This is a genomic window from Rhizobium chutanense, assembly GCF_002531935.1.
GTDB classification, from domain to species: Bacteria; Pseudomonadota; Alphaproteobacteria; order Rhizobiales; family Rhizobiaceae; genus Rhizobium; species Rhizobium chutanense.
Window position 1 is genome coordinate 398,663 of record NZ_NWSV01000001.1, and the last position, 114,113, is coordinate 512,775.

Annotated in this window: 102 protein-coding genes and 1 pseudogene (1 of these 103 cut by a window edge); 46 read left to right on the plus strand and 57 right to left on the minus strand. The window is 61.5% G+C overall.

The window, feature by feature from the left end:
• Positions 1-424 carry the 3' portion of a metallopeptidase family protein gene (locus CO666_RS01925; protein ID WP_008528622.1) on the plus strand. Its footprint begins 14 nt before the window's first position, so the window shows 424 of its 438 coding nt (coding positions 15-438); its start codon lies beyond the left edge, outside the window; its stop codon occupies positions 422-424.
• Positions 425-448: 24 nt separating this feature from the next.
• On the opposite strand, the gene CO666_RS01930 is transcribed toward CO666_RS01925, so the two are convergent.
• Positions 449-655: a DUF1737 domain-containing protein gene (locus CO666_RS01930; protein WP_097610455.1), complete on the minus strand. Its 207-nt coding sequence runs from the start codon at positions 653-655 to the stop codon at positions 449-451.
• Positions 655-1,560, minus strand: a complete 906-nt coding sequence (locus CO666_RS01935; RefSeq protein ID WP_097610456.1) for an HpcH/HpaI aldolase/citrate lyase family protein — start codon at positions 1,558-1,560, stop codon at positions 655-657. The genes CO666_RS01930 and CO666_RS01935 overlap by 1 nt, the downstream gene beginning before the upstream one ends.
• Before the next feature lie 138 nt (positions 1,561-1,698).
• Between CO666_RS01935 and CO666_RS01940 the strand changes: the two genes are divergently transcribed.
• The 3 genes from CO666_RS01940 to leuD all read left to right on the plus strand — a co-directional run bounded on the left by CO666_RS01940 (position 1,699) and on the right by leuD (position 3,206).
• Entirely contained in the window at positions 1,699-1,932 is a 234-nt protein-coding gene (locus tag CO666_RS01940; protein ID WP_097610457.1) for a hypothetical protein, read from the plus strand.
• A 111-nt stretch (positions 1,933-2,043) separates the two neighbouring features.
• The gene (locus tag CO666_RS01945) at positions 2,044-2,463 is read left to right on the plus strand and encodes a VOC family protein (RefSeq protein ID WP_097610458.1); all 420 of its coding nucleotides are present in this window, start codon (positions 2,044-2,046) and stop codon (positions 2,461-2,463) included.
• A 134-nt stretch (positions 2,464-2,597) separates the two neighbouring features.
• Entirely contained in the window at positions 2,598-3,206 is a 609-nt protein-coding gene (leuD, locus tag CO666_RS01950) for a 3-isopropylmalate dehydratase small subunit (RefSeq protein WP_097610459.1), read from the plus strand.
• Between the two features lie 59 nt (positions 3,207-3,265).
• Here leuD and CO666_RS01955 read toward each other — a convergent pair whose 3' ends face one another.
• Positions 3,266-4,198, minus strand: a complete 933-nt coding sequence (locus CO666_RS01955) for a pyridoxal-phosphate dependent enzyme (RefSeq protein WP_097610460.1) — start codon at positions 4,196-4,198, stop codon at positions 3,266-3,268.
• 168 nt (positions 4,199-4,366) lie between these two features.
• Here CO666_RS01955 and leuB point away from each other — a divergent pair, with 168 nt between their 5' ends.
• Positions 4,367-5,479, plus strand: a complete 1,113-nt coding sequence (gene leuB, locus CO666_RS01960; protein ID WP_097610461.1) for a 3-isopropylmalate dehydrogenase — start codon at positions 4,367-4,369, stop codon at positions 5,477-5,479.
• A 175-nt stretch (positions 5,480-5,654) separates the two neighbouring features.
• Positions 5,655-6,407, plus strand: a complete 753-nt coding sequence (gene lpxE, locus CO666_RS01965; RefSeq protein ID WP_179869599.1) for a lipid A 1-phosphatase LpxE — start codon at positions 5,655-5,657, stop codon at positions 6,405-6,407.
• A 39-nt stretch (positions 6,408-6,446) separates the two neighbouring features.
• On the opposite strand, the gene CO666_RS01970 is transcribed toward lpxE, so the two are convergent.
• The 5 genes from CO666_RS01970 to CO666_RS01990 all read right to left on the minus strand — a co-directional run bounded on the left by CO666_RS01970 (position 6,447) and on the right by CO666_RS01990 (position 12,787).
• Entirely contained in the window at positions 6,447-8,333 is a 1,887-nt protein-coding gene (locus tag CO666_RS01970) for an MFS transporter (protein WP_097610462.1), read from the minus strand.
• Between the two features lie 188 nt (positions 8,334-8,521).
• Positions 8,522-9,790 (minus strand): FtsX-like permease family protein, encoded by a 1,269-nt coding sequence (locus tag CO666_RS01975; RefSeq protein WP_097610463.1) that lies wholly within the window; start codon positions 9,788-9,790, stop codon positions 8,522-8,524.
• Complete coding sequence (locus CO666_RS01980) at positions 9,787-10,479, minus strand: ABC transporter ATP-binding protein (protein ID WP_097610464.1); 693 nt, start codon at positions 10,477-10,479, stop codon at positions 9,787-9,789. Before CO666_RS01980 ends, CO666_RS01975 begins: the two co-directional genes overlap by 4 nt.
• A gap of 6 nt (positions 10,480-10,485) precedes the next feature.
• Positions 10,486-10,953 (minus strand): hypothetical protein, encoded by a 468-nt coding sequence (locus CO666_RS01985; protein WP_097610465.1) that lies wholly within the window; start codon positions 10,951-10,953, stop codon positions 10,486-10,488.
• A 79-nt stretch (positions 10,954-11,032) separates the two neighbouring features.
• Entirely contained in the window at positions 11,033-12,787 is a 1,755-nt protein-coding gene (locus CO666_RS01990) for an alkaline phosphatase (protein ID WP_097610466.1), read from the minus strand.
• A gap of 90 nt (positions 12,788-12,877) precedes the next feature.
• On the opposite strand from CO666_RS01990, the pseudogene CO666_RS34980 reads away from it, so the two are divergent.
• The 3 genes and pseudogenes from CO666_RS34980 to CO666_RS02000 all read left to right on the plus strand — a co-directional run.
• Positions 12,878-13,087: pseudogene (locus tag CO666_RS34980) on the plus strand (hypothetical protein); the annotation flags it as partial.
• Positions 13,088-13,199: 112 nt separating this feature from the next.
• Positions 13,200-14,234 carry an aspartate-semialdehyde dehydrogenase gene (locus tag CO666_RS01995; protein ID WP_097610467.1) on the plus strand — a complete coding sequence of 345 codons (1,035 nt, stop codon included), beginning with the start codon at positions 13,200-13,202 and terminating at the stop codon, positions 14,232-14,234.
• A gap of 169 nt (positions 14,235-14,403) precedes the next feature.
• Positions 14,404-15,228 carry a lytic murein transglycosylase gene (locus tag CO666_RS02000; protein WP_097610468.1) on the plus strand — a complete coding sequence of 275 codons (825 nt, stop codon included), beginning with the start codon at positions 14,404-14,406 and terminating at the stop codon, positions 15,226-15,228.
• 52 nt (positions 15,229-15,280) lie between these two features.
• On the opposite strand, the gene CO666_RS02005 is transcribed toward CO666_RS02000, so the two are convergent.
• From CO666_RS02005 to pdxY, 3 genes are all read right to left on the minus strand, one after another.
• Positions 15,281-16,891: a GGDEF domain-containing protein gene (locus CO666_RS02005; protein ID WP_097610469.1), complete on the minus strand. Its 1,611-nt coding sequence runs from the start codon at positions 16,889-16,891 to the stop codon at positions 15,281-15,283.
• A gap of 91 nt (positions 16,892-16,982) precedes the next feature.
• Positions 16,983-17,624 carry a carbonic anhydrase gene (locus tag CO666_RS02010; RefSeq protein ID WP_097610470.1) on the minus strand — a complete coding sequence of 214 codons (642 nt, stop codon included), beginning with the start codon at positions 17,622-17,624 and terminating at the stop codon, positions 16,983-16,985.
• Positions 17,625-17,696: 72 nt separating this feature from the next.
• Positions 17,697-18,572, minus strand: a complete 876-nt coding sequence (gene pdxY / locus CO666_RS02015; protein WP_097610471.1) for a pyridoxal kinase PdxY — start codon at positions 18,570-18,572, stop codon at positions 17,697-17,699.
• A gap of 15 nt (positions 18,573-18,587) precedes the next feature.
• Between pdxY and CO666_RS02020 the strand changes: the two genes are divergently transcribed.
• Genes CO666_RS02020 through CO666_RS02030 form a run of 3 tightly spaced genes read left to right on the plus strand, consistent with a single transcriptional unit; the run spans position 18,588 to position 25,039 of the window.
• Positions 18,588-18,902 carry a hypothetical protein gene (locus tag CO666_RS02020; protein ID WP_179869600.1) on the plus strand — a complete coding sequence of 105 codons (315 nt, stop codon included), beginning with the start codon at positions 18,588-18,590 and terminating at the stop codon, positions 18,900-18,902.
• Positions 18,850-23,625: an NAD-glutamate dehydrogenase gene (locus CO666_RS02025; RefSeq protein ID WP_097610472.1), complete on the plus strand. Its 4,776-nt coding sequence runs from the start codon at positions 18,850-18,852 to the stop codon at positions 23,623-23,625. The genes CO666_RS02020 and CO666_RS02025 overlap by 53 nt, the downstream gene beginning before the upstream one ends.
• A gap of 25 nt (positions 23,626-23,650) precedes the next feature.
• The gene (locus tag CO666_RS02030) at positions 23,651-25,039 is read left to right on the plus strand and encodes an MFS transporter (protein WP_097610473.1); all 1,389 of its coding nucleotides are present in this window, start codon (positions 23,651-23,653) and stop codon (positions 25,037-25,039) included.
• 32 nt (positions 25,040-25,071) lie between these two features.
• Here CO666_RS02030 and purH read toward each other — a convergent pair whose 3' ends face one another.
• The 4 genes from purH to htpX all read right to left on the minus strand — a co-directional run bounded on the left by purH (position 25,072) and on the right by htpX (position 30,993).
• Entirely contained in the window at positions 25,072-26,688 is a 1,617-nt protein-coding gene (gene purH, locus CO666_RS02035; RefSeq protein WP_097610474.1) for a bifunctional phosphoribosylaminoimidazolecarboxamide formyltransferase/IMP cyclohydrolase, read from the minus strand.
• A 105-nt stretch (positions 26,689-26,793) separates the two neighbouring features.
• Positions 26,794-28,467 (minus strand): heparinase II/III family protein, encoded by a 1,674-nt coding sequence (locus CO666_RS02040; RefSeq protein WP_097610475.1) that lies wholly within the window; start codon positions 28,465-28,467, stop codon positions 26,794-26,796.
• 184 nt (positions 28,468-28,651) lie between these two features.
• A complete protein-coding gene (locus CO666_RS02045) occupies positions 28,652-30,040 on the minus strand; it encodes an RsmB/NOP family class I SAM-dependent RNA methyltransferase (RefSeq protein ID WP_097610476.1) in 1,389 nt (462 codons plus the stop codon).
• Positions 30,031-30,993 (minus strand): zinc metalloprotease HtpX, encoded by a 963-nt coding sequence (htpX, locus tag CO666_RS02050; RefSeq protein WP_097610477.1) that lies wholly within the window; start codon positions 30,991-30,993, stop codon positions 30,031-30,033. The genes CO666_RS02045 and htpX overlap by 10 nt, the downstream gene beginning before the upstream one ends.
• A gap of 110 nt (positions 30,994-31,103) precedes the next feature.
• On the opposite strand from htpX, the gene CO666_RS02055 reads away from it, so the two are divergent.
• On the plus strand, positions 31,104-31,328 hold the full coding sequence (locus CO666_RS02055; RefSeq protein WP_097610478.1) for a DUF1674 domain-containing protein: 225 nt from the start codon (positions 31,104-31,106) through the stop codon (positions 31,326-31,328).
• Between the two features lie 81 nt (positions 31,329-31,409).
• On the opposite strand, the gene acs is transcribed toward CO666_RS02055, so the two are convergent.
• Positions 31,410-33,365, minus strand: a complete 1,956-nt coding sequence (gene acs, locus CO666_RS02060; RefSeq protein WP_097610479.1) for an acetate--CoA ligase — start codon at positions 33,363-33,365, stop codon at positions 31,410-31,412.
• Between the two features lie 229 nt (positions 33,366-33,594).
• Here acs and CO666_RS02065 point away from each other — a divergent pair, with 229 nt between their 5' ends.
• Positions 33,595-34,296, plus strand: coding sequence for a DUF1013 domain-containing protein (locus CO666_RS02065; RefSeq protein WP_085738789.1), 702 nt, complete (start codon positions 33,595-33,597; stop codon positions 34,294-34,296).
• Positions 34,297-34,371: 75 nt separating this feature from the next.
• On the opposite strand, the gene CO666_RS02070 is transcribed toward CO666_RS02065, so the two are convergent.
• The 3 genes from CO666_RS02070 to CO666_RS02080 all read right to left on the minus strand — a co-directional run bounded on the left by CO666_RS02070 (position 34,372) and on the right by CO666_RS02080 (position 38,215).
• Complete coding sequence (locus CO666_RS02070; RefSeq protein ID WP_097610480.1) at positions 34,372-35,307, minus strand: flagellin N-terminal helical domain-containing protein; 936 nt, start codon at positions 35,305-35,307, stop codon at positions 34,372-34,374.
• A gap of 255 nt (positions 35,308-35,562) precedes the next feature.
• On the minus strand, positions 35,563-37,473 hold the full coding sequence (locus CO666_RS02075) for a propionyl-CoA synthetase (protein WP_097610481.1): 1,911 nt from the start codon (positions 37,471-37,473) through the stop codon (positions 35,563-35,565).
• Between the two features lie 82 nt (positions 37,474-37,555).
• Positions 37,556-38,215: a YggS family pyridoxal phosphate-dependent enzyme gene (locus tag CO666_RS02080; protein WP_097610570.1), complete on the minus strand. Its 660-nt coding sequence runs from the start codon at positions 38,213-38,215 to the stop codon at positions 37,556-37,558.
• Positions 38,216-38,418: 203 nt separating this feature from the next.
• Here CO666_RS02080 and leuS point away from each other — a divergent pair, with 203 nt between their 5' ends.
• Genes leuS through holA form a run of 3 tightly spaced genes read left to right on the plus strand, consistent with a single transcriptional unit; the run spans position 38,419 to position 42,611 of the window.
• On the plus strand, positions 38,419-41,049 hold the full coding sequence (gene leuS, locus CO666_RS02085) for a leucine--tRNA ligase (protein ID WP_097610571.1): 2,631 nt from the start codon (positions 38,419-38,421) through the stop codon (positions 41,047-41,049).
• Positions 41,039-41,560, plus strand: coding sequence for an LPS assembly lipoprotein LptE (locus CO666_RS02090; RefSeq protein ID WP_097610482.1), 522 nt, complete (start codon positions 41,039-41,041; stop codon positions 41,558-41,560). The genes leuS and CO666_RS02090 overlap by 11 nt, the downstream gene beginning before the upstream one ends.
• Before the next feature lie 10 nt (positions 41,561-41,570).
• On the plus strand, positions 41,571-42,611 hold the full coding sequence (holA, locus tag CO666_RS02095) for a DNA polymerase III subunit delta (protein ID WP_097610483.1): 1,041 nt from the start codon (positions 41,571-41,573) through the stop codon (positions 42,609-42,611).
• A 149-nt stretch (positions 42,612-42,760) separates the two neighbouring features.
• On the opposite strand, the gene CO666_RS02100 is transcribed toward holA, so the two are convergent.
• The 8 genes from CO666_RS02100 to hemE all read right to left on the minus strand — a co-directional run bounded on the left by CO666_RS02100 (position 42,761) and on the right by hemE (position 51,573).
• Positions 42,761-43,642, minus strand: a complete 882-nt coding sequence (locus tag CO666_RS02100; protein ID WP_097610484.1) for a ParB/RepB/Spo0J family partition protein — start codon at positions 43,640-43,642, stop codon at positions 42,761-42,763.
• Between the two features lie 32 nt (positions 43,643-43,674).
• The gene (locus tag CO666_RS02105) at positions 43,675-44,469 is read right to left on the minus strand and encodes a ParA family protein (RefSeq protein ID WP_097610485.1); all 795 of its coding nucleotides are present in this window, start codon (positions 44,467-44,469) and stop codon (positions 43,675-43,677) included.
• Positions 44,470-44,488: 19 nt separating this feature from the next.
• Positions 44,489-45,106, minus strand: a complete 618-nt coding sequence (gene rsmG / locus CO666_RS02110; protein WP_097610486.1) for a 16S rRNA (guanine(527)-N(7))-methyltransferase RsmG — start codon at positions 45,104-45,106, stop codon at positions 44,489-44,491.
• A gap of 25 nt (positions 45,107-45,131) precedes the next feature.
• A complete protein-coding gene (gene mnmG / locus CO666_RS02115) occupies positions 45,132-47,009 on the minus strand; it encodes a tRNA uridine-5-carboxymethylaminomethyl(34) synthesis enzyme MnmG (RefSeq protein WP_097610572.1) in 1,878 nt (625 codons plus the stop codon).
• 60 nt (positions 47,010-47,069) lie between these two features.
• Positions 47,070-48,389, minus strand: coding sequence for a tRNA uridine-5-carboxymethylaminomethyl(34) synthesis GTPase MnmE (gene mnmE, locus CO666_RS02120; protein ID WP_097610487.1), 1,320 nt, complete (start codon positions 48,387-48,389; stop codon positions 47,070-47,072).
• A gap of 137 nt (positions 48,390-48,526) precedes the next feature.
• Complete coding sequence (gene rho / locus CO666_RS02125; protein WP_003571435.1) at positions 48,527-49,792, minus strand: transcription termination factor Rho; 1,266 nt, start codon at positions 49,790-49,792, stop codon at positions 48,527-48,529.
• A 198-nt stretch (positions 49,793-49,990) separates the two neighbouring features.
• Positions 49,991-50,527 carry a protoporphyrinogen oxidase HemJ gene (gene hemJ, locus CO666_RS02130; RefSeq protein ID WP_097610488.1) on the minus strand — a complete coding sequence of 179 codons (537 nt, stop codon included), beginning with the start codon at positions 50,525-50,527 and terminating at the stop codon, positions 49,991-49,993.
• A gap of 2 nt (positions 50,528-50,529) precedes the next feature.
• The gene (hemE, locus tag CO666_RS02135; RefSeq protein ID WP_097610489.1) at positions 50,530-51,573 is read right to left on the minus strand and encodes a uroporphyrinogen decarboxylase; all 1,044 of its coding nucleotides are present in this window, start codon (positions 51,571-51,573) and stop codon (positions 50,530-50,532) included.
• A gap of 402 nt (positions 51,574-51,975) precedes the next feature.
• Here hemE and CO666_RS02140 point away from each other — a divergent pair, with 402 nt between their 5' ends.
• Genes CO666_RS02140 through dnaQ form a run of 5 tightly spaced genes read left to right on the plus strand, consistent with a single transcriptional unit; the run spans position 51,976 to position 55,607 of the window.
• Complete coding sequence (locus CO666_RS02140; RefSeq protein ID WP_097610490.1) at positions 51,976-52,797, plus strand: pyruvate, water dikinase regulatory protein; 822 nt, start codon at positions 51,976-51,978, stop codon at positions 52,795-52,797.
• A gap of 31 nt (positions 52,798-52,828) precedes the next feature.
• Positions 52,829-53,428: a Maf-like protein gene (locus CO666_RS02145; RefSeq protein ID WP_097610491.1), complete on the plus strand. Its 600-nt coding sequence runs from the start codon at positions 52,829-52,831 to the stop codon at positions 53,426-53,428.
• Positions 53,421-54,278 carry a shikimate dehydrogenase gene (locus tag CO666_RS02150; protein ID WP_097610492.1) on the plus strand — a complete coding sequence of 286 codons (858 nt, stop codon included), beginning with the start codon at positions 53,421-53,423 and terminating at the stop codon, positions 54,276-54,278. The genes CO666_RS02145 and CO666_RS02150 overlap by 8 nt, the downstream gene beginning before the upstream one ends.
• Positions 54,278-54,889, plus strand: a complete 612-nt coding sequence (gene coaE / locus CO666_RS02155; RefSeq protein ID WP_097610493.1) for a dephospho-CoA kinase — start codon at positions 54,278-54,280, stop codon at positions 54,887-54,889. Before CO666_RS02150 ends, coaE begins: the two co-directional genes overlap by 1 nt.
• The gene (gene dnaQ / locus CO666_RS02160) at positions 54,882-55,607 is read left to right on the plus strand and encodes a DNA polymerase III subunit epsilon (protein ID WP_097610494.1); all 726 of its coding nucleotides are present in this window, start codon (positions 54,882-54,884) and stop codon (positions 55,605-55,607) included. Before coaE ends, dnaQ begins: the two co-directional genes overlap by 8 nt.
• Before the next feature lie 52 nt (positions 55,608-55,659).
• Here dnaQ and secB read toward each other — a convergent pair whose 3' ends face one another.
• Both secB and CO666_RS02170 read right to left on the minus strand, forming a co-directional pair.
• Positions 55,660-56,142, minus strand: coding sequence for a protein-export chaperone SecB (secB, locus tag CO666_RS02165; protein ID WP_085735361.1), 483 nt, complete (start codon positions 56,140-56,142; stop codon positions 55,660-55,662).
• 101 nt (positions 56,143-56,243) lie between these two features.
• Entirely contained in the window at positions 56,244-56,747 is a 504-nt protein-coding gene (locus CO666_RS02170; protein WP_097610495.1) for an FxsA family protein, read from the minus strand.
• Positions 56,748-56,878: 131 nt separating this feature from the next.
• On the opposite strand from CO666_RS02170, the gene CO666_RS02175 reads away from it, so the two are divergent.
• The 5 genes from CO666_RS02175 to gyrB all read left to right on the plus strand — a co-directional run bounded on the left by CO666_RS02175 (position 56,879) and on the right by gyrB (position 62,223).
• The gene (locus tag CO666_RS02175) at positions 56,879-57,583 is read left to right on the plus strand and encodes a Tim44/TimA family putative adaptor protein (protein WP_097610496.1); all 705 of its coding nucleotides are present in this window, start codon (positions 56,879-56,881) and stop codon (positions 57,581-57,583) included.
• Positions 57,576-58,715, plus strand: coding sequence for a murein transglycosylase A (gene mltA, locus CO666_RS02180; protein ID WP_097610497.1), 1,140 nt, complete (start codon positions 57,576-57,578; stop codon positions 58,713-58,715). Before CO666_RS02175 ends, mltA begins: the two co-directional genes overlap by 8 nt.
• Positions 58,715-59,278, plus strand: coding sequence for a Smr/MutS family protein (locus CO666_RS02185; RefSeq protein WP_097610498.1), 564 nt, complete (start codon positions 58,715-58,717; stop codon positions 59,276-59,278). The genes mltA and CO666_RS02185 overlap by 1 nt, the downstream gene beginning before the upstream one ends.
• On the plus strand, positions 59,275-59,652 hold the full coding sequence (locus CO666_RS02190) for a helix-turn-helix domain-containing protein (protein WP_007632096.1): 378 nt from the start codon (positions 59,275-59,277) through the stop codon (positions 59,650-59,652). The genes CO666_RS02185 and CO666_RS02190 overlap by 4 nt, the downstream gene beginning before the upstream one ends.
• A gap of 135 nt (positions 59,653-59,787) precedes the next feature.
• The gene (gyrB, locus tag CO666_RS02195; RefSeq protein WP_085738800.1) at positions 59,788-62,223 is read left to right on the plus strand and encodes a DNA topoisomerase (ATP-hydrolyzing) subunit B; all 2,436 of its coding nucleotides are present in this window, start codon (positions 59,788-59,790) and stop codon (positions 62,221-62,223) included.
• An 80-nt stretch (positions 62,224-62,303) separates the two neighbouring features.
• Here gyrB and CO666_RS02200 read toward each other — a convergent pair whose 3' ends face one another.
• Together CO666_RS02200 and CO666_RS02205 are read right to left on the minus strand one after the other, a co-directional pair.
• Positions 62,304-62,903 carry a nitroreductase family protein gene (locus tag CO666_RS02200; RefSeq protein ID WP_097610499.1) on the minus strand — a complete coding sequence of 200 codons (600 nt, stop codon included), beginning with the start codon at positions 62,901-62,903 and terminating at the stop codon, positions 62,304-62,306.
• Positions 62,904-62,949: 46 nt separating this feature from the next.
• Positions 62,950-63,234 carry a DUF2218 domain-containing protein gene (locus CO666_RS02205; protein ID WP_097610500.1) on the minus strand — a complete coding sequence of 95 codons (285 nt, stop codon included), beginning with the start codon at positions 63,232-63,234 and terminating at the stop codon, positions 62,950-62,952.
• A gap of 276 nt (positions 63,235-63,510) precedes the next feature.
• Here CO666_RS02205 and CO666_RS02210 point away from each other — a divergent pair, with 276 nt between their 5' ends.
• The 10 genes from CO666_RS02210 to CO666_RS02255 all read left to right on the plus strand — a co-directional run bounded on the left by CO666_RS02210 (position 63,511) and on the right by CO666_RS02255 (position 73,473).
• Positions 63,511-64,464 (plus strand): glutathione S-transferase family protein, encoded by a 954-nt coding sequence (locus CO666_RS02210; RefSeq protein WP_097610501.1) that lies wholly within the window; start codon positions 63,511-63,513, stop codon positions 64,462-64,464.
• A gap of 127 nt (positions 64,465-64,591) precedes the next feature.
• Positions 64,592-65,434, plus strand: a complete 843-nt coding sequence (locus tag CO666_RS02215; protein WP_097610502.1) for a fumarylacetoacetate hydrolase family protein — start codon at positions 64,592-64,594, stop codon at positions 65,432-65,434.
• 203 nt (positions 65,435-65,637) lie between these two features.
• Complete coding sequence (locus CO666_RS02220) at positions 65,638-66,915, plus strand: polyhydroxyalkanoate depolymerase (RefSeq protein ID WP_097610503.1); 1,278 nt, start codon at positions 65,638-65,640, stop codon at positions 66,913-66,915.
• A 144-nt stretch (positions 66,916-67,059) separates the two neighbouring features.
• Positions 67,060-67,494, plus strand: coding sequence for a DUF2852 domain-containing protein (locus tag CO666_RS02225; RefSeq protein ID WP_097610573.1), 435 nt, complete (start codon positions 67,060-67,062; stop codon positions 67,492-67,494).
• Positions 67,495-67,579: 85 nt separating this feature from the next.
• A complete protein-coding gene (locus tag CO666_RS02230) occupies positions 67,580-68,338 on the plus strand; it encodes a M48 family metallopeptidase (protein ID WP_097610504.1) in 759 nt (252 codons plus the stop codon).
• 75 nt (positions 68,339-68,413) lie between these two features.
• The gene (locus CO666_RS02235; protein WP_097610505.1) at positions 68,414-69,082 is read left to right on the plus strand and encodes a phosphoribosylanthranilate isomerase; all 669 of its coding nucleotides are present in this window, start codon (positions 68,414-68,416) and stop codon (positions 69,080-69,082) included.
• 2 nt (positions 69,083-69,084) lie between these two features.
• The gene (gene trpB / locus CO666_RS02240; RefSeq protein WP_097610506.1) at positions 69,085-70,305 is read left to right on the plus strand and encodes a tryptophan synthase subunit beta; all 1,221 of its coding nucleotides are present in this window, start codon (positions 69,085-69,087) and stop codon (positions 70,303-70,305) included.
• 3 nt (positions 70,306-70,308) lie between these two features.
• Positions 70,309-71,148, plus strand: coding sequence for a tryptophan synthase subunit alpha (gene trpA / locus CO666_RS02245; RefSeq protein ID WP_097610507.1), 840 nt, complete (start codon positions 70,309-70,311; stop codon positions 71,146-71,148).
• Between the two features lie 39 nt (positions 71,149-71,187).
• Positions 71,188-72,093 (plus strand): acetyl-CoA carboxylase, carboxyltransferase subunit beta, encoded by a 906-nt coding sequence (accD, locus tag CO666_RS02250; protein ID WP_097610508.1) that lies wholly within the window; start codon positions 71,188-71,190, stop codon positions 72,091-72,093.
• 27 nt (positions 72,094-72,120) lie between these two features.
• Positions 72,121-73,473 (plus strand): bifunctional folylpolyglutamate synthase/dihydrofolate synthase, encoded by a 1,353-nt coding sequence (locus CO666_RS02255; protein ID WP_097610509.1) that lies wholly within the window; start codon positions 72,121-72,123, stop codon positions 73,471-73,473.
• Positions 73,474-73,546: 73 nt separating this feature from the next.
• Here CO666_RS02255 and trxA read toward each other — a convergent pair whose 3' ends face one another.
• The 12 genes from trxA to CO666_RS02315 all read right to left on the minus strand — a co-directional run bounded on the left by trxA (position 73,547) and on the right by CO666_RS02315 (position 91,223).
• Positions 73,547-73,867, minus strand: a complete 321-nt coding sequence (gene trxA, locus CO666_RS02260; RefSeq protein ID WP_004672616.1) for a thioredoxin — start codon at positions 73,865-73,867, stop codon at positions 73,547-73,549.
• A 71-nt stretch (positions 73,868-73,938) separates the two neighbouring features.
• The gene (addA, locus tag CO666_RS02265; protein ID WP_097610510.1) at positions 73,939-77,490 is read right to left on the minus strand and encodes a double-strand break repair helicase AddA; all 3,552 of its coding nucleotides are present in this window, start codon (positions 77,488-77,490) and stop codon (positions 73,939-73,941) included.
• Positions 77,483-80,677 (minus strand): double-strand break repair protein AddB, encoded by a 3,195-nt coding sequence (gene addB / locus CO666_RS02270; protein WP_097610511.1) that lies wholly within the window; start codon positions 80,675-80,677, stop codon positions 77,483-77,485. Before addB ends, addA begins: the two co-directional genes overlap by 8 nt.
• A gap of 3 nt (positions 80,678-80,680) precedes the next feature.
• Entirely contained in the window at positions 80,681-81,412 is a 732-nt protein-coding gene (locus CO666_RS02275) for a nucleotidyltransferase family protein (protein WP_097610512.1), read from the minus strand.
• A gap of 13 nt (positions 81,413-81,425) precedes the next feature.
• Positions 81,426-82,937, minus strand: coding sequence for a tRNA (adenosine(37)-N6)-threonylcarbamoyltransferase complex ATPase subunit type 1 TsaE (gene tsaE / locus CO666_RS02280; protein WP_097610513.1), 1,512 nt, complete (start codon positions 82,935-82,937; stop codon positions 81,426-81,428).
• Positions 82,934-85,519, minus strand: coding sequence for a PAS domain-containing sensor histidine kinase (locus tag CO666_RS02285; protein WP_097610514.1), 2,586 nt, complete (start codon positions 85,517-85,519; stop codon positions 82,934-82,936). Before CO666_RS02285 ends, tsaE begins: the two co-directional genes overlap by 4 nt.
• Before the next feature lie 202 nt (positions 85,520-85,721).
• Positions 85,722-87,122: an adenosylhomocysteinase gene (gene ahcY, locus CO666_RS02290; RefSeq protein WP_097610515.1), complete on the minus strand. Its 1,401-nt coding sequence runs from the start codon at positions 87,120-87,122 to the stop codon at positions 85,722-85,724.
• A 217-nt stretch (positions 87,123-87,339) separates the two neighbouring features.
• Entirely contained in the window at positions 87,340-87,615 is a 276-nt protein-coding gene (locus CO666_RS02295; protein WP_097610516.1) for an HPr family phosphocarrier protein, read from the minus strand.
• A gap of 9 nt (positions 87,616-87,624) precedes the next feature.
• Positions 87,625-88,026 carry a PTS sugar transporter subunit IIA gene (locus CO666_RS02300; protein WP_003544139.1) on the minus strand — a complete coding sequence of 134 codons (402 nt, stop codon included), beginning with the start codon at positions 88,024-88,026 and terminating at the stop codon, positions 87,625-87,627.
• Between the two features lie 150 nt (positions 88,027-88,176).
• Positions 88,177-88,626: an HPr kinase/phosphorylase gene (locus CO666_RS02305; protein ID WP_097610517.1), complete on the minus strand. Its 450-nt coding sequence runs from the start codon at positions 88,624-88,626 to the stop codon at positions 88,177-88,179.
• Positions 88,623-90,410, minus strand: a complete 1,788-nt coding sequence (locus CO666_RS02310) for a sensor histidine kinase (protein ID WP_097610518.1) — start codon at positions 90,408-90,410, stop codon at positions 88,623-88,625. Before CO666_RS02310 ends, CO666_RS02305 begins: the two co-directional genes overlap by 4 nt.
• Before the next feature lie 75 nt (positions 90,411-90,485).
• Positions 90,486-91,223 carry a response regulator transcription factor gene (locus tag CO666_RS02315; RefSeq protein WP_199287212.1) on the minus strand — a complete coding sequence of 246 codons (738 nt, stop codon included), beginning with the start codon at positions 91,221-91,223 and terminating at the stop codon, positions 90,486-90,488.
• 338 nt (positions 91,224-91,561) lie between these two features.
• Here CO666_RS02315 and CO666_RS02320 point away from each other — a divergent pair, with 338 nt between their 5' ends.
• From CO666_RS02320 to CO666_RS02330, 3 genes are all read left to right on the plus strand, one after another.
• Positions 91,562-93,172, plus strand: a complete 1,611-nt coding sequence (locus CO666_RS02320; protein ID WP_097610520.1) for a phosphoenolpyruvate carboxykinase — start codon at positions 91,562-91,564, stop codon at positions 93,170-93,172.
• A 125-nt stretch (positions 93,173-93,297) separates the two neighbouring features.
• Complete coding sequence (gene arfB / locus CO666_RS02325) at positions 93,298-93,735, plus strand: alternative ribosome rescue aminoacyl-tRNA hydrolase ArfB (protein ID WP_097610521.1); 438 nt, start codon at positions 93,298-93,300, stop codon at positions 93,733-93,735.
• A 1-nt stretch (position 93,736) separates the two neighbouring features.
• Complete coding sequence (locus CO666_RS02330) at positions 93,737-94,348, plus strand: alpha-ketoglutarate-dependent dioxygenase AlkB family protein (protein WP_097610522.1); 612 nt, start codon at positions 93,737-93,739, stop codon at positions 94,346-94,348.
• A 27-nt stretch (positions 94,349-94,375) separates the two neighbouring features.
• On the opposite strand, the gene coaA is transcribed toward CO666_RS02330, so the two are convergent.
• The 9 genes from coaA to hisB are packed head-to-tail and all read right to left on the minus strand — an operon-like array spanning position 94,376 to position 99,808.
• On the minus strand, positions 94,376-95,371 hold the full coding sequence (gene coaA, locus CO666_RS02335) for a type I pantothenate kinase (protein ID WP_097610523.1): 996 nt from the start codon (positions 95,369-95,371) through the stop codon (positions 94,376-94,378).
• The gene (locus CO666_RS02340) at positions 95,368-95,691 is read right to left on the minus strand and encodes a phosphoribosyl-ATP diphosphatase (RefSeq protein ID WP_097610524.1); all 324 of its coding nucleotides are present in this window, start codon (positions 95,689-95,691) and stop codon (positions 95,368-95,370) included. Before CO666_RS02340 ends, coaA begins: the two co-directional genes overlap by 4 nt.
• A gap of 17 nt (positions 95,692-95,708) precedes the next feature.
• Positions 95,709-96,497: an imidazole glycerol phosphate synthase subunit HisF gene (gene hisF, locus CO666_RS02345; protein ID WP_097610525.1), complete on the minus strand. Its 789-nt coding sequence runs from the start codon at positions 96,495-96,497 to the stop codon at positions 95,709-95,711.
• Entirely contained in the window at positions 96,498-97,244 is a 747-nt protein-coding gene (hisA, locus tag CO666_RS02350; RefSeq protein ID WP_097610526.1) for a 1-(5-phosphoribosyl)-5-[(5-phosphoribosylamino)methylideneamino]imidazole-4-carboxamide isomerase, read from the minus strand.
• Between the two features lie 5 nt (positions 97,245-97,249).
• Entirely contained in the window at positions 97,250-97,807 is a 558-nt protein-coding gene (locus CO666_RS02355; RefSeq protein WP_097610527.1) for a hypothetical protein, read from the minus strand.
• Positions 97,804-97,986, minus strand: a complete 183-nt coding sequence (locus CO666_RS02360) for a hypothetical protein (RefSeq protein WP_097610528.1) — start codon at positions 97,984-97,986, stop codon at positions 97,804-97,806. The genes CO666_RS02355 and CO666_RS02360 overlap by 4 nt, the downstream gene beginning before the upstream one ends.
• A gap of 52 nt (positions 97,987-98,038) precedes the next feature.
• Positions 98,039-98,689: an imidazole glycerol phosphate synthase subunit HisH gene (hisH, locus tag CO666_RS02365; protein WP_097610529.1), complete on the minus strand. Its 651-nt coding sequence runs from the start codon at positions 98,687-98,689 to the stop codon at positions 98,039-98,041.
• 2 nt (positions 98,690-98,691) lie between these two features.
• The gene (locus CO666_RS02370) at positions 98,692-99,177 is read right to left on the minus strand and encodes a DUF2628 domain-containing protein (protein ID WP_097610530.1); all 486 of its coding nucleotides are present in this window, start codon (positions 99,175-99,177) and stop codon (positions 98,692-98,694) included.
• A gap of 22 nt (positions 99,178-99,199) precedes the next feature.
• A complete protein-coding gene (gene hisB, locus CO666_RS02375; RefSeq protein WP_010033258.1) occupies positions 99,200-99,808 on the minus strand; it encodes an imidazoleglycerol-phosphate dehydratase HisB in 609 nt (202 codons plus the stop codon).
• Between the two features lie 176 nt (positions 99,809-99,984).
• Here hisB and hslV point away from each other — a divergent pair, with 176 nt between their 5' ends.
• From hslV to CO666_RS02400, 5 genes are all read left to right on the plus strand, one after another.
• The gene (gene hslV, locus CO666_RS02380; protein ID WP_085735416.1) at positions 99,985-100,512 is read left to right on the plus strand and encodes an ATP-dependent protease subunit HslV; all 528 of its coding nucleotides are present in this window, start codon (positions 99,985-99,987) and stop codon (positions 100,510-100,512) included.
• Between the two features lie 103 nt (positions 100,513-100,615).
• A complete protein-coding gene (hslU, locus tag CO666_RS02385; protein ID WP_097610531.1) occupies positions 100,616-101,923 on the plus strand; it encodes an ATP-dependent protease ATPase subunit HslU in 1,308 nt (435 codons plus the stop codon).
• A 186-nt stretch (positions 101,924-102,109) separates the two neighbouring features.
• The gene (locus CO666_RS02390) at positions 102,110-103,057 is read left to right on the plus strand and encodes a DUF1402 family protein (RefSeq protein ID WP_097610532.1); all 948 of its coding nucleotides are present in this window, start codon (positions 102,110-102,112) and stop codon (positions 103,055-103,057) included.
• 47 nt (positions 103,058-103,104) lie between these two features.
• Positions 103,105-104,517, plus strand: coding sequence for a cytochrome P450 (locus tag CO666_RS02395; RefSeq protein WP_097610533.1), 1,413 nt, complete (start codon positions 103,105-103,107; stop codon positions 104,515-104,517).
• A gap of 85 nt (positions 104,518-104,602) precedes the next feature.
• The gene (locus CO666_RS02400; RefSeq protein ID WP_097610534.1) at positions 104,603-106,774 is read left to right on the plus strand and encodes a malate synthase G; all 2,172 of its coding nucleotides are present in this window, start codon (positions 104,603-104,605) and stop codon (positions 106,772-106,774) included.
• Positions 106,775-106,837: 63 nt separating this feature from the next.
• Here CO666_RS02400 and CO666_RS02405 read toward each other — a convergent pair whose 3' ends face one another.
• Complete coding sequence (locus tag CO666_RS02405; RefSeq protein ID WP_097610535.1) at positions 106,838-107,521, minus strand: L,D-transpeptidase; 684 nt, start codon at positions 107,519-107,521, stop codon at positions 106,838-106,840.
• 180 nt (positions 107,522-107,701) lie between these two features.
• On the opposite strand from CO666_RS02405, the gene CO666_RS02410 reads away from it, so the two are divergent.
• The gene (locus tag CO666_RS02410; protein ID WP_085735426.1) at positions 107,702-108,196 is read left to right on the plus strand and encodes an MmcB family DNA repair protein; all 495 of its coding nucleotides are present in this window, start codon (positions 107,702-107,704) and stop codon (positions 108,194-108,196) included.
• Positions 108,197-108,432: 236 nt separating this feature from the next.
• On the opposite strand, the gene CO666_RS02415 is transcribed toward CO666_RS02410, so the two are convergent.
• The 4 genes from CO666_RS02415 to lhpI form a co-directional block, all read right to left on the minus strand.
• Positions 108,433-109,011, minus strand: coding sequence for an ActR/PrrA/RegA family redox response regulator transcription factor (locus CO666_RS02415; protein ID WP_085735428.1), 579 nt, complete (start codon positions 109,009-109,011; stop codon positions 108,433-108,435).
• 67 nt (positions 109,012-109,078) lie between these two features.
• Complete coding sequence (locus CO666_RS02420) at positions 109,079-110,389, minus strand: ActS/PrrB/RegB family redox-sensitive histidine kinase (RefSeq protein ID WP_097610574.1); 1,311 nt, start codon at positions 110,387-110,389, stop codon at positions 109,079-109,081.
• Between the two features lie 23 nt (positions 110,390-110,412).
• Positions 110,413-112,878 (minus strand): ATP-dependent helicase HrpB, encoded by a 2,466-nt coding sequence (gene hrpB / locus CO666_RS02425; protein ID WP_097610536.1) that lies wholly within the window; start codon positions 112,876-112,878, stop codon positions 110,413-110,415.
• Positions 112,875-113,822: a bifunctional Delta(1)-pyrroline-2-carboxylate/Delta(1)-piperideine-2-carboxylate reductase gene (gene lhpI, locus CO666_RS02430; RefSeq protein WP_097610537.1), complete on the minus strand. Its 948-nt coding sequence runs from the start codon at positions 113,820-113,822 to the stop codon at positions 112,875-112,877. The genes hrpB and lhpI overlap by 4 nt, the downstream gene beginning before the upstream one ends.
• Positions 113,823-114,113: the final 291 nt, after the last annotated feature.

The following is a 114,113-nucleotide window of genomic DNA, read 5'->3' on the forward strand; positions in this document are numbered from 1 at the left end:
CCAGAGCGATGATTGGCGGGACCGCCATGCGCCGACGATCAGCACCTTCGAGTCGCTGGCCATGGAGGCCTATAGCCATCTGCCGGATGAATTCCGCCAGCTGACGACCAACCTCACGATCGAGATCGAAGACTTTCCCGATGACGACGTTTTCGAGGACATGGCGCTGGAAACCCCGTTCGATCTGCTCGGCCTTTTCGAGGGCAGGGGCATTTCCGAGCGTTTCACGGTGGAAACCGGTGAGATGCCCAATCGCATCCGCCTCTACCGGCGCCCCATTCTCGATTACTGGGCAGAGAACGACGAGACGCTCGGCGATATCATCACCCATGTCCTGATCCACGAGATCGGCCATCATTTCGGGCTGAGCGACGATGACATGGAGCGGATCGAGGCCAGCGCCGAGGAAGCCGCCGAGCGCTGAAACCCATGCGTTCGGCAGAACGCGCTATTGCTCGGAGAGCTTCATCTCCGGATCGTAATCCTTGCCTTCGACAGTCTTGACCACCGCCTGGCCGCACTGCATCGCACCGGTTACGGCATTGAAGGCGTAGGTCGGCGAGCCTTCCAGCGACCAGCCCTTGTTGAGGGCGGCGGTGACCTTGTGGCAGAAGGAAGCGTCGTCGGGACCGGTCAGGAAGCGGTAGAGTTTCATCAGGCGGGCTTTCTTGCAGAAATCAGGCGAGCTTTATGAACCAGAGCTTCGGCCTGGACAAGATGCAGCCGCTCGACCATCCGCCCACCTGAATTGATGACATTCAGCCCAGCGGAAGCGGGATCGGCAAAAGCAGTGATGATCGCTTCGGCTTCCGCAATCTCCTCCGCGCTCGGCCCGAAATACCGATTGGCGGGCTCGATCTGCGCCGGGTGGATCAGCATCTTGCCGGCAAAACCCATGGCCCGGCCCTGCCGGCATTCGGCATCGAAACCCTGCTCGTCCCTGAAATCGTTGAAGACGCTGTCGATCGCATCGAGCCCGTAAGCGCTGACCGCCAGCACGACCTGCATCAGCCACGGCACCAGATAGCCCCGCCCCGGCTGCGCCGGCACACCCGTTTCCTTGCGCAGATCGTTGAGCCCGACGACGAGGCAATCGAGCCGCGAGCCCGGCGTGCGCCCGGCCTCAGTGATCGCTGCCGCATTCAGAATGCCGCGCGGCGTCTCGATCATCGCCCAGATGCGCAGATCGTCCGGTGCATAGGCCTCGGCGAGAAGGTCGCTGATATCAGTGACATCCTGCGGCTCGTCGACCTTCGGCAGCAGCACGGCATCGGGACCAAGCGCCGTCACCAGCTCCATATCCGCCGAGCCGAAATCGGTCGACAGGCCGTTGATGCGGATAATCCGCTCCTTGTTTTCGAGCGGCCGATCCGAAAAGAAGCGCCTCAGGTTTTCCCGCGCTTCCACCTTCTTTTCCGGCGCCACTGAATCCTCGAGATCGAAGATCACCGCATCGCAATCGACCGCATGGGTCTTTTCCAGTGCCCGCGGATTGATGGCGGGAACGCTCAGCACCGAACGGCGCAGGCGGGTGGAGCGGGTCGCAGGGTTTCGGCTCATGGCCGAATTAGTGCCAAGCTTTCAAAGCCGAAGCAAGACGCAACCCCGAAAGACCCGCAGAACAACAAAAAGCCATGCTTGTCTTGCAGAGAGGAAAAAGAAGGACCACATTCCTTTCTGAAGAAAGGTCTCAAACCCATGCAGAACATTCGCTCCATCTTCCTCATGCTTGCCGGTGCCACGGTTTTCGTGGCCATGCTGCTTTTCACCTTTTCGGTGACGCTCGCCGTCGGCGGCATCCTGACCGTGCTCATGGTCGGCCGGGCCCTTTCGATGAAGATGAAGCCTGTTCCGGTGCGCGCCAAGGCAAATAATGGTAAGCCGGAAATGCGCATCTGGAACGATGGCCGCGGCACGATCATCGATCTCTGATCACTTTTTCGGCGAATATTCCAACCGACATTGTCGGCTCATGCTCCCATGCTACGTCCTTGAGGCAGCCAGGCATTCAGCCTGGCAGTTCAAACCCCATGGAGGATGAGCATGAATGCGACGGAGAGCAATCAGACCAAGATGCCGCCGGTCAAGAATGGCCTGCTGCCCTATCTGACGGTCGGCGGCGCGGTGAAAGCCGCGGAATTCTACAAGAAAGCCTTCGGCGCCGAAGAAGCCTATATCGTGCCGGTCGACGAGAGCGGCCGCACGATGCATGTGCATCTCTACATCAACGGCAGCTCCCTCATGCTGTCGGATGCCTATCCCGAATACGGCCATCCCTTCAAAGGCCATGAAGGCTTCGCCATCCAGCTTGTCATCGACGATATCGATTTCTGGTGGGACCGCGCCGTCGCTGCCGGCGCCGAAGTCGTCATGCCCGTCGAACTGATGTTCTGGGGCGACCGCTACGGCCAGCTTCGCGACCCGTTCGGCGTGCTCTGGGGCCTGAACGCACCGACGAAATAACGGTACATATGCAGAGGCCAGGCCGCGCGAAACGTCGCGTGGCCGTCATTTTTCAAAGATTCTCCTTCATTTCGGCGGAAAACTGGACTAGATGCACATTCAGGAAGTAGATTTGCTGAAATGGAGCATGGGTCATGGATAAATTCGTGAAGCTCACGGGCGTTGCTGCGCCCCTGCCGGTCGTCAACATCGACACCGACATGATCATTCCGAAGGATTATCTGAAGACCATCAAGCGCACCGGTCTCGGCACCGGCCTTTTCGCCGAAGCCCGCTACAATGAAGACGGCTCCGAAAATCCGGATTTCGTGCTGAACAAGCCGGCCTACCGCGATGCCAAGATCCTGGTTGCCGGCGACAATTTCGGCTGCGGCTCCTCGCGCGAACACGCGCCCTGGGCGCTGCTCGATTTCGGCATCCGCTGCGTGATTTCCACCAGCTTCGCCGATATTTTCTACAACAACTGCTTCAAGAACGGCATCCTGCCGATCAAGGTCGGCCAGGACGATCTCGACAAGCTGATGGACGACGCCTCGCGCGGCTCCAACGCCATCCTGACCGTCGACCTCGAAAACCTCGAAATCACCGGTCCCGATGGCGGCTCGATCAAATTCGATCTCGACGAGTTCAAGCGCCACTGCCTGCTGAACGGCCTCGACGACATCGGCCTGACGCTGGAAAAGGGCAAGGCGATCGACAGCTTCGAAAAGAAGAACGCCGCTTCGCACCCTTGGGCGGCCTGAGGCCTCCCGCATTGTTTATCGAGAAAGCCGGGCTTCGCCCGGCTTTTTCTTTGATCTCGTCAGAGAAACTTCTCTTTCCAAGCCTTAAGCTTTTCGATCGACACGCCGATGCCACCGCAGACTTCGATCAGCGGATTGTTAAAGCGCTGAAGCAGCCCGGCATGCACATCGGCAACGGCAAGGGCCGCCCCGCAGGCCGGCTCGACCAGGATGCGTTGCGCATCGGCAAATTTCAGGCAGGCAGCCACCGCATCGGCGTCGCTGACGACAAGGCTTTCGATCGGATGCTGTTTCGGCAGGTCGAAGACATGCTGTGCTACCTGCCGCGCGCCGAGCGACGTGGCAATCGAGGTGATGGCGGGAAGGGTGACGCGCTCGTTCGCCCGAAGGCTGGCATTCAGCGAGGCCGCCCCTTCGGTTTCGACGGCGATGACGGGCACATCGGCAAGCCCGTTTCGTTTCAGCCCCTGGACGATACCGGCAAGCAGCCCGCCGCCGCCGACGCTGGTGACGACGCAATCGAATGCCGCATCCTTCGCCACCACCTCATCGATCAGCGTCGCATGGCCGTCCCACAGCAGCGGATGATCGAAGGGGTGCACATAGGTCGCCTTGCGGCTCCTTGCGAGTTCGACCGCATGGGCATTGGCTTCATCGAAAACCGATCCATGGACCAGGACTTTCGCGCCCGTTGCGGCGATCGTCTGCCGAACGTCGGCCGCCGTCGTCTCCGGCACGACGATCGTAACCGGAACGCCGAGCGCCCGGCCTGCATAGGCGGCGGCAATGCCGGCATTGCCGCCGGAAGCGCAGAAGATCTCGCGCGCGCCATTTTCCACTTCGTGCTGGCAAAGCCGGCCGACGCCGCGCAGTTTGAAGCTGCCGGAAGGCTGCAGCGCATCGAGCTTCAGCCAGAGCGGTTTGCCGCTGGCGCTGTAGCCAGGGGATGTCCGAACCAAGGGGGTGTCGAGATGGAGAGGCGCTGAGGACATGAGAAAGATCCGGAAAATGAAGCTACGCCCGTTGTTCTATTCCCTTTGCGGGTATGGGAGCAACCATCGCGACCGGGAATGAAGCGTACCGATTCACCGCTTCTCTCGCTTGAAATGCCCATTTCCGGGGTCTAAGAAACCGCAACTTGTTTTTCCCAGGAGGGTTTCATGACAGCGCGCAATCTTTTCCTGCTGCCGGGTGACGGCATCGGTCCCGAGGCCATGGGCGAGGTCCGCAAGATCATCGCCTATATGAACGAGGCGATGAATGCCGGTTTCGTCACCGACGAAGGCCTTGTCGGCGGCTCCGCCTATGATGCCCATGGCGCGGCGATCTCGGAAGCCGACATGCAGAAGGCGCTTGCTGCCGATGCCGTTCTCTTCGGCGCCGTCGGCGGCCCGAAATGGGATAGCGTGCCTTACGACGTGCGCCCGGAAGCCGGCCTGCTTCGCCTGCGCAAGGATCTGCAGCTCTTCGCGAACCTCCGCCCCGCCATCTGCTATCCCGCCCTTGCCGCGGCCTCGTCGCTGAAGCCGGAACTGGTCGAAGGCCTCGATATCCTGATCATCCGTGAACTGACGGGCGGCGTTTATTTCGGCGAGCCGAAGGAAATCATCGACCTCGGCAACGGCCAGAAGCGCGGCATCGACACGCAGGTCTACGATACCTACGAGATCGAGCGCATCGCCGGCGTCGCCTTCGAAATGGCCCGCACCCGGCAGAACCGCGTCTGCTCGATGGAAAAGCGCAACGTCATGAAGTCGGGCGTGCTCTGGAACCAGGTGGTCACCGAGACGCACAAGGCGAAATATTCCGACGTCCAGCTCGAGCATATGCTGGCTGACGCCGGCGGCATGCAGCTGGTGCGCCAGCCCAAGCAGTTCGACGTCATTGTCACCGACAATCTCTTCGGCGATATGCTTTCCGACGTCGCCGCCATGCTGACCGGTTCGCTCGGCATGCTGCCCTCGGCCTCGCTCGGCGCGCCCGACGGCAAGACCGGCAAGCGCAAGGCGCTCTACGAGCCGGTGCATGGCTCGGCCCCCGACATTGCCGGCAAGGGCATCGCCAATCCGATCGCCATGATCGCCTCCTTCGCCATGTGCCTGCGTTACTCCTTCAACCTGGTGAAGGAAGCCGACGACCTGGAAAAGGCGATCGCCAATGTGCTCGACAAGGGTATCCGTACCGGCGACATCATGGCCGATGGCGCAAGGCAGGTCGGCACCGTCGAGATGGGCGATGCGATCCTCGCCGAGTTCAAGGCGCTTTCCGCCTGATATATTTCACGTGAAACAGTTCAGCCCTTCGCATCACCCATGCGGAGGGCTTTTTCGTGAAAACCGAGAAGCCTGAACGGGGTCGGTCGAATTATCCGAAACGGACTATTCCTAGCCACAATCTCGTGTATTTTTGCGCCGAATTTCAACCCGGCAAATTCGAACGGACGACGGAATGCGGGCATTTTGGGCTTCCCTGGACAAGCGCTGGCGCCGGAACGGCGCTGCCATGCCGCCTTTGCGTTGGCAGGCCTGTCTTTTCATCACGCTCAATGCCGTCATCCTTTCCATGCTGCTCTTCGATGCGCCGATCGGCGCCAGTGAACCTCCGTCGCTGGTGAAACACCTCGGCGAGATGATGACCGGTTTCGGCGATTCCGCCTGGCTGATCTACACCAGCATCCTGCTGTTCTTTCAGGGCCGGGCGGGCTACAAACTCGTGAAGACGGCGCGCTCCAAGGCACAGGCGCTCTATGTCAGCTGGATCGGCGCCTATCTCTTTGCCACAGTGGTCTTCTCCGGGCTTCTCGCCAATCTGCTGAAGCGGGCGATCGGCAGGGCACGTCCCGATCATTTTCACGACTACGGCATGTTTTCCTTCACGCCCTTTTCAGGCCATGCCGCTTTCGAAAGTTTTCCGTCCGGCCATTCCACCACGGTCGGCGCCTTCTTCGCCGCCTTTGCTCTGCTGTTTCCGCGCTACCGGATTGTCTTCCTCGCCTGCGCCATCTGGCTCGGCATGACGCGTGTCATGGTCGGCGCCCATTATCCGAGCGACGTCATCGCCGGCCTTGCCTTCGGCGGCTGGTTCTCGCTGCTGACGGCGATCATTTTTGCCCGCTGCGGCCTGCTCTTCACACTGGCGCCGGATGGCTGGCCGATCGCCAAGCGTCTATTCCCCGACACGAAAAAACCCGGCGCCTTGTGAGCGCCGGGCCTTTTTCTCAGGCGCTGATGCGCCAATCAATCAATCCATTGCGTGGATATCCCTGTTCTTCGTTTCCGGCAGGAAGATCAGGCCGATCACCAGCGTGATCGCCGCAAAGACGATCGGATACCAGAGACCGTAATAGATATCGCCGGCGGCGGCGCTCATCGCGAAGGCCGTTGCCGGCAGCAGACCGCCGAACCAGCCGTTGCCGATGTGATAGGGCAACGACATGCCGGTATAGCGGATTCGGGTCGGGAAGAGCTCGACCAGAAGTGCGGCGATCGGGCCGTAGACCATCGTCACATAGAGGACGAGGACGAACAGGACCGCGATCGTGCCGACCCAGTTGACGCGGGCGGGATCGGCCACCATGGCGAAGTTGCCGCCATTGGCGATGTTGTAAACCGCCATGTCGGTGACGCCATTGGCCTCATCCGCCGTCAGCAGTTTGCCTTCGACCAGCTTGGCGGCCGGCACGGTTTCCTTCTCGCCGGCGCGCACGGCCTCGGCATTGAGCGCCAGTTCCGGATTGGCGGCGATGAAGGCATCGAGTTTGGCATCCGGCACCTTGGCGGCGCCGCGCTTCAGCGGATAGCCGGCATCATGGAGAGCGATGTTGACGCCCTTTTCGAAGGCGGCGGTCATGCCCTTCGCCTTGTCGCCGGCGGCAGCGGCGTCGAAGCTCGCCACCGTCGCGTTACCGACCTTCACCGATGCCGGCTGTCCGGCGGGACCGGCCACGACGTCGTACGGCACCGAGTTCTTCGTCAGGAACGCCGTCGCCACGTCGCAGGAACTGGTGAACTTCGCCGTGCCCGTCGGGTTGAACTGGAACTTGCAATCCGCCGGATCGGCCGTGACCGTCGCGCGGATCGAGGCCTGTGCTTCGGCGAGCGCCGGATTCGCCGTCCAGGTCATCGCCTTGAACAGCGGATTATAGGTCACCGCCGCGATGAGAAGGCCGGCCATGATGATCGGCTTGCGACCGATCTTGTCGGAGAGACCACCGAAGATGACGAAGAATGGCGTGCCGAGGAAGAGCGCAATAGCGACCATAACATTGGCCGAGAACAGATCGACCTTCAGCACGTTCTGCAGGAAGAACAGCGCATAGAACTGGCCGCCGTACCAGACGACCGCCTGGCCCATGGTGGCGCCGAGAAGGGCGATGAGCGCGATCTTGGCGTTCTTCCATTGGCCGAAGGCTTCGGTCAGCGGCGCCTTGGAGCCCTTGCCCTCCGCCTTCATGCGCTGGAACGCCGGCGATTCGTTCATCTTCAGACGGATCCAGACGGAAATCCCGAGCAGGACGACCGAGACCAGGAACGGAATGCGCCAGCCCCAGGCGGCGAATTGAACCGGACCCATGAGGGACTGAACCACGATGATGACGATCAGCGACAGGAACAGGCCGAGCGTCGCCGTCGTCTGGATCCATGAGGTGAAATAGCCGCGGCGCCCGTTCGGCGCGTGTTCGGCGACATAGGTTGCCGCCCCGCCATATTCGCCGCCGAGCGCCAGGCCCTGGAGCAGACGAAGACCGATCAGGATAATCGGCGCTGCGATGCCGATGGTGGCCGCACCCGGCAGGATACCGACCAGGAAGGTCGAGAAACCCATAATCAGGATCGTGATCAGGAAGGTGTATTTGCGGCCGACAAGATCGCCGAGACGGCCGAACACCAAAGCGCCGAAGGGGCGCACCAGGAAGCCGGCGGCAAAGGCGAGCAGCGTGAAGATGTTGCGCGTCGCCTCGGGATATTGGGTGAAATAGGTCGCGCCGATATAGGTGGCGAGCGAACCGTAAAGATAGAAATCGTACCATTCGAAAACGGTACCGAGCGAAGAGGCGAAGATCACCTTCTTCTCTTCGCCCGTCATCGGACCGGCCTTCGCGCCGTCGATGCTTGCGACATTTGCCATTGTCTGTCCTCCACAGAGTGATGAGCAACGCGCGCGACCTACTCTCCTCAAAGCAAATCCCCGGCCGCGACACGCCTGACGAGAGTGTGCCAGAAAACATGGCCCGCAAAGAGAGAGGCTTTGGGATTATGACTTTAGTCTAATGGCAGCCCGCTTTGGCCGGCAGCGAAGTCGCCTGCAGGCTCGGCTCACGCCCTCAGCGCCTGCGCCGGCGATTGCCGGTAGGCGAGCACCGCCGGCAGCGCGGCGAGCAATGCGGCAAAGGCGAGCAGCACCCCCGCAAGCCCACCATCTTCGCGGGCGAAGCCGACGGGCATGGCGATGCCGCTCGTCTGCGAGAACATGCCGGACAAGCTCAGCGCCGCGGCAAATCCAAGCCCGAATCCGAGCGCGATACCGACTGCCACGAGCGCGAAGAATTCCAACCAGACAATGCCGAAGATCGCACTACGTGGGGCGCCGAACGCCCTCAATGCGCCGATCTGGCGGCGGCGCTGACCGATATGGATGACCGTGACCAGCACCAGCGAGGCTGCGACGAGAGCCTGTGCGCCGGAAGCGACCGCGACCAGGATCTGCTTGGCGTCGCCGAGCGTGGCGTAAAGATTGGTCAGCACCTCGCCGGGGAAGACGGCGACGGTATTGCCGCTGCGATAGTCCTGTCGCAGCTTGTAGGCATCGGCAATCGTCTTCGGCTTGACGAGGATGGCGGGAAGGCCGGGCGCATCCGCAGCCCATTTCTCATCGAGCAGGGCATCCGCGTCGATTTCGCGGTGATGCGCATGCGCGTCGTCATCGGCGCCTTCCTGCTCATGATCGTGTCCCGCCTCCTCGGCGCCTTGATGCTCTTCCGCACCCAGGCCATGGATATGCCAGACGGCCTGAATCGGCACGAGAATGGCCCGGTCCCAGGCCGTTCCCGTCGGCCGCAGGCGGCCGCCGACATGATAGACCAGTTCGGTATGGGTCTCGCCACCTTCCTCCGGTAAACCATGCATCGGCTTGATCTCGCCGCCGAGCGAAAGCTTGACGGCCGAGCCGATCACCGCCTCTCCCTCGCGTGCGAAAACCTTCCCCTCGGCAAGGCCGCCCGACAGCCTGGCTGCCAGGGTCGCTGTCGTGCCGACGATCGGATATCCGGAGAAGGAATCGCCGAAGCCGATCGGTGCCGCCCAGTCGACACGCGGATCGGCGGCAAGCCTGGCCAGAACCTCGCCCGGCATCAGCGGCAAAGGCGAGGGCTGCAGGAAGACCGAGGATAAAACGAGCTGGGTTTCGCTGCCGCCGGCGCCGATGACGAGATCGAACTTGTCGGCGGCGCGGGCGCTGCCGAGACGAAGCGCCCGCTCCTGCAGCACGACGGAGACACCGAGTGCCGTCGCAAGCGCCACCAGCAGCACCACCACCAGCGACCCCGCCCAGAGGCGGCGAAGATCGGAAAGGATGAAGCGGATCATGCAGCCTCTCCCGCCTTTGCCGCGGAATCGTCGCTGATCCGGCCCGAGCCGAAAGTGATGCGCCGGTCGAGCCGGCTGGCCAGGCGCTGATCGTGTGAAACGACGATCAGCGTGCTGCCTTCGGCAATGGCAAGATCGAGGATAAGATCGCCGACAGCCTCGCCGCTGTCGGCATCGAGGCTCGCCGTCGGTTCGTCGGCGATGATGACGCCGGGCTTGCGCAGCAGCGCCCGGCCGATCGCCACCCGCTGCATCTCGCCGCGCGACATGGTTTCGATCTTCTGGCCCGGACGGGAAAGACCGACGGTGCTTAAAAGCGCATGCGCCCGATCGATGATATCAGCCGTGGCGACCCTGGCAAGCCGCGCCGGCAGAAGCACGTTTTCCAGCGCCGACAGGCCGGGGAAGAGATGGAACTCCTGCATAACAAGGCCGATATTGGCGGCGCGGAACCGATCGCGCCGGCTTTCGGAAAAACCGGCGATATCCTCGCCGTTCCAGCGGATGCGGCCCTGGCGTGTTCGCGCCAGCCCGGCAATGATGTTGACGAAGGTGCTCTTGCCGGAGCCGGACGCTCCCGTGATGGCGACCCTGCTGCCGGCCTTGATCGACAGGCGACCGATTGCCAGTGCCGGCGAGGGCAGGCCCGGGAAGGTGACGGAGAGGTCTTCGATATCAAGAGCGAGCATATCGGTTCAGACGGCGGAATATTCGGCCTGGCGCAGGCGCAACAGGCTGACGAAGCCGGTGTCCGGGTCCGTCCAGGACCCGTATTCCAGCATGCCGCGCACTGCAATCGTCTGGCGCGGCTGCACGAAGGTCTGTTTCTCCGAGAGATAGACGACGACGATATTGTCCGGCCAATCCGCATCCGAGGAGCAGAAGGGGCAGAGCGACATCGGTAGTTCGGTCAGCACGAAGAACTGCGCCTCGGCTTTCAACGGCGGCGCCATGAAGCCCTTCATGCTGACGTCTTTGCCGGCAAGGCGCTTCACCTTGTCGGAGAATTCGAGGCCGAGCACGCCGAACTTGCCATAGAGCTCATCGAAGCTGATGGAGGAATCCGCAGCAAAACTCGGGCGAGCCATAGCGGTAAAGGCCAGCGTACCGATGACGCCGATCAGGTCGCGGCGGCTGAGATGCAGCGAAGGGAACTTTTCCATGGCGATCTCCAAGAATGAAGTCCCGGCCGTTGACCGGCCGGGACTATGATCGACGAAAGGTGCAAGGCCCGCAAGCAGATCAGTTCGTCTGCTTGGCGCCGAGAGCGAAGGTGTCGGCGAGCACACGGTAGACGTCGCTCTGTTCCATGTAGCCATGGAACTCTTCCGAACCCGGGCCGGCCGACTGCAGTACGACATCGTCGACCGCATGGACGCCGCTCTCGCTGCTCTTCGGAAGATTGCCCTGAACGAAGACGGCGCCGGGAACATCCTTATACTGCTCGTTGGCGACATATTCCTTCTTTTCGTTCTGGACGGCCGGAACGAACGGGCCGTCGAGCTTCGGACGGAAGGTCTCGTAGTGATCGGGGCCGTTGTTGGCGCTCAGGAACAGCCGGCGGCTGACGTCGATCTTATCGGGATAACCGTCGCCGTTCTCATCCTTGTAGTTCGGGAAGCCGGCCTCGGCATAGGTGCCGACCTTTTCGCGCATTTCCGTGCCCGGCTTCTCGTCATCGACGGTGCCGATGATCGATACGCCATGCGTATGGTCGCCGGTGACGACGATCAGCGTATCGGGATGGGTCTTCTGGAATTCGCGGGCGACGCCGATCGCCTGGTCGAATTCGATGGTTTCGACGACGGCACGATCCCAATCAAGCGGATGGGACATCTTGTCGATCGAGGAACCTTCGACCATCAGGAAGAAACCGTCCGGATTCTTGGAGAGACGGTCGAGCGCAATCTTGGTCATGTCGACGAGACCCGGCTGGTTCGGGAACTTGTCGACCGTGCCCTTCTTGAGGAATTCGCGGTCGAGCGTCACGTCCATATTGCCGGTGTGGAAGAGGCCGAGGAGATTGCCTTCAGCCGATGCATTGGCGGCGAGCTCGTTCTTGTCGGTCGCAAGCTTGTAGCCGGCATCCTGGAACATTTTGATATAATCCTGGTTGTCCTTGCGCTTGGAACCGGCGACTTCCTTGCCGAGGAAATAGGCCGAGCCACCGCCGAGCAGCACTTCCGGCTTGACGTCGAGCAGCATGCCGACGACTTCGGCCTTGTCGCCGCGGTTGCGGGTATGGGCAACGACCGCAGCCGGCGTTGCATCCTCGACTTCAGCCGTCACAACGATGCCGATCGACTTCTTGGTCGTGCGGCGAACGGCTTCCGCGAAGGTTTCGACGCGCGGATCATCGAGCGAGGCCGGCGTGCGGTCCGCGTAAACGCCGATCGCGTTGACGGCGGTCTTGTGGCCCGTCATGTAGGCCGACATGGTGTTGGCCGAGTCCGTGGCAACGGCATTCGTTGCCGACGTGCCGATGAAAGCCATGCGGTCGAGATCGTCCATGTTCAGGCGGCCGTTCGCCTTGCCCTCGGTCATGCCCTTGGACATGATGCGGGCGGCGGTGCGATGCGCGACGGAAAGACCGTCACCGAGCAGGAAGATGATGTTCTTGGCCTTCGGCTGGGCCGCGGTTTCGTAAACGTTCCAGGTGACGGACTTCGTTTCGTCGCCGGCAGCGACTTCGATCTTGTAGTCGCCCGGAGCGGCAATCTTCAGGCCGCGCAGCAGCAGAGCGGAACCGAGAGCCTTGTCATCCTTGCCTTTTTCGAGCTCGATGAACTGCGCCTCGCCACCGAGGACGGTCTTGTAGTCCTGGCCGTTGACGGTGATCTTCACGTCTGCGGGCTTGACCTGCTTGTTGAGCTCGACCTTGAAATCGAACGGCGAACCGGCAAGAATCGTCGCGTGATCGAGCGGATAGACCGTCGTCGCCTGAGCGGCGCCCGCAAGGATGGTGGTGGCCGCAAAAGCGGCGAGAAGCGTACGCATGGAAAACCCCCGTTTTCGTTGCAGACATTGACAACCGGGCCGGGATACCTCCCTGGGATGACAGCGGCATGACAAAACGTCGCAGCATGGCGGCAGCCGCTTTCGCCTTCCGGCTCCGAGCGCAAAAACCTTGACTCCTGTGGAAAACCTTCTAAGAGCAACAGCGGAAAAGGAATATCCATGGTTCGCGACGAACACGCCATTGCTGCATGCAATGACCGGGCACAGGTTGCCGGGGTGGACATTGCCGTTCCGGTTTCTGCCAAAACCAAGGCCAAAACGACGACGAAAACCGTCTGACGTCTCTGGCCTGCCGCTCTCTCCCCGGCTCGGCTGGGGACAGGAAGACGCGATCCGTCGCGCCTTTCCCCCTCACCGGACAAGAGGAGAGAAGAGAAAGAGAGCTTGAGAAATGGGTTTCAAAGTAGCAATTGCAGGAGCCACCGGAAATGTCGGCCGGGAGATGCTCAACATCCTCTCCGAACGCGGCTTCCCCGCCGATGAGGTCGTGGCGCTTGCCTCGGCACGTTCGCAGGGCACCGAGGTTTCCTTTGGTGACCGGACGCTGAAGGTCTCCAATCTGGAGAATTACGATTTCTCCGATACCGATATCTGCCTGATGTCGGCCGGCGGCGAAATCTCCAAGAAGTTTTCGCCGAAGATCGGCCAGCAGGGCTGCGTCGTCATCGACAACTCGTCGGCCTGGCGTTACGACGCCGACGTGCCGCTGATCGTGCCGGAAGTGAACCCGGATGCCATCAGCCAGTTCACCAAGCGCAACATCATCGCCAATCCGAATTGCTCGACCGCCCAGCTGGTGGTGGCGCTGAAGCCGCTGCACGACTTCGCCAAGATCAAGCGTGTCGTCGTCTCGACCTATCAGTCGGTGTCCGGCGCCGGCAAGGACGGCATGGACGAACTCTTCAACCAGACGCGCGCCGTTTTTGTCGCCGATCCGATCGAGAACAAGAAGTTCACCAAGCGTATCGCCTTCAACGTCATCCCGCACATCGATAGCTTCATGGAAGACGGCTACACCAAGGAAGAATGGAAGGTGCTGGCCGAGACGAAGAAGATGCTCGATCCGAAGATCAAGGTGACCTGCACGGCAGTGCGCGTGCCGGTTTTCATCGGCCATTCGGAATCGGTCAACATCGAATTCGAAAACGAGATCACCGCCGACCAGGCTCGCGATATCCTGCGCGACGCTCCCGGCTGCCTCGTCATCGACAAGCGCGAGAATGGCGGCTACATCACGCCTTATGAGTCGGCCGGCGAGGACGCGACCTATATCTCGCGCATCCGCGAGGACGCGACGGTTGAAAACGGCCTCAACATGTGGGTGGTTTCCGACAACCTGCGCAAGGGCGCCGCGCTGAACGCCATCCAGATCGCGGAGTTGCTCGTCAATCGCGGCCTGGTCAAGCCGCGCAAGCAGGCCGCCTGATACAATTTGTAAACCATAAGCTGTTAAAGCCCTGCTCGGTGAGCGGGGCTTTTTCAGAGCGAATACGACTGTATAAGCGCTCGCTAAAAGGTGATCGTGACAAAATCGCAAGTGGCTGGCATTCTCTTGCCCGCCTAAAAACTATGCAGATCGAGAGCGGGGTTTCTCAATGCGCATGATAAAGTTGTTTCTGGCGGCCGCTGCGGCAATGGGCGTCCTCCATGCGGTACCGGCGTTCGCGCAAGGACCGCAATGTGGCAATACCAGCGCCGGCTTCGACGCCTGGGTCGCCGATTTCAAGCAGACGGCAGCGGCCAATGGCGTCAGCCAATCGGTGCTCAGCCGCGCCTTCGCCAACGTCAACTACAACAAGCCGACGATCGCCGCCGACCGGGGCCAGAAGAGCTTCAAGCTCTCCTTCGACGCCTTCATGCAGAAGCGCGGTGGTGCCGCCGTCATTTCCCGCGGCCGTTCGATGAAAGCCGCCAACCAGGCGCTTTTCGCCTCGATCGAACGCCGGTTCGGCGTTCCGGCCGGTCCGCTGATCGCGATCTGGGGCATGGAAACCGGTTTTGGCAGCTATATGGGCAATCAGCATACGCTGTCGGCTGTTTCGACCCTTGCCTATGACTGCCGTCGTTCGGAATATTTCACCGACCAACTCTATGCCGCGCTCCAGCTCGTCTCCGAGGGTTATCTCAGCCCGCAGGCCAAGGGTGCCGCCCATGGTGAAATCGGCCAGACGCAATTTCTGCCGCGCAACGTCGTCCGCTTCGGCGCCGATGGCGACGGCGACGGCCGCGTCGACATGGTCGGCTCTCGCGCCGATGCGCTGGCCTCGACCGCGAATTTCCTGAAGGGCCATGGCTGGCGCGCCGGCGCCGGTTATCAGCCGGGAGAACCGAATTTCGTCGCCATTCAGGGCTGGAACGCCGCCAGCGTCTATCAACAGGCGATCGCCTATATCGGCCAGCAGATCGACGCCGGCAGATAAGCATTCATCGATAGGAACATCCGGAAACGCCGCTGCTTCTCAGCGGCGTTTTTCATATGCGGGAATCAAAACCACCGGACATTGCCTTGCGTCGCTCCTCCTGCGGCGGCACGGTCGCTCCGGCGACGACGCAGTTGCGGCCGGAGGCCTTGGCGGCATAAAGCGCCAGGTCGGCGCGTTTGACCAGATCCTCGAAGTTCCGGTTGGCGGCTTCGTTTGCCCGGCCGACGCATCCGAAACTGGCCGTCACCTTCAGAAGATCGCCGCCCGGCAATGGGATTTCCGCCGCCTCGATCGCCCGCCGCACACGCTCGGCGATGATTGCGGCGTCGTCGGGCGTCGAATCCGGCAAAAGCGCCAGGAACTCCTCGCCCCCATGGCGCACCAACAGATCGAAGGAACGGAAATTCTGCCGCGCGACAGCCGCGACCTGCCGAAGCACAGCATCGCCGGCGTCATGCCCGTGAACGTCGTTGATTTTCTTGAAATGGTCGAGGTCGAAGAGCACGACGGAAATCCAGCGCGATCCATGCTCGGCCTGCGTGAGAAGCGCCGATGCCGCGACCTCGAAGCCGCGCCTGTTGTAAAGCCCCGTCAGAAGATCGGTTTGAGCAGCGTTGCGCAATTCGCCCACCAGCTTCTCTCGGTCTCGAGACAACCGGTCGATCAGGCGCAGGCCTCTTGCCGCCAGCACCATCACCAGCGTGGCGAGGATAAGCAAGCCCGCGCACAGCGCCAGGATCCGGGTCAGGTGGAGATGCGAAAGCGTCGAAAACTGTTCGCCGGTCTCGTGAATATCGCTTGCGGCCTCCACCATCTTCCGCTGCAGGAAGGCCATACGTTCTCGCTGTGCAGACGCCCAGACGTCGCGCATTGCGCGTGACGGCCGCGATCCGGCAAGAATGGCGTCGGTGATCGCATTCGCCTTCACCTGTTCGCTGCGACTGAGATAGGCGACGATGTCGCGCACGATTGACGCGGAGGAATGGAGGACCATGTGATCCATGCCGGCGCCGAGCATGGTCTTGCCCTGTATGAACAATTCTATCGGAAACCTGGCGGAAACGCCTTGATCGAGGTAACGGGTGCCAATTCCCGTGATCAATCTTTCGCCGTAGTAGGTGAGCAGGATGCCCATCAGCTGGTTGGATTTCTCACGCAGCACGGGGTCGCTGATCAGCGGTGAAAGCGCGTCGACGACGGCAAGCTGCTTGAGAGCCGCATACCAATAGACGGAACCGGGAGTGCTGCCGGAATAGCGGCCCTGGTCGACGGCGCTGCGCGCGGCGACGATGCGGCTGTAGGCAAGGCTGAGAGCCGATAATTCACCCGCGAGTCCTTGATCGAGCGTATCGCGCGGCGGCAAGCGGGCATAAAAAGCGCGGCGTTCGCGATCCAGCGTCAGCCGGCTTCGCTGCATGTCGATGGCGTTGCTGCTGCTGGGACGCGCAAGATAGCGGCGCGTGGCATCGATTTCGCTCAGGATTTCCGTGGCGGCGATGGACCCGCCGCGGGCAAGCACGTCGGCGAACTGCCGATCCTTCTCGAGTTCCCTGTATTGCTGCATGGAAGTGCGGAGGACGATGACGCCTTCAATGAGCATGAAGACGAAGGGCAGCAGGATCGCGGCCAGGATAACCTTTTTGATGGTTTCGAACTTCATCGCCAATCGCCACGTGATCAAACACAAGTCGCGTAACCAATTGATGCAATCTTAGCAGGAATCCTTAAAAAACTGATAAACCGCGCTATCGCTAGATTTCGGGACGAATGAAGTCGCGCGTCTCGGCATCCATGACCCAGAGTTCACCTGTGGAGATGTCGAACCAGGCGCCGTGAAGATGCATTTTTCCTGCATCCTCAAGCGCCTTAATTTCGGGGAAGGTCCTGAGATTGTTGATCGAATTGCGGATGGAGACACGCTCCAGCGCCGTCTGCCGTTCAGCGGCCGTCATCACATCGTTGCTCTGGATCTGCTCGGCGGCGGGCTTGACCAGCGACATCCAGCGGCCGATGAAATCGCCGGGCGACAACGGTTCGGCATTCGGATCGAGTGCTGCGCGGATGCCGCCGCAGCGGCCATGGCCCATGACGACGATATCGGAGACCTTCAGTGCCTGCACCGCAAATTCGAGCGCGGCTGAGGTCGAATGGAAATGGCCGTCCGGCTCATAAGGCGGCACCATATTGGCGACGTTGCGGATGACGAAGAGCTCGCCCGGGCCGGCATCGAAGATCAGCTCCGGCGCCGCCCGCGAGTCCGAACAGGCAACGACCAGCGTATGGGGACTCTGACCGTTTTCGGCAAGCTGCCGATACCTGTCGCGGGCGTCTGCATAACGCCCGTTCATGAAGTTGCGGTAGCCGTCAAGAAGTGGTGTTGGAAAACGCTGCATGCCTTCTGGATTAGCGCGCACGAACGATAAGATCAACTGCTGCACCGCAAAATGAGCGCATTGGCGGATGCGTCATCTTTTCCGCTGCTGCGCCGGGTGAACGAGTCGGCGCATCTGCACCATGGCCATCGGCGTCGAAAGGCTGGACGCATCGCTTGCCAGCATCAACTCGTTGCTGCCGCGCTTGACGGCGCGCGCCAGCACCTCGAAGACGCTGGCCGTGGCAAGCTGCAGCGCCTTCTCGTCCTCCAGACCGGACAGCAGGCGCGACAGGAAGACCGCGGCGAGCAGGTCGCCGAGACCGTTCGGCGGATTTTCGACGACCCGGTGCTCGGCAAGAAGCGCGTGCCGGCCGGAAAGATAGAGATTGCCGGTACCACCCGCCATCATCGGCACCGCCGACGTGACGAGCATACGCGACGGCCCGAGCGCCAGCGCCGCCTCCATGATCGCGCTGTTGTCTTCGAGCGCCGCCCCCGAAAGCCATGCAAGTTCGTAGCGGTTCGGCGTCGCCAGCGAGGCGAGCGGAATGAGGTGATCGCGAATGGCCTCGGCGGTCGCTTCCGGCACGTAGAGGCCGCCGAGATCGCCCATGACGGGATCGCAGACATAGACGAGCTCGGGATTGTCTTGCCGGAGCGCCGCGATCAGCCGGGCGACGGAGCGTGCCTGGGCGGCATTGCCGAAATAACCCGACAGCACCGCCTTGACTTCGCCGATCCACGGCGCGCGGATCAGATCGTCGATCGCCGCGTCGAAATCGGCTTCCGCAAAGGTCAGCCGCGTCGAGCGGCCGTGGCCGGGATGCCAGGGCAGCACGACGGTCGGCAAGGCCCAGACCGGATGGCCGAGCGTCTCCAGCGCAAAGACAGCCGCGCGGTTTCCGACCGAGCCGCGCACCACATGGCTGGAGATGACGATGACTGCGCCCGCTGCATTTTCCGACATGATATCAAAGTCCGAATGACGATGGCGTTTGATGATCTTTTTGACGCCACGCTGTCAACCATTCTTCACGTGAGCATGGAAATGTGCGGCGAAGCGAAAAGTCGGAAGGAGGGCCGTTCCGCTCGTTTTGGCCACGAAAGCGGAAAAATCTCCAACAATTTCCCATTTTCGATCTCAAAAAAGCATCAAAACGGTCCTTCAGACCGCTATTTTAGAGATTTTTTCGAGGAATCTTCTGATAGCTTGCAGAAAATCAGTCTATTGCGGGAGGCGATCCATGGCTGCCAGAAACAATCCGAAACGGGAAAAGCAGATCGAAGGTGCGCGTAAGATCGCCAAGGCGGCAAACGAGCCGCATCTCGATCCGGAAATCCTCTTCGGCCGGGCCAGCAATGACGATCTCGAACTCTATACGGCCGAGATGCTGGCGCTCTCCGCCGAGCATTCCGCCAGGGAACTGGCCGCCTGGAACGGCAGGACGCCGCGCGTCAGCATCGACAGCATTGCCGGTGTCACGCCCGACGGCACCGCCGTCTCGGTGCTTTCGGTCACCGACCGGAACATGCCCTTTCTCTATGAATCGGTCATGGGAGAAGTGACGAGCACCCATCGCGACCTGTTCATGGCCGTGCATCCCATCCTGGTGATCGAAAAAGGCAAGGCGCCCACCCTTTATTCCGCCGACCAACCGAGCGATCCGGCCGCGCGCGTCAGCCACATCCAGCTTCATATCGCCCCGCTTAATTCCGCCCAGGCCGCCGATCTCGTCAAGCGCATCGAAACCGTGCTGGAACAAGTCCGCCTGTCGGTTTCCGACTGGAAGCCGATGCTCTCCAAGCTCGATGGCGTGATCGCCGAGCTTGCGGCCAATGGCGCCGGCCGCAGGAAGGCCGAGCATGCCGAGGCGATCGCCTTCCTGAGCTGGCTGCGCGACGAGAACTTCACCTTCCTCGGCATGCGCGAATATGTCTATTCCGGCAAGGGTGCCGACGCCAAGGTCGAGCGCGACAAGGGCGCCGGCCTCGGCATTCTCTCCAACCCCGATGTTCTCGTGCTGCGCACCGGCAAGGACGCCGTGACCACGACCCCGGAGATCCTTGCCTTCCTCGACGGCCCCGACTTTCTGATCGTCACCAAGGCGAACGTGAAATCGATCGTCCATCGTCGCGCCTATATGGATTATGTCGGCGTCAAGCGTTTCGACGCCAAGGGCAACGTCACCGGCGAACTGCGCATCGTCGGTCTTTTCACTTCGACGGCCTATACCTCGCTCGCCGCCGAAATCCCGCTGCTGCGCTCCAAGATCGAGAAAGTGAAGGAGCATTTCGGCTTCGACCCGATGAGCCATTCCGGCCGTATGCTCGACAACACGCTGGAGTCCTATCCGCGCGACGATCTTTTCCAGATCGATACGACACTGCTTGCAAGCTTTGCCGAACAGATCAACGATCTGGCCGATCGGCCGCGCGTGCGCGCCCTGCCGCGCATCGACCATTTCGACCGCTTCGTCTCGGTGATCGTCTACGTGCCGCGCGAGGAATACGACTCGATCGTGCGCGAGCGGATCGGCACCTATCTGAAGACCGTCTATGACGGCCGTGTCTCCGCCTATTACCCGGCTTTCCCGGAGGGCGGCGTGGCACGCGTGCATTTCATCATCGGCCGCTCCGGCGGCAAGACGCCGCGCATTCCGCAGGGCAAGCTGGAACAGACGATCCGTGAAATCACCGCACGGTGGGACGACCGTTTCGAAGCATTGGCCGGACCCAAAGCGCCGAAACTGGCGGTCGATCAGGCCTTCCAGGACTCTTTCACTCCTGAAGAAACCGTGGCCGACCTCGCCGATATCGGCGCTTGCGCGGCCGGCGAGCCGCTTCGCATCCAGTTCTACCATCGCCAGGAAGAACAGGGTCGGACCCTCTCGCTGAAGATCTTCCACGCCGGCGGCCAGCTGGCGCTGTCGCGCCGTGTGCCGCTTCTGGAAAACCTCGGTTTCAACGTCGTCAGCGAACGCACCTTCGACATCGGCGTGCCGGCTGCCGGTGGAGAAACGAAACTCGTCGTGCTGCACGACATGGAACTCGAGACCCGCAACGGCAGTGAAATCGATCTGCATCGCTACGGCGCCGCCCTCGAGGAAGCTTTCGTCTCAGCCTTTGCCGGCACGATCGACAATGACAGTTTCAACCGGCTGATCCTCTCGGCCGGGCTCTCGGCGCGCGAAGCCAATGTGCTGCGCGCCTATGCGCGTTATCTCCGCCAGGCCGGCATCGCCTATTCGCAGGATTATATCGCAACGACCCTCGACAAATATCCGAGGATCGCCGCCGCCATCTTCCGGCTGTTCCACGACACGCTCGACATCAAGCTTTCGGAAAAAGTCCGCGTGAAGAAACTTGCCGAGCTGCACCAGGCGATCGAGGCCGAACTCGCCGACGTGCCGAGCCTGGACGACGACCGTATCCTGCGCCGCTACGTCAATATCGTCGATGCGACGCTGCGCACCAATTATTTCCAGAAGAACCCGGACGGCTCGCCGAAGCCGATGCTGGCCTTCAAGCTCGATCCGCACCTGGTCGACGGGCTGCCGGAGCCGAAACCCTTCCGCGAAATGTTCGTCTACGGCGTCGAGGTCGAAGGCGTGCACCTGCGCTTCGGCAAGGTGGCGCGCGGCGGCCTGCGCTGGTCCGATCGTGCCGAGGATTACCGCACCGAGGTGCTCGGCCTCGTCAAGGCGCAGCAGGTGAAGAATGCGGTTATCGTGCCGGTCGGCGCCAAGGGTGGCTTCTATCCGAAGAAGCTTCCCGCAGGCGGCAGCCGCGACGAGATCTTCAATGCCGGCCGCGAGGCTTACAAGACCTATATCCGCACGCTGCTGTCGATCACCGACAATATCTCGGGCGCCGAGATCGTGCCGCCGAAGGATACGGTGAGGCTTGATGGCGACGATCCCTATTTCGTCGTCGCCGCCGACAAGGGCACCGCAACCTTCTCCGACACCGCCAATGCGCTGGCGCAGGAAGCTGGCTTCTGGCTTGATGATGCCTTCGCCTCCGGCGGCTCGGCCGGTTACGACCACAAGAAGATGGGCATCACCGCCCGCGGCGCCTGGGAAACCGTCAAACGCCATTTCCGCGAAATGGACATCGACATCCAGACGACGCCCTTCACCGTTGCCGGCGTCGGCGACATGTCGGGCGACGTCTTCGGCAACGGCATGCTGCTCTCTCCGAAGATCAGGCTGATCGCCGCCTTCGATCACCGCGACATCGTCATCGATCCCGATCCCGACATGGAAAAGACCCTGGCCGAGCGCCAGCGGCTCTTCAACCTGCCGCGTTCGAGCTGGCAGGATTTCGACAAAAGCGTGCTCTCGAAGGGCGCGATGATCATTTCCCGCGCGGCGAAATCGGTGACGCTGACGCCGGAAGCGGTCGCTGCGATCGGCATCGACAAGGCGGTGGCGACCCCCTTCGAGATCATGACCGCGATCCTGAAGAGCCCGGTCGACCTGCTCTGGTTCGGCGGCATCGGCACCTATGTGAAAGCGCCTTCCGAAACCGATACCGAAGTCGGCGACCGCGCCAACGATCCGATCCGCATCGCCGCAACGGATGTGCGCGCCAAGGTGATCGGCGAGGGTGCAAACCTCGGAGTCACCCAGAAGGGCCGCATCGCCTATGGCCTCAAGGGCGGGCGCTGCAACTCCGACGCCATCGACAACTCGGCCGGCGTCAACACCTCGGACGTCGAGGTCAACATCAAGATCGCGCTGGCGGCCGCCATGCATGACGGGCGTCTGACGCGCGCGAAACGCGACCAGCTTCTGTCGTCGATGACCGACGAGGTGGCGACCCTCGTGCTGCGCAACAACTATCTGCAGTCACTGGCGATCTCGCTGACGGAGCGCAAGGGCACGGCCAACGGCCTGGAACTTGCGCGTTTCATGACTGTTCTCGAAGGCGCCAAGCAGCTGAACCGCAAGGTCGAGACATTGCCGGACGACGCAACGCTTTCCGAGCGCTATGCCGCCGGCATGCCGCTGACCCGGCCGGAAATCGGCGTGCTGGTGTCCTACGCCAAGATCGTGCTCTTCGATGCGCTTGCCGCCAGCGACCTGCCTGACGATCCTTATTTCACCGCGACGCTTTTTAATTACTTCCCCGTGAAGATGCAGAAGTCGAATGCCGGCGATATATCTGGTCACCGGCTGAAGCGCGAAATCATCGCGACAGTGCTTGCCAACGAGGCGATCAACCGCGGCGGCCCGAGCTTCACCGTCGCGATGATGGACGCAACGGCGGCTTCGGCGCCGGAAGTGGTGCGTGCGGCGATCGTCGCCCGCGACGGTTTCGACCTGACGAGGCTCTGGTCCGAGACGGATGCTCTGGACGGCAAGGTGTCCGGGCAGATGCAGAACCGCATCTACGAGGAAATCAGCCATAGCTTTACCGTATTGACGCGCCTGCTCCTGAAGACCGGCATGGCCAAGGCCGATATGGCGGAAGTGATTAGCCGGCTGCAGGCTGCCCTGAAGAAGCTGAAACCTGCCTTCGCCGAACAGTCGGCCGCCGATGCCGCCGCACGCCAGGCGGAATACGCCCAGGCCGGCGTGTCCGAAAAGCTCGCCGCCGAGATTGCCAATCTGCAAAGCCTGGCGCTGGTGCCCGAGATCATGCAGATTGCCGAGCGCACCGGCGAGCCGCTGGTGCGTGCCGCCGAAAACTACTTCGCGGTGTCGCAGACGTTCCGGATTGCCCGGCTGCTGGCAGCCGGCGGACGCATCCTCACCTCCGACCATTACGAGAATCTGGCGCTTGCCCGCAGCATCGACCAGATCGCCAGCGCCAGACGCGATATCGTCATCTCGGCGCTCTCCGATCACGGCAAGGAGAAGCTTCCTGTCCAAGCCTGGCATGCACAGGACCGTATCCGCATCAACCGCATCGTCGAGGAGCTGTCGAGCCTCAGCGACGGCGGTGACCCCAACCTTGCGCGTATTACCGTTGCTGCAGGTATCCTGACCGATCTTGCGCGCGACCGGGCGAGGTGAGACAGTCCGCTGCAAAAAGGAGCGGATGGTGAATCGCATCGACTGGACAGGGACGCAGCCGCCGAAAGCCACGGAGAAGGGCATCTGGGGGTGGATGTTCTTCGATTGGGCAGCGCAGCCCTTCTTCACCGTGGTCACCACCTTCATCTTCGGGCCTTATTTCGTTTCCCGGCTGACCAATGATCCGGTGTCCGCGCAGACGACGTGGAGCAACATGGCGACGATCTCCTCGGTGATCATCGCCCTGCTGTCACCCGTGCTCGGCGCGATCGCCGACCAGTCCGGCGCCCGCAAACCCTGGATCGGCTTCTTCGCGATCATCAAAATCACAAGCCTCTTCGGCCTGTGGTTCGCCGCCCCCGGCTCGCCAGTTGTTTATCCCGTCATTTTCATGATCCTCGCCTCGATTTCGGCCGAGTTCTCGATCGTCTTCAACGATTCGATGATGCCGCGCCTGGTCGCCAAACACGAGGTCGGCAAGCTCTCCAACACCGCCTGGGGGCTTGGCTACCTCGGCGGCATGATCGTGCTCATCTCCGTCGTGACGCTTCTGGCGGCGAGCCCTGAGAGCGGCAAGACCATCCTCGGCCTCGATCCGCTTTTCGGCCTCGATCCGAAGACCGGCCAGGATGCCCGTATCACCGGGCCGATCTCGGCCGTCTGGTACCTGATCTTCATCCTGCCGATGTTTTTCTTCACGCCGGATGTCGGCAGGGGTCTTCCCTTCACCACCGCCGTCCGCTCCGGCCTGCGGGAACTCAAAAACACCCTTGGCGAACTGAAGGAACGCCGCGGCATCCTGAGATTTCTCATCGCCCGCATGATCTATCAGGATGGCGTCAACGGCTTGCTGATCCTTGGTGGCGTCTTCGCGGCCGGCATGTTCGGCTGGGCGACGATCGAGATCGGCATCTACGGCATCATCCTCAACGTCGTCGCAATCTTCGGCTGCCTGATCGCCGGCCGCATCGACAAGGGCGTCGGTTCGAAGGTGACCGTTGTCATCAGCCTCACCATGCTGCTTCTCGCCACCATCGGCATCATCTCGACGGGGCCGGGTTACACCCTGTTCGGATTGATGCAGCTGCCGACGGCCGATTCCGGCGGCCTCTTCGGCACTGCGGCGGAGAAGGCCTATATTCTTTATGGTCTGCTGATCGGCTTCGCCTTCGGGCCGGTGCAGGCCTCGTCGCGCTCTTATCTCGCCCGCAGCGTCAGCCCGGAGGAAGCCGGCCGCTATTTCGGCATCTACGCGCTTTCAGGGCGCGCCACCAGTTTCATGGCGACGCTGCTCTTCTCGCTGATGACCTATATCAGCGGATCGCCGCGGCTCGGAATGGCGACGCTGATCCTGTTCCTGGCCGGCGGGCTCGTGCTCTTGATCCGCACGCCCTATCCGGCCGATCGGGCATAACAACCGGCCCTTTGGGGGCCGGTCGATCGCGCTCAGTGACGGAAATGACGCATGCCGGTGAAGACCATCGCGACGCCGTGTTCGTTGGCGGCATCGATGACTTCCTGGTCGCGCATCGAGCCGCCCGGCTGAATGACCGCCGTCGCCCCTGCGGCGATCATCGACAGGAGACCGTCGGCAAAAGGCAGGAAGGCCTCGGAGGCGACCGCCGAACCCTTGGTCATCGGCACGGCAAGGCCGAGCGCCTTGGCCGCCTCTTCGGCCTTCAGCGCCGCGATGCGGGCGGAATCGACCCGACTCATCTGGCCGGCGCCGATCCCGGCCGTCTGGCCATCCTTGGCATAGACCACGGCATTCGATTTCACGTGTTTGCCGACCTTGAAGGCGAACTTCATGTCCTCAAGCTCCTGCGCCGTCGGCGCGCGCTTGGTGACGACCTTCAGTTCCAGATCCTCGACCATGCCGTTGTCGCGGCTCTGGACCAGAAGGCCGCCGGAAACGGTCTTCGCTGTCAGCCCGGCGACACGCGGATCGGGCAGGCCGCCGGCAGACAGCAGCCGCAGGTTCGGCTTGCGGGCGACGATCGCCTTCGCTTCGTCGGTCACATCGGGCGCGATGATCACCTCGGTGAAGAGCTTGACGATTTCCTCGGCCGTTTCGGCATCCAGCGTCCGGTTGAGCGCGATGATGCCGCCGAAGGCGGACACGCTGTCGCAGGCAAGCGCACGGCGATAGGCCTCGACCAGGCTCGATCCGGTGGCGACGCCGCAGGGATTGGCATGCTTGATGATGGCGCAGGCCGGCGCCGTCTCGGGCAGGAACTCGGCGACCAGCTCGTAGGCGGCGTCGGTATCGTTGATGTTGTTGTAGGAGAGCTGCTTGCCCTGGAGAAGGGCAGCCGTCGAAACACCCGGGCGCTTCTCGCCGGTGACGTAGAAGGCGGCCTTCTGGTGCGGATTTTCGCCGTAACGCATCTCTTCCTTCAGAACGCCGCCGATCACCCGGTGGCGCGGCGTGTCGATCGACAGCGCTTCGGCGAACCAGTTGGAAATCATCGCGTCATAGGCGGCAGTGCGGGCATAGGCCTTGGCGGCCATGCGCTGGCGGAAGGCATGGGCAGTCTTGCCGCCATCCGCGGAAAGCTGCTCCGTGAACTCGGCATAGTCGTCGGGATCGGTCAGGATCGTCACATAGGCATGGTTCTTGGCCGATGCGCGGATCATCGCCGGGCCGCCGATATCGATATTTTCGACCGTCGTCGGATAGTCGCCGCCGGCCGCCCGTACCTCTTCGAAGGGGTAGAGATTGATGACGGCGAGGTCGATGCCCTCGATGCCATGCTTCTTCATCGCCTCCTGATGGTCGCTATCGTCGCGGATCGCCAGCAGGCCGCCATGCACCGTCGGATGCAGCGTCTTGACCCGCCCGTCCATGATCTCGGGAAAGCCGGTGATTTCGGAGACATCGGTGACGGCAAGACCGGCAGCGGCGATCGCCTTGTAAGTGCCGCCGGTCGACAGCAGCCGCACACCTCTGGCAGACAAGGCCTGGGCGAGTTCGACGATCCCGGTCTTGTCGAAGACGGAGAGGAGGGCGGTCTTGATTTCGACCTTGTCGGGGGCGGGGATCTTCTTGGAAATGACGGCCATGAAACCTTCTCCGTTCGGGCTTCGGGAGACGTCACGACGGACGTCTATTGCTGGCGCCGCGTTAGCACAGCTTTGCCGCCGCGCAAACAGGCCTCAGCATATGATCTAGCCTTTGCGGGATAGGAACCAGCGGATTTCCGTCTTCTCGGCAAGATCGAAGTCGATCTCGATCTGGTCCGAACCGCAAATGCCGGAGCTATCGGCAAAGAAGATGTCTTCGGTGATCAACACTTCGTTGCCGGGCGCAGAGAACAGCCAGCTTTCGCCGTCCGGCGCCGTCAGCATCACCGATTCTCCATCGCTCTGCTGCAACACGATCGCGGGATGAATATGGAAACGGGCGACAGCCTTCAGGGGCTCGTCACTCTGATGGCCTTCCCGGACGACGAGCCGGTCGCGGCCGGTCACGATCGAGCCCGCGGCATTGAGTGTCAGTTCACGCTCGTGCAGCACCCCGAACGCCCTGATATAACCGTCATGGCTGAGCTTGATGCTGTCGCGCCCATCCTCCGTTTCGGCACGGTCGACGGTGACTGTCTTGACCGGTTCGGTGATCGCGTGATTGAGGAACGGCGAGGGCGAAAAACGACTGGACGAGGTGTCGTTCAGGATGACGGTCGAATGCGCCGCCGTCGTGCGGGCCATCTGGACATAGCGGTGCCCGGCAAATTTCGGCGAGCCGGAATTGACGATGAAGCGGTGGCGGCCGGACGACATTTCGAAAGAGAGGCTGCCGGCATGCACGGTTCGCAGCGCGCCTCCCGAAGGCGGCGTGCCGGCATCGGCAATGATCACCGTTTTTCCGCCGGAAAGCCGCTGATAGCGCGAATGCGGCAAAGCCTTGAACGGCTGGCCGGCAGTCTCGTCATAGCGCAGCACCGAGATCAGCTCGTTTGCCAGCGTCGAGGTCGCCCCGTTGAACAGCGCCAGATCCCCGTCCTGATGGCGAAAGAACCGCAATGCCGGATACATCCGGTCGATGCCCGAGATCAGTTTCTGCGGCAGGTCGTGACCGAGATTGACGTAGGTTTGTCTCAGCGGCAGCAGATCGAGCAGCAATTCCAGGCCGATCCGCGGATTGCGCGAGATATGGCCGCCATCCGGCAGAATCTGGCTATCGAATTCGCGGTCGAGCGCCTGCGCCGCCCGTCTGAGGGTGGCGGCGCGGGTCGGCATGGCGACGGAGGCCATGGCGAGCGCGATGCGCAGCCGAAACAGCTCCAGGCCGCCAAGCGTATAGGGCGCCATCCGGTGCAGGAACCGCACCTGGAACGCTAGCGACTTCATGAAGCGGCGATAGAAGCCCCGGTCGGCATTCTGCAGCACGACAGGCGAATGCGACAGCCAGGCGATGACGCGCTGGGCGGTGATGTCGATCTCCCAGGCAATGCCTTCCATGCGGCCGGCATGGATGGAAAGCCAGCTGTCGACGATCGCGCGCGCCGCGGCCGAGCTGCGCTCCGTCTTGTTCGCCCGCATGTGCCGCAGCCAGCCGAAGCTGTGCAGGCGGGTGGCGAAGGGGCGCGAGGGCAGGGTGAAGGTGAAGGGTGACTTTCCACCCGTTTCCAGCATGCGCCCGGCCAACAGAAAGCGCCCGTTGAGAATCTCGTCGGCCACATGCGAATCGATGCTGCGCAGATCCGTCGGTGCGACGATCAGACGCTCGGGCACGTTGACCGAATGGCGGAAGAGCTTCAGGCGCAGCAACGCGACGCGGCGCAAGGCGCGCCGCCAAGCCTCCCGAACATACATGCTCGCAAAACGCCGACCGGACTGCATATTCTATTGTCTATTGACCCTCGTGGTTAAGAATAGGTGAAAAGCGGCCGATTTCATCGCCCGCAATGCATTAATTCGTGACAAGGTTCGAATATACGCAAATGAATACGCTTCACCGGAGATCATGGCGCGATTTTAGCGCCTCTTGAGCTCACAGATTCGCCGTGAGCGCTGACGTCGGCAATCAGGCCACGCGCCGCAGCACCGCGGCATAGAAGCCGTCGAGGCCGGAGGCGATGCCATCCGGCATTTTCAGCATGGTGGGAAGCGTGCGGAATTCGCCGAGCGGCGTGATCGCCGCTTCGAGACCGGGCCAGTCGCCGGCACCGATCGGAACGCGCTCGATGGCATCCGTCTCCGCAAGGATACGAGCGACGACCTCTTCGCCTTCGGCGGGATCGAGCGAGCAATTTGAAAAAACCAGCATTCCATCCGGCTTCAGCAATGTCAGCGCGTGACGCAGCAGCCGTTCCTGCAGCGCCGCCAGCCGGGCGATATCCTCGGGTCCCTTGGTCCACAGCACGTCAGGGTGCCGGCGCGTCGTGCCGGTGGAAGAGCAGGGGGCATCGAGCAGGATCGCATCGAAACGCTCCGCCGGCGCGAATGTCGTCAGATCGGCTGCAATCGTCTCCGCTTTCAGGCCGAGCCGGTCGAGATTCGACCGCAGCCGTCTCAGCCGGTTTTCCGATTGGTCGAGGGCGGTGACCGCACCGCCGGCAAGAATGAGCTGCGCCGTCTTGCCGCCCGGGGCAGCGCAGAGATCGGCGGTGCGTTTGCCGGAGAGATCACCGAAAAGCTTGGCCGGGATGCTGGCTGCCGCATCCTGCACCCACCACGCGCCCTCCTCGAAACCTTCGAGCGAAGGGATGCCGCCGTCAAAAGCCGCAAGCCGCACGCCGCCCGTCGGCAGGGCAACGCCGTTCAGCCGTTTTGCCCAGCCTTCGGGGTCGGACTTGACGGTCAGATCGATTGCCGCCGGCTCGAGCTGGGATTCCGAAATCGCCAGCGCCGCGTCCCGGCCATAGGCCTTTTCCAGCCGGGCGATGAACCAGGCCGGCATCGGCGCGACCTTGCCGATCTCACCCAACATCTGCTGCTTCTCGCGGCCGAGCCGGCGCAGAATGGCATTGACCAGCTTGGCGAAACGGCGATTGCGCGGATCCTGATTGGCCTGCTCGACGGCAAGATCGACGGCCGAATGATCCGGCACGTCGAGATAGAGGATCTGCGCCGCGCCGATTGCGAGCACATGGTGCAGCGCCCGTGCCCCTTCCGGCAGCGGCGATTCCAGCAGGGCTGCAATCGCGGCATCGATGCGCGGCAGATGGCGCAGCGTCGTGTTCAGAATGGCGCGGACCAGCGCCCGGTCGCTTTCGCCGAGCGCCCTATAGGCCGGATTGCCGTGTTCATGGTCGAGAGCGCCGTCGAGCGGCAGTTTGCGATCGACGACGGCAGCAAGAATTTTTGCCGCCGCGGCGCGGGCCTGCATGCCGGGTTTTGCCGGCTGGGATCGCTCGGTCGAGGGCTTGTGCTTGCGGAATGGTTTCTTCGTGCCGTCTGAATTCAAGACCAAGGACCTTTTGGCGGTTGCGAACCACCGCGACCAAGACCCGTATCCGGAACAGAGCGCGATTTGCGCGACGGATTAGCAGCCCGAACCGGCGGCGTCGAGATATTCATGCCGCCCTGCGCCATGTCGTGCAGCGCCGCGATGCGGTTTTCCGTGTTCGGATGGGTGGAAAACAGATTGTCCATGCGCTCGCCGGAGAGCGGATTGATGATGAACATATGGGCCGTCGCCGGATTGCGCTCGGCATCCTGGTTCGGAACATGGGCGGCACCGCGGGCGATCTTGCCGAGCGCCGAAGCCAGCCACAGCGGATTGCCGCAGATTTCGGCGCCGCGGCGGTCGGCCGAATATTCGCGCGTCCGGCTGATTGCCATCTGCACCAGCATGGCGGCAAGCGGCGCCACGATCATCGCCACGAGGACGCCGACGAAGCCGAGCGGATTATTGTTGTTGTCTCGGTTGCCGCCGAAGAAGAAAGCGAAATTACCGAGCATCGAGATCGCGCCGGCAAGCGTTGCCGTGATCGTCATCGTCAGCGTGTCGCGGTTCTGGATGTGGGCGAGCTCATGCGCCATCACGCCTGCGACTTCCTCCGGAGACAGGGCACTGAGCAGGCCGGTCGAGGCGGCCACCGCAGCATTGTCGGGGTTGCGGCCGGTGGCAAAGGCATTCGGCTGCGGGCTGTCGTAGAGATAGACCTTCGGCATCGGCAGGCCGGCATTGCGGGCGAGATCGCGGATGATCGCAAAGAATTCCGGCGCGTTACGCTCGTCGACCTCCTGGGCGCGATAGGCCGAAAGCACCATGCGGTCGGAATTCCAGTAGGAGAAGAAATTCATCCCGGCGGCGATGACGAAGGCGATCATCATGCCGGCCCGACCGCCGATCAGAAAGCCGACAGCCATGAAAAGCGCCGTCATGAAGGCAAGCAACATGGCAGTGCGAACGAGGTTCATTGTGAATCTCCATCTCCGATTTCGCCGCCGCAAGCTTTCAATCGCGGCATTGGCGCATTATGATTTGGTTATTCACCAGCCATTTTCAATATTTCCGGCAGGAGAAGCCGATGCAGGAAGCCGATAACGACAATAGCGAAACGCCGACGGCCGAGGGATCGGAGCCGCCGCGCAAGGTCCTGTCTCCGGCTGCCAAACGCGCCCTTGCCGAAGCCGAGGAGCGGCGCAAGAACCAGAAGCCGCTGGAGCTGCCGCCGGAAACCGGCGGCCGCGGCGGAGCCGAGCCGGCCCGCTTCGGCGACTACGAGATCAATGGCCGGGCAATCGATTTCTAAACGGATCGAAAAACGGGCCGCCAGCCGCACACCCTGCGTAAAAGTGAGCCGCTCCGGCAACAAACCGGAGCGGCTTCTCTATCAGGCGGTCGCCTTGTTCTGCCGGTTGGCGATCAGGTCGTCGACGACGGCCGGATCGGCGAGTGTCGAGGTATCGCCAAGCGCACCGAAATCGTCTTCAGCGATCTTGCGCAGGATGCGGCGCATGATCTTGCCGGAGCGGGTCTTCGGCAGGCCGGGGGCGAACTGGATCTTGTCGGGGGCGGCGATCGGGCCGATTTCGGCGCGCACATGTTTCACCAGTTCCTGGCGAAGCGTGTCCGAGCCGTCATGACCGGCCATCAGCGTCACATAGCAATAGATGCCCTGGCCCTTGATCGCATGCGGATAACCGACGACCGCAGCCTCCGAAACCAGATTGTGCGAGACGAGTGCGGATTCCACCTCTGCCGTTCCGAGCCGGTGGCCGGAGACGTTGAGCACGTCGTCGACGCGGCCGGTGATCCAGTAATAGCCGTCCGCATCGCGCCGGCAGCCGTCGCCGGTAAAATATTTCCCCTTGTAGGTGGAGAAATAGGTCTGGATGAAGCGTTCGTGGTCGCCGTAGACCGTGCGCATCTGGCCGGGCCAGCTGTCGGTGATGCAGAGATTGCCGTCGGCCGGACCTTCCAGCACCTTGCCCTCATTGTCGACCAGCTGCGGTTTGATGCCGAAGAACGGGGTGGTCGCCGAGCCGGGCTTCAGATCGGTGGCGCCGGGCAGCGGCGTGATCATGTGGCCGCCGGTTTCCGTCTGCCACCAGGTATCGATAACCGGGCAGCGCTTGTCGCCGACGACATTGTAATACCATTCCCAGGCTTCCGGATTGATCGGTTCTCCCACAGTGCCGAGCAGGCGCAGCGATGAGCGCGAGGATCGGGTGACGAAGTCGTCGCCGGCGCCCATCAGCGAGCGGATCGCCGTCGGCGCGGTATAGAAGATGTTGACCTTGTGTTTGTCGATCACTTCCCAGAAACGGCCCTGATCGGGGAAATTCGGCACGCCCTCGAACATCAGCGTCGTCGCGCAGTTCGCCAGCGGCCCGTAGACGATATAGGAGTGGCCGGTGACCCAGCCGACATCGGCGGTGCACCAATAGATATCGCCGTGATGATAGTCGAAGACATATTCATGCGTCATCGCCGCATAGACGAGATAGCCGCCCGTCGTGTGCAGCACGCCCTTCGGCTTGCCGGTCGAGCCTGACGTATAAAGAATGAAGAGCGGATCTTCCGCCTTCATCTTCACCGGCGGGCATTCCGCCTTCACGGTGGCGATTTCCTGGTGATGCCAGAGATCGCGGCCCGGCGCCCAGCCGGTCTTGCCGCCGGTGCGGCGCACGACCAGAACCTTCTCCACGATCACGTGCTGGCGTGCCGCAATGTGAATTGCCGTATCGGTATTGTCCTTCAGCGGCACCGGCTTGCCGCCGCGCACGCCTTCGTCGCAGGTGATGACGAAGGTGGATTCACAGTCGACGATGCGCCCCGCCAGGGCTTCCGGCGAGAAGCCGCCGAAGACGATCGAATGCACCGCGCCGATGCGGGCGCAGGCAAGCATCGCGTAAGCCGCTTCCGGGATCATCGGCATGTAGATGGTGACACGATCGCCCTTCTTGACGCCGTGTTTCTTCAAGACGTTCGCCATCCGGCAGACGTGCTCGTAGAGTTCGTTATAGGTGATCTTCTTGTCGATATAGGGATTGTCGCCTTCCCAGATGATCGCCACCTGGTCGCCATTCGTCTTCAGATGACGGTCGATGCAATTGTAGGAGACGTTGGTCTGGCCGTCCTCGAACCATTTGATCGAGACCTTGCCGTTAAAGGAGGTGTTCTTGACCTTGGTATAGGGCTTGAACCAGTCGATCCGCTTGCCGTGTTTGCCCCAGAACTTGTCCGGGTCCTCGACGCTCTCCTCGTACCATTTCAGGTACTTATCCTTATCGATCAGGGCGCGCGCCTTTACCGGCTTCGTGACCGGATAGATCTTCTCCGACATGGAACTCCTCCTCCTGGGACATGCAACAGGCCACCGGCAAAACGGGCCCAGATTTCAAATCAGGGCAATTCATAGCAGTTCGCATCGCGGCGGCAATTAGACAAAGGTCATTTCATTTCGGAAGAATTGCAATTCTGCGACAGTGCGGTTATATAGCGGCATATTTCCCGGACATTGTGGTGACAATCCACGGACCGCGACCGGCGCGGACGATAGAAGGACTATATCCATGGCTCAAACACTGCTCATGCCGAAGGCGACAGCCATCTGGCTCGTCGACAACACGGCACTGTCTTTCGATCAGATCGCGCAGTTCTGCAAACTGCATCCGCTCGAAGTCAAGGCGATCGCCGACGGCGAAGCGGCGCAGGGCATCAAAGGCCTCGACCCGATCTCGACAGGACAGCTTTCCCGCGACGAGATCGCCCGCGCCGAAGCCAATCCGAACCACAAGCTGAAGCTTTCCGAACCGAAGGTTCGCGTACCGGAATCCAAGCGCCGCGGCCCGCGTTATACGCCGGTTTCCAAGCGCCAGGACCGGCCGAACGCCATTCTCTGGCTCGTTCGCAACCATCCGGAATTGAAGGACGCGCAGATTTCCCGCCTCGTCGGCACGACGAAATCCACCATCGAACAGATCCGCGAGCGCACCCACTGGAACTCCGCCAACCTGGCGCCGATGGATCCGGTCACGCTCGGCCTCTGCAGCCAGATCGATCTGGACATGGAAGTGGAAAAGGCTTCCAAGGGCCGTCCGCTGCCGACCGCCGCCGAACTTGGCGCGACGCTGCAATCGGCTCAGGAAACCGAGCGTCTGACCCCGAGCTACGAGCGCGAGGAAGAAAAGGAAATCGACGCCGACGCCGTCTTCCGCAAGCTGAGCTCGCTGCGCTCGGCCCCGAAGGACGAAGACGACGACGACCAGTACTGAAATATCGACCGCCTCATCAAAAACCCGCCGCGGACCGAATGGCCCCGGCGGGTTTTTTATTGCCTATCACCTGCATTAACTGCGGAACAGGGTGAGAATGTTCTGCGCCGAGCTGTTGGCGATCGAGAGCGACTGGACCGCAAGCTGCTGCTGTGTCTGCAACGCCGAGAGCTTGCTCGATTCCTCCTCCATATCGGCATCGACGAGGCGGCCGACGCCGGAGTCGATCGAATCGTGAAGACCGCTGACGAAATTTTCCTGCAGCTGGATCCGGGTCGAGATCGAACCGAGCGCCGAGCCGGCAGCGGTCATGGCGCCGAGAACCAGTTCGACACCCGTCAAGGCGCCATCGAGCTGGCCCTGGGTGAAACCGGTAATATCAAGATCGTAGATCGAGGCCATGACGATGACGCTGCCGCCATAGGTTCCGTTGAAGGCCGTGCCGATGATGCCGCTTGATGTCTCGATCGCACCGGTGCTGGTCATGCCGAAGAGCACGTTTCCAAGCGTGCCTGAATCGAGCACGTAGTCCGTCATCTTGACCGAGACGGCATTGCTGCCATCGCGGACGAAGGACGAGACGACGCTCTTCGTACCGGAAGCGCCGGCGACCCAGTTTTCGCCGGAGAAGGACGCCGATTGGGCAATGCTGAGCAGCTGCTCCTGCAACTGATCGAGTTCCTGCTGGATCTTCGTCTTGTCGACGCCCTTTTCGGTGGCGGCGACGATCTTGGCTTTGATTTCGCTGACCACATCAATCGCGCTTGACATGGCCGAATAGGCCGTGTCGACCTTGGCGGCTCCGAGGCCGAGGGCATCGGAGACGGCCGAAAGCGCCTGATTGTCAGAACGCATGATCGTTGCGATCGACCAGTAAGCCGCATTGTCGGCCGCCTTTTCGACACGATAACCCGAGGAAACGCGACCCTGGGTGTCCTTGAGACCGTCATTTACGCCGCGCAAAGTCTGCAGCGCTGCCATGGCAGCGTTGTTGGTAAGGATGCTTGTCATGATCCGTTCCACAATCTTCGAGAAAGGGCATTCCGGACTACAGCGTCGCGCCTCTTTCGGACGCGCAAAGGACGCCGTAGCACTTCAACTGCTGCATAATTTCGCCCTTAAATCGATTCCGATTTAAAGAACCATGCAGTAGGCCGGTAACGGCGACCGCGTCATGCAAAGCCTGCCATGCAAGCCATTGCCGTTAACAAACCCTTGCGCAACATAGTTAACAATTTCTCAATTAGGCTTATCGAAAGTTTAATTTCACATCGGCAGAGAGCCGAAACCGCGCTTGCGCAGCGCCTCGGCGATCTCTTCCAAAATCGCCGGATCATCAATGGTTGCAGGCATTTTCCAGGGTATTCCATCGGCGATTTTCTGCATCGTGCCGCGCAGGATTTTCCCCGAGCGCGTTTTCGGCAATCGGTTAACGGTGATGGCCGTTTTGAAGGCGGCGACAGGGCCGATCGATTCGCGAATCATCGCCACGACCTCTGATTCGATCACCGCCGTTTCACGGGAAACATGTCGTTTCAGCACCAGGAAACCGCATGGCGCCTGTCCTTTCAGCACATCGTTCACACCGATGACCGCGCATTCGGCAACATCGGGATGGCGCGCGCAGACCTCCTCCATCGCTCCGGTCGAGAGCCGATGACCGGCGCAATTGATGATGTCGTCGGTGCGCGACATGATGAAGAGGTAGCCGTCCCCGTCGACATAGCCGGCGTCGGCCGTCTTGTAGTAACCGGGAAACTCGTCGAGATAGGCCGAGCGGAAACGATCGTCCGCGTTCCAAAGGGTCGGCAGACAGCCGGGCGGCAGCGGCAGCTTCACGACGATATTGCCGAGCGTTCCCGCCTCGATCGGATGGCCGGCATCGTCGAGCACGGTAATCTCGTAACCGGGCATGGGCAGCGTCGGCGAACCGTGCTTGACGGGAAGGGCGCCAAGACCGAGCGGATTGGCGGCGATCGGCCAGCCGGTCTCCGTCTGCCACCAGTGATCGATAACGGGCACGCCGAGCATGCGCTCCGCCCATTTCAACGTCTCCGGATCCGCCCTTTCGCCGGCGAGAAACAGCGCCCGGAAATCCGGCATCGGATATTTGCGTATCAGTTCACCGTCGCCATCCTCGCGACGGATGGCGCGGAATGCGGTCGGTGCCGTGAAGAGCACACGCACGTGATACTCCGAAACGATCCGCCAGAAGGTGCCGGCATCCGGAGTGCCCACAGGTTTTCCCTCGAAGATCAGGGTGGTCACCCCTGCGATCAGCGGGGCATAAACGATATAGGAATGGCCGACGACCCAGCCGATATCCGACGCCGTCCAGAAAACTTCGCCCGGCTTCAGGCCGTAAATGTTCCGCATCGACCAGTTGAGCGCGACCATATGGCCGCCATTATCGCGCACGACGCCCTTCGGCTGGCCCGTGGTGCCGGAGGTGTAGAGAATGTAGAGCGGATCGGTCGCTTTGACCGAGACGCAGGCGACCTCGGCGTCGCGATGCTGCGCCACCGCGGCCTCGAAATCCTGATCGCGGCCGCTGACGAGATCGGCGCGAAGCTCCGGCCGCTGCAGCACCAGGCAGTGCTCCGGCTTCGAACGCGCGATCTCGATTGCCTGGTCGACCAGAGGCTTGTAGGCGACGATGCGGCCGGGCTCGAGCCCGCAGCTCGCGGTGATCACCAGCTTCGCCGCACAATCGTCGATGCGGGCAGCAAGTTCGCTGGTGGCAAAGCCACCGAAGACGACGGAGTGAACCGCGCCGATGCGGGCGCAGGCAAGCATCGAAAACACCGCCTGTGGCACCATCGGCATATAGAGGATCACACGATCGCCTCTGCCGATGCCGAGATCAACGAGCGTCGCGGCGATGGCCTTCACCTCGCCGAGCGCCTCGCCATAGGTGAAACGGCGCTTCTCGCCGGTCATTGCGCTGTCGAAGATGATCGCCGTCTCGCCGCCGCGCCCGGCGGTGACATGCCGGTCCAGACAATTGTGGCAGCTATTGGTTTCCGCCCCCTCGAACCAGCGGCCATAGACGCTGGCATCCGGCGAAAAAATCCGCTCCGGCGGTTTGAACCAGTCGATATCGGCGGCTGCGTCGCGCCAGAAGGCCTCGGGATCGCGCTTCCAGGCCGCATAGACCTGATGATAACAGTTCTGCATCTGCTCCTCCCCAGGACATTGCAAACCTCGATGTTAATCTAGGCGGAGGGAAGGGAAACAGGAAGCCCGACCAAAGCAGGTATCAGCGCGCGCCGAAAATCGCCGATCCGACCCGCACGCTGGTGGCGCCGAAGGCGATCGCCGTCTCGTAATCGCCCGACATACCCATGGACAGTTTTTCGAGGCCGCATTTCAACGCAAGCTTCGCCAGCAGGGCGAAATGCGGCCCGGGATTTTCCTCCGCCGGCGGAATGCACATCAAACCCTCGATGGAAAGGCCAAGCTCGTCGCGGCAGAGGGCGACGAAAGCAGGCGTGTCGTCAGGAGCGATACCGGCCTTCTGCGGCTCGAGCCCGGTATTGACCTGGATGTAGAGCCGCGTCGTCCTGCCTTGCCGCTTCATCTCCTCGGCTAGCGCGCGGGCGATCTTTTCCCGGTCCACCGTCTCGATGACATCGAAAAGCGCCACCGCATCCGCCGCCTTGTTCGATTGCAGCGGTCCGATCAGATGCAATTCGATATCCGGCTGCTCGGCTTTCAGATCAGGCCACTTGCCCTGGCTTTCCTGCACCCGGTTCTCGCCGAAGATGCGCTGGCCGGCGTCGATGGCCGGACGGATCGCCTCCGCCTCAAAGGTCTTCGATACCGCGACCAGCCGAACGGAACCGGCCGGACGACCCGCCAGGCGTTCCCCGGCGGCAATCCGCGACCGCACGTCATCCAAGCGCTCTTGAAGTTCCATCATTCTGCCTCGACATTTCCGCATGAGAGTAATGGCAATGAACTAGCCAGCCATTCTGTGCTTGCCAAGACCCGCTGCCGCGAAATCGCCCGGCCGGGATGAAGATCGGGCGCTTGCGGCGGCTCGCAAAACTTGACGCTACCCTGGTTTCATGGTGAAGGTCTCGACCAACCTCCCCATTGATTTTCCGGAATTCGAATACCATGGCCACCGAACGTTATAATCCGCGCGACGCCGAGCCCCGCTGGCAGCAGAAATGGAACGAAGACAAGGTCTTCGAGACCGACAATTCAGATCCGCGCGAAAAATATTACGTCCTCGAAATGTTCCCCTATCCCTCGGGGCGCATCCATATGGGCCATGTCCGCAACTACGCCATGGGCGATGTCGTCGCCCGCTACAAGCGCGCTCGCGGCTACAACGTGCTGCATCCGATGGGCTGGGACGCCTTCGGCATGCCGGCGGAGAACGCCGCCATGGAGCGCGGCGTGCATCCCGCCTCCTGGACCTACCAGAACATCGGCTCGATGAAGGCGCAGCTGAAGGCCATGGGGCTTTCGCTGGACTGGAGCCGCGAGCTCGCCACCTGCGACGTCGAATATTACCAGCACCAGCAGCATCTCTTCCTGGATTTCCTGGAGAAGGGACTGGTCTACCGCAAGCAGTCGAAAGTCAACTGGGATCCCGTCGACAATACCGTGCTCGCCAACGAACAGGTGATCGACGGCCGCGGCTGGCGGTCCGGCGCCTTGGTCGAACAGCGTGAACTGACGCAATGGTTCTTCAAGATCACCGATTTCAGCCAGGATCTGCTCGACGCACTGGATACGCTCGACCAGTGGCCGGAAAAAGTGCGCCTGATGCAGAAGAACTGGATCGGCCGCTCCGAAGGCCTGACGATCCGCTGGGAGATCGTGCCGGAAACGGCGCCTGCGGGCGAAACCGAAGTCACGGTTTACACAACCCGGCCGGACACGCTCTTCGGCGCCTCTTTCCTGGCGATCTCAGCCGATCACCCGCTGGCAAAGGATGCTGCAGCGAAGAGCGTTGATATCGAAGCCTTCTGCGAGGAGTGCCGCCGTGCCGGCACCTCGCTGGCAGCGCTCGAGACCGCCGAAAAGAAGGGCATGGATACCGGCATCCGCGTCAGGCATCCGCTTGATCCCTCCTGGGAACTGCCCGTCTATATCGCCAATTTCGTGCTGATGGATTACGGCACGGGCGCAATCTTCGGCTGCCCCTCCGGCGATCAGCGCGACCTTGATTTCGCCCGGAAATACGATCTGCCGGTCGTCGCCGTCGTCATGCCGAGAGACGGGGATGCGGCAAGCTTTGCCGTTGGCGACACCGCCTATGACGGCGAGGGCGTGATGATCAATTCGCGCTTCCTCGACGGCAAGACGACGGAGGAGGCCTTCAACATCGTTGCCGACCGGCTGTCGGCCGCTTCGCTCGGCAATGCGCCGCAGGGCGAACGCAAGGTCAATTTTCGTCTGCGCGACTGGGGTATTTCCCGGCAGCGTTATTGGGGCTGCCCGATCCCGGTCATCCATTGCGACGATTGCGGCGTCGTGCCGGTGCCCAAGAAAGACCTGCCGGTCAAACTGCCCGATGACGTCACCTTCGACCAGCCCGGCAATCCGCTCGACCGTCATCCGACCTGGCGGCACGTCTCCTGCCCGAACTGCGGCAAGGACGCCCGCCGCGAGACGGATACGATGGACACCTTCGTCGATTCGAGCTGGTATTTCACCCGCTTCACCGCCCCCTGGGAGGGGAGGCCGACCGATCCTGAGGCGGCTAACCGTTGGCTGCCGGTCGATCAGTATATCGGCGGCATCGAGCATGCCATCCTGCATCTGCTCTATTCCCGCTTCTTCACCCGCGCCATGCGCGAGACCGGCCATGTCGCCGCCACCGAACCCTTCAAGGGTCTCTTCACCCAAGGCATGGTGGTCCATGAAACCTATAGCCGCAGCACCGGGGCCGGCCGCGAATGGGTAGCACCCGCCGATATCCGTATCGACGAGATCGACGGCAAACGTCGGGCCTTCCTGCTGTCGAGCAATGAGGAAGTTGCGATCGGCTCGATCGAGAAAATGTCGAAGTCGAAAAAGAACGTCGTCGATCCCGATGACATCATTGCCTCCTACGGTGCCGATACCGCCCGATTCTTCGTTCTGTCGGACTCACCGCCGGAGCGCGACGTCATCTGGTCCGAGGCCGGCGTCGAAGGCGCCCATCGCTTCACCCAGCGCCTGTGGCGTCTGATATCGGAGGCAGCTGACGCACTCGCTGCAGTAACGCCGGCGCCCGCCACCGACGGCGAGGCACTGTCGATCTCGCAGGCTGCCCACAAGACGCTGAAGGCCGTCCAGAACGACTATGACAAGCTCTGGTTCAACAAGGCCGTCGCCCGAATCTACGAACTGGTGAACGCACTGGCCGCGCCGATGACCAGGGTTGCGGCGGGCCAGGGGGATGTCACCTATCGCGCGGCCGTGCGTGATGCCGCCGAGATCCTGATCCAGCTGGTCGCGCCGATGACGCCGCATCTGGCGGAGGAATGCTGGACGGCACTCGGCAATCAAGGGCTGCTTGCCCGGACCGACTGGCCGCGATACCACGAAACGCTCGTCATCGAGAATGATGTCGTCCTGCCCGTCCAGATCAACGGCAAGAAACGCGCTGAATTGACAATTTCTCGCGATGCAGATCAGAATGCCGTCACCGACGCCGTGCTGGATCTGGATGCGGTGAAGAACGCGCTGAACGGACAGTCACCGAAGAAGATCATCGTGGTTCCCCAAAGGATTGTGAACATTGTCGTCTGATATCGCTTGCAAGCCGGCCCGCAATGCCGGCGTCGCCATGATCCTTGCTGCTGCGGCCTTTCTCTCTGCCTGCCAGGTCCGGCCGCTCTACTCGGAAAGCTCGGGTGTCGTTGAGAAGCTTTCCGCGGTCGGCTTTTCCGAGGCGAGCAGCCGGGTCGAACAGCAGGTGCGCAATCGCCTGATCTTCCTTGCTTCCCGCGGTGCGGGCGAAGCGGTAAATCCCCAATATCGGGTCGAGATGCACGCCACCTCGAGCGTTGCCAGCACACTGCTCCAGGAATCCGACGATACATCGAAAGCCGGCCGTGTCACCGTCAATGTCGCCTACACGCTGAGCGCCACGACCGACGGCCATGTCATCAAGGCTGGCAGCCGCCAGGTGACATCGCTGGTGGATTTCCCCGAACAGGAATTCGCCAAGCAAAGGGCGATCCGCGATGCGGAAAACCGTGCGGCGGATCAGGCGGCGGAATTCGTAGGAGCCGATATCGCCGCCGCCCTCAGCCGCTGAGGGCGGAGATGTGGCAGAGATAAAATCCCACGAATTCGAAACCTTCCTGCAGAAATCGGCTGGGAATTATCGGATCTTCGTCATTTACGGGCCTGACCGCGGCCTGGTGTCCGAACGTGCCGGTCTGCTTGCCGGCAAGACCGGTGTTGCCCTCGATGATCCCTTCTCGCTGACCAAACTCGATATCGGCGATCTGCAGAAGGATCCCGGACGATTGGTCGACGAAGCTCAGTCAATCGGACTGTTCGGCGGTGAGAAATTGATCTGGATCCGCGGCGCCGCCAATGAAAAATATCTTGTCGATCCCCTGGCGCTTCTCGCCGAAAAGCCGCTAGAAGCCGCCCATCTGATCGTGGAAGCCGGCGACTTGAAGAAGGGCTCGCTGCTTCGCAAGACGGCCGAGACCGCGCGATCGATCATGACGATCCCGTCTTACGCCGATGACAGCCGCGCCCTGAATGCCTTGATCGACACCGAGCTTGGCGCCGAAAAGCTCGGCATCACGCCGGCGGCGCGACAGGCGCTGGTCGCACTGATCGGCGGCGACCGCATCGCGTCTCGCAACGAGGTGCGGAAACTTGCCCTCTATTGTCGCGGCTTCCCGACAGTCGAAGAACATCACGTTACCGAAATAATCGGTGACGCCAGCGCGATCTCGGTCGACGATGCCGTTGACGCCATCCTGAGTGGCGATCTCAACGGCTTTCTGCACGCCATGCAGAAGATCAGCAGCTCAAAAACCGCGATCTTTCTCGTGCTGCAGGCATGCCTGAAGCAGTTTCAGCTTCTCGATACCATGCGCGCCGAAATGGAAGAAAAACGCCTGCAGGCGCCGCAAGTCATGCAGACGATGGGTCGCCATCTGCATTTCCGCCGCAAGCCAATCATCGAACAGGCCCTGCGGCATTGGACCGCGGAGAGCATCGCCCGTGAATCCAATCGTCTGCAGGCCGCGATTCTGCAAAGCCGGCGGCGGCAGGTGCTGGAAGACAGCGTTGCCATGCAGACGCTGCTCTCCACCACCCTTCAATCCGGTCGTAAATCCGCCTGATCAACCTACCGGGAGTGGGCGGGACGGTGTGAATCAGTTGGATAACACCGTTCTTATGCATAGAAGGGTGCACGCTTCCGGGCCAATGGCATGCGGAAAACAAAGAGCAAAGCGAGTGGTGCGAACAGGTTTGATGGGAGGCGCTGGAGCTAGCGTCTCTCCAGCAAGCGGCAAATTTCCTCGAGCTGCTCAAGCGATTTGTACGAAATTTTGATCTGGCCGCCGCTCGTCTTATGATTGATCGAAACATCCAGGCCGAGCGCATCGGAAAGTGTCCGCTCCAAAGCCAGGGTGTCGGAATCCTTCTGATCGCGCCGCAACGCCGGCTGCTGCTGCTCCGATTGCGCCTTGATATTGTTTTGCGCCAGCTTTTCCGCATCGCGAACCGACATGCCCTTGGCAACGATCGTACGGGCAAGGCTGGCCGGATCGGAGGTGGACACAAGCGCGCGGGCATGACCAGCCGACAGGCTGCCGGCCGCAAGCAAGTCGCGCACCGGATCGGGCAGCTTCAGCAGCCGCAGGGAGTTGGCGACATGGCTGCGGCTTTTGCCGATAATTTCGCCGAGGTCATTCTGTGTATAGCCATATTCGGCAATAAGCTGCTCATAACCCAGAGCTTCTTCAAGAGCATTGAGATCCGCCCGCTGGACGTTTTCGACGATGGCGATTTCCAACGCCGTCTTGTCATCGACGTCACGGATAATGACCGGAATCTCGATCAAGCCAGCCAGCTGGGCTGCCCGCCAGCGACGTTCGCCGGCAATGATTTCGTATCGATCCCGGTCCATCGTCCGCACGACGATCGGCTGCACGATCCCGTGCTGACGAATAGAACTTGCAAGATCGTGCAGCTCGGCGTCATCAAAGAAACGACGGGGATTGCGGGGGTTGCGGCTGACGAACTCGATCGGGATCATTCTGTCGGCACTGACAGTGCGCTCAGCTTCGACCGGCACAGGCTGATCCATTTCCCCAATCAGCGCCGCAAGGCCGCGGCCCAATCGCCTCTTCGATACATCGTCATTCATGATCTACACTCACCTACGCCCCTGATATAAAATTACGCGGCCAGCCTTTGGCGTTCCCTTTGGATGACCTCGGAGGCCAGCTGCAGATAGGCCTGGCTGCCCGCGCATTTCAAATCATAAAGAATAGCCGGCTTGCCATAGGAGGGTGCCTCGGAAACCCGGACATTGCGCGGAATTAACGTATGATAAACCTTTTCGCCAAGATGCGTGCGCACATCATTGACCACCTGCTGGGCAAGATTGTTGCGCGCATCGAACATCGTCAGCACGATGCCCTGAATGTCCAGCCGCGGATTAACCGTCCGACGAACCTGACTGACGGTCTCCAGCAGCTGGCTCAGCCCTTCCAAGGCGAAGAATTCACATTGCAGCGGCACCAACACCGAATGCGCTGCCGCCATGGCATTCATCGTCAACAGATTGAACGACGGCGGGCAATCCAGAAGAATATAGGAAAACGTCATTGCCTCAGGTGACGACAGCGCCTTGCGCAATTTGAACACCCGGTCGCTCTGTTGCGAAATCTCCATCTCGATGCCGAGCAGATCCATCGTCGAAGGAACGATGAAGAGATTGGGCACCGCTGTTTCGAGAGTGACGTCGCTGACGCTACGCTCTCCCACCATCAGATCGTAAGAGGAGAGTTTCCGATCACGACGATCGATGCCGAGGCCGGTGCTGGCATTGCCCTGCGGATCGAGATCGACGATCAAGACACGCTCACCGATAGCGGCAAGGGCCGTTGCCAAATTGATTGCGGTGGTGGTTTTACCAACGCCGCCCTTCTGATTTGCGATGGTGATTATCCGGTTTCGTTCGCCAGCCATTGCAGCAATATCCGATCTGTTAAACCAAGCGCCGGAGATTTGATATTTCCAAAATAACAGATTCCTGCTCGACGGCGCTCTTATGTTCTAACAGATCGAATTCCCACCGACCACGTGCTTTGTCGATTTCCCTCAGGTAATCCCGGCCTTTATGAAAAAAGCCACGACAATTTTCTTTGCCAAGCATCCAAGCGGCTGAATAGCCGATCAGTCCGTCGAGATCGGCCAGGGCTCGGGCGGAGATCGCGTCGCATCCGCCGATCTCGGCAGGTGCGTCTTCAATTCGAATGGCATGCACACTGCCGCGCGCGTTGGTCTCGCGTAGCGCTGTCCGCAGAAACGCTGCTTTTTTATGATTGCTCTCCACCAGGTGCACCCATCCATCTTGCAATTCGGCCAGATAGATCGCCGTGATCACCCCAGGGAAACCACCGCCACTTCCAAGATCGACCCAGGTAATCGGCTGCGGATGGATCTGAAAAATCTGGCTGCTATCGGCGATATGCCGGCGCCACAGATCGTCGAGCGTTGAGGGCGCCACCAGGTTGATCGTTTTGGCCCACTTCTGAAAGAGCGTTGCAAAGTGTTGGAGCCGATCCTGTGTTTCACGTGAAACACGTAAGCCGTTTAATTCCATTCTGAAAGACTCTCAATTCTCGTAATCAGGCGCTGTGACGTTCGGAAGAATTCACTCGACGCAGATGCACAAGCAGCAGCGCGATGGCTGCCGGCGTCATGCCCTCGACAATAGCAGCTTGGGCAATATTGAAGGGCCGCAGCACATTTAGTTTCGCCTTGAGCTCGTTCGACAGACCGGAGAGGGCGCCGTAGTTGAAATCGGCCGGAATCTGCCGTTCTTCGTCGCGCTGTTGATCGGCAATGGCGGACGCCTGTCTATCCAGGTAGACCGAATAACCTGCTTCGATTTCCAGTGCCTCTGCAACTTTCGGCGTGATCGTGGCAAGGGTTTCCGGCCAAACCTGCCGAAGTGCAACAAAATCATAATTTGGATAGGACAACAGATCATAGGCCGTTCGGCGCTGGCCATCCAGATTGATATTCAAGCCGGCGCGTCGCGCCTCGTTTGGCGTCACGGCCAGCGACGTCAACAGCGCGCGGCCGGCGTCGATCTCCGTCTGATAGGCGGTGAAGCGCCGGACCCGTTCGCCGCTGATGCAGCCCAGCCGCACCGCCAACGGCGTCAGGCGCATATCGGCGTTGTCAGCACGAAGAGTCAGACGATATTCGGCACGCGACGTAAACATTCGGTACGGCTCCGTAACGCCGCGCGATGTCAAATCGTCGATCATCACCCCGATATAGGAATTGGTGCGGCTAAAATGGAACGGGTCCGAATCGCTGCTTCGCAATGCAGCATTCAGTCCGGCCGCCAGGCCCTGGGCCGCCGCCTCTTCATAGCCGGTGGTGCCGTTGATCTGGCCGGCGAGGAATAGGCCTTTCAACCGCTTGACCTCCAGTGACGGTGTCAGCTCGCGCGGGTCGACATGGTCATATTCGATCGCATAACCCGGTTGGAGAATCCTTGCCTGTTCGAGCCCGGGGATCGTCTTGATAAACGCTGCTTGGACCTCCGCAGGCAGAGAGGTAGAGATCCCGTTCGGATAGACGGTGTTATCGTCGAGCCCCTCCGGTTCCAAGAAGACCTGGTGCCCGTCGCGCTCGCCAAACTTGACCAGCTTATCCTCGATCGATGGGCAATAACGCGGCCCGACCCCTTCGATCTGGCCGGAATACATGGCCGATCGCATGATGTTGTCGACAATGATTCGGTGCGTCGCTTCGGTCGTCCTGGTGACCCCACACTCGATCTGCGGGGTTGTGATTGCGTCGGTCATAAACGAGAAGGGAACGAGTTCTGCGTCGGCGCCCTGCCTACCCACGGATTGCCAGTCGATCGTCCTGCCATCCAGCCGCGCCGGCGTTCCGGTTTTCAAACGCCCGAGCTGCAGCCCGAGTCGGGCCAAGGTGGCAGACAATCCGAGCGAAGGGGCCTCGCCAACGCGGCCGGCCGGTGTCTTTTCCGAACCGATGTGGATGAGCCCGCGCAGGAAGGTGCCGGTGGTTAAAACCACCGCCGGCGCCCTCAAAGTCCGGCCGTCCTTCATCACAACGCCGGTGACCCGTCCATCGGCAATATCCAGATCAAACGCATCGCCCTCGACAATATCCAGGTCGGCTGTCGCTTCGATCGCCGCCAGCATGGCCAGGCGATAGAGTTTTCGGTCGGCCTGCGTCCGCGGACCACGGACCGCAGCGCCCTTTTTCTTGTTCAGCATCCGGAACTGAATGCCCGCGGCGTCGGCAACACGACCCATCAGTCCATCCATGGCATCGATCTCACGAACCAGATGACCTTTGCCGAGCCCACCGATCGCCGGATTGCAGGACATGACGCCGATCGTATCCCGCCTATGCGTCACCAGGGCGGTTTTCGCACCGAGGCGCGCAGCGGCATTGGCAGCTTCCGAACCCGCGTGGCCGCCGCCGATGACAATCACATCGTAGACATTATCCGTCATATCCAACTCCATTGAAGCAGAGGTTTCACGTGAAACCGGAGGCTCATGGTTTCACGTGAATCATTTGCCAATACAAAACTCCGAGAAGATCACACCGAGCAACTGCTCGACATCAAACCGCCCGGTAATCCTTCCCAAGAACTCGGCGGCTACGCGCAACTGCTCGGTTCGCAATTCGAGGTTCACATCTATTTGCGAAATCGCCGCGTCCAGCGCCAATAAACATTTCGCTAGCGAATCTTTATGCCGGTTGCGACTCGGGATCGCCATCGACAGACCGCCGAAACGTTCGGCGACAATAGTGCCGATCAACCGGCGCAATTCGGGCAATCCGTCACCCGTCGCCGTCGAAATCTGCAGATCATATTGATCCGAGATGATCTCGACGAGATCCTTCTTCGTGCCGACAGTAACATGCGGAGAAGCCTGGTCCAAGTCGTCGGGGACCACGGGATTTGCCATGTCGACCAGCAGCAGAACAAGGTCGGCATCTCGCAGCGCCACACGCGCGCGACGTACGCCTTCTATCTCGACCCGGTCATCTGCCTCGCGGAGGCCGGCCGTGTCGTAAAGTTTGATGAGATAACCGTCAATATCGAGATCGACCTGCAAAACATCGCGGGTGGTTCCAGCGATCTCCGTCACGATCGCCACGTCGCGACGGGTCAGGGCATTCAACAGGCTCGATTTCCCCGCATTCGGCGCCCCGGCGATGACAACCTTGAAACCATCCCTGATGATCTCGCCGGCCGAAGCCGCAGCCAAGTGTTCTTCGATTTCGCTGCGAAGCTTTCCCATATCGATCCAGACCATGTCCGACACCGAACCGGGAACGTCGTCCTCGTCGGGAAAATCAAGCTCCGCCTCGATCAGCGCCCGAGCCCGCGTCAATCGTTCCGCCCACGAATCGTAAATGGCGGAAAGCCCGCCGGCGCTCTGCTCGATCGCAAGACGCCGCTGCATCTCGGTTTCGGCGCCGATCAAATCCGCCAACCCTTCGACCTCGACGAGATCAAGCTTGCCGTTTTCAAAAGCCCGACGCGAGAACTCACCCTCGACCGCCATCCGCACACCTGGAACTTCGCCAAGCGCGTGAAACAGTGCCGCCAGCGCCGCCCGGCTGCCGTGAATCTGCAATTCGGCGACATCCTCGCCGGTAAACGAATTCGGCGCCGGAAAAAACAGCACCAGGCCATTGTCGATCGGCTGGTTGTTACGAGTCCGAATCGTTCTGTAGGAAGCGAGGCGGTCTGCCGGCACCGATCCGACAAGCCTGATCAGCAGATCCCGGGTCAACGGGCCGCTGATGCGAACGATCGAGACGCCCGAGGGCGGCGAGCCGCTCGACAGCGCAAATATGGTATCAGTCAACATGGCCATATCGACAGGTCCGTGGTCGGGATCCGAATCAATCCCTCTCAAATAGAAAAAGCTGGCGACATCGTGACGATGTCGCCAGCTGGCATTAACGCATGCCGCCCGCATAGGGGCAGATTCCGGAAGAATCCGGCTAAGGATTAGGTGTTCATCGAGTCGAAGAAGTCGGAATTGTTCTTCGTCTGCTTGAGCTTGTCGATCAGGAATTCGATCGCATCCGTCGTGCCCATCGGTGCCAGGATGCGGCGCAGCACGAAAATCTTCTGCAGATCCTGGCGTGGAACAAGCAGGTCTTCCTTGCGGGTGCCGGACTTCAGGATGTCCATTGCCGGGAAGATGCGCTTGTCGGCGACCTTGCGGTCGAGAACGATTTCCGAGTTGCCGGTACCTTTGAACTCTTCGAAGATGACTTCGTCCATGCGGCTGCCGGTATCGATCAGCGCCGTGGCGATGATCGTCAGTGAGCCGCCTTCCTCGATATTACGCGCGGCGCCGAAGAAGCGCTTCGGCCGCTGCAGGGCATTGGCATCGACACCGCCCGTCAGGACCTTGCCGGAAGAGGGAACGACGGTGTTGTAGGCGCGGCCGAGGCGAGTGATCGAATCGAGCAGGATGACGACATCGCGCCCATGCTCGACCAGGCGTTTCGCCTTTTCGATGACCATTTCCGCCACCTGGACGTGGCGCACCGCCGGCTCGTCGAAGGTCGACGAGATGACTTCGCCCCGCACGGAGCGCTGCATGTCGGTCACTTCTTCAGGGCGTTCGTCGATCAGCAGGACGATGAGATAGCATTCCGGATGGTTTGCCGTGATCGAATGCGCGATATTCTGCAGCAGCACGGTCTTACCGGTACGCGGCGGTGCGACGATCAATCCTCGCTGGCCCTTGCCGAGCGGCGCCACCAGATCGATCACCCGCGGCGACAGATCCTTGGAGGTGGGAATATCGAGTTCCATCTTGAAACGCTCGTTCGGATAGAGCGGCGTCAGATTGTCGAAGTGAACCTTATGACGGATCTTTTCCGGATCGTCGAAATTGATGGTGTTGACCTTGAGCAGCGCAAAATAACGCTCGCCTTCCTTCGGTCCGCGGATCGGTCCCTCGACCGTGTCGCCGGTCTTCAGAGAGAAACGGCGAATCTGCGACGGGGAGATATAAATATCGTCGGGACCCGGCAGATAATTTGCGTTGGCGGAGCGCAGGAAGCCAAATCCGTCCTGCAGCACCTCGACGACGCCTTCGCCGATAATCTCGACATCCTGGCTGGCGAGCATCTTGAGGATGGCAAACATCAGCTCCTGCTTGCGCATCGTGCTGGCATTCTCGACCTCGAGCGATTCGGCGAAAGCCAGAAGATCCGTCGGGGATTTGCTCTTAAGTTCCTGAAGCTTCATTTCAGCCATGAAGTGACCAATACTCTTTTTCAATTTCGAAGGGGAAAGGCGATGTTGGGTCGTATTCGGTACTGCGAAGGGCTCGCAGACGACTGAACTCTACACACATGCCACGTAGATGAGATGCGCGGAAAATAGCGACTCGTGATCGCGCCCGCAAGAGGGCTGCTTAAAATGAAGCAAATTTAACCTGAGGGCGATTTTGCCTCAGAACGGCTTCACCACGACGAGGATCACGATGAGGATCATCAGCAATGTCGGCGCCTCGTTCATGAACCGCCAATACCGTGCGGAACGGCGATTTTCATCCCGCTCGAAGGCGCTGACGGCACGGCGGAAAAACAGATGAACGCCCGTCAACAGCACGACGAGACCGATCTTCGCATGCAGCCAGCCGCCCTGGAATCCATAGACCGACCAGGCAAGATAGAGACCGAAAATCCAGGTCAGCATCATTGCCGGCGTCATGATGATTCGAAGCAGCCGACGCTCCATCACCTTGAACGTTTCCGATTGCACCGACCCCGGTTCGGCATCGGTATGGTAGATGAACAGCCGCGGCATGTAGAACAACCCGGCCATCCAGGAAATGACCGCAATGATGTGCAGCGCCTTGATCCAGAGATAGAGATTGTCAGGGTTCCAGGCAAAAAGCCCGACCGCCATCAGCGTGAAGAAGGCCAGGGCCAAATGGGCTCGACGCCGGGCGTAGGCGCCGGGTCTCCGGTCCGTCTGCCGTTCCATCGTCACGCCCCGTCTCGCATCTGCCCTCGCACGCGCTCGACCAGCAGGCGCACATGTTCGGGATCGGCCTGCGGCGTGATGCCGTGACCGAGATTGAAGATCAGCGGCCCATGGCCGAGATGCTGCAGAATATCGTCGATACCCTCCTCCAGCGCCCGGCCGCCGGCAACGACGCGCATCGGATCGAGATTGCCTTGGACCGGACCATCCTTCTGAAGCTCCACGGCGAAAGCCAGCGGCACCGACCAGTCGAGACCGATCGCATCCGCGCCGGTCTTCTGGCGGTAGGATTTCAGCTGGTAACCGGCGCCCTTGGCAAAGGCGATGATGCGCGCCTGCGGCCGCCGCGATTTGACCGAAGCGATCATTCGCGCCACCGGTTTGATGGCGAACGCCTCGAATTCCTTCTCGCCGAGAACCCCGGCCCAGGAATCGAAAATCTGCACGGCATCGGCGCCGGCATCGATCTGCGCGACGAGATAATCGGCCGAGACGTCGGCCAGCAGCATCAGGAGATGCTCGAAGGCCTGGGGATACTTGTAGGCGAAGAGGCGCGCAGGCGCCTGGTCCGGCGTGCCATGACCGGCAATCATATAGGTCGCAACCGTCCAGGGCGCGCCACAGAAGCCGAGCAGCGTCGTTTCACCAGGCAACGCCTCACGCAATCGCCGCACCGTCTCCATAACCGGCCTGAGATAATCGATAACCTCTTCGCCATTCAACCTGCCGATGCCGGCTTCATCGATTGGATCCATCTCAGGACCGTGGCCCTCGGTAAACCGAACATTGCGTTTCAACGCGTCGGGGATGACCAGGATATCGGAAAACAGAATGGCCGCATCGAAGCCGTAGCGGCGGATCGGCTGCAATGTCACTTCGACGGCATGATCGGGCGTGTAGCAGAGATCGAGGAAACTTCCGGCCTTGGCCCGCGTCTCCCGATATTCCGGGAGGTAGCGTCCCGCCTGTCTCATCAGCCAGAGAGGAGGAGGGGAGAGGCTTTCGCCATCCAGAACCCTCATGATCTTTCGGCGCGTTTCGCTCAAGCGCTTCTTCCCTATAAAAAATCAAAGATATTTTAAAAGGTTTCTATTTCTTAGAGTCGGTGTCTATCAAGGATTAAAATCCATCCACCGCCGATGCCATTTGTCGCGTGCCGACAAGAAACATCGCAGCGATTTTCCCAGTTCCGCCGAAACTCCGGGGAGAAGCTGAATCTGAAAATGATTCCAAATCCTTCCGGGCAGCCGATTTTTGCCGGTGCTTGTGGATAAGCTGTGGACCTGCTCCGGCAAACTCTACCTGTTCCCCGTCATCCACAGCGCCCGCTGAAACCGATCTGGAAAATTCGAATTGTGGATAAGGCGGCATGTTTTCCCTTGCCCGAGACCGCCTCGCCGCCGTAGCTCTGTTTCATCCAGTCTTTTCAACAGGCAGCGGAAAATAGCGTGGAGAACAGAACGAACTTCTTTCATCTGCATCTGATTTCTGACTCAACCGGAGAGACTCTGATCTCTGCCGGCCGCGCCGCATCGGCACAGTTCCGATCGGCCCAGCCGATCGAACATGTCTATCCGCTGATCCGCAACCGCAAACAGCTGCTGCCGGTTCTGCAGGCGATCGACGATGCACCGGGCATCGTGCTCTATACGATCGTCGACCGGGAGCTTGCGAGCCTGATCGACGAGCGCTGCGTCGAGATGGGCGTGGCCTCGGTGAATGTGCTGGAGCCGGTCATGAATGCCTTCCAGATCTATCTCGGCGCCCCGTCGCGCCGCCGGGTCGGCGCCCAGCATGTAATGAATGCCGGCTATTTCGCGCGGATCGAAGCGCTGAATTTCACCATGGATCACGACGACGGTCAGATGCCGGACGATTACAATGATGCCGATGTCGTCATCATCGGCATCAGCCGCACGTCGAAAACACCGACCAGCATCTACCTCGCCAACCGCGGCATCAAGACGGCAAACATTCCGATCGTCTATGGCGTGCCGTTGCCGGAGAGCCTGTTCATCGCGACGAAACCGTTGATCGTCTGCCTGATCGCCACCACCGATCGCATTTCCCAGGTGCGGGAAAACCGGGTGCTCGGGGCGACGCAGGGTTTTGATCGCGAACATTATACCGACCGCGCCGCGATCTCCGAGGAGCTGAAATATGCCCGCTCGCTTTGCGCCCGCCACAACTGGCCGCTGATCGACGTTACCCGCCGCTCAATCGAGGAAACCGCCGCGGCCATCGTTGCCCTGCGCCCGAAGCTGCGCTAAGCGCTGACCGAACCGGCACCCCGAGGAATTCATGATACCCAAACTCATCCTTGCATCATCGAGCCCCTTTCGGCGGATGCTGATGGAAAATGCCGGCCTATCCTTCGAGGCGCATGCCGCCAACATCGATGAAAGAGCGGTCGAAGCCCCATTGGAAAAAGCCGGGGCAACGCCGGATGCCGTCGCTCTCGTCCTCGCCAAGGCCAAGGCCGAGGAGGTCAGCAGCCGTTTTCCGGACAGCCTGGTGATCGGTTCGGATCAGACGATGTCGCTTGGCGACCGCGTCTTCCACAAGCCGAAGGACATGGCCGATGCGGCGAGCCACCTGCAAGCCCTTTCGGGAACGACCCACCGGTTGAACAGCGCCGTCGCGATCGTCAGCAATGGCGTGGTTCTGTGGCAGCATCTCGCCCATGCCGAGCTGACGATGCGGCCGCTGACGGCGGAGTTCATCGCCAGGCATCTGGCGCGCGTCGGCGACAGGGCGCTTTCCAGCGTCGGCGCCTATCAGTTGGAGGGGGAGGGCATTCAGCTTTTCGAGAAAATCGAAGGTGACTATTTCACCATTCTCGGCCTGCCGATGCTGCCGCTCCTAAAAAAATTGCGAGATCTCGGAGCGATCGATGGGTGATTCACGTGAAACATTCGGGCCGAAGGCGTTTGTCACGGGCTATCCGATCAAGCATTCGCGCTCGCCGTTGATCCATGGATATTGGTTGAAGACGCTTGGCCTGCCGGGCAGCTACCGCGCCCATGAAGTCGCACCCGAAGCCTTTGCCGATTTCATTGCCGCGCTGAAAGACGGCAGCTCCGGCTTCGTCGGCGGCAATGTCACCATTCCCCACAAGGAACTCGCCTTCAGGCTGGCCGATCAGCCGGATGCATTGTCGCACGAACTCGGCGCTTCGAACACGCTCTGGCTCGAGGATGGCGTCCTGCATGCGACGAACACCGACGGTCGCGGCTTCGTTGCCAATCTCGACGAACGCCATCCGGGCTGGGACCGGCATGAGACGGCGGTCGTCTTCGGCGCCGGCGGTGCCAGCCGGGCGATTATCCAGGCGGTCCGCGATCGCGGTTTCAGACAGATCCACGTCGTCAATCGCACCGTCGAACGGGCGCGTGAACTGGCGGATCGCTTTGGCCCGAAAGTTCAGGCCCACCCGGCCGGCGCACTGGCCGAAGTCATGAAAGGCGCCGGTCTCTTCATCAATACGACCTCGCTCGGCATGGACGGCGAGGCCGCACCCCATCTCGATTTCACGCCGCTTGCAGCCGACGCCGTCGTCACCGATATCGTCTATGTCCCCCTGAAGACGCCGATCCTGGCGCAGGCGGAAGAGCAGGGATTTCCGATTGTCGATGGTCTCGGCATGCTTCTGCATCAGGCCGTGCCGGGCTTCGAGAAATGGTTCGGCCGGCGTCCGGTCGTCGACGCGGCACTGCGCGGGCTGATCATCGCCGATATGGAAGCGCACTGATGCTGACGATCGGCCTGACCGGCTCCATCGCCATGGGAAAATCGACGGCGGCAAAGCTCTTCGCCGAGGCCGGAATCCCGTTGAACGATTCCGATGCCGTGGTCCATGATCTCTATACCGGCGAAGCCGCACCCCTGGTGGATGCCGCGTTTCCCGGCACGATGAAGGACGGAGCGGTCGACCGGCATGAACTCGGCCGCCAGCTTGCCCTCGATCCGGACGGCTTCAAACGACTGGAAGCGATCGTCCATCCGCTGGTTCGCAAACGCGAGGCGGAATTTCTGGCGCGACAGCGCGCCGCCGGCGCCGAGATGGTATTGCTCGATATTCCCTTGCTCTTCGAGACCGGGGCTGAAGAAAGAGTGGATGTCATCGTCGTCGTCAGCGCCGATCCACAGATTCAGCGCCAGAGGGTGCTTGCGCGGCCAGGCATGACCGAGGAAAAATTCGAGATGATTCTCGCCCGTCAGACACCGGACGCCGAAAAGCGCCGCCGCGCCGATTATCTGATCGATACCAGCCAGAAGATCGCGGTCACGAAAAAACGGGTGCTCGCGATCGTCGCCGACCTGAAAATGCGGATTGCCAAGGGAGATTTCCGGAATGCGTGAGATCATCTTCGATACGGAAACCACCGGCCTCGACAACCGCGCCGACCGCATCATCGAAATCGGCGGCATCGAGCTGTTCAATCATTTTCCGACCGGCAACGTGATCCATATCTTCATCAATCCCGGAGATCAGAAGGTTCATCCCGATGCGCTCGCGGTGCACGGCATCACCGACGAGTTCCTGAAGGACAAGAAGCCTTTCGCGGAGGTCGCCGAAGAAATCCTTGCTTTCTTCGGCGATGCCAAGTGGATCGCCCACAACGCCACCTTCGATATGGGCTTCATCAACGCCGAATTGGCGCGCATCGGTCTGCCGCCGATCCTGCCGGAAAGGGTGGTCGATACCCTGTCGATGGCACGGCGCAAACATCCGATGGGGCCGAATTCGCTCGACGCTCTCTGCCGGCGTTACGGCATCGACAATTCGCACCGCACCAAACACGGCGCACTGCTCGACTCCGAATTGCTTGCCGAAGTCTATATCGAGATGATCGGTGGCAGGCAGGCAGCCTTCGGCCTGAGCACCGCCACGTCAGGCCAGAACGGTCGCGGCGATGCGGCCGAGGAAGACGATGTGGTGATTGCATCCGTGCTCGAGCGGCCTCGCCCGCTTGCCCCGCGCCTCAGCCAGTCGGAGGCGCAGGCGCATGAAGCGCTCGTCGCCAAGCTCGGAGAAAAAGGCATCTGGGCCAAATACGGCAGCCCTGCTGCACAATAGAAAATGCCCGGGACCAGCCCGGGCATCCGTATCTCGAAACCCAAAAATTGGATCAGTTCGGAACGGCCTCGACCTTGGCGCGGGCCTGTTCTTCGGCAACGCGCTGGGCGAACATCTGCGTGAAGTCGATCGGATCGATCATCAGCGGCGGGAAACCGCCGTTGCGGGTGACGTCGGCGATGATCTGACGCGCGAAGGGGAAGAGCATGCGCGGGCACTCGATAAAGAGAACCGGCAGCATGTGTTCCTGCGGGAAGCCGGCAACGCGGAAGACACCGCCATAGACGAGCTCGGTATGGAAGACCGTTTTGTCGCCATCCTTGGCTTCGGCATTCAGCGACAGCACGACATCGAAATCCGTATCCGAAAGCGGGTTGGCGTTGACATTCACATTGATGTTGATCGTCGGCGCCTTGTCGCGGGCCTGCAGCGAGCGCGGCGCACCCGGATTTTCGAAGGAGAGGTCCTTGGTATATTGCGCAAGGATCGAAAGGGTGGGGCTGGTCGCACCGTTGCTGTTGTTTTCGTCTGCCATTGGCTTTTCCTCGAGGGGCATGGGAATGGTGCCGCCATCTAACATTTCAGGGAAGGGCTTACAACCCTGGGCGCTTGGCACGGCTGATCGGTCGAAGCGCCTCAATCGCCGAGATGTTTGCCCGACCACGGCGAGTTGCGATCCGGCTCCCTATGATAGTCCTCATCGTCGAGATCGACCACCTTCGAGTTTGGCTTGCGGTCGCGGAAATCGGATTGCCCGGCGGAAAATCCGCTCTTGGCATTGACGACGACAAAGCGTTTGGCGACCGCCTGCCAGACGAGATCGCGCACCGGCGGAATGAGAATGAGGATGGCGATGATATCGGTGAGGAAGCCGGGAATGATCAGCAGCAGCGAGGCGATGACGTTCATCGCAGGCCGCAACAGGTCGCGGCCCGGCATCACCCCGTTTCGTCCTTCGCTCGACATGCGGCGCAAAATACCGATGCCCTGCCGGCGCAGCAGAACCACACCCAGAACGAAGCCCAGCATGACAAGCGCCAGCGTCAGCCACAATCCGATGGCCCGGCCGACGACGACGAAACCGGCAATTTCGGCGAGTGGCAACAGCAGAACGAAAGCCGGCAGGATCGAAAAACGCATGGTCTGATGTCCCGGGCTTGCCGGTCTCCTCTTGGAGGCTGGCGAAGATGCCAGCCATCATTTGAATCATCTGTATAGGCAGACTATATGGGAGTACAAATCAGAGATGTTAACGGCGGCTGCGATACGATATGAGTTCGAACGACTTCATCACTTTATTCTTCCTGGTGGCGGCTGTGCTGATTTTCTTTCAGCTGCGCTCCGTGCTCGGACGCCGCACAGGAAATGAGAAGCCGCCGCGCGATCTCTATACGCCGCGGGATGCGGCTCCGGCCGAAGCTGCCGATGGCGGCAAGGTGGTGACGCTGCCGCGCCGCGACGCGACGACGGAAGACGAAGATCGTTTCGCCGCCATCGATGCCTTCGCCGCCCCGGGAACGCCGCTCAACGAATCGCTGCGGGCGCTGAACAAGGCTGATCCCGCCTTCAGCCCGAAGGAGTTTTTGAACGGCGCCCGCATGGCTTACGAGATGATCGTCATGGCCTATGCCGATGGCGACCGGAAAACGCTGAAGAACCTTCTGTCCCGCGAAGTCTATGACGGCTTCGATGCGGCGATCGGCGAGCGCGAAAGTCGGGGTGATAAGGTAAAGTCCACCTTCGTCGGTATCGACAAGGCCGAAATCACCCATGCAGAGACGAAGGGCAGCGAAGCGCAGATCACCGTTCGCATCATCAGCCAGCTGATATCGGCCACCTACGACAAAGCGGATGTGCTGATCGAAGGTGACGCCGAAAACGTCGCCGAGGTCAACGATCTCTGGACCTTCGCCCGCGACACCCGCTCGCGCGATCCGAACTGGAAACTGGTGGCGACCGAATCGGAACATGAGTGACCACGCAGCGGACTTCGTCCTGCAGGCCATAAGCTTCGACGATCTGGAAGGCTGGAAGGATGACGATCCCTCCGGCCTTTTTGAAGTCATGCGCCACTGCCGGCGGCAGATCACCGATGTCAAACCCTACCGCACCGGATCGCTTGGCCTGAGCGCGGACGATCTGCTGCCGCTTCTTGCGGCCGCCAAAGATTTCGCGCCGTCATCTCCGGCCTCGGCGCGCGCCTTTTTCGAGACGCATTGTCGGCCCTTCCTGATCCGCCGTAGGGATGGCAAATCCGGCTTCGTCACCGCTTTCTACGAACCGGAGATCGAGGTGTCGGAGCAGCCGGATGAAACCTTCCGTTTCCCCTTCTACCGTCGCCCGGACGATCTGATCGATCTCGACGACGGCAATCGCCCCGCCGAGCTCGACGGGTCCTATGCTTTCGGGCGCCAACATGATGGCCGCGTCGACGCCTATCCGGATCGCCGCGCCATCGACCAGGGTTTCCTCGAAGGCCGCGGCCTCGAAATCGCCTGGGCGAAGTCGAAGGTCGATGTCTTTTTCGTGCATGTGCAAGGTGCGGCCCGCCTGCGTTACAGTGATGGCCGCATCGGCCGCATCACCTATGCGGCGAAGGCCGGTCATCCCTTTTCGGCAGTGGGCAAGCTGCTGATCGACCGGGGCGAGATCGATCTCGCCGACATCTCGATGCAGACGATCCGTGCCTGGCTGGCGCGTAATCCCGAGCGGGTCGACGAGATACTGTGGCATAACCGCTCTTATATTTTCTTCCGGGAAACGCCCTCGCAGGCTAGCAGCCTGCGAACCGCCGATCTTCAAGACGGTCCGATCGCGGCCGCCAAGGTGCCGCTTCTCGCCGGCCGTTCCCTTGCAGTCGACCGGATGATCCATACGTTCGGCTTTCCCTTTTTCATCCGCGCCGAAAGCCTTACCCATCTCGATCATGGCCGGCCCTTTCGCCGGCTGATGCTGGCGCTCGATACCGGCTCGGCCATCGTCGGGCCGGCGCGCGGCGATATCTTCACCGGCTCGGGGGATATGGCCGGAGAAAGTGCCGGCACCGTCCGCAACGACGCCGATTTCGTCCTTCTCATTCCCAAGGCCGCTGCCGGAAGATTCGACTGATGGCCCGGGATCGCAAACTCAGTGCGGATGAGAGGATCCTCTGGGGCAAGGTTGCCCGCAGCACGCGGCCGATGCCCGGCAAGGCGGGTGAGCTGAGCGAACTCGACGCTTTTCTCGCCGAAGCGGCGGCCGAGCAGGAGAGAGCCGAAAAGCTGGCACCGCCATTACCTGTGCCGCTGCCGCCGGCAGCACCCCCGACGGCGAAACCATCCGCCGGGGTGCACCATCCGCTGGAAAAGCCGGTCAAGCGCAAGATCGCCAAGGGCCGGCTGGCGCTCGAAGCGCGGATCGACCTGCACGGGCTGGTGCAGAGCGAGGCTCACGCCATCCTTCTCGATTTCCTGATCCGCGCCCATGAGCGCGGCATGCGCCATGTCTTAGTCATCACCGGCAAGGGCAGCTCGATGGGCAGCGACGGCGCGCTGAAGCGGGCCGTGCCGCTCTGGTTCTCGAAGCCGGAATTCCGTTACCTGATCTCGTCTTATGAATCGGCCGCCCAGCATCACGGCGGCGAGGGCGCTCTCTACATCCGCCTGTCGCGGCGGCCAGGGGACAGACCATGACTCCCTTCGGAGAGGCGGTTCGCCGGCTGAGAGCGCGCAAAGGTGTGTCGCAGAAGGAGATGGCGGAAGCCCTGAACGTCTCTCCCGCCTATCTCTCGGCGCTCGAACATGGCAAGCGCGGCCTGCCGACATTCGATCTGCTGCAGCGCATCGCCGGCTATTTCAACATCATCTGGGACGAGGCCGAGGAACTGTTCCTGCTCGCCCGCTCTTCCGACCCGCGCGTGGTCATCGATACGTCAGGCCTGCCGCCGGAATATACCGAATTTGCCAATCGGCTGGCGCGCCGGATCCGCAACCTTGACAGCGCCGAGATCGGCCGGTTATCCGCTCTTCTCGAAAATGACGGCAAAGGCGACGGAAAAGCGTCATAATCCCCTGTTTTATGGCTTGTTCAGGGGACTTGCCATTGGGAACCGGGTGCAAAAAACCTATATACGAGAGTGAAGAAAGCCGGTGATTCGCAAGGCGCGCCGCAGCTTTACGGCAACAGGGAAAATCTCGACAGAATGAGCGATACATCGGCGACGGAAAACGGCGTAAGCACCGAATATGGCGCAGATTCCATCAAGGTTCTGAAGGGCCTCGATGCCGTCCGCAAGCGTCCCGGCATGTATATCGGCGATACCGACGATGGCTCCGGCCTTCATCATATGGTTTATGAAGTCGTCGACAACGCGATCGACGAGGCGCTTGCCGGCCATGCCGACATCGTCACCGTCACCCTCAATCCGGATGGCTCGGTGACGGTCACCGATAACGGTCGCGGCATCCCGACGGACATCCACAGCGGCGAAGGCGTGTCGGCGGCCGAAGTCATCATGACGCAGCTGCATGCCGGCGGTAAGTTCGACCAGAATTCCTATAAGGTCTCCGGCGGTCTGCACGGCGTCGGCGTTTCCGTCGTCAACGCTCTGTCCGTCTGGCTGAAGCTGAAGATCCGCCGCCAGGGCAAGATCCACGAAATGAGCTTCACCCACGGCGTGGCCGATGCGCCGCTGAAGGTGACCGGCGACGCGCCCGATGAGACCGGCACGGAAGTCAGCTTCATGCCGAGCAGCGAAACCTTCACCATGACGGAGTTCGACTACGGCACGCTGGAGCACCGCCTGCGCGAACTCGCTTTCCTCAACTCCGGCGTCCGCATTCTGCTGACCGACAAACGCCATTCCGATATCAAGCAGGAAGAATTGCGTTATGACGGCGGCCTTGAGGCCTTCGTCGCCTATCTCGACCGCGCCAAGAAGTCCCTGGTCGACAAGCCGGTCGCCATCCGCGGCGAAAAGGACGGCATCACCGTCGAAGTGGCGATGTGGTGGAACGACAGCTATCATGAGAACGTGCTCTGCTTCACCAACAACATTCCCCAGCGCGACGGCGGCACCCATATGGCCGGCTTCCGCGCGGCCCTGACGCGCCAGGTGGTTTCCTATGCCGACAATTCCGGCATCACCAAAAAGGAAAAGGTGACGCTGCAGGGCGAAGATTGCCGCGAAGGCCTGACGGCGGTGCTGTCGGTCAAGGTGCCCGATCCGAAATTCTCCTCACAGACCAAGGATAAGCTGGTTTCCTCGGAAGTCCGCCCTGTCGTCGAAAGCCTCGTCAACGAGGCGCTGAGCACCTGGTTCGAAGAACATCCGAGCGAAGCCAAGATTCTCGTCGGCAAGGTCGTCGAGGCAGCGGCCGCCCGGGAAGCCGCCCGCAAGGCCCGTGAATTGACCCGCCGCAAGGGCGCGCTCGATATTGCTTCGCTGCCGGGCAAACTTGCCGACTGCTCCGAGCGCGATCCGGCGAAATCCGAAGTCTTCCTCGTCGAGGGCGATTCCGCCGGCGGCTCGGCCAAACAGGGCCGTTCGCGCGAAAACCAGGCGATCCTGCCTTTGCGCGGCAAGATCCTGAACGTCGAACGCGCCCGTTTCGACAAGATGCTGTCGAGCCAGGAAATCGGCACGCTGATCACCGCGCTCGGCACCGGCATCGGCAAGGACGAGTTCAATGCCGAAAAGCTGCGCTATCACAAGATCATCATCATGACGGATGCCGACGTCGACGGCGCTCACATCCGCACCCTGCTGCTCACCTTCTTCTTCCGGCAGATGCCGGAACTGATCGAGCGCGGTCACCTCTACATCGCTCAGCCGCCGCTCTATAAGGTCTCGCGCGGCAAGTCGGTGCAGTATCTGAAAGACGAAAAGGCGCTCGAGGAATATCTGATCAGCCAGGGTCTTGAGGATGCCGCGCTGAAGCTCGGCAGCGGCGAGGTTCGCACCGGCCAGGATCTGCGCGAGGTCATCCTGGATGCGTTGCGCATGCGCGCTTTGCTCGACAATCTTCATTCACGCTACAATCGCGCCGTCGTCGAACAGGCGGCGATCGCCGGTGCCCTCAATGCCGATTTCGTCAGCGATCCGGCAAGAGCGCGGGCAGTGGCGAGCGAGGTCGCAAGCCGTCTCGACATCATCGCCGAGGAGACCGAGCGCGGCTGGCAGGGCGATCTGACCAGCGATGGCGGCCTGCGCTTCGAACGCATGGTCCGCGGCGTCCGGGAAATCGTCGTGCTCGACATGGCGTTGATCGGCTCGTCGGATGCCCGTCACATCGACCAGCTGACCGCGCGCCTCAAGGAAATCTATCAGACGCCGCCGTCGCTGCATCGACGCGAAGGCGATGTCGAGATCTCAGGCCCGCGCGCCTTGCTCGACGCAATCTTTGCCACCGGCCGCAAGGGCCTGACCATGCAGCGATACAAGGGCCTCGGCGAAATGAATGCCGAGCAGCTCTGGGAAACGACGCTCGATCCGAATGTGCGCTCGCTGCTGCAGGTTAAGGTCAACGACGCCACCGATGCCGACGGCCTCTTTGCCCGGTTGATGGGTGACGAAGTCGAACCGCGGCGCGAATTCATCCAGGACAACGCGCTCAGCGTCGCAAACCTCGATATCTGATTGATGTTTCGAAACAAAAGCCCCGCCATCTCTGAATGGCGGGGCTTTTGTTTGGACGATTGGCTAGTCTTCGGCTTCGTTCAGCCGGCAACGAAACGGCCGTTGAAGGCGACCTCTGAGAGCGGTTTGCGCTGGCTGGGGAATTCGCGTGCCTGATTGCGTTCGGATAGGACGCTCTTGTCGGCGAGCCGGCCGACGGCGACACCGGCTTCGACCCGATAACCCTCGGGAATGGCGAAAGTCTGCCGGATCTCGTCATGCTTGATGCCGCCCATGCCATGGGCGTAAAAACCGGAGAGACGTGCCTGGAGCGCCAAGTACCCCCAGGCCGTGCCGGCATCGAAGGAATGGGTGTAGCTCGGCTTTGTTTCCGCTGAGCCGGCGGTCCCAGTGAAGGCGCGCGAGACGACGAAAATCAGCGCCGATGCGTTCGCCGCCCATTCCTGGTTGGCATCGACAAGCAATCCGACGAATGTCTGCCACTGCTCAGACCCTTTCAGGGCATAGATGAAACGCCAGGGCTGTTGATTGGACGAGGACGGCGCCCAATGGGCGGCGTCGAGCAGGCTGAGCAGCTGTGCTTCCTCGATGATTTCGCCGGTAAAGGCGCGCGGTGACCAACGGTCGAGAAACATTGGATCGATCGGATATTGGGATTCGCGGTTATTGCTCTTCGTCATGCTTATTCCCGGGGGTTGGAGGCAGAAATTCGGATCGGCGTTCGGTTCAGTCTGTCCAGACGATGTCGAGCTCCTCGCGAAAGGCAAAACGCTTCAGATGATCGTCGATGACACCCTGCATCCTGGCCTGCTGCGCGGCATCGGCGACGGAAAGCGCCATGGTCAGCGCCGTATCGTCGGCGCTAAACGTCACCTCGGTCGTCTCGCTGAACGGCACCCGGCCCTTGTGCGCGTCGAAATCGACGCTGAATTTGTGGCTCCAGTGTTTGCAGAGCTGCTGCAGATAGCGGCTTGCATGTTCGGTGCGTACGACGGCTTTGGAGAGGTGCATGTCAAACTCCATCTCATCTTGGACGAAAGCATGTCGCGCAAAAGTGTGCCGCGGTTTTGCGATAACGACATGCGTAAAACAAACTTAAAGCGTGGGCCACGCGAATCTGAAAGATCGCGACGCGCTTTAGAGCCAAGTCTTATTTCCTGCTTCGTAGCCTTGGCAAGCGCAGCGTCGTCGCAATCGGGGTGTACAGACTGTCTTCATAAAAGCGGCCTCACGCCGGCGTCGAAGCAGGATAATAAACGCTTCAGTCAATCGATCGGGGAGTTGCGCATGCTGGTGAATGGAAAATGGACGGAAGACTGGCAGCCCGTTCAGGCAAAGGATGAAAAGGGCGGCTTCGTCAGGCAGACCTCGAGTTTCCGCAACTGGGTGACGCCGGATGGCAGCGCCGGGCCGACCGGCGAGGGCGGCTTCGAAGCCAGCCCCGGTCGTTATCATCTCTATGTCGCCTATATCTGCCCCTGGGCCTCACGCACCCTGATCGCCCGCAAGCTCAAAGGGCTCGACGACGCCATTTCCGTCTCCGTCGTCGAACCGCTGCTCGGCAGACAGGGCTGGCGCTTCGGCGATTATCCCGGCGCGACGCAGGATCACGTCAACGGCACGACCTATCTGCATCAAATCTATACGCGCGCGTCGGCTGATTTCACCGGCCGGGCCACCGTGCCGGTTCTCTGGGACAAGCAGAGAAAGACCATCGTCAACAATGAATCCGCCGATATCCTGCGCATGCTGAACAGCGGTTTCGGCGACCTGGCAAAAAATCCGATCGATCTTTACCCGGCGGAAAGACGCAGCGAGATCGATGCTTTCAACGACCGCATCTATCCCACGCTCAACAATGGCGTCTACCGCGCCGGTTTCGCCACCACCCAGCTTGCCTACGAAGAAGCCTTCGCCGATGTCTTCGCCTGCCTCGACTGGGCCGAACCGCAGTTTGCGGATCGGTCCTTCCTCTTCGCCGATCATCCGACGGAAAGCGATATCCGGCTCTTCGTCACCCTCGTGCGCTTCGACGTCGCCTATCACGGCATTTTCAAATGCAATCTGCGCCGGCTTTCCGACTATGCCAACCTGCGCGCCTTTTGCCGGCGCATGCTGGATTGGCCGGGTATCGCGGAAACGGTCAATCTCGACCACATCAAGCGCGGCTACTACTCGATCGAAAGCCTTAACCCGACGAAGATCGTTCCCGTCGGGCCTGATCTTGCCGAAATTTTTTAGAGCACGATGCCGCAATTCATGCGGTTTGAGCCGAATCCGTACCGCTTGGCGGCAAAGCCGTAATGACACCGGTGAATAATTCGTTCATAGGTGGCTGCAAATCCGTTTTCGATGAGGAGGAAATTCCATGAAGCTGATGCGTGTTGGCGAAGCAGGCAATGAAAAACCCGCGCTTCTCGATGCCGATGGCAAGATCCGCGATCTCTCCGGTCACGTCGCCGATATCGGCGGTGAGGCGATCTCGCCGGCGGGCCTTGCAAAGATCGCGGCAATCGATCCGAAGAGCCTTCCGGAACTTGCCCCCGGCCGTATCGGGGCCTGCGTTGCCGGCACCGGCAAATTCATCTGCATCGGCCTCAATTTCTCCGACCATGCCGCCGAAACCGGCGCCACGGTGCCGCCCGAGCCGGTGATCTTCATGAAGGCGACCTCGGCCATCGTTGGTCCGAACGACACGGTGCGGATCCCGCGCGGTTCGGAAAAGACCGATTGGGAAGTCGAGCTCGGCGTCGTCATCGGCAAGACCGCGAAATATGTCAGCGAGGCCGACGCGCTCGATTATGTCGCCGGCTACTGTGTTTCTCACGATGTGTCCGAGCGCGCCTTCCAGACGGAACGCGCCGGCCAGTGGACCAAGGGCAAGTCCTGCGACACCTTCGGACCGATCGGTCCCTGGCTGGTCACCAAGGACGAGATCGCCGATCCGCAAAACCTCGGCATGTGGCTGAAAGTCAACGGCCAGACGATGCAGAACGGCTCGTCCAAGACCATGGTCTATGGTGTCGCCCACGTCGTTGCCTATCTCAGCCAGTTCATGTCGCTGCATCCGGGCGACGTCATCTCCACCGGAACGCCTCCCGGCGTCGGCATGGGCATGAAACCGCCACAATATCTCAAGGCCGGTGACGTCGTCGAACTCGGAATCGAAGGTCTCGGTACTCAGAAGCAGAGCTTCGTAGCGGATCATTAACGACGCTTTTTGTTGAGAAACTTAAGTTTTCCAGTCGATATTGATGCCGGAGGGTCACTTCTCCGGCATTTCTTGTGCGGGTCTGGTTCGTCCATGTTGCTGTGCAACAAAAAACTGTTAGTCTGAGTGACGTGCCCGCGTAACGGAAAGAGTCGATGCCTTTCAATCGGCGTCATCTTTTCGATAGATGAAAGGTGGCGCCTTTGTTTTATCAGCTTTATGAATTGAACCATGCTGCCATGGCGCCGTTTCGCGCCGCGGCCGATATCATGCGATTTGCCTATGCCAATCCGCTGAATCCGTTTTCCCATACGCCGCTCGGCCGGACGATGGCGGCAAGTCTCGAAATGTTCGAACGCACGACGCGCCGTTATGGCAAGCCGGAATTCGGGCTGACGCAGACGACGATCGGCGATCAGACGGTTTTTGTTCGTGAAGAAGTCGTCTGGTCGCGGCCGTTCTGCAATCTCCTGCATTTCGCCCGCAGCGTCCCTGCCGCCCGCGGCAATGATCCCCGCATTCTGATCGTCGCGCCGATGTCCGGCCATTATGCGACGCTGCTGCGCGGCACGGTCGAGGCGCTGCTGCCGAGCGCCGACATCTACATCACCGACTGGATCGACGCCCGTATGGTGCCGATGACGGAAGGCAGGTTCGATTTCGACGATTACGTCGACTATGTCATCGAGATGCTGCATTTCCTCGGGCAAGACACGCACGTCATCGCCGTCTGTCAGCCGTCCGTTCCGGTGCTGGCGGCGGCTGCGGTGATGGAGGAAGCCAATGATCCGTTGGCACCGTCGTCGATGACGCTGATGGGCGGCCCGATCGATACGCGCATCAACCCGACGGCGGTCAACAAGCTCGCCCAGGAGCGGTCGCTGCAATGGTTCTCCGACAATGTCATCATGAACGTGCCTTGGCCGCAGCCGGGCTTCATGCGCCCGGTCTATCCGGGATTCCTGCAGCTTTCGGGCTTCATGTCGATGAACCTCGACCGCCATCTCGTCGCCCACAAGGAATTCTTCATGCATCTCGTGAAGAACGACGGCGAGCCGGAAAAACACCGCGATTTCTACGACGAATATCTCGCGGTCATGGATCTGACCGCCGAATTCTATCTGCAGACGGTCGAGCAGGTTTTCATGAAGCATTCCCTGCCGAAGGGCGAGTTGATGCATCGCGGCAAACGCGTCGACCCGGCAGCGATCCGCAAAGTGGCGCTGCTGACTGTCGAGGGCGAGAATGACGACATCTCGGGCGTCGGCCAGACAAAGGCGGCGCAGACCATCTGCGTGAATATTCCTGAAGATATGCGCATGCACTATCTTCAGCCGGATGTCGGCCATTACGGTGTCTTCAACGGCTCGCGGTTCCGCCGCGAGATCGCGCCGCGCATCATCAATTTTGTCCGGGAGCATTCCCGTTCCGCCGTCAAGCCGCCGGTGCCACGCGTAATCAAGGGCGGTCGCACCGCCTGATTTAGGGGTGGCTGATTTAGAAAAGCGGATTCAAGGCTTTGTCCGATTTCGCGGGCAATCGTCTTGAAGGCCGTTGTTGCGGTAACCACATCGATTTCAGCGTTCGGTATCCTGCCGGGCGCGGAAAGCGAGGATACCCGCACGATGAACCAGTCAGCATTGCTTCGACCGGATTGGACTCCGGCTACCATTGCCCTGATGATTCTCGGCTTCATGGTTTTCTGGCCTCTGGGTCTGGCCATGCTTGCCTATATCATCTTCGGCGACCGTCTGCGCGGCTTCAAGCGTGACGTCAATGAGGCGACCGATGGCTTCTTTGCCTCCTGCCGCCGTTCGACCGGCCGCCACCGCCCGCACTTCTCGACCGGCAACGTCGCCTTCGACGACTGGCGCAAGGCCGAGATCGACCGGATCGAGGAAGAGCGCCGCAAGCTCGATGAAATGCGCGAGGAATTCGACGCTTACATGCGCGAACTTCGCCGCGCCAAGGACCAGGAAGAGTTCGATCGCTTCATGCGTGACCGCAAGAACACCAAGCGTGACGACAATGGTCCGGTCGCCGAATATCAGACGCCGTGAAGGCCTGAACGCTGAAAATGACCGGCATCTTCCGATGCCGGTTTTTCTATGCCCGTTCCCCCGGCGAATCGGATAGAAAACACCCATGTTCTCGCTTCTGAAAACAAGGCCGAAAGCCCGCAAACCGGCTCCGCCGGAAACGCGGACGCTCGACGTCGCCGGCCGGCTCATGCCGCTGACCATCAAGCAGCACGACCGGGCGACGCGTATCACCTTGCGCATCGAGCCGGGTGGCCGGGCCTTGAAGATGACGGTGCCGAAAGGTCTTGCGGCGCGCGAGGTCAATGCGTTCCTCGATCGCCACCAGGGCTGGCTGCTCACCAAACTTGCCAAGTTTTCGACCGATGCCGGCCTGCGCGACGGCGGCGAAATTCTCTTTCGCGGCGTTTCCCATCACATCCAGCATACCGGCAGCTTGCGCGGCCTGACGGAAGCGGTTTTGATAGACGGCAGGCCGGTTCTGCGGGTCAGCGGCATGCCGGAACATGTCGGGCGGCGCATCGCGGCCTTTCTCAAGAAGGAGGCGCGCGCCGACCTCGCCAGACTGGCGACCATGCATGCCGCAACGATCCGGGCGCCGATCCGCTCGATCTCGATGAAGGATACCCGCAGCCGCTGGGGCTCGTGCTCGTCGGAGGGAAATCTGAGCTTTTCCTGGCGCATCGTCATGGCGCCGCCGTCGGTGCTCGATTACCTCGCCGCCCACGAAGTTGCCCATCTCAAGGAAATGAACCACGGGCCTCGCTTCTGGGCGCTTTGCAAGAAGCTTTGCCCCGGCATGGAGGAAGCGAAATCCTGGCTGAAGCGGCACGGAAGTCAGCTGCACGCCATTGATTTCGACTGACCGACATTGGCGCTAAATGCAGCCTAGCACGCAAATTGGCTCGACTCTTGCTGTATTTCGTGTCACTTCGCTGCCATGAAACCGGATATCAAAATCTGTGGCCTGAAAACGCCCGAAGCGATTGATCGTGCGCTGAAACGCGGCGCGACCCATATCGGTTTTATCTTTTTCGAAAAGAGCCCACGCTACATCGAGCCGGACCTGGCGGGTAAACTGGCCGAACCCGCGCGTGGCAAGGCGAAGATCGTCGCCGTCGTCGTCGATCCCACCAATGACGAACTGGATGAGATCGTCGCGCTCTTGAAGCCGGATATCCTGCAGCTGCACGGCAACGAGAGCCCCGAACATGTGCTGACGATCAAGGCACTCTATGGCCTGCCGGTCATGAAGGTCTTTTCCGTGCGCACGGCCGATGATCTGAAGCGCGTCGAAGCCTATATCGGTATTGCCGACCGTTTCCTGTTCGACGCGAAAGCGCCGAAGGGTTCGGAACTGCCCGGCGGCAACGGGATTTCCTTCGACTGGAGCCTTTTGAGCTGGCTCGACGGCAGCATCGACTACATGCTTTCCGGCGGGCTGAACAAGGACAATGTCGTGAATGCGCTGGCGAACACCAAAGCACGTGGTATCGACGTTTCCTCGGGCGTCGAAAGCGCGCCTGGCGTGAAGAGCGTCGCAATGATCGATGAATTTTTCGATGCGGTCGAAGAGGCGGATGTGCCCATCATGGCCTCAGGGAGTTGAGAGTGAACGAAACGCCTAAACCGAATTCCTTCCGTTCCGGGCCTGACGAAGACGGCCGCTTCGGCATCTATGGCGGTCGTTTCGTTGCCGAAACATTGATGCCTTTGATCCTCGATCTGCAGGACGAGTGGAACAAGGCGAAGAACGATCCGGCATTCCAGGCCGAATTGAAGCATCTCGGCGCGCATTATATCGGTCGCCCGAGTCCGCTCTATTTCGCCGAGCGGCTGACGGCCGAACTCGGCGGCGCGAAGATCTATTTCAAGCGCGAGGAGCTGAACCACACCGGCTCGCACAAGATCAATAACTGCATCGGCCAGATCCTGCTCGCCAAGCGTATGGGCAAGACCCGCATCATCGCTGAAACCGGCGCCGGCCAGCACGGCGTTGCCTCCGCCACCGTTGCCGCCCGCTTCGGCCTTCCCTGCGTCGTCTATATGGGCGCCACCGACGTCGAGCGTCAGGCGCCGAATGTTTTCCGCATGAAGCTGCTCGGCGCCGAAGTCAAACCAGTCACCGCCGGCAGCGGCACGCTGAAGGACGCCATGAACGAGGCGTTGCGCGACTGGGTCACCAATGTCGAGGATACCTATTACCTGATCGGGACCGCGGCCGGTCCGCATCCCTATCCGGAGATGGTCCGCGATTTCCAGTCGGTGATCGGGGCGGAAGCGAAGGAGCAGATGCTGGCCGCCGAAGGCCGCCTGCCGGATCTCGTCGTCGCGGCCGTCGGCGGCGGTTCGAACGCCATCGGCATTTTCCATCCTTTCCTCGATGATCCCACTGTCAAGATCGTCGGCGTAGAAGCCGGCGGCAAGGGCCTGCAGGGTGATGAACATTGCGCGTCGATCACTGCCGGAACGCCCGGCGTGCTGCACGGCAACCGCACCTATCTGCTGCAGGATGGCGACGGCCAGATCAAGGAAGGTCATTCGATTTCGGCCGGTCTCGATTATCCCGGCATCGGCCCCGAACATTCCTGGCTGAACGATACCGGCCGCGTCGACTATGTTCCGATCATGGATCACGAAGCGCTCGAGGCGTTCCAGACGCTGACCCGCCTCGAAGGCATCATCCCGGCGCTCGAGCCCTCGCACGCGATTGCCGAGGTGATCAAGCGCGCACCGAAGATGGGCAAGGACGAGATCATCCTGATGAACCTCTCCGGCCGCGGCGACAAGGATATCTTCACCGTCGGCAAGATTCTGGGAATGGGACTGTAAGACATGACCGCACGCATGGACAAACGCTTTGCCGAGCTGAAGGCCGAGGGCCGTCCGGCGCTTGTGACCTATTTCATGGGCGGCGATCCTGATTACGATACCTCGCTCGGCATCATGAAGGCGCTGCCGGAAGCGGGCTCCGACATCATCGAGCTCGGCATGCCCTTTTCCGATCCGATGGCCGACGGGCCGGCGATCCAGCTGGCCGGTCAGCGCGCGCTGAAAGGCGGCCAGACGCTGAAAAAGACGCTGCAACTGGCGGCCGATTTCCGCAAGACCAATGATGCGACGCCGATCGTCATGATGGGCTATTACAATCCGATTTACATCTATGGCGTCGAGAAATTCCTCGACGACGCGATCGCCGCCGGCATCGACGGCCTGATCGTCGTTGACCTGCCGCCGGAGATGGATGACGAACTCTGCATTCCGGCGATCCGCAAGGGCATCAATTTCATCCGCCTGGCGACGCCGACCACCGACGAGAAGCGCCTGCCGGCCGTCCTGAAAAACACCTCCGGCTTCGTCTATTACGTCTCGATGAACGGCATCACCGGGTCGGCACTGCCGGATCCGTCGCTGGTTTCGGGCGCTGTCCAGCGCATCAAGCAGCACACGCAACTGCCGGTCTGCGTCGGCTTCGGCGTCAAGACGGCGGAGCATGCGAAGGTCATCGGCGGTTCGGCCGACGGCGTCGTCGTCGGCACCGCCATTGTCAATCAGGTCGCCACCAGCCTGACCGCGGACGGGAAGGCCACGGCCGATACGGTTCAGGCGGTCGCAACACTGGTGCGCGGCCTTTCCTCGGGAACACGGTCGGCGCGCCTTGTTGCTGCCGAATAATTTCCCCACATTGGCACTAGTCAGTTAGGAGAATTCAAGTTGAACTGGATCACCAACTACGTTCGCCCGCGGATCAATTCCATGCTGGGCCGTCGCGAAGTGCCGGAGAATCTCTGGATCAAGTGCCCGGAAACCGGCGAGATGGTCTTCCACAAGGACCTGGAAGGCAACAAATGGGTCATCCCGGCCTCCGGCTATCACATGAAGATGCCGGCGAAAGCCCGTCTGGCCGATCTTTTCGACAATGGCGAATACGAATCGCTGCCGCAGCCGAAGGTCGCTCAGGATCCGCTGAAGTTTCGCGATTCGAAGAAATACAGCGATCGTCTCCGCGACAGCCGCCTGAAGACCGAGCAGGAGGATACGATCCTCGCCGGCCTCGGAAAGGTGCAGGGCCTGAAGCTCGTCGCCGTCGTGCATGAATTCAACTTCATCGGCGGTTCGCTCGGCATGGCCGCCGGCGAGGCGATCGTCAAGGCTTTCGAACGTGCGACGTCGGAAAAATGCCCGCTGGTGATGTTCCCCGCTTCCGGCGGCGCGCGCATGCAGGAAGGCATTCTTTCGCTGATGCAGCTGCCGCGCACGACCGTTGCCGTCGATCTGCTCAAGGAATCCGGCCAGCCTTATGTCGTCGTTTTGACCAACCCGACCACCGGTGGCGTCACTGCCTCCTACGCCATGCTCGGCGATATTCATCTGGCCGAACCTGGCGCCGAAATCGGCTTTGCCGGCAAGCGCGTGATCGAACAGACGCTGCGTGAAAAGCTGCCGGAAGGCTTCCAGACCTCCGAATATCTGCTGGAACATGGTATGGTCGATATGGTCGTCAAGCGTCACGACATTCCGGAGACGCTGGCGCGCATCCTGAAGATCCTGACGAAGAAACCCGTTTCGGCAGTAAACGACGTGACTCGCGGAGCGATCGCCTTGGCGGCGAGCGCCTGATAACAGGCAAACGGGCGGGGTGCCGAAATGATACCCAGAGGCCAAACCGCGGTGAGTGAGGCAGCGCAAGAGATTGAAAAACTCATGGGATTGCATCCCAAGGGTTTCGACCTGTCTCTCGATCGTATCACCCGTCTTCTCGATCAACTCGGCAATCCGCATCTGAGATTGCCGCCGGTGATCCATGTCGCCGGCACCAACGGCAAGGGGTCGGTCACCGCCTTCTGCCGCGCCCTGCTCGAAGCAGGCGGCTACAGCGCTCATGTCCACACCTCGCCGCATCTCGTCAATTGGCACGAGCGTTATCGTATCGGTGTGGCGGGCGGACGCGGGCAGCTTGTCGATGACGCCGTCTTTGCCGAAGCGCTGCGTCGTGTGGCCGATGCCAATGCCGGACAGCATATTACCGTCTTCGAAATCCTGACGGCGGTCACCTTCATCCTGTTTTCCGAACATCCGGCCGATGCCGCGATCATCGAAGTCGGTCTCGGCGGCCGCTTCGACGCCACGAACGTCATTTCCGACCCGGCCGTCTCGGTGATCATGCCGATCTCGCTGGATCACCAGCCCTATCTCGGCGACAGGGTCGAACTGATCGCCGCCGAAAAGGCCGGCATCATGAAGCCGGGATTTCCCGTCGTCATCGGTCATCAGGAATATGATGCGGCCCTCGACGTGCTGATGTCGACCGCCGAGCGGCTGCATTGCCCGAGCGCCGTCTTCGGGCAGGATTTCATGGCGCATGAGGAATATGGCCGGCTCGTCTATCAGGACGAATTCGGCCTGGCCGACCTGCCGCTGCCACGCCTTCCCGGCCGGCATCAATATGCCAATGCCGCCGCCGCCATTCGCGCCGTCAAGGCGGCGGGTTTTACCGTCACCGAGACGATGATGGAAAAGGCGATGAGTTTCGTGGAATGGCCGGGTCGGCTGCAGCGCCTGAGCGAAGGCCGGCTGCTGGCGCATGCGCCCGCCGGCGCCGAGATCTGGATCGATGGCGGGCATAATCCCGGTGCCGGCGAGGTGATCGCCGAAGCCATGGCCAATTTCGAGGAACGCCAGCCGCGGCCGCTTTTCCTGATCATCGGCATGATCAACACCAAGGATCCGGTCGGCTATTTCAGGGCTTTCGCCGGCCTGGTCGAGAAGGTTTTCTGCGTGCCGATTCGTGGCAGCGAAGCGATGATCGACCCGGTGATACTGTCGAATGCCGCCTATGATGCCGGACTGGTTGCCGAACCGATGTCGACGGTCGGCGATGCCCTGGAAGCCATAAAGGCCGTCCTCGATCCGCAGGCTCTGCCGCCGCGCATCCTGATCGGCGGCTCTCTCTATCTGGTCGGCGATGTGCTTTCCGACAACGGCACGCCTCCGAGGTGACACGGGCGAAATGAAGAATGCGAAATGAAAAAAGCCCGGTCGAAGCCGGGCTTTTTCATGTATGCGATATCAATCAGGCAGCGTTCGAAATCCAGTTCGAAAGAGCCGTCTTCGGCTTGGCGCCGACCGAGATATCCGCGACTTCGCCGCCCTTGAAGATCGCCAGCGTCGGAATGGAGCGCACACCGAATTGTGCGGCGAGTTCCGGGTTCTCATCGATATTGAGCTTGGCGACCTTAACCTTGCCTTCCATCTCGACGGAGATTTCTTCGAGGCTCGGAGCAATCATCTTGCACGGGCCGCACCATTCAGCCCAGAAATCGACGACGACGGGTTCTGCGGATTCCAGAACTTCCGACTGGAAGTTGTTGATATCGACTTTCACGGTAGCCATGGGCTGCTCCTTTGAATTGGGTGTTGAACCACATGTGATGGTGCGGTGCCGAATTTTCAATATTCGGTATTTCACTTTGTCTTGACCGCTGCAAGCGCCAAACCGAGCACCGTTTCGCTCAGCGTGTAGAGCGAGGCATTCTCGGTGTAGACAAGCATGCAATCGATAGGTTTTCCAGGATAGAGCGGCGCCAGGATCTCACGATAGATTGCGAGCTGCGCCTTGTGCGCGAAGGGGATCGCCTCTTGCGTCGCCGGCGGCACCCGATTGGTCTTGTAGTCGAGAATGACGACGCGATCGGCAAGGACGGCAAGCCGGTCGATGCGGCCGGAGACAGCATAGCGCCTGCCTTCGAGCGTCAATGTTCCCATGATCGAGACTTCGGGCTGGGCTTGTGCCCCGAGCACGGCCTGCAGGCCGTGCTCGTTCAATAGTTTCAGAACCGAATCGACAAGCTTGCGCCGCTCGGCGTCCGGCCAGAACCGTGCCGCCCGCTCGGCATAGCGGCTCGCCGCGTCGCGCCGTTCGCCCGGTGGAATGTCGGGAAGCGCCTGCAGCATGCGATGGATCAGCCTGCCCTTCTCCAGCGAACGATCGCTGCGTTCCTTCTCGGCAAACAGCGGAGATGCGACGAGCAGGCCGCCGTCGTCCTCGTCGATGATCGTCCCGGCGCCGGAAGGGCTGAGCGGCCGGGGCAGCTCAGCCTGCGGCGGCAATGGCCGCAACAGGCCGTCCGGCAGCGTCTCTTCGCTGTCGCGCTCTTGAGCGCGGTCGGCCCGCTCGAAGCTCCGCTCCACCCGCGGCACGCGCCATTTGATCCCCGGCCATTCGCCGTCGGGACCGGAGAACGTGGTCGCCTCGACATGCGGATGGTCGTCGCTGAGGGCCGCCGAAATCATCATATGCCAGGTGTCGTTGTTCACCCGCACGCCGCGATAGCCGCAGACAACAAGCCGGTCGGCGGCCCGCGTCATGGCGACATAGAGCAACCGGCGGTATTCTTCCTCGGCCAGCATCTGGATCCGCGCCGCATCGTTCTGCGTCAGCGAATTGGCGAGATCGGAGACGGGGACCCAGACGGGCATCGGCGGCTCGTCGGCGTCGGTCTCGATCAGGCGCAACTTCGGAAGATGGGTGTGGGTGAAGGCCTTTGAACCGCCGTCGACCAGGAAAACGATCGGTGCCTCCAGGCCCTTGGAGGCATGCACCGTCATGATCCGCACCTCGTTGCGCCCCTTGTCCTGCTCGCGCTTCACCACAGGTGCTTCGAGTTCCAGCGTCGAGATGAAGGATTGCAGCCCGGGAAGACCGGAGCTTTCGTGGTCGAGGGTGAAGGTCAGGAATTCGTCGAGAATATCGCTGACCTCGGTGCCGAGCCGGGCAAGGAATTGCCGCCGCCCGCCATGGCTGCCGAGCACGCGCGCATAGAAATCATGAACCGGCAGGCTCCTGGATTGCCGAAGGAACAGCTCCAGCGTCTCCACGGCGGTGCGGAAACGCTCGGTGCCGTCGGCGGCGAAGCGTTGGAGATGGCTCCAGACGCTCTCATTGTCGCCGCGCAGGCCGGCGACCGCAAAGATGTCGTCATCGGAGAGATCGAAAAGCGGGCTCTTCAGCACGGCGGCGAGCGAAAGGCCGTCTTCCGGCAGAAGCAGGAAACGGCCGAGCGCCAGCAGATCCTGCACGGCGATATGGCTGGTCAGCACCAGCCTGTCGGCGCCGGCGACCGGAATGTCGCCGCGCCGCTTCAACGCGCGCGTCAGCGCATTGACGAAGGCGTCGCGCTTGCGCACCAGCACCAGGATGTCGCCGGCTTCGATCAGGCGCTCCTTGCCTTTCTCGACGATCGTCTCGCGCCCGACGAGCGCGCCGATCGAATGGGCGATCCGTCGTGCGAGGATTGCGGCCGGCGCGCTTTCTGGCGTCGCATCGAAGGGCGCCGTCCAGTCCTCCTCCTTCACCACCGCTTCCGGCGCGATCATTTCCCAGAGATCGACGGCGCCGGGATGTCCGATGCGGCTGGAGCGATGCACGACCGGTTCGCCGAGCGCGCTCAAGCCACGCGCATTGCCGGGCGACGTGAAGATCTCGTCGACGGCTTCGAGCACGTCGGCGGTCGAGCGGAAGGAGAGCGGCAGCCGGACGGAGGAAAAATTCTGGCCGCTGTCGGAGACGCGCCGCCGCGTCCGGTCGCTTTCCTCGGAAAAACGCTCGGGCCGGGCGCCCTGGAAGGAATAGATCGACTGCTTCTCATCGCCGACGGCAAACAGCGTGCGCACGATCGGCCGGGCGCTTTGACCGGAGAAGAAATCCTCGGCGAGCGACTGGATGACGCTCCACTGGATCGGGCTGGTATCCTGCGCCTCATCGACGAGGATATGATCGATGCCGCGATCGAGCTTGTAGTGGACCCAGGGGCCGACGCCGCTTTTCGTCAGCAGGTCGGCGGTACGGGTGATCAGATCCTCGAAATCGAGCTGGCTGCGCTGCTTCTTCAGTTCCTCATAGTCACGGTTGAGCCGATCGGCGAGCACGAGTGCGGCATGGGTCGCGCCATACATCCGCATCAGCTTCAGCCGGTCGCGGCTTGCAGCGACATGGGCGCGGGCAGCGGCGATGGCGTCCGCCAGCTGCGGGGCCTCGGCAAGCATGGCCTTGACGAAGAATTGCGAGTCGGCCTTAGGCTCGCCCTTCGCCGTCAGAAAGATTTTCTCGAGAAACTGAGCGCGCCTTGCCTCGTCGCGTTCCCGCCCGGCAAGCCTCAGGCCGTAAGCAACCTCCTGCGCCTTCGCGCCACCCTTGTGGTCGGCCAGCGAAAAATAAAGCTCCAGCATGCCGCCCGAAAGCTGCGGCAAAGGCCAATATTGCGCCGCGATCCGGCTTTCCGTGTCGCCGGCGGCAAGGCCGAGCCGTTGGCGCAGCGTCTTCTCGACGCCACCTTGCTGTTCGGCCATTGCGGTGAAACGGCGTATTGCGTTGCGATTGGCGACGATGTCGCCGAGCAGGTTCTCCAGTCCGGATTCGTCGCCGAGATCGAGCACATAGGCGAAGGCCTCGGCCAGAGCGCTGTCTGCCTCGGGCGCGGTTGCCGTCAGCAGCGCCCGGCGCGCGTCGGAAAGCAGTGCGGCTGCCGCACGATCGTCGAGAACCGAGAAATGCCCGGCAACATTGGCCTCCAGCGGGAACTGATGCAGCAGCGCCTCGCAAAAGGCATGGATCGTCTGGATCTTCAACCCGCCGGGTGTTTCCAGCGCCTTGGCAAACAGCCGGCGGGCCTCGGCAAGCTTTATTGCATCAGGCGCCGTCCCCTCGATCTGGGTGATCCGCCGGCTGAGCTCTTCATCGTCGAGCACCACCCAGTCCGCCAGCCGCTCGAAGACGCGGTTCGACATTTCCGAGGCCGCAGCCTTGGTATAGGTGAGGCATAGGATGGCGGAAGGCCGCGCCCCTGATAGCAGCAGACGGATGACGCGCTGGGTCAGGACATGCGTCTTGCCGGAACCGGCATTGGCCGAGACCCACGCCGAACGCTCGGGATCGGAGGCAATCGCCTGCTGGATCGTCGTCCAGCCGATCCAGGCGCGCGGATCGTCGTCGCTCGGAAGAGGCGTGACATCACTCATCGCCGCCGCCCTCCTCGGTCTCGGCCGTCGACCATTCGGAGACGCGGGCGAGATGATCGTAGTCGCCGCCGAAGTCGAATTGCTGCGCCGGGATCAGCCGCGAGGTGAAGCCTTTCTCGCCGGATTGCAGCAGGCCCACGAACTTGACCAGTTGGTCGAGCGATTCCTCGGCGAGATCCATCGCCGATTTCGCTTTGTCGCTGCGCGCCGCGCTCTCATTGTTGACGGTGTCGACCTGAAAACGGCGTCCCGGCCGCAGGCGGACATAGAGCAGGTCCTGCGGCACGAGACTGCCGGCATCACGGAAGGCGCCGGCGCTCAAGGCCGCCGCTTCGAGCGCAAGCTGCGGATCGAGAAGCACACGTGCCTGTGCCGGCGAGGGGTTATAGCCGGTCTTGTAATCGATGATATCGGCAGCGTTCGGTCCGATGACGTCGATCCGGTCGGCGACACCGGTGAGCCGGATATTGATCGCTTCCAGTTCGACGCCGCCCCGCACCTCCGTCAGCGTCTTGCGGATGCCGGGCCGCCGTTCGGCTTCCCATTCGAGGAAGGCGCGGGCGACCGCGCGAAAGCGCGGCCGCCACACCGCATCGATATGTGGCGGTAGCTGCTCCATGTCGAACAGCTCGGAAAGAATGCGTTCCATCGCTGCCGCAGCATCCGGCGTGCCGGCGACATGCGCCTCGCGGATGAACCGGTCGATGATCTTGTGGTAGAGCGTTCCGCGCTCGGCCGCTCCCGGATCGCGGTTGAACGCATCGACAGGATCGAGCCGCAGGATGCGGCGGGCATAGATGGCGTAGGGATCGCGGCGCAGCCGGCCGACCTCACTGAAGGAATAGGATGTCGGCTGCAGTGCCAATGGCGGTTTCGGCGAGGGCCGCTGCGCCGGAGCCTGGGCTTCGTCGCGATCGATCAGGGCCGCCCATCGAAGGAACCGGTTGCCGCGTCCCTTCAATTCCGCTTCGAACGCCTCTCCGGCAAGCGCCAGCAGTCGCTGCAGCCAGCGCGAGGCGACCGTCGGCGTCGAGCCCTGGCGCAGCGCTCTGGAATAGATCAGATGGCGCGTGCCGTTTGCCATCTCGAAGTCATGCGCCAGCTGGCCGATGCGCCGCTCCGGCGGCTCGAGCCCGATTTCCGTCTTCATCATACGCGGAATGAAGGGATTGTTGGCGGTCTGTCCCGGCCAGGTGCCCTCGTTCAGGCCGCCGAGGATGAGGGTGTCGACGCTCTGCAGGCGGGCTTCCAGCGTGCCGAAGATGAAGAGGCGGGGATGGCTGAGCGCCCGCGGCTTCACCGCATGCCCGGCGGCAAGCGCTGCCATGATGTCGATCCATTGCGGCCCGTCGGCCTCCATTTGGCCGTCCGTCTCGATCACTTCGCCGAGCAGGGCGGCCAGCGCATCGCCGGCTTCCCCTGACCAGAGATCGGCGAGATTGCCTCGCGGATCGGCCGCCACCGCTTCGAGCGAGCGGCCGGTGCGCTCTGCCCATTCGGACAAGGTGAAACTCACAGTTTTCCCGCGGTCTTCCGGCCGGTGCCGCAGCAAGGCCGAAGCCAGGGGCTCGGTCGCCCGGGTGACCCGGCCCGCCAAGTCGTAAGCGGCTTCGGCGGCGTCGGGCGCAAGTGCCTTTCGCCATTGCGGCGCGTGCCTGTCGAGCGCCTGTTCGGCAAGCTGATGGGTGAGCAGCGGCTCGAGCGTACTGATATCCACCTCAGCGACACCGCCGCGCAGTGCCAGCAGTTCGAGCGCCTCGGTGGCGGAAATCAATGCGGCGCGGTCCAGGCCGAAGCGCGCCAGCGGATGTTTGAGCAGCGAGACGATCGCCACCGGATCGCCCGGACGCAGCGCTGCTTCCAGCAGCAATTGCAGCAGCGTGCCCTGCGGCGTGGCCGCAAGCGGTGTGCCCGCCGAATCGTCGGCGAGGATGCCGAAGCGGGAAAGCTCGGCCATCACCCGCCGGGCGAGATTGCGGTCCGGCGTGATCAGGGCTGCCCGGCTCTCGCCGTCCTGTCCCGGCTTTTCCAGTGCAAGCCGGAGCGCGATGGCAATCGCGGTCGCTTCCTCGCGCTCGTTGGCGGCTTCGATCAGCGAAACATCGGCGAAGGCTGAAGACAGAGTTCCCGCGGGCAGCTCGCCTTTCCATGCTCCCCAATCGCTGGTCGCCTCCGATGGGGTGAGCGCCCGAGACAGGACTTCGGCGCGCCGCTCAAGATCGGGCTCCGGCCGGTCGAGCAGTGTCACGTCGGCGCGCGTCAGCTTCAGCCGCTTGAGCAGCGACGACAGGCCATATTGCGGATGGCTTCGGCTTGCGGGATTGGCATGCTGGCCGGGTGCCGATTCCGGCGCGACCATCTGCCAGTCTTTCTCGGGCATCGAGAGATCGAGGCCGGGAAGCACGATCACCCCTTCAGGCAGATTGGCGACGGCGGCGATGAGATCGGCGGTGGCGGGCACCGAACCCGTCGAACCGGCGATGATGATCGGTCCGGTGGGTTGCGTCGCCGAAAGCCTGGATGCTTCGGCCCGGAGAATGGCGTTCCTGTGCCGCGCCGGCGAGGATTTGCCGAGTTCGGAAAGCCGCTCCGGCCAGAAGGCGCTGGCGATCTGCAGGAACTCCGCGGTCAGCTGCCACCAGGCGGCATAATCGCCGGTGTCGAGTTTCGACAATTCCGACCAGTCGAGATCCTCGGTTTCGATGGAATCGATCAGCTCGGCAAGATTACGGGCGAGCCAGATCGCATCGGCCGGGCTCGCCGGTGCGACGAGCGGCGAGTCCGAATGGATGTGGCGGACGATGTCCGGCAGCTTGTTTCGCCAGGCAAGGATGAGGCGGGCAAGCTCCAGCAGCCGGGCCGTGTTCGACAGCGGCTGAGCGAGATCGATCGTTGCCGGCAGCGCCTCGTCGAAATAGCCGCTGTCGTCATCGGTTTCTCCGAGAGGACGAATGGCCGGCAGGATCGCCGAGCGGCCGCCGAGCAGATCGACGAATTCTGAACGCAGCACGCGCACGGCGCGCCGGGTCGGCAGATAGATCGTTACCCTCGAAAGCGACAGCGGATCATCGGCCTCATACCGGAAGAGCGGCGTCAATCGGCCGTCGCAAAGCGTCGTCGCCAGCATTTTCAGGAAGGAGCTGCCCGCCGGGATCGTCAGGATGCATGGCTGGTGCCGCTCCGCCATGGCTCACGCGAACGTCCGCAGCCGTCGGATCGTTTCCTCCGCCTCGCCGATCGCTTCCGGTGTTCCCACAGTCAGCCAGTGGCCGTCGAGCACCATGCCGAACAGCCGTTTGCGGGCGATCGCCCTGTCGAAATAGATGTTGAGGTTGAAGGCATCCCGCGGCGCGTCGTCGAACAGCGCCGGGTTCATGGCGATCGCACCGGCATAGACGACGGGATTGTAAGGGTCGTCGCGATACCGCGTCAGCCTTCCATCGGCCGCGAGGCTGAAGTCGTTTTTGCCGTTGTGGCCGGTGGTATCCTCGATGCCAACGCAAAGCAGCGCCATGTCCATGCGTTCGGCATCGAAGAATCCGGCTAAGCGTTGCAGATTGGTCGGTCGCCCCGGCTGTTCGCCGATCCAGAAGAGATCGGCATTCATGACGAAAACATTCTCGCGATCAAGCAGCGTCAGGCCCTTGGCCAGGCCGCCGCCGGAATTCATCAGCGCCTCCCGCTCATCCGATATGATGATGTCGAGGCCGCGATAGGCTTCGAGATGGTCGAGCATCTGGCCGGCATGATGGTGAACATTGACGACGGCGCGTTCAACGCCGGCGGCAACCAGCGAATCCAGCGCGTAGTCGATCATCGGCTTGCCGTCGATCTTCACCAGCGGCTTCGGGATCGTGTCGGTGATCGGGCGCATGCGGGTTCCAAGACCCGCGGCCAGTACCATGGCTTGTCTGATCGTCATGCTGATCCGGAACTTATGATTCGCTTTGGCCTATTCCAGCCCTTGCGCACCAATCGCGCAAGGGGGCAAGCGCTTCGTGCTCGAGCGCGACCCTGAGATAGGCAAGCGTTCGCGGCATATGTTTGAGATAGCCGGGCTTGCCGTCGCGCTGCAAGAGCCGCACCCAGAGACCGGCGAGCTTGCAGTTGCGCTGCGCCGACATGATCGCCCAGGTCTTCATGAATCCGGCTTCGTCGAAGCTGCCCTGTGCACGACGAAGGCTGAGATAATCATCCATCAGCTGCCGGAAGAGGTCCGGTTCGATCGTCACACGCGCATCCTGAACGATCGAGGCGAGATCATAGGCAGTCGGACCGATCATCGCGTCCTGGAAGTCGATGAGGCCGACCTTGCCGATACCGTTTTCCTGTTCGCGCCAGATGATGTTTGGCGAATGGAAATCGCGCAGCAGCAGGTTCGTTTCAGCCGATTGCAGCTCGTCGATCAAATGGTCCCAGATCGCCAGATATTCCGCGCGTTCGGCATCCGTGGGGGCCGTGCCGCGCTTCCAGGCGATATGCCAGTCGAGCACGAGCTGCACTTCCATCTTCATCGCCGTGCGATCGAAGTCCGGAATGTGATGCGTATGCGTTGGAGAAACCAGGATATCCTGCGGAATCTGCATCGAATGAAGATGGGCAAGGCAAGCGACGCTTTGCCGGTAGCGTTCGGCGATTGGCCGTCCGTCGTCATCGAGCACGCCTTCGGTGCCGAGATCTTCGATCAGCAGGATGCCTTTGATATAATCGACCTTATAAATCTCCGGCGCCGCAAAACCGCGCTCACGCAAGGCATCGGCAATCGCGACGAAAGGATAGGCGTTCTGGGCGAGATGCGCGACCTTGGGATAGGGCTTGCCGTCATGGACCGGCGGTCCCTCGGGATGTGGGCGCCAATCCATCAGTATTTTTCGTGGGGCAGCGTCCGGATAGATCGCCTCATAGGCGCGCAGTGAAGCGTCGCCGGTCAGGAAGCGGCGTTTGACAGCCGGATAGCCGGCTTCATCGAGGAAAGCGCGGATCGCCAGGACCCTGCGGATGCGCGAGGCCTGCGGGTCCGAGGCCTTGATCGTTGCGCGGCGACCGCTGCCCTCATGTTCCAAGCCCAGTGTGATACGCTCGACGGGCAGTTCGCCCTCTGCCATCTCGGGCCATTCGACGAGACAGATGCCGTTCTCCAGGGCTTCGTCGAAGCCGAGTTCCGTCAGTTCCGAGGGATCGCCGAGCCGGTAAAGATCGAAATGCGAAATGGGAATGCGCAGATCGTAGGACTGCACCAGCGTGAAGGTCGGGCTCGGGACTTCGAGCCCATCGTCATCGGCCATGGCGCGCAGGATCGCACGGGCGAGCGAAGATTTGCCCGCACCGAGATCGCCGGAAAGAGCCAGGCAATCGCCGGCTTTCAGGGCGAGCGCCAGGTCTTCGCCGAAGCGGATGGTCGCCGCTTCGTCCTTCAGAAAGACCGAGATCGTATCGCCGGTCGTCATTCGGCAGCGGCGGAATGCGGGATGTCGACCGAGGGAATGCGGCAGACCACGGTCGTGCCCTTGCCCGGCTCGCTGTCGATCGTCACGTCGCCGTGATGCAGGCTGACGAAGCTGTCGACGATCGACAGGCCAAGGCCGGCGCCGCCGCGTTTGCCGCTTTTCGCTCCGGTCGCAAAACGATCGAAGACGGTTGCGATCATGTCAGGCGAGATGCCGGGGCCGCGATCGCGGACGGCGAAGACGAAATCCGTGCCGTCGCGGTGGCATTCCAGCGAGATCGAGGTGCCCTCGGGCGAAAAATTCGCCGCATTGGCAAGCAGCTTCAGCAGGATCTGCTTCAGCCGCTGCGGGTCGGCGACGATCGAGCCGAGATAGGCGGGAGCGGTGATTTCAAGCGCCACGCCGCTTTCATGCAGGCGATCGGCGATCTGCATCGACACGTCGTCGAGCAGGTCGTTGAGATCAATATCCGCATAGTTGAGCCGCATGATGCCGGCGTCGACGGTCGCCAGGTCGAGGATATCGTTGACGAGCGTCAGCAGAACCGAGGACGAGGTCGAGATATGGTCGATATATTCGGCCTGCCGGTCGTTCAGCGGTCCGACACCCTGCGTGCGCAGCAGGTCGGTGAAGCCGATGATATTGGTCAGCGGCGAGCGCAGCTCATAGGAAACATGCTGGACGAAATCGTTCTTCAGCTCGTCGGCCTTGCGCAGCGCCTCGTTTTTCTCGGTCAGCGCCCGCTCGGCACGCACGCTGTCCGTCATGTTGACGAAGGTCAGCATGGTCTGGGCGTTCGGTAGCGGGATGACGGCATAATCGAGCACGAGGCCGGAGAAGAGTTCCAGCGTTCCCTGGCCCGAGCGACGTTCGTCGTCGAAGCTGGTGATCAGTTCGGCGAAAGTCTTCCAGCCGTCCGGCCGGTCGTAGGAGGGCGCGCAGGCCTCGCCCAATGCGCGGATATGGGTGCCGGGCTTGGCCTCCGTTTCCGTGATCCCCCAGAGCGCACGGAAGGCCGGATTCGAAAGGCGGATGCGTCCGTCCGGGCCGAACACCGCCACACCTTCGGACAGATGGTCGATCGTTTCGCCCTGCACCTTGACCAGCGTGTTGTAACGCGTTTCGAGATCGACCTGCTCGGTCAGGTTTTCGAACACCCAGGTGGCGCCGCCCTGCGGATGGGCGGTTGCAAAGACGCGCAGCGTCTGCCCGTTCGGCAGGTGCCAGAGATCGGATTGCGTGTCGAGCGCGCGATAGACGGAAAGGGCGGCCTCCTTCCAGCTTTTCCAGTTGAGCTGGTCCGGCAGCTTCTTGGCCGCTCGCAGCCGCTCGAGCAGCTCGCTATTGTCAGGCCGGCCTTCGAGGAAGGCGATGTCGAGCTCCCAGAGCGCGACGAAGGCCTGGTTGTAGAATTGCAGCCGGCGATCGCCGTCGAAGATGGCGACCGGCGTGGCGAGGTGGTCGAGCGTTTCGGCGTGGCTCTTCAGCGTTCGCTCCAGCTCGGCGCGCGCCGCCTCTATGTCGGACACATCGATTGCAATGCCGGCCGAGCCGCCGGGAAGCCTGACGTCGACGACATCGAAGAATGTGCGGTTGCCGTGCACAACAGTCGAAATCGTGTCGTGGAAGGGCGATTCCGGCGTCGTCGTCGCGCGAATACGCTCGCGCGCCACGGTCGTCAGCATCTCGCGGCCTTCATTGATCGCCTGCTGCGGCGATCGCGCTTCGACTGCCTCGCCATAAGCCTGGTTGACCCAGGTCAGCCGGCCCGCCGGGTCGCGCTGCCAGGCCGGCATGTCGATCGCGTCGAGCATGGTCTGGAAGGACGAGATCGAGGTCATCAGCCGGTCGCGCTCGATCCTGAGCTCCGCAAGCTCGGCGCGCAGATTGTTGAGCGCCACGAAGCGGACGAAGGCCCGCCCGCCGGAAACCCGGCCCTGCGCCTCGAGGATTTCGTCGCGGATGGTTTCGACCACCATATCGAAGCTCTGCGCCCCGTCGCGCAGCCGGTCGATCGCCTTTTCCAGATCGGCGGCCGAGCGTGACTTCAGCCAGAGGCCGAAGGCCAGGAATTCGCCGTCCTGCGGCGCGCCGGTCTCCGGCGGAAGCTGGCCGAGCAGTTCGGGGCGGGTATTGCCGTCCCAGATAACGATCCGCCGGTTCTTGTCGGCGATCAGAGCCTGGTATTGCGAAATGCGCTGCTGCGCATCGGAAAGCGCCGAGCGGATTTCCCGGCTCTCGTTTTCCAGATTGCCGCGCTGGCGCACGAGCCAGAGTGTCGAAAGCAGCGCTGCCGATATGACGCCGATGACGACGGAAACGCCGACGACCTGCGAGGATGTGAAGAGGTGAGCCGAGGCTGCCGCCTGCTGCTCGCCCTGTGCCAGAACCGGCCGCGCCAGCGCGGCAAGCGCCGTGCCGGCCGCGCAGGCTTTCAGAAAGCGCGCCAATGATCGATGCTCTTGCTTTGCGGCCTCGTGTGCCGTTGCAGATTTATGTTCTTGACCTGTCATGACGAGGCGGCGATCGGCGCGAGCGCCATCATCCGCCTGACCGGGCAGGCTGTTTTTCATTTCCGACATCCGCGGTATGTCTCCGTCCTTCAATGTGCCGCATTACGACAAGACATCCCATTTTCGAGCGGTCGGACGGGGTCCGGCGTCCCGAATCAAGTCTTAAAACAATACTTCGGAAGGGAATCGGCGGGAAGGGAGCGCCCAAAAAATAAGCCGCGGCATTTGTCAATGCCGCGGCTTCTACATCTTGTGGATATTAACGATAAGATCAATATCTGTAGTGGTCGGACTTGAACGGACCCTTCGGTGAGACGCCGATATAGGCAGCCTGTTCCGCAGAAAGCTCCGTCAGCTTCACGCCGAGCTTGTCGAGATGCAGGCGCGCGACCTTCTCATCGAGATGCTTCGGCAGGATATAGACCTGGTTCGAATACTGGCCGGGCTTGGTGAAGAGCTCGATCTGCGCCAGCGTCTGGTTGGTGAAGGAGGCCGACATCACGAAGGACGGATGGCCGGTCGCGTTGCCGAGGTTGAGCAGGCGGCCTTCGGAAAGCAGGATAATGCGGTTGCCCTTGGGGAACTCGATCAGGTCGACCTGCGGCTTGACGTTGGTCCACTTGAGATTGCGCAAGGCAGCGACTTCGATTTCGTTGTCGAAGTGACCGATATTGCCGACGATCGCCATATCCTTCATCGCCCGCATATGGTCGATGCGGATGACGTCCTTGTTGCCTGTCGTGGTGATGAAGATATCGGCCGAGGAAACGACGTCTTCGAGCAGCACGACTTCATAACCGTCCATGGCGGCCTGCAGGGCGCAGATCGGATCGGCTTCGGTGACCTTGACGCGGGCGCCGGCGCCGGAGAGCGAAGCGGCAGAACCCTTGCCGACGTCGCCGTAGCCGCAGACGACGGCAACCTTGCCGGCCATCATCACGTCGGTGCCGCGGCGGATACCGTCAACCAGCGATTCCTTGCAGCCGTACTTGTTGTCGAACTTCGACTTGGTGACGGAGTCGTTGACGTTGATTGCCGGGAAGGGCAGCAGGCCCTTCTGGCTGAGCTGGTAGAGGCGGTTGACGCCGGTCGTCGTTTCCTCGGTAACGCCCTTGATCGCGTCGCGCTGCTTGGTGAACCAGCCGGGAGAAGCCGCAAGGCGCTTCTTGATCTGTGCGAAGAGGATTTCCTCTTCCTCGGAATGCGGATGGGACAGCACGTCCTCGCCGGCTTCGGCGCGGGCGCCGAGCAGGATGTACATGGTGGCGTCGCCGCCGTCATCGAGGATCATGTTGGAAAGGCCGCCATCGGCCCACTGGAAGATCTTGTCGGTATAGACCCAGTAATCCTCGAGCGACTCGCCCTTAATGGCGAAGACAGGTACGCCGGCGGCGGCGATCGCGGCAGCGGCATGATCCTGCGTCGAGAAGATGTTGCACGAAGCCCAGCGCACTTCGGCGCCGAGCGCCACCAGCGTTTCGATGAGCACGGCCGTCTGGATGGTCATATGCAGCGAGCCGGTGATGCGCGCGCCCTTCAGCGGCTTTGTCTGGCCGAATTCGGCGCGGCAGGACATCAGCCCCGGCATTTCGGTTTCGGCAATGGTGATTTCCTTGCGGCCGAAATCCGCAAGCCCGATATCGGCGACGACATAATCTTTTTCAGTGCTCATAGAGGTCTCCAGGCTGAAAAACGTCTCAAAATTGGCGCAGGCGCGAGATGACCGCGCGATGGATGGGCCGCGTGCATAACAACAAAAAGCTAAGTGCATCGCACGTTCAATGCGACATGCTTTAGCGCACGGCATGTCCGCCGTTTAGCAGGCTTCGCATGCGAAGGCAATAAGGATATAAAGAAGTCTTTATATGTTTATATGAGCTCGGCCGAGCTCACATCTCTTCGCCGAACCGGTTCTGGATCAGTTGGTCGAGCGCTTCCAGCGCTTCTTGCGCCTGGCTGCCGCTCGCCGAGACGACGACGCTCGAGCCGGGGCTTGCCGCAAGCATCATCAGGCCCATGATCGAGGTGCCGCCGACCGTCATTCCGTCCTTGGAAACGGTGATGGCGGCGTCGAAGGTCTCGACCATCTGCACGAATTTGGCGGAGGCGCGCGCGTGAAGACCGCGCTTGTTGATGATGAGGAGTTCCCGGGAGAGCGATGTCATGAAGGGCCGTTATTTTCCGCTGAGCACGCGGCTCGCGACATTGATATATTTTCGCCCGGCTTCGGAAGCCTCCACCAGCGCTTTCTCCATGTTGTTCTCGCCGCGCACGCCGGCGAGCTTGATCAGCATCGGCAGGTTGACGCCGGCAATGACTTCGGTATGGCCGCTGCTCATGACTGATATGGCGAGATTGGACGGCGTGCCGCCGAACATGTCGGTCAGAATGACGACGCCATGGCCGTCATCGGCACCGGAAACAGCTTCCAGAATGTCCTGCCGTCTTTGATCCATGTCGTCTTCGGGGCCAATACAGACCGTCTCGATGAATTTCTGAGGACCGACGACGTGCTCGACAGCATGACGAAACTCTTCAGCCAGCTTGCCATGAGTGACAAGCACAAGTCCGATCATGATATTACTGCTCCCATATACGCGAACGGTGGCCCCAATATCGCAATGCAGCAATTACGTCCACCGGTGGCGGCACATCTTGGCTATGAAAAGCCGAAGTGCAAGATAAAAATGCGAATATATAAGGCAGATTGATCAATCCGAAAGACGTCATTGCCCGATATCGGGTGCTTTCGCCATCAGGATTGCCAGGGGTGAAGGCACGCCTGTGAGCAACCGCAATGCGGGAAGCGACAAACCGGGGGCAAGATCGACGACTTCGCCGTCAGGGGGGAGGCGGTTTTCACCGCTGGCGCTGCCGGGAAGCACAGCATAATGCATGGGCGCCCGGGCAATATGATCCTGCTGGACGATGCCGGTGCCGCGAAGTTCGATCAGCCCGGCGATCGACGGCGGACATGTGGCGATCACCGTGCCGGTCTCTTGCGACAACAGCACCTGGTCGTCGGCGACGAGCGCCGTGAACAGCCCGAGCCGGCGTGCCTCGGTCATGCAGGTAAAGGCCAGCATCGATTTTCCCCAGCCGGAGGGGCCGCTGAACAGCAGCCCCGTCCTGCCGACGACGATCGCCGTCGCATGGATGTTCAAAGCCGCCGTCATGCGGCGGCATCAAGGGGCAAAGCGAGAATAAAGCGGGCGCCGAGCACCTGGCCTTCGGCATCGGTAATGTTCTCTGCCCTCAGCGAACCGCCATGGGCTTCGGCGATCTGCCGGCTGATCGACAGGCCGAGCCCCGAATTCTGTCCGAATCCTTCCGATTCCGGTCGGTCGGTATAGAAACGCTCGAAGATGCGGTCGATATTTTCCGCCTGGATGCCGGGGCCGTTGTCTTCGATCGTGGTGACGCAGCGCGAACGTGTCCGTACCAGCCGCACGGTGATCTTGCCACCCTTCTCCGGCACGAAGGAGCGGGCGTTCTCGATCAGGTTGGCGATGATCTGGCCAATGCGCAGATCGTGGCCGTTGACGACGAAGCGTGTCTTGACGTTCGGCTTGCGGTCGATCGCATATTCGATCTCCACCTGCTTCTTGCTGCTCCTGACCTGGCGCGAAACCTCGATAAGGTCGCGCAGCAGCACCTCCATGTCGACGGATCCGGCATCGACACGCGCAAGTTCGGCATCGAGGCGGGAGGCGTCGGAGATATCGCTGATCAGCCGGTCGAGGCGGCGGACATCGTGCTGGATGACATCCATCAGCCGCTTCTTGGAATCGTCGGATCGGGCAAGCGGCAGCGTTTCGACGGCGCTGCGCAGCGACGTCAGCGGATTCTTGAGCTCGTGGCTGACATCGGCGGCGAAACTCTCGATCGCATCGATGCGGTCGTAGAGCGCTGTCGTCATCTCGCGCAAGGCTATGGAAAGATTGCCGATTTCATCCTGACGGGCAGAAAAGTCGGGAATCTCCTCGCGCGCCTTGGCCCCGCGCCGCACCCGGATGGCGGCGGCCGACAGACGGCGCAGCGGATTGGCGATCGTCGACGACAGCACCAGCGAAAGCAGCACGTTGACGAGTGTCGCAACGCCGAAGACACGCATGATAGCAAGCCGCTCGGCATGAACGATATTGTCGATATCACCAGCCTGCGTCGACAAGAGCAGCACGCCGAGCACGGCGCGGAAACGCTGGATCGGCACGGCGACGGAAACGATGAGCTCGCCTTTTTCGGTGGTGCGCACCACCGCGCCGCGCACGCCGGTCAGCGCGTTCATCACTTCCGGATAGATCGAGCCGTCGCCGCCCGGCGCTTCCTTATAGAGCGGCAGATTGCCGGGCTGCAGCGCCTTGTTGAACAGGGTCGCGAACCATTCGCTCCAGGTCTGTTTCTCCTCCTCGACCGGCGGCAGGTCGAAGCGCAGCACCTGGCCGCGCGAATAGAGATGGCGCGAATCGAGCAGCAGATTGGCGTCGGCATCGAAGATGCGGGCACGTGTGCGCGTCGGCGAGATCAGCCGGCGCAGGACCGGGGCGACCTTCTCGGGATCGATCGGGAATTCGAGATCCTCGTCGTTCGGCACCGGGGTGATGCTCTGGCCGGCCTGCAGCTCGAGCAGCTTCTGTGGATCGATGGTGATCGAGTTGGTATCGACCGACGCGGAGGCCGAAATGGCGCCGGCGATGATCTCGCCCTGCGTCAACAGGCTTTCGGCGCGCGCGTCGATCAGCCCCTCGCGAAACTGATTGAGGTAGAGGATGCCGCCGACGAGCACCACCAGCGCGACCAGATTGAAGAACAGGATGCGCCGCGTCAGGCTCGAAAACACCGCATTGCCGAAGATGCGGCGGATCAGCGTGAAGGGATGCGACCAACGGCGGCCTCGGACGCGACGGGTGCTCACGCCCTCCGCGTCGTCCAGATCCCTTTCCTGCACCAACTGTGCCAATGACAGGCCCTTTCGGAGGGCGGGGCCAGCTTGCCGGCGCCTCCCTCAATCGTCTCTTCCTGCGCTCGTGAAGCGTCAGGCTGCTTCGCGGAAGCGGTAACCCACACCGTAAAGCGTTTCAATCATATCAAAGTCGGTATCGACCATCTTGAACTTCTTGCGCAGCCGCTTGATGTGGCTGTCAATGGTCCGGTCATCAACATACACCTGTTCGTCATAGGCGGCATCCATCAAGGCGTCGCGGCTTTTCACCACACCCGGGCGCTGCGCCAGCGAATGCAGAATCAGGAATTCGGTCACAGTCAGGGTCACGGCCTCACCCTTCCAGGTGCAGGTATGGCGTTCCTGGTCCATGACCAGCTGCCCGCGCTCCAGCGAGCGGGCCTGCTGCACGGCGCCGGTCTTTGGCGCGCCAGCCGTGGCAACGCCGCCGGCAGCGGCCGCTTCGCGGCTCGATGCGCGGCGCAGGACGGCGCGGACGCGCTCGACGAGCAGGCGCTGGGAAAACGGCTTGGTGATGAAATCGTCGGCGCCCATCTTCAGGCCGAACAGTTCGTCGATCTCTTCATCCTTGGAGGTGAGGAAGATGACAGGAATATCCGACTTCTGTCGCAGGCGTCGCAGCAGTTCCATGCCGTCCATGCGCGGCATCTTGATATCGAAGATCGCCAGCTGCGGCGGTCGTGCCAGAAGGCCGTCGAGCGCCGAAGCACCGTCCGTATAGGTCTCGACCTTATATCCTTCGGCCTCCAGTGCGATCGACACCGAGGTGAGGATGTTGCGGTCGTCGTCAACGAGCGCGATTGTCGGCATGGTGTTGGTCTCCGTCATCAGTGCGCAATCTCCCGGATTTTGGTCGTCCCCAGGCGGTCTCAGTGACCGGATGCGCTTATGGAGGATAAAGGTGGAACAAATTGTGGCAAAGATAAAGGGAAAGATTGTCGTGAAATTTGTCGGCAATCGCAAGTAGTGCGGTAAAATGTTTCAACGCGCCGATCTAAAACGATTTAAAATTAAGGCGATAAATTTAAATCGATTAAATATTTGATATTACTATATTTTCTCAAATTTAGCGTCTTGTGTTTTAAAATTTCTCCCCGTATCTCTAGCTTAGTTTTAACGGCAACGAGCCTGAGCAAAGGGAACTAGCCATGGAAAAGTTCGGAGTTCATAACCCGGCGACGGAGCTGGCAACGGTAGGATTGGGCGGCGCAGCCAGCGTTCGCTACAACTTTTCCGCCGCAGCACTCTATGAGGAAGCAATCCGCCGGGGTGAAGCCGAACTGACCGCTCAGGGTGCGCTCAGGGCTCTCACCGGCCAGCACACCGGCCGTTCGCCGCGCGACAAGTTTGTCGTTCGCGACGCCAATACCGACGGCGAAATCTGGTGGGACAACAACAAGCCGATCTCGCCGGAACATTTCGCTCTGCTGCGCGAGGATATGCTGGCGCATGCCGCCGGCAAGGAGCTGTTCGTCCAGGATCTCGTCGGCGGTGCCGAGCAGGGCCATGCGCTGCCGACCCGCGTCGTCACCGAATTCGCCTGGCATTCGCTGTTCATCCGCAATCTGCTGATCCGCCCCGAAGCGGCAGCGCTGCCGACTTTCGTGCCGAAGCTGACGATCATCGATCTGCCGAGCTTCAAGGCCGATCCGGCCCGCCACGGCTGCCGGTCGGAAACGGTGATCGCGTGCGATCTCAGCAACGGCCTCGTCCTGATCGGCGGCACCTCCTATGCCGGCGAAATGAAGAAATCGGTCTTCACCGTGCTCAACTACCTCTTGCCGGCCAAGGGCGTGATGCCGATGCACTGCTCGGCCAATGTCGGCCCGGATGGTGATGCGGCTGTGTTCTTCGGCCTTTCCGGCACGGGCAAGACGACGCTGTCGGCCGACCCGGCCCGGACGCTGATCGGCGACGACGAACACGGCTGGAGCGAAAACGGCATCTTCAATTTCGAAGGCGGCTGCTACGCCAAGACCATCCGCCTCTCGGCTGAAGCCGAGCCGGAAATCTATGCGACGACGCAGCGCTTCGGCACCGTGCTCGAAAACGTCGTGCTGAACGAAGGCCGCGAACCGAATTTCGACGACGGCTCGCTGACCGAAAACACCCGCTGCGCCTATCCGATGCATTTCATCCCGAACGCCTCGGAAACCGGCCGGGCCGGGCATCCGAAGACGATCATCATGCTAACCGCCGATGCCTTCGGCGTCATGCCGCCGATCGCCCGTCTGACGCCCGATCAGGCGATGTATCACTTCCTCTCCGGCTACACCGCCAAGGTGGCCGGCACCGAAAAGGGTGTCGTCGAGCCGGAAGCAACCTTCTCGACCTGCTTCGGCGCGCCCTTCATGCCGCGGCATCCCGCCGAATACGGCAATCTGCTCAAGGAGCTGATCAGCCGCCACGGCGTCCAATGCTGGCTGGTCAATACCGGCTGGACCGGCGGCGCCTACGGCACCGGCAAGCGCATGCCGATCAAGGCGACGCGTGCGCTTCTCGCTGCCGCCCTGGCCGGCGAACTCGGCAATGTCGAATTCCGCGCCGATCCGAATTTCGGCTTCGCCGTGCCGGTCTCGGTCAAGGGTGTCGACGGCAGCATTCTCGACCCGCGCTCGACCTGGGCCGACAAGGCGGCCTATGACGCGCAGGCCGAAAAGCTGGTCTCGATGTTCATCGCCAACTTCGCCAAATTCGAAAGCCACGTCGACGGCGGCGTCCGCGACGCGGCTCCCGGCGTGAAGGTCGCAGCCGAATAAAAAGCGCAAGCATTGCGCTAAACGGAATCTCTGATTCACGTGAAACCCGGCGTCGCAGGATTGCCGGGTTTTCCCTTTGATGGCTGATATTTTCAATTGGCTGCCGATATGAGATAGAACGCCGCATGGCCAGCGACGCACTCTATATCGACGACAGGATCACCATCGCCGGATGGGAGCTGACGGAACAGTTCGTTCTGGCGGGCGGTCCCGGCGGGCAGAACGTCAACAAGGTTTCGACCGCGGTCCAGCTGTTCTTCAACATCCCGAATTCGCCCTCCCTCAACGATCGCGTCAAGGCCAATGCGGTCAAGCTCGCCGGCCGGCGCCTGTCGAAGGACGGCGTGCTGATGATCGAGGCGAGCCGCTTTCGCAGCCAGGACCGCAACAGAGAGGACGCGCGCGAGCGGCTGAAGGAGCTGATTCTGGAGGCCGCCAAGCCGCCGCCGCCGCCGCGCAAGAAGACCAAGCCGACCAAGGGTTCGGTCGAACGCCGCCTGAAGGAAAAATCCGGCCGCTCCGAAGTCAAGAAAATGCGCGGCCGCCCCGGCGGCGGCGAATGATATGCCGGAGCTTTTGAGCGGCATTCGCCATCTTCCCGGCTATCTCGACCGGGCGCGCCAGGAGGCGCTGGTCGAGGTGATCCGCACGGTCGTCGCCGAAGCGCCGCTTTATGTGCCCGCCATGCCCGGAACCGGCAAGCCGATGTCGGTGCGCATGACCAATTGCGGGCCGCTCGGCTGGGTGACGGATAGGGAACGCGGCTATCGCTACCAGCCGACGCATCCGGCGACCGGCAGGCCCTGGCCTGATATGCCGCGCGAATTGCTCGATATCTGGAATGACGTTGCCGGTTACGATATGCCGCCGGAAGCCTGCCTGGTGAATTTCTACTCCGACGAAGCGCGCATGGGCCTGCATCAGGACAAGGACGAGAGGGATTTGCAGGCGCCGGTCGTCTCGATTTCGCTCGGCAACAGCTGCCTCTTCCGCATCGGCGGTCTCAACCGCAATGATCGAACGCTATCCTTCAAGCTTTCAAGCGGCGATCTGGTCGTCCTGGGCGGTGAGGGGAGACTGTGTTTCCACGGCGTCGACCGCATCCATCCGGCGACGTCGACCCTGCTGAAGAATGGCGGCCGCATCAATCTGACGCTGCGCCGCGTCAGTTCCTGAGGCTGAAATTCGGAATAGAATCGCCTGCTATAGTTTCCGCAGCGCGACCTGTTCGATCAGGTGATCCTTGCCCTTTTTCAGGATGAGATCGGCACGCGGTCGCGTCGGCAGGATGTTCTGCCGTAGGTTCTTCAGATTGATATTCCCCCAGAGATCCTCGGCGATTTCGAGCGCTTCTGCGTCGCTGATCGAGGCGTAGCGATGGAAATAGGAATTCGGATCGCGGAAGGCGGTCTCGCGCAGCCGCATGAAGCGTGCGACGTACCAATTGTGGATCTGGTCTTCCGCCGCATCGATATAGATCGAGAAGTCGAAGAAGTCGGAGACCATCGGCACGATCCTGCCGCCGGCCGGCAGGTCGCGTGATTGCAGCACGTTGATGCCTTCGAAGATCAGGATGTCGGGCCGGTCGACGATCTTGTATTCGTCCGGCAGCACGTCATAGACGAGGTGCGAATAGCTGGGCGCCCTGACATCCGGCTGCCCGGCTTTGATCGCCGAGAGAAAACGCAGGATCGCCGCCGTGTCGTAGCTTTCCGGAAAACCCTTGCGCTGCATCAGCTTTTTCCGCTGCAGCACGGCGTTCGGATAAAGGAAGCCGTCGGTGGTGACGAGATCGACCTTCGGGCTGGAAGGCCAGCGGCCCAGAAGCTCCTTGAGGATACGGGCGGTGGTCGATTTGCCCACGGCGACCGAGCCGGCGATGCCGATGACGAAGGGTGTCTTCGTCACATCGGACAGGCTGAGGAAGCGGTTGCGCTGTTCGAACAGCAGCTGCGAGGATTCGACATGGGCCGACAGCAGCCGCGACAGCGACAGATAGATGCGCCGGACCTCGTCGAGATCGATCGGGTCGCCCATCGAACGCAGCCGCTTGACCTCATCGCTGGTCAGCGTCAGCGGCGTGTCGGCACGGAATTTCGCCCATTGTTCGGAAGAGAAGAAGTGATAGGGCGAATAGGATTCCGACTGGAAGTGATCCAACGTTTCCGGCACCCCGATAATCTCAGTCGCGATACTCATGAACCCTGCCGGCTGGCCTTTTCCTTGAGGCCGGACTGCGCGGTTCTGCGCTCGAGTTCGGCCATGACATTCTCTAACGGTATTTCAGCAATCTTCAATACGACCAATAGGTGATAGAGCAGATCGGCGGCTTCATAAGTCAGATTGTCGCGGTCGCCGGTTACCGCCGCCATCACGGCCTCGATCGCCTCTTCGCCGAGCTTCTTGGCCGCTTTCGGCTGGCCGGCGGCGACAAGCTTCGCCGTCCAGGATTGCTCCGGCGATGCTTTCGACCGCTCCGCGACGATGCTTTCGAGATCGGCAAGGGAAAATCCGCTCATAGGTCCGCTTTCAAGGTTCAGTCGAGACGCATGTCGATGCCGCATTTCGACATATAGTGCTTCGCCTCGCCGACGGTATAGGTGCCGAAGTGGAAGATCGAGGCGGCGAGCACGGCATTGGCATGGCCCTCCTTCACCCCGGCGACGAGATCGTCAAGGTCGCCGACGCCGCCCGACGCGATGACGGGCACGCGCACCGCATCGGCAATCGCCCGCGTCAATTCCAGATCGTATCCGACCTTGGTGCCGTCGCGGTCCATCGACGTCACCAGCAGCTCGCCGGCGCCGCGCGCCACCATCTTCTGGGCGAATTCGACGGCATCGATGCCGGTCGCATTGCGGCCGCCATGCGTGTAGATTTCCCAGGCGCTGAGATTGTCGCCGCCGACCGCCTGCGTGCGCCGGCGCTTGGCGTCGATCGAGACGACGATGCACTGGTCGCCGAACTTGTCGGCGGCCTCGGCAACGAAGTCGGGATTGCTGACCGCTGCCGAATTGATCGAGACCTTGTCGGCGCCGCACAGCAGCAGCTTGCGGATATCGGCGATGGTGCGCACCCCGCCGCCGACGGTCAGCGGCATGAAGCATTGGTCGGCCGTGCGCGATACGACATCGAAGATCGTCTCGCGATTGTCCGAGGACGCGGTGATGTCGAGGAAGCAGAGCTCGTCGGCGCCGGCCGCGTCATAGGCCTTCGCCGCTTCGACGGGATCGCCGGCATCGACGAGATTGAGGAAGTTGACGCCCTTGACGACACGGCCGTCCTTGACGTCGAGGCAGGGGATGACACGCGCTTTGAGGGTCATTTACGCGGTCTCCTTTGCCCTGCTGGCCTTGATCAGCGCGAGCGCCTCCGCGGGATCGATGCGGCCGTCATAAAGCGCACGGCCTGAAATCGCCCCTTCCAGCTTGCGCGCGTCGGGCTGCAGCATCCGTTTGATGTCGTCAAGCGAGGCGAGGCCGCCCGAGGCAATGACCGGAATGGAAACGGCGTCGGCAAGCTCGAGCGTCGAGCTCCAGTTGATGCCGGTCAGGATGCCGTCGCGGTCGATATCGGTGTAGATGATCGCGGCAACGCCGGCGCCCTCGAATTTCCTTGCAAGTTCGATGATGCCGAGTTCGGAAGCCTCAGCCCAACCTTCGACCGCCACCTTGCCGCCCTTGGCATCGATGCCGACGGCGACGTGGCCCGGAAATTTCCGGCAGGCCTCGATGACCAGCTCAGGATTTCTGACCGCCACGGTGCCGAGAATGACCCGCCGCAGCCCGCGCGACAGCCAGGCTTCGATATGATCGAGCGTGCGGATGCCGCCGCCGAGCTGCACCGGATTTTTCGTTGTTTTCAGGATCGCCTCGACGGCGTCGCCATTGGCCGAATGTCCCGCAAAGGCGCCGTCGAGATCGACCACATGCAGCCATTCGAAACCCTGGTCTTCGAAGGATTTCGCCTGGGCGGCCGGGTCGGTGTTGTAGACCGTCGCCTGCTGCATGTCGCCGAGCTTCAGGCGGACGCATTGGCCGCCCTTCAGATCGATCGCGGGAAAAAGGATCATGTCGTCTACGTCCGTAAAGTGGTCGATACCATCAGCGCATTCCACGCATCTACGATATCCGAGTGGAAAAAGACAGCGGCAATGGTGGCCGCGCCGAAAAGCAGAAGAAGGAGCAGGGTGATGGTCAAACCGGCACGAACCTGGCGCCAGAAACCGAGGCGCCGCCTCATCGATTTTTCGATGTCGCGCACCGCGCGCAGCGCCTGACTGTTGACGGCGGCCAGCCGGATCTCCGGCTCCATCGCCTCGACATAGGTCTCGGCATAACTCGACAGGATCTGCGAGGCGCGGTCGCGCAGCGTATTGCGCAGGTCGGTCGAGAGATAATTGCTGGCGACGGCGGCAAGCTCCGCCTCATTGGGCGAACGGCCGGGATTGCGTTTGCGATAGCTGAGGACGAAATCGCGCTTCTGCCGCTCGTAAAGCGCGTAGGCAAGCAGCCCGATCAGATCGTCCTCGCCCTCGATATAGAATTCCAGCACGGCTTCGGTGATGTCGGCGGCGCTGATGCCGTTGGCGCGCAGCTGCGAATTCTCGTTGCCGGCAAGGAATTCATGGATCATCGGTCCAGCCTTTCTTTCAACGCCTTGGCTGCATTGGAAAGCGCTCTTTTGTGAACGGCCTCATCGACCCGGCGGATGATCGTTCCGTCGGCAAGCCGGATGTCGGAGAAGGGAGGCAGACCTTCTCTGGAGGGTTTCAGCCTATAGAACACCTTGCCTGATTTCCGCGACGCCGGCATCGAGCGCACTCCTGTTCCGCCGTTTCCATAAAGGGGAAATAAGGCGGCGGTATTACGGGTTCCAGCGCAGGAAATTGGCGATCAGCGCCAGGCCGAGCTTCTGGCTCTTTTCCGGATGAAATTGTGCCCCGACCATGTTGTCGCGCCCGACGAGAGCGGTCATCGGGCCGCCATAGTCGACGGTGGCGATGACATCCTCGGCGTTTTCGGCGGCAAGATGATAGGAATGCACGAAATAGGCATGCAGCCCCTCGGATCCCGTCGCAATGCCGTCGAAGAGCGGATGTTCGCGCTTCAGGTCGAGCGTGTTCCAGCCGATCTGCGGGATCTTCAGCGCGGGATCACCGGGGGTCATCTCGACGACGTCGCCGGGAATCCAGCCGAAGCCGTGGGTCACGGTCTTTTCCAGTCCACGCGAGGACATCAGCTGCATGCCGACGCAGATGCCGAGGAAGGGCCGAGCCTTTTTCTCGACAGCTTCGATCAGCACTTCGGCCATCCCGGGCACGGCATCGAGGCCGCGCCGGCAATCGGCATAGGCGCCGACGCCGGGAAGCACGATACGATCGGCCGCGGCAACATCCTCCGCCCTGTCGGTGAGATCGATATGCGCATCGATGCCTGCCTCACGGGCGGCACGCTCGAAAGCCTTGGTCGCCGAGCGCAGGTTGCCGGAACCATAGTCGATAATCGCGACGCGCATTCTCAGCGTCCTCCTTCAAATCCAAAGAGGCCAAGCGATGTGGCATGGCCATGCGGGCCGTTTGCACCGGGCTTGTTCTGCCAATCCGGTGCGACGGTGTCGTCGCTCCCCGAAGGGACCGCCTTGTCCGCAAAATAGACCTGCTCGGCAATATCGAGCTTATCGGCTGCAATCAGTGCGTCTTCGTTCCAGCCCTTGGCGGCAAGGTTGCGAATGCGGAGATTCTGGCCTTCGAGACCGACCAGTATATTCACGCCCAGCATGATTGCCGCGCCCGCGAGCCCCAGACCCGGCTCGTCCGTCAGCGCACCACCGATCGCCTGCAGCACAAAGGCCGCGGCCGCATGCAGCCACAGCCGGTGCGCCAGAAGCCAAGCCCATGGAAACAGGAAGCCGAGAAAGGTGAAGCCATCACGGATGGTTCGCGTCTCCTCGAGCGTGGCGCTCGTGCCGCCGGGCGGTGTCAGGAAGATATAGCTTGATGTCATGGTCGCCGCTCCCTTGAGGGGCTCAGACGAGCGTGCCCTTGGTCGAGGGAACACGGCCCGCCTGTCTCGGATCGATCTCTGTTGCCGTGCGCAATGCGCGGGCAACGGCCTTGAAGCATGTCTCGGCAATATGGTGATTATTAGCGCCATAATGGTTGAGAATATGCAAGGTGATGCCGGCATTCTGAGCGAGCGCCTGGAAGAATTCTCGAACGAGCTCGGTGTCGAACGTGCCGATCTTCGGCGCGCTGAAGGCGACGTTCCAGACCAGGAAGGGCCGGCCGGAAAGATCGACCGCCGCCTTGGTCATCGTCTCGTCCATGGCGAGATCGATCGAAGCATAACGGGTGATGCCGCGCCGGTCGCCGAGCGCCTTGGAAATCGCCTGGCCGATGGCGATGCCCGTATCCTCGACCGTGTGGTGGTCGTCGATATGCAGGTCGCCCTTGGCGTCGATTTCCATGTCGATGAGGGAATGCCGCGAAAGCTGGTCGAGCATATGGTCGAAGAAGCCGACACCGGTCGAAATCTTCGATTTGCCGGTGCCGTCGAGATTGACGGAAACCGAAATCGAAGTCTCGTTGGTCTTGCGGGAAACGCTGCCCGTGCGGCTTGCTGCGGTCTCGGCCATCTGGCCCTCCATCGGAATAAGGCCGTTCCTTATCAGGCGCATCGGCAAATATCCAGAAGCCGCGCAAGAGAAAAGCCGGCCCATTTGCAAACGGCGCCGCCCCACTTACATAGGGCTTAACAAGGCCGGTGTGCGGCCTGGTGGAGTAGCCCGCGTCAAGGGCAGACAGGTGTTTGATGACAACGATCATTACAGTTCGAAAAGGCGGCAAGGTGGTTATGGCGGGCGACGGCCAGGTGAGCCTCGGCCAGACCGTCATGAAGGGCAATGCCCGCAAGGTGCGCCGTATCGGCAAGGGTGAGGTTATCGCCGGTTTCGCCGGCGCCACCGCCGATGCCTTCACCCTGCTCGAAAGGCTCGAAAAGAAGCTGGAGCAATATCCCGGCCAGCTGATGCGCGCCGCGGTCGAGCTCGCCAAGGACTGGCGCACCGACAAATACCTGCGTAATCTCGAAGCCATGATGCTCGTCGCCGACAAGTCGATCACGCTGGCGATCACCGGCAACGGCGACGTTCTGGAGCCCGAGCACGGCACGACGGCGATCGGTTCGGGCGGCAATTTTGCCTTCGCCGCCGCCCGCGCGCTGATGGATACCGACAAATCGGCCGAAGAAATCGCGCGCCGCGCCCTCGATATCGCCGCCGACATCTGCGTCTACACCAACCACAATATCGTGGTGGAGTCGCTTGAGGTCGAAGGCTGAATCGATGCCTTCCGGCTGCCGCCGCGGCTGATCTGCCGAGGCAACCAATGACGAATTACGGCCGGGCGCTGATGGCTCCGGACCGCCAGGAGAATGATACGCAATGACGACTTTTTCCCCCCGCGAGATCGTTTCCGAGCTCGACCGCTACATTATCGGCCAGCATGATGCCAAACGCGCCGTCGCGATCGCGCTGCGCAACCGCTGGCGCCGGCAGCAGCTGGATCCCAGCCTGCGCGACGAAGTCATGCCGAAAAACATCCTGATGATCGGCCCGACCGGTGTCGGCAAGACCGAGATCTCCCGTCGCCTGGCAAAACTCGCCGGCGCGCCCTTCATCAAGGTCGAAGCCACCAAATTCACCGAAGTCGGCTATGTCGGCCGCGATGTCGAGCAGATCATCCGCGATCTGGTCGAGGTCGGCATCGGCCTGGTGCGCGAAAAGAAGCGGGCCGAGGTTCAGGCCAAGGCGCATGTGAGCGCCGAGGAGCGTGTTCTCGATGCGCTGGTCGGCACCACCGCGTCGCCGGCCACCCGCGAAAGCTTCCGCAAGAAGCTGAGGGACGGCGAACTCGACGACAAGGAAATCGATATCGAAGTGGCTGATGCCGGTTCCGGCATGGGAGGCTTCGAAATCCCCGGCATGCCGGGCGCCAATATCGGCGTGCTCAATCTGTCGGAAATGTTCGGTAAGGCGATGGGCGGACGCACCAAGAAGGTCCGCACCACGGTCAAAGCCTCCTACACTGACCTGATCCGCGATGAATCGGACAAGCTGATCGACAATGAGGTGATCCAGCGCGAGGCCGTTCGCTCCACCGAGAATGACGGTATCGTCTTCCTCGACGAAATCGACAAGATCGCCGCCCGCGACGGCGGCATGGGCGCCGGCGTTTCGCGCGAAGGTGTGCAGCGCGACCTGCTGCCGCTCGTCGAAGGCACGACGGTCTCGACCAAATACGGGCCTGTGAAGACCGACCACATCCTCTTCATCGCGTCGGGCGCCTTCCATGTCTCCAAACCCTCCGATCTTCTGCCCGAGCTGCAGGGCCGCCTGCCGATCCGTGTCGAATTGCGTGCGCTGAACAAGGAGGATTTCCGCCGGATCCTGACCGAGACGGAAGCAAGCCTTATCCGCCAGTATCGCGCGCTGATGGAAACCGAACGCCTGAGCCTCGAATTCACCGACGACGCGATCGATGCGCTGGCCGATGTCGCCGTGCACCTGAACTCTTCCGTCGAGAACATCGGCGCCCGCCGCCTGCAGACGGTGATGGAACGGGTCCTCGACGACATTTCCTACAACGCGCCGGATCGCGGCGGTACGGCGATCACTATCGACGCGGCCTATGTGCGCGAACATGTCGGCGATCTCGCGCAGAATACCGATCTGTCGCGCTTCATTCTGTGATTTCGGCGCACCGGTCCATGTCTTTCCCGATGTGAATGCCGGATCGTGACCAACTCCACTCTCGACAGCGGGCCTTTTCCTTTTTAGTGAAGGCCCGTTTTGTTTTCCGCTCCGGCTTTATTCGGCCAAGATTCTGGTCCAGTCAGCCGCATCGCAAGCAGGACGATGGAACGGGGATAGCGGATCGTGCGACGCCTTTTGACAAGCCTTTTGATTGCCGCTGCCCTGGTGAACTCGGCGCCTGCCTTCGCCATGCAGACGGTGCCGGCGGGCAACCGTCATGCCGAGCAACCCGATATTCCAGGCGCGTCCGTCCGGCGAACCAAGGGAACCAAGAGCAGTTTCGATCTGAAATATGAAAAGGTCCATGAGCTTCTGGCGACCGATCGCGAGCTGATGGGCAAGATCCGCAAGGTCTCCAGCGCTTACGGCATCAATCCGATCCATGTCGTCGGCGCGATCGTCGGCGAACACACCTATAATGTCGACGCCTACGACCGGCTGCAGGCCTATTACGTCAAGGCCGCATCCTATGCCGGGGAAAGCTTCCGCTTCGCCTATAATGGCGAAAACGTCGATGATTTCGTGGCGCGGCCGCAATTTGCGCAGTGCAAGGGAAAGAGTGATTCCTACACCCTCTGGACCTGCCGCGAAGATGTCTGGGAAAGCGATTTCCGCGGCAAGACGGTGGGTGGCGAGAGCTTCCCCAACAACCGTTTCAGCGCGGTCTTCTTCCAGCCGTTCTATGCCGGCCAGACCTTCGGCCTCGGCCAGGTCAATCCACTGACGGCGCTGATGCTCTCCGATCTCGTCAGCCGGGTCTCGGGTTATCCGAAGCTGAACGAGAAGAATGCCGGCGACGTCTATAAGGCGATCATGGATCCCGATATCTCGCTCGCCTTCGTCGCGGCCTCGATCCGCCGGTCGATCGACGATTACAAGGAGATCGCCGGCATGGACATCTCGGGCAATCCCGGCCTGACGGCGACGCTGTATAATGTCGGCAATTCCCGTCAGCGTGCCGCGGCACTCGCGGCGAAAAACCGCTCTTCCGGTGCGACCGTTTGGCCCGAGGAGAATTATTACGGCTGGCTGATCAACGACAAGCTGGACGAACTCAAGGGCCTGCTCTAGCTTCAAGCTTGCCGGGAAGACGCCGATCTTCCCCGAAAGGTTTGACGATGGACATGCGTCCTGATCCCTTCGTTCCGCCGGCACCGCTGCCGCGCACCGTGCCGCCGAGCCGGCTTGATATCATCCGCATCATCTTGCGCAATCCGCTCGAGCTCTGGGGCGAACCGTCCTATACGCTGCCTTGGATCAAGACGAGCTTCTTCGGGCAACATACCTTGATCGTCAACGATCCCGGCCTGATCAAGCATGTGCTGGTCGACAACGCTAACAACTATCGCATGTCCGACATACGCCAACTTGTCTTGCGGCCGATCCTGCGCGACGGCCTGCTGACGGCGGAGGGCCAGGTCTGGAAACGGTCGCGAAAGGCGGTTGCCCCTGTTTTCACGCCGCGCCACGCCAAAGGTTTCGCCGGCCAGATGCTGCAGCAATCGGAAAATTTTGTCGGCAAATATGAGGGTGCCGGTTCGGCGGGCCGGGTCTTCGATATCGCCAGTGATATGACCGACCTCACCTTTGCGATTCTTGCCGAAACGCTTTTCTCCGGCGAAATCGTTTCCTCGAGCGGCCATTTTGCCGACGACGTCAACCAGCTTCTCCATCGCATGGGCCGCATCGACCCGATGGATTTGCTGCGTGCGCCCTCCTGGGTGCCGCGCCTCACGCGCATCGGCGGCCAGAAGGTGCTGGAGAAATTCAGGGCGATCGTGCGCGACACCATGGATATGCGTCTGGCGAAGATGAAGGCCGATCGCGCCGCCGCACCGGACGATTTTCTGACGCTGCTTCTGGAGCAGGCCGGCCCCGACGGCCTGACCAAAGAGGAGATCGAGGACAATATCCTGACCTTCATCGGCGCCGGACACGAGACGACCGCGCGTGCACTGGCCTGGACGCTCTATTGTGTGGCCAACAGCCCGCATATCCGCGAGGCGATGGAAACGGAAATCGACGCCGTTCTCGCAACCGGCGCCGAGCCGGTGGAATGGCTGGATCTGATGCCTGTGACCCGGGCAGCCTTTGAAGAGGCTCTCAGGCTTTATCCGCCGGCCCCTTCGATCAATCGCGCCGCAATCACCGATGACGTCTGGACGAATGCGAAGGGCGAGAAGGTCGAAATACCGGCCGATATCACCGTGCTCATCATGCCCTGGACCCTGCATCGCCACGAACTGTACTGGGAAAAGCCGCGCGCCTATATGCCGGAACGGTTCCTGCCGGAAAATCGCGGCAGTATCGGCCGCTTCCAGTTCCTGCCCTTCGGCGCCGGCCCGCGCGTCTGCATCGGCGCGACCTTCGCGCTGCAGGAGGCGGTAATCGCACTGGCGGTAATGATGCACCGGTTTCGCTTCGACCAGACGGAAACGACGCATCCCTGGCCGGTGCAGAAGCTGACGACGCAGCCGCAGAACGGGCTGCCGATGCACGTGACGCCGCGTATAGTTTCCCGAGCGGCATAAATCTTTCGAATTATTGCGGAATTGACTGTGAATGAAAGCCGGGCAAAGTGGCAGCATTCAAAGTCGTTGCCAGGGAGAATGCCGCATGAGCCGCGTTGACAAGAACGGTCTTGCCGTCGAAACCGTCCTTCATGATTTCCTGACCCGGGAGGTGCTGCCGGGGCTGGCAGTCGATGCGGACAAGTTCTTTGCCGATTTTTCAGCGATCGTCCATGATCTCGCGCCTAAGAACCGGGCGCTGTTGAAAAAACGCGACGAACTGCAGCTCAAGATCGACGACTGGTATCGCCAGCACGGCGCTCCGACCGATATGGATGATTACCAGTCCTTCCTCCGCGGGATCGGCTATCTCCTGCCGGAGGGATCGGACTTCCAGGTTTCGACCCAGAATGTCGATCCCGAGATCGCCTCGATCGCTGGCCCGCAGCTGGTCGTTCCGGTCATGAATGCCCGCTATGCGCTCAATGCCGCCAATGCCCGCTGGGGTTCGCTCTACGATGCGCTCTATGGCACCGACGCCATTTCCGAAAGCGACGGCGCTGAAAAGGGCAAGGGTTACAATCCGAAGCGTGGCGAGAAGGTGATCGCCTGGGTGCGCGATTTCCTCGATATGGCGACGCCGCTGCAGGATAGCAGCTGGAAGGACGTCGGCAGTTTGGTCGTCAAGGATGGAGCACTCGCCATCAGATCGGTCGATGGAGAGCAGGCCATGCTGAAGGATGGTGGGCACTTTGCCGGCTATCGCGGCGATGCTGCCGCCCCGACGCATATTCTCCTGAAGAACAACGGCATCCATATCGAAATCGTCATCGATGCGACGACGGCGATCGGCAAGTCCGATCCGGCTCATATTTCCGACGTCTGGCTGGAATCGGCCATCACCACGATCATGGACTGCGAGGATTCGATCGCGGCCGTCGATGCCGAGGACAAGGTCACCGTCTATCGCAACTGGCTCGGCCTGATGAAGGGCGATCTGCAGGAAGAAGTGGCAAAGGGCGGGGCGAGTTTCGTCCGCAAGCTCAATCCGGATCTGGACTATGCCGGCCCGGACGGCGCTTCGTTCGAGCTGCATCGCCGCTCGTTGATGCTGGTGCGCAACGTCGGCCACCTCATGACCAATCCTGCGATCCTCGACAGCGATGGGAACGAAGTGCCCGAAGGCATCATGGATGCCGTCATTACCGGCCTGATCGCCCTTTACGATATCGGCCCGGCCGGCCGGAAGAAGAATTCCCGCGCCGGCTCCATGTATGTGGTCAAGCCGAAGATGCATGGGCCGGAGGAAGTCGCCTTCGCCGTCGAGATCTTCTCGCGGGTCGAAGATGCGCTTGGGCTGGCGCGCAATACCATCAAGATGGGCATCATGGATGAGGAGCGCCGCACGACGGTCAATCTCAAGGAATGCATCCGCGCCGCCCGCGAGCGCGTCGTCTTCATCAATACCGGCTTCCTCGATCGCACCGGCGACGAGATTCACACCTCGATGGAAGCCGGCCCGATGATTCGCAAGGGCGACATGCGCCAGGCAGCCTGGATTTCCGCCTATGAGAACTGGAACGTCGACATTGGCCTCGAATGCGGCCTTTCCGGCCATGCCCAGATCGGCAAGGGCATGTGGGCGATGCCCGATCTGATGGCGGCGATGCTGGAGCAGAAGATCGCCCACCCGAAGGCCGGCGCCAACACCGCCTGGGTGCCGTCGCCGACGGCTGCGACCCTGCACGCCACGCATTATCACCGGGTCAATGTCGCCCGAGTCCAGCAGGGATTGAAGGACCGGGCCCGTGCCAAGCTCTTCGACATTCTCTCCGTACCGGTGGCGGTGCGGCCGAACTGGACAGCGGAGGAAATCCAGCGCGAACTCGACAACAATGCCCAGGGTATCCTCGGCTACGTCGTGCGCTGGGTCGACCAGGGTGTCGGCTGCTCGAAGGTGCCCGACATCAACAATGTCGGCCTGATGGAAGACCGCGCCACATTGCGCATTTCGGCCCAGCATATGGCGAACTGGCTGCATCATAGGGTCGTCACCGAGGCAGAGATCGTCGAAACGATGAGGCGCATGGCCGCCGTCGTCGACCGGCAGAACGAGCAGGACCCCGCCTATCGGCCAATGGCCGGCAATTTCGACGGCTCGATTGCCTTCCAGGCGGCCCTCGATCTCGTCCTGAAGGGCAGGGAGCAGCCGAACGGCTACACCGAGCCGGTGCTTCACCGCCGCCGCCTCGAGCTCAAGGCACAGCAGGCCGGTTGAAATAGGAAAGGCCGCCGGAACGACGTCCCGGCGGCCTTTTTTATACCGAATTCGGTATCTACCTTACTGAATGACGATGACCTTGGACGTGCCCTTGCCGGGACGCACGCGGCTGTAGAGGTCGATGACATCCTGGTTCATCAGGCGAATGCACCCCGAGGAAGCGGCGGTGCCGATCGAAGCCCATTCCGGCGTGCCGTGCAGGCGGAACAGCGTGTCCTTGCCGTCCTCGTTGAAGAGATACATGGCGCGTGCGCCGAGCGGATTGGTGAGACCCGGGCCCATGCCGTCTTCGACGTATTTGGCGACGTCAGGACGGCGGACAGCCATTTCCTTCGGCGGGTGCCAGGTCGGCCATTCCTGCTTCCAGGCGACGTAGGCGGTGCCGGCCCATGCGAAGCCCTGCTTGCCGACGCCGATGCCGTAGCGCATCGCCTTGCCGTTGGCGAGGATATAATAGAGGAAGCGCTCGCGCGTGTTGACGATGATCGTGCCGGGGCGCTCGGTGGTCTGGTAGCTCACGACCTGGCGGCGGAACTGCGGCTTGACCCTGTCGATCGGGATCGCCGGCAGAGAGTATCCGGCATCCTTCGTCACGCCATAGGCGTCGTTGAAGATTTGAGCTGTCTGTACCGTCGGGCCTGCGCCCTTGTCGTCGACGGATGCGCTATCGGAACTGGTGGAGCAGCCGGCCAGTGCTAGCGTTGTCAGCAGGCCAAATACAGGGAATGCATTGCGGATGCGCATAGATGACTCTTGAAGTTTTGGGGCAGGGAGAAACAGTCTTTCGACCATCGTTGATTATGGTTTATTTTCGATTAACTTGCGCTTTGCAAGGCTACTGCGGCGCGACAAATCCGTCTGCGGCGCAAATTAGAAGCGCATGGTTTTTTTGCAACAACACGCTAGCCCCTGCGACGGTTATCCATGACGATTTTGAGCGTTTACAATAACAATCCGTTAATCGACGGCCGGCAATCGGACAGGGCCATGATGGTGCGGCGGGGAACGCAGATTTTACTGCATGAAATGCGCCACGCCGTGCTGCCTGAACTGCCGCTGGCCAGCGGCCGCCGTGCCGATTTGATCACGCTTTCGGAAAAGGGCGAAGTCTGGATCATCGAAATCAAGACGTCGATCGAGGATTTCCGGGTGGATCGCAAATGGCCGGAATACAGGCTGCATTGCGACCGCCTGTTCTTCGCGACCCACAAGGACGTGCCGCTCGACATCTTTCCCGAGGAGTGCGGGCTCTTCCTGTCGGACGGTTATGGCGCCCACATGATTCGCGAAGCGCCGGAACACCGCATGGCGCCCGCCACACGCAAATCCGTCACGCTCAATTTCTCGCGCGCCGCCGCGCAACGGCTGATGATGGCCGAATGGGCGAGCGGAAAGCCGTTTACCGTGGATGATGTCTAGAGCATGTCGCGCAAAAGTGTGCAGCGGTTTTGCCCGGCAAAGCGTGAAACGCTTTTGCCGAGACATGCGTAAAACAAAGACCTAAAGCGCGAGGAGCGAATCTGAAAGATTGCGACGCGCTTTAGAGCAATTCCAGCAAAAGTGCGAAGCGGTTTTCCGTCCGGAATTGCGCAAAAACAAAAAAGTTAGAGCGGTTCTGCGCTTCCGTGATAACTGAACCGCTCTGATCCCGCGGCCTATTTCGGCGCGCGTTTGGCAAGGATGCGCTGCAGCGTCCGCCGGTGCATGTTGAGCCGGCGCGCCGTTTCCGAAACATTGCGCTCACACATTTCATAGACCCGTTGAATGTGCTCCCAGCGCACCCGGTCGGCCGACATCGGATTCTCGGGAAGCTCCGCCTTTTCGCCGGCCCGCTGCGTCAACGCCGAAAACACGTCGTCGGCATCCGCGGGCTTTGCCAGGTAATCGACGGCGCCGAGTTTCACGGCCGTCACCGCCGTTGCGATATTGCCGTAGCCGGTCAGCACGATGATCCTGGTGTCGTCGCGCTTCTGGCGGATGGCTTCGATGACGTCGAGCCCGTTGCCGTCGCCGAGCCTGAGATCGACCACCGCATATTTCGGCGGGCGGCCTTTCGATTTCGCGACGCCTTCCGCTACCGATTCGGCCGTCTCGACCTGGAAGCCGCGCGTCTCCATCGCCCGGGCGAGGCGGCGCAGGAACGGTCCGTCGTCGTCGACGATCAGCAGGCTGGCGTCAGGGCCGATATGGTCTTCATCAGACGCGGCGAAATTTTCATGATTCTGTTCTGTCATCGTCTCGGTCCCGGCGGTTGAACGCCCGATCTGTGTCAACCGCTCTATTCTGTTTATGCCGACAAAGTCATTTTGTCGAATTTGCGTCGATCAGCATGCGCGGCCATTCGATTCGGATCCGTGCGCCCGCACTTTCCGGGTCGCGATTCTCGAAGATCAGCGATGCGCCGGAGCGCTCCAGCAGCGTCTTGGCGATGAAAAGTCCGAGACCGAGGCCGCCGGCCGTATCCTCTTTCTGCCTTTTGGTCACATAAGGCTCGCCGATCCGGGTCAGAATGTCGGGAGCATAGCCGTTGCCGTCGTCCTCGATGACGATCAGCACTTTATCGTGATCATGCTCGACGGTGACGATCACTTTCTCCCGCGCATAGTCGACGGCGTTTTCGATCAGATTGCCGAGCCCGTACATGATACCCGCGTTGCGGTCGGTCACCGGCTCGTCCTTGCGCGGGGTCTTTTCGATCAGCTCGAGCGTGATGCCGAATTCCCGGTGGGGTGCCACGATCTCCTCGATCATCGAGGAAAGCGGCAGGCGACGCATATGTGCCTCGCCTTCGGAGGAGAGTGTCGTCAGCCGCCGCAGGATGTCGCGGCAGCGTTCGCTCTGGCTGCGCAGCAGCATCACGTCCTCGCGGAAACGATCGTCGTCTTTGAGTTCCCGCTCCATTTCCTTGGCGACGACGCTAATCGTCGCGAGCGGCGTGCCGAGCTCGTGGGCGGCTGCGGCTGCCAGTCCGTCGAGCTGCGAAAGATGTTTTTCCCGCTGCAGCACCAGTTCGGTTGCCGCCAGCGCATCGGCAAGTTGGCTTGCCTCCATCGAAACGCGATAGGCGTAGAAGGCGGCGAAGGCCATCGTCGAGGCAATCGAGCACCAGACACCAAACTGCATGACATTGTGGACGTTGATCTCGACGCCGTCGAACCACGGCAGCGGAAAGGGCGAAAAGGCGAGCACCGTGATGCAGACCATCGCAAAGCCGATCAGCGCCGTGCTGTAACGGATGGGCTGCGAGGCAAAGGAAATGATAACCGGCACGCAGACAAGCGCTGCGAACGGATTGGCAAGGCCGCCGGTGATGAAGAGCAGCGCGCAGAGCTGCAGAAGATCGAAGCCAAGCAGCGCAAAGGCGGCCGGCGGTTCCAACCGGTGCGTCGGCGGATAGCGGATCGTCAGGTAGAAATTCACCCAGGCAAGGGCGGCGATCAGCGACGAGCTGGCAATCAGCGGCAAGGGAAATTTCAGCCAGAAGGCCACGATGAACACCGTCAGCGCCTGGCCGCCGACCGCAAGCCAGCGTAGCCGCACCAGCGTCTGCAGGCGCAGCCTGCGGCTGCTGTGCCGGTCCTCCTGCGCATGGCTTTCCGTCTTGTCAATCATGCCGAGGGCTCCTTGGATGGCTCTCATGTACCACGCGGTTTTGCCCGTGTCGTCGGCAGCGCCTCCTCGGGCCGCTCCGGCCAGGGATGCCGGGGATAACGGCCGCGCATATCGGCGCGCACATCCCTCCACGAGCCGGCCCAGAAGCCCGGCAGGTCACGTGTCGTCTGGATCGGCCGATGCGCCGGCGAGGTGAGTTCGAGCAGCAGCGGCAGGCGGCCTCCGGCGATCGCCGGGTGCTGCTTCAATCCGAACAGCTCCTGCACGCGGATCGTCAGCACCGGCTCCTCACCCTCATATTGGATCGGATGCCTTTGGCCGGTCGGCGCTTCGAAATGGGTCGGTGCCAGCCGGCTAAGGTCGCGTTGCAACTCGTGCGGCACCAGGGACATCAGCCCATTCGAAAGCCCGGCCGCGGAAATCTCGGAAAGGCCGCGGGCCTCCGTCTGAAACGGGCCGAACCAGTCGTCCAGCCGGGAAAGCAGGGCATCGTCGCCGACATCCGGCCAGGGATCGCCGATCGTCCGGTGAAGAAATCCGATCCGCTCGCGAAGCTGCACGGCCTCCTTCGAGAAGGCCAGCTGATCGAGCCCCAGTTCGCGCACCCCCTCCACCAGCGCCTGGGTGACCGCAGCCCCGGAAGGTCGCGGCAAAGGCGTCTCGTCGAAGACGATGGCACCGAGCCGGGTTGCTCGCCGCGCCCTGACCTGCCGGCTTTGCCGGTCGAAGAAGATCTGATCGCCGGTTTTGATCTCGCCCGGCAGCTCGGCGTCGATGTCGCCGCGCGTCACCTCGGCTGCCGCCAGAATCCGCGCCTGCGCCGCTCGTCCGGTGAGATCGGCGATGACGAGCATCTGGCTGCCGGCCAGCCTCTCGGTTTCCGGCAGCTCCGCACCGCGCCCGTTCGCCATCACGAATCGGCCGCGCCCGCCGCGCTGAAGCGCGATTCGGTCCGGGAATGCGTGCAACAAAAGCTGGCCCGCAAGCGCCGGCGCCGTTGCGGCAACGCTGTCGAGGCCGCTCGCCAGCCGCCCAGCCAGCCGCCGCGAGGCGTCGGCTCTCTCGCCGCGCTCGGCCTTGAAGCGCCGCAGCCGGTCCTCGATATCGATGCTCGTTCCGCCAAGCCCCTGTTCGGTGAGAAGCACGGCGATCATCGCCGCATCGCGGGCATGGCCCGATTCGCCCGACGATACGACCATGGCGGCAAGCCGCGGCGGCAAGGCGAGATCGCGCATCACCTTGCCGCGCGCCGTCAGTGCGCCGTCCTTGTCGAGCGCGCCGAGCTGGCCAAGCAGAAGCCGCGCTTCCCTGAGCGTCGTTTCCGGCGGCTGATCGACGAAGGCAAACGATGCCGGATCCTGCACGCCCCAATGGGCGAGATCGAGCACCAGGCCGGAAAGATCGCTGGACAGGATCTGCGGCGGTGTGAAGGCCGGCAGTGCCGCTGTCTGGCCCTGATGCCACAGCCTGATGGCGATACCCGGTTCCGTTCGTCCGGCGCGGCCGGCCCGCTGATCGGCGGACGCCCGCGACACGCGCACCGTCTCCAGCCGCGTGATCCCGGTCGACGCCTCGAAGACCGGCAGGCGCTGCAGCCCGCTGTCGATCACGATCCTGACGCCGTCGATGGTGATCGAGGTTTCGGCAATCGAGGTGGCCAGCACGATCTTGCGCGTTCCCGTGGATGCCGGGCGGATCGCCGCATCCTGATCCTTCTGGCTGAGATTGCCGTAGAGCGGCGCAATCAGCGTTTCGGCGCCGAATCGTCCCTGCAGGCGTTCGACCGTCCGGGTGATTTCCGCCTGGCCGGGCAGGAAAGCGAGGATCGAGCCGGTCTCATCGGCATGCGCATCGAGGATCGCCCGCGTGACCGCATCCTCGATGCGTTCGCCGCCCGGCCGGTCCTGGTAGCGGATATCGATCGGAAAGCTGCGTCCCAGGCTTTCGATGACGGGCGGATGGTCGAGCAGGGCGGCCACGCGGCCGACGTCGAGCGTCGCCGACATCACCAGGATACGCAGATCCTCGCGCAGCGCCGACTGGACATCGAGTGCCAGCGCCAGCCCAAAATCGGCATCGAGCGAACGCTCGTGGAATTCGTCGAAGATCACCGCCGAGACACCGGTCAGTTCCGGATCGTCGAGGATCATCCGGGCAAAAACCCCTTCGGTCACCACCTCGATCCGTGTCGCCGCCGATATCCTGTTGTCGAGGCGCATACGATAGCCGACCGTGCCGCCGACCTGTTCGCCGATCAGCGATGCCATCCGGCTTGCCGCCGCCCGCGCCGCCAGCCGCCGCGGCTCCAGCAGGATGATCTTGCCGTTTCCGCGCCAGGCCTGGTCGAGCAGGTAAAGCGGCACCAGCGTCGTCTTGCCGGCGCCGGGCGGTGCGGAAAGAACGGCGCGTCCCCGCTCGGCCAGGGCGGCGCCGACCGCCGGCAGGACATGGGAAACCGGAAGATCCGGCAAGGATGCACTGAACGTCACTGGCGGCCCGCCACCGTCTCATAGGCGAGAATGGCGCCGGCGAGATCTTCGAGTGCGGCGCCGACCGACTTGAACAGCGTGATCTCGGCATCATGGCTTCGCCCGCCATGGGCGCCGCTGACGAGTTCGGCAAGCTCCGCTTTTATGTCGCTTTCCTTCAACACGCCGCTTTTCAGCGGCTGGACGATGTCGCCCGCCTCGCTGAGGGCGCCGGCGCGGGTATCGACATAGACCGACGCGCGGCGGATGGCCTCGTCGTCGCTTTCGCGCATGCTCGGCTTGAAGGCGCCGATGAGATCGAGATGGGCGCCGGGTTTCAGCCATTCGCCCGATATCAGCGGCTCGCTGGCAAGCGTGGCGCAGGAAATGATGTCGGCCGTGCGTGCCGCGGCTTGCGCATCGGCGACCGCCTCGGCATCGAGACCGAGCGCCCGCGCTTCGGCCGCGATCTTTTCCGCCGCTTGGCCGTTGCGACCCCAGACCCGGTACCGCTTGATCGGCCGGGTCGTGCCATGGGCGAACATCAGGTTGAGTGACAGCCGACCGGTTCCGCAGACGAGCATCTCCTCCGCATCCGGGCGGGCGAGATAGCGGGCCGCCAGCGCCGATGCCGCCGCCGTCCGCCGCGCCGTCAGTTCGCCGCCGTCGATCGCGGCCAGCATCTCGCCGGTGGCACCGGAGGAAAGAAGATAGGTTCCGAAGATTGCCGGCAGGCCGCGCCGCATATTGCCTGGAAAGACCGAGACGGTCTTGACCCCGGCATAGCGTCCTGGAACCCAGGCCGGCATCAGCAGCAGCGTGGCGCTCTCCTCACCCGGCACATCCATGTCATGGTGATGGCGCACCGGCATCACGCATTCGCTCTGGAACATGCGGGCGATCGCCTCGATCAGTTCCGGCCAGGGCAGGGCTGCGCGCGTCTGTTGTTCATCGAGGACAAGCATTCTTAACTCCCGTATTGGTCTTCGCCGCCAAATTAGCGAGTGAGACATACCATAGGCAAGCGACCTGGATTTCCCGCTCAGGCTCCCCATATGGGGATTGTCTCCATCGCCGAACCCATTCCCTGGGAATTCGGCGAAAACGAATCCGCAAAACCGCCCGATCGGCGGCAATTTTTCGTAGTTTCTGGAAGGCAGCGCTAAAAACCCTTCATTTTCAACCTGTTACAAAATTGTCAAAAAACTTTTGATTGGTGTGTTGACTTGGAAAAGGGGATAGTTCTATAAGCCCAC

Excerpts from the sequence above, each read along its gene's own strand:
- CO666_RS02185 (WP_097610498.1), top strand. The coding sequence starts at position 58,715 with ATGGCCCGGGATCGCAAACTCAGTGCGGATGAGAGGATCCTCTGGGGC.
- CO666_RS01930 (WP_097610455.1), bottom strand. The coding sequence starts at position 655 with ATGAAACTCTACCGCTTCCTGACCGGTCCCGACGACGCTTCCTTCTGC.
- CO666_RS02170 (WP_097610495.1), bottom strand. The coding sequence starts at position 56,747 with ATGCGTTTTTCGATCCTGCCGGCTTTCGTTCTGCTGTTGCCACTCGCC.
- CO666_RS02400 (WP_097610534.1), top strand. The coding sequence starts at position 104,603 with ATGAGCCGCGTTGACAAGAACGGTCTTGCCGTCGAAACCGTCCTTCAT.
- CO666_RS02355 (WP_097610527.1), bottom strand. The coding sequence starts at position 97,807 with ATGATCCATGAATTCCTTGCCGGCAACGAGAATTCGCAGCTGCGCGCC.
- CO666_RS02320 (WP_097610520.1), top strand. The coding sequence starts at position 91,562 with ATGGAAAAGTTCGGAGTTCATAACCCGGCGACGGAGCTGGCAACGGTA.
- CO666_RS02005 (WP_097610469.1), bottom strand. The coding sequence starts at position 16,891 with ATGAAGTTCGAAACCATCAAAAAGGTTATCCTGGCCGCGATCCTGCTG.
- CO666_RS02410 (WP_085735426.1), top strand. The coding sequence starts at position 107,702 with ATGACGATTTTGAGCGTTTACAATAACAATCCGTTAATCGACGGCCGG.
- arfB (WP_097610521.1), top strand. The coding sequence starts at position 93,298 with ATGGCCAGCGACGCACTCTATATCGACGACAGGATCACCATCGCCGGA.
- CO666_RS02415 (WP_085735428.1), bottom strand. The coding sequence starts at position 109,011 with ATGACAGAACAGAATCATGAAAATTTCGCCGCGTCTGATGAAGACCAT.
- CO666_RS02230 (WP_097610504.1), top strand. The coding sequence starts at position 67,580 with ATGTTCTCGCTTCTGAAAACAAGGCCGAAAGCCCGCAAACCGGCTCCG.
- addB (WP_097610511.1), bottom strand. The coding sequence starts at position 80,677 with ATGGCGGAGCGGCACCAGCCATGCATCCTGACGATCCCGGCGGGCAGC.
- hemJ (WP_097610488.1), bottom strand. The coding sequence starts at position 50,527 with ATGGAACGGCAGACGGACCGGAGACCCGGCGCCTACGCCCGGCGTCGA.
- CO666_RS02235 (WP_097610505.1), top strand. The coding sequence starts at position 68,414 with ATGAAACCGGATATCAAAATCTGTGGCCTGAAAACGCCCGAAGCGATT.
- CO666_RS02285 (WP_097610514.1), bottom strand. The coding sequence starts at position 85,519 with ATGTCGGAAATGAAAAACAGCCTGCCCGGTCAGGCGGATGATGGCGCT.
- CO666_RS02305 (WP_097610517.1), bottom strand. The coding sequence starts at position 88,626 with ATGACGGCGGCTTTGAACATCCATGCGACGGCGATCGTCGTCGGCAGG.
- pdxY (WP_097610471.1), bottom strand. The coding sequence starts at position 18,572 with ATGTCGGAAAATGCAGCGGGCGCAGTCATCGTCATCTCCAGCCATGTG.
- CO666_RS02200 (WP_097610499.1), bottom strand. The coding sequence starts at position 62,903 with ATGACGAAGAGCAATAACCGCGAATCCCAATATCCGATCGATCCAATG.
- CO666_RS02420 (WP_097610574.1), bottom strand. The coding sequence starts at position 110,389 with ATGATTGACAAGACGGAAAGCCATGCGCAGGAGGACCGGCACAGCAGC.
- leuD (WP_097610459.1), top strand. The coding sequence starts at position 2,598 with ATGGATAAATTCGTGAAGCTCACGGGCGTTGCTGCGCCCCTGCCGGTC.
- CO666_RS02275 (WP_097610512.1), bottom strand. The coding sequence starts at position 81,412 with ATGACGATCAGACAAGCCATGGTACTGGCCGCGGGTCTTGGAACCCGC.
- addA (WP_097610510.1), bottom strand. The coding sequence starts at position 77,490 with ATGAGTGATGTCACGCCTCTTCCGAGCGACGACGATCCGCGCGCCTGG.
- CO666_RS02145 (WP_097610491.1), top strand. The coding sequence starts at position 52,829 with ATGATACCCAAACTCATCCTTGCATCATCGAGCCCCTTTCGGCGGATG.
- CO666_RS01945 (WP_097610458.1), top strand. The coding sequence starts at position 2,044 with ATGAATGCGACGGAGAGCAATCAGACCAAGATGCCGCCGGTCAAGAAT.
- CO666_RS02070 (WP_097610480.1), bottom strand. The coding sequence starts at position 35,307 with ATGACAAGCATCCTTACCAACAACGCTGCCATGGCAGCGCTGCAGACT.
- CO666_RS02405 (WP_097610535.1), bottom strand. The coding sequence starts at position 107,521 with ATGCGCATCCGCAATGCATTCCCTGTATTTGGCCTGCTGACAACGCTA.
- purH (WP_097610474.1), bottom strand. The coding sequence starts at position 26,688 with ATGGCCGTCATTTCCAAGAAGATCCCCGCCCCCGACAAGGTCGAAATC.
- CO666_RS02340 (WP_097610524.1), bottom strand. The coding sequence starts at position 95,691 with ATGAGCGGATTTTCCCTTGCCGATCTCGAAAGCATCGTCGCGGAGCGG.
- CO666_RS01970 (WP_097610462.1), bottom strand. The coding sequence starts at position 8,333 with ATGGCAAATGTCGCAAGCATCGACGGCGCGAAGGCCGGTCCGATGACG.
- CO666_RS02020 (WP_179869600.1), top strand. The coding sequence starts at position 18,588 with ATGACGATGGCGTTTGATGATCTTTTTGACGCCACGCTGTCAACCATT.
- CO666_RS02215 (WP_097610502.1), top strand. The coding sequence starts at position 64,592 with ATGAAGCTGATGCGTGTTGGCGAAGCAGGCAATGAAAAACCCGCGCTT.
- gyrB (WP_085738800.1), top strand. The coding sequence starts at position 59,788 with ATGAGCGATACATCGGCGACGGAAAACGGCGTAAGCACCGAATATGGC.
- CO666_RS02300 (WP_003544139.1), bottom strand. The coding sequence starts at position 88,026 with ATGATCGGACTTGTGCTTGTCACTCATGGCAAGCTGGCTGAAGAGTTT.
- hslV (WP_085735416.1), top strand. The coding sequence starts at position 99,985 with ATGACAACGATCATTACAGTTCGAAAAGGCGGCAAGGTGGTTATGGCG.
- CO666_RS02065 (WP_085738789.1), top strand. The coding sequence starts at position 33,595 with ATGGCTCAAACACTGCTCATGCCGAAGGCGACAGCCATCTGGCTCGTC.
- CO666_RS02040 (WP_097610475.1), bottom strand. The coding sequence starts at position 28,467 with ATGCAGTCCGGTCGGCGTTTTGCGAGCATGTATGTTCGGGAGGCTTGG.
- htpX (WP_097610477.1), bottom strand. The coding sequence starts at position 30,993 with ATGAACCTCGTTCGCACTGCCATGTTGCTTGCCTTCATGACGGCGCTT.
- CO666_RS01975 (WP_097610463.1), bottom strand. The coding sequence starts at position 9,790 with ATGATCCGCTTCATCCTTTCCGATCTTCGCCGCCTCTGGGCGGGGTCG.
- CO666_RS02000 (WP_097610468.1), top strand. The coding sequence starts at position 14,404 with ATGCGCATGATAAAGTTGTTTCTGGCGGCCGCTGCGGCAATGGGCGTC.
- acs (WP_097610479.1), bottom strand. The coding sequence starts at position 33,365 with ATGTCGGAGAAGATCTATCCGGTCACGAAGCCGGTAAAGGCGCGCGCC.
- leuS (WP_097610571.1), top strand. The coding sequence starts at position 38,419 with ATGGCCACCGAACGTTATAATCCGCGCGACGCCGAGCCCCGCTGGCAG.
- CO666_RS01995 (WP_097610467.1), top strand. The coding sequence starts at position 13,200 with ATGGGTTTCAAAGTAGCAATTGCAGGAGCCACCGGAAATGTCGGCCGG.
- CO666_RS01940 (WP_097610457.1), top strand. The coding sequence starts at position 1,699 with ATGCAGAACATTCGCTCCATCTTCCTCATGCTTGCCGGTGCCACGGTT.
- CO666_RS02175 (WP_097610496.1), top strand. The coding sequence starts at position 56,879 with ATGAGTTCGAACGACTTCATCACTTTATTCTTCCTGGTGGCGGCTGTG.
- CO666_RS02395 (WP_097610533.1), top strand. The coding sequence starts at position 103,105 with ATGGACATGCGTCCTGATCCCTTCGTTCCGCCGGCACCGCTGCCGCGC.
- CO666_RS02055 (WP_097610478.1), top strand. The coding sequence starts at position 31,104 with ATGCAGGAAGCCGATAACGACAATAGCGAAACGCCGACGGCCGAGGGA.
- CO666_RS02105 (WP_097610485.1), bottom strand. The coding sequence starts at position 44,469 with ATGGCTGGCGAACGAAACCGGATAATCACCATCGCAAATCAGAAGGGC.
- tsaE (WP_097610513.1), bottom strand. The coding sequence starts at position 82,937 with ATGACGACCGGCGATACGATCTCGGTCTTTCTGAAGGACGAAGCGGCG.
- CO666_RS02150 (WP_097610492.1), top strand. The coding sequence starts at position 53,421 with ATGGGTGATTCACGTGAAACATTCGGGCCGAAGGCGTTTGTCACGGGC.
- hisH (WP_097610529.1), bottom strand. The coding sequence starts at position 98,689 with ATGCGCGTCGCGATTATCGACTATGGTTCCGGCAACCTGCGCTCGGCG.
- ahcY (WP_097610515.1), bottom strand. The coding sequence starts at position 87,122 with ATGAGCACTGAAAAAGATTATGTCGTCGCCGATATCGGGCTTGCGGAT.
- CO666_RS02205 (WP_097610500.1), bottom strand. The coding sequence starts at position 63,234 with ATGCACCTCTCCAAAGCCGTCGTACGCACCGAACATGCAAGCCGCTAT.
- CO666_RS02025 (WP_097610472.1), top strand. The coding sequence starts at position 18,850 with ATGGCTGCCAGAAACAATCCGAAACGGGAAAAGCAGATCGAAGGTGCG.
- lhpI (WP_097610537.1), bottom strand. The coding sequence starts at position 113,822 with ATGCTTGTCCTCGATGAACAACAGACGCGCGCAGCCCTGCCCTGGCCG.
- CO666_RS02315 (WP_199287212.1), bottom strand. The coding sequence starts at position 91,223 with ATGCCGACAATCGCGCTCGTTGACGACGACCGCAACATCCTCACCTCG.
- CO666_RS02100 (WP_097610484.1), bottom strand. The coding sequence starts at position 43,642 with ATGAATGACGATGTATCGAAGAGGCGATTGGGCCGCGGCCTTGCGGCG.
- CO666_RS01990 (WP_097610466.1), bottom strand. The coding sequence starts at position 12,787 with ATGCGTACGCTTCTCGCCGCTTTTGCGGCCACCACCATCCTTGCGGGC.
- CO666_RS02295 (WP_097610516.1), bottom strand. The coding sequence starts at position 87,615 with ATGACATCGCTCTCCCGGGAACTCCTCATCATCAACAAGCGCGGTCTT.
- mnmE (WP_097610487.1), bottom strand. The coding sequence starts at position 48,389 with ATGGCCATGTTGACTGATACCATATTTGCGCTGTCGAGCGGCTCGCCG.
- CO666_RS02010 (WP_097610470.1), bottom strand. The coding sequence starts at position 17,624 with ATGCAGCGTTTTCCAACACCACTTCTTGACGGCTACCGCAACTTCATG.
- lpxE (WP_179869599.1), top strand. The coding sequence starts at position 5,655 with ATGCGGGCATTTTGGGCTTCCCTGGACAAGCGCTGGCGCCGGAACGGC.
- CO666_RS01935 (WP_097610456.1), bottom strand. The coding sequence starts at position 1,560 with ATGAGCCGAAACCCTGCGACCCGCTCCACCCGCCTGCGCCGTTCGGTG.
- CO666_RS02190 (WP_007632096.1), top strand. The coding sequence starts at position 59,275 with ATGACTCCCTTCGGAGAGGCGGTTCGCCGGCTGAGAGCGCGCAAAGGT.
- leuB (WP_097610461.1), top strand. The coding sequence starts at position 4,367 with ATGACAGCGCGCAATCTTTTCCTGCTGCCGGGTGACGGCATCGGTCCC.
- CO666_RS02360 (WP_097610528.1), bottom strand. The coding sequence starts at position 97,986 with ATGCCGGCGTCGCGGAAATCAGGCAAGGTGTTCTATAGGCTGAAACCC.
- trpA (WP_097610507.1), top strand. The coding sequence starts at position 70,309 with ATGACCGCACGCATGGACAAACGCTTTGCCGAGCTGAAGGCCGAGGGC.
- CO666_RS02080 (WP_097610570.1), bottom strand. The coding sequence starts at position 38,215 with ATGGAACTTCAAGAGCGCTTGGATGACGTGCGGTCGCGGATTGCCGCC.
- CO666_RS02210 (WP_097610501.1), top strand. The coding sequence starts at position 63,511 with ATGCTGGTGAATGGAAAATGGACGGAAGACTGGCAGCCCGTTCAGGCA.
- CO666_RS02255 (WP_097610509.1), top strand. The coding sequence starts at position 72,121 with ATGATACCCAGAGGCCAAACCGCGGTGAGTGAGGCAGCGCAAGAGATT.
- CO666_RS02225 (WP_097610573.1), top strand. The coding sequence starts at position 67,060 with ATGAACCAGTCAGCATTGCTTCGACCGGATTGGACTCCGGCTACCATT.
- coaE (WP_097610493.1), top strand. The coding sequence starts at position 54,278 with ATGCTGACGATCGGCCTGACCGGCTCCATCGCCATGGGAAAATCGACG.
- trxA (WP_004672616.1), bottom strand. The coding sequence starts at position 73,867 with ATGGCTACCGTGAAAGTCGATATCAACAACTTCCAGTCGGAAGTTCTG.
- CO666_RS02030 (WP_097610473.1), top strand. The coding sequence starts at position 23,651 with ATGGTGAATCGCATCGACTGGACAGGGACGCAGCCGCCGAAAGCCACG.
- CO666_RS01980 (WP_097610464.1), bottom strand. The coding sequence starts at position 10,479 with ATGCTCGCTCTTGATATCGAAGACCTCTCCGTCACCTTCCCGGGCCTG.
- hisF (WP_097610525.1), bottom strand. The coding sequence starts at position 96,497 with ATGACCCTCAAAGCGCGTGTCATCCCCTGCCTCGACGTCAAGGACGGC.
- CO666_RS02370 (WP_097610530.1), bottom strand. The coding sequence starts at position 99,177 with ATGACATCAAGCTATATCTTCCTGACACCGCCCGGCGGCACGAGCGCC.
- coaA (WP_097610523.1), bottom strand. The coding sequence starts at position 95,371 with ATGAGTATCGCGACTGAGATTATCGGGGTGCCGGAAACGTTGGATCAC.
- CO666_RS01955 (WP_097610460.1), bottom strand. The coding sequence starts at position 4,198 with ATGTCCTCAGCGCCTCTCCATCTCGACACCCCCTTGGTTCGGACATCC.
- secB (WP_085735361.1), bottom strand. The coding sequence starts at position 56,142 with ATGGCAGACGAAAACAACAGCAACGGTGCGACCAGCCCCACCCTTTCG.
- rsmG (WP_097610486.1), bottom strand. The coding sequence starts at position 45,106 with ATGGAATTAAACGGCTTACGTGTTTCACGTGAAACACAGGATCGGCTC.
- rho (WP_003571435.1), bottom strand. The coding sequence starts at position 49,792 with ATGGCTGAAATGAAGCTTCAGGAACTTAAGAGCAAATCCCCGACGGAT.
- CO666_RS02330 (WP_097610522.1), top strand. The coding sequence starts at position 93,737 with ATGCCGGAGCTTTTGAGCGGCATTCGCCATCTTCCCGGCTATCTCGAC.
- mnmG (WP_097610572.1), bottom strand. The coding sequence starts at position 47,009 with ATGACGGATAATGTCTACGATGTGATTGTCATCGGCGGCGGCCACGCG.
- CO666_RS02075 (WP_097610481.1), bottom strand. The coding sequence starts at position 37,473 with ATGCAGAACTGTTATCATCAGGTCTATGCGGCCTGGAAGCGCGATCCC.
- mltA (WP_097610497.1), top strand. The coding sequence starts at position 57,576 with ATGAGTGACCACGCAGCGGACTTCGTCCTGCAGGCCATAAGCTTCGAC.
- hisA (WP_097610526.1), bottom strand. The coding sequence starts at position 97,244 with ATGATCCTTTTTCCCGCGATCGATCTGAAGGGCGGCCAATGCGTCCGC.
- hisB (WP_010033258.1), bottom strand. The coding sequence starts at position 99,808 with ATGGCCGAGACCGCAGCAAGCCGCACGGGCAGCGTTTCCCGCAAGACC.
- CO666_RS01985 (WP_097610465.1), bottom strand. The coding sequence starts at position 10,953 with ATGGAAAAGTTCCCTTCGCTGCATCTCAGCCGCCGCGACCTGATCGGC.
- dnaQ (WP_097610494.1), top strand. The coding sequence starts at position 54,882 with ATGCGTGAGATCATCTTCGATACGGAAACCACCGGCCTCGACAACCGC.
- hslU (WP_097610531.1), top strand. The coding sequence starts at position 100,616 with ATGACGACTTTTTCCCCCCGCGAGATCGTTTCCGAGCTCGACCGCTAC.